Origin of the sequence: Vibrio chanodichtyis (genome assembly GCF_028863985.1) — a bacterium.
Taxonomy (GTDB): domain Bacteria; phylum Pseudomonadota; class Gammaproteobacteria; order Enterobacterales; family Vibrionaceae; genus Vibrio; species Vibrio chanodichtyis.
The window spans coordinates 230,686-346,028 of sequence record NZ_JARBFT010000002.1; the positions used below are offsets into that span (position 1 = coordinate 230,686).

99 protein-coding genes, 2 tRNA genes, 1 pseudogene and 1 riboswitch (2 of these 103 only partly in view) are annotated in these 115,343 nt (G+C 46.7%); of the genes and pseudogenes, 50 read left to right on the plus strand and 52 right to left on the minus strand.

Features of this window, described 5'->3' with window-relative positions; all coding sequences use genetic code 11:
• On the minus strand, positions 1–89 hold the start of the coding sequence (gene glpT / locus PUN32_RS03090; protein ID WP_274721711.1) for a glycerol-3-phosphate transporter. It extends 1,270 nt beyond the left edge of the window; the window shows 89 of its 1,359 coding nt (coding positions 1–89); it begins with the start codon at positions 87–89; the stop codon falls past the left edge of the window.
• A 747-nt stretch (positions 90–836) separates the two neighbouring features.
• On the opposite strand from glpT, the gene PUN32_RS03095 reads away from it, so the two are divergent.
• Together PUN32_RS03095 and def are read left to right on the plus strand one after the other, a co-directional pair.
• Positions 837–4,580 (plus strand): M66 family metalloprotease, encoded by a 3,744-nt coding sequence (locus tag PUN32_RS03095; RefSeq protein WP_274721823.1) that lies wholly within the window; start codon positions 837–839, stop codon positions 4,578–4,580.
• A 225-nt stretch (positions 4,581–4,805) separates the two neighbouring features.
• Positions 4,806–5,312: a peptide deformylase gene (def, locus tag PUN32_RS03100; protein WP_274721712.1), complete on the plus strand. Its 507-nt coding sequence runs from the start codon at positions 4,806–4,808 to the stop codon at positions 5,310–5,312.
• Between the two features lie 82 nt (positions 5,313–5,394).
• Here the strand turns inward: def and PUN32_RS03105 are convergent, their stop codons facing one another.
• Genes PUN32_RS03105 through PUN32_RS03115 form a run of 3 tightly spaced genes read right to left on the minus strand, consistent with a single transcriptional unit; the run spans position 5,395 to position 7,440 of the window.
• Positions 5,395–6,651: a PTS ascorbate transporter subunit IIC gene (locus PUN32_RS03105; protein WP_274721713.1), complete on the minus strand. Its 1,257-nt coding sequence runs from the start codon at positions 6,649–6,651 to the stop codon at positions 5,395–5,397.
• Positions 6,652–6,660: 9 nt separating this feature from the next.
• Positions 6,661–6,948, minus strand: coding sequence for a PTS sugar transporter subunit IIB (locus PUN32_RS03110; RefSeq protein WP_274721824.1), 288 nt, complete (start codon positions 6,946–6,948; stop codon positions 6,661–6,663).
• A gap of 48 nt (positions 6,949–6,996) precedes the next feature.
• Complete coding sequence (locus tag PUN32_RS03115; protein ID WP_274721714.1) at positions 6,997–7,440, minus strand: PTS sugar transporter subunit IIA; 444 nt, start codon at positions 7,438–7,440, stop codon at positions 6,997–6,999.
• Positions 7,441–7,688: 248 nt separating this feature from the next.
• Between PUN32_RS03115 and PUN32_RS03120 the strand changes: the two genes are divergently transcribed.
• From PUN32_RS03120 to PUN32_RS03150, 7 genes are all read left to right on the plus strand, one after another.
• Positions 7,689–8,717, plus strand: coding sequence for a LacI family DNA-binding transcriptional regulator (locus PUN32_RS03120; RefSeq protein ID WP_274721715.1), 1,029 nt, complete (start codon positions 7,689–7,691; stop codon positions 8,715–8,717).
• A gap of 110 nt (positions 8,718–8,827) precedes the next feature.
• Positions 8,828–10,159, plus strand: coding sequence for a ferredoxin reductase family protein (locus PUN32_RS03125; RefSeq protein ID WP_274721716.1), 1,332 nt, complete (start codon positions 8,828–8,830; stop codon positions 10,157–10,159).
• A 328-nt stretch (positions 10,160–10,487) separates the two neighbouring features.
• Positions 10,488–11,360, plus strand: coding sequence for a carbohydrate ABC transporter permease (locus PUN32_RS03130; protein ID WP_166015272.1), 873 nt, complete (start codon positions 10,488–10,490; stop codon positions 11,358–11,360).
• Between the two features lies 1 nt (position 11,361).
• Complete coding sequence (locus tag PUN32_RS03135; RefSeq protein ID WP_274721717.1) at positions 11,362–12,300, plus strand: carbohydrate ABC transporter permease; 939 nt, start codon at positions 11,362–11,364, stop codon at positions 12,298–12,300.
• A 5-nt stretch (positions 12,301–12,305) separates the two neighbouring features.
• Positions 12,306–12,911, plus strand: coding sequence for a DUF624 domain-containing protein (locus PUN32_RS03140; protein ID WP_274721718.1), 606 nt, complete (start codon positions 12,306–12,308; stop codon positions 12,909–12,911).
• A 40-nt stretch (positions 12,912–12,951) separates the two neighbouring features.
• Positions 12,952–14,181 (plus strand): AGE family epimerase/isomerase, encoded by a 1,230-nt coding sequence (locus tag PUN32_RS03145; RefSeq protein WP_274721719.1) that lies wholly within the window; start codon positions 12,952–12,954, stop codon positions 14,179–14,181.
• Positions 14,182–14,196: 15 nt separating this feature from the next.
• The gene (locus PUN32_RS03150; protein WP_274721720.1) at positions 14,197–15,279 is read left to right on the plus strand and encodes an ABC transporter ATP-binding protein; all 1,083 of its coding nucleotides are present in this window, start codon (positions 14,197–14,199) and stop codon (positions 15,277–15,279) included.
• 97 nt (positions 15,280–15,376) lie between these two features.
• Here the strand turns inward: PUN32_RS03150 and araC are convergent, their stop codons facing one another.
• From araC to PUN32_RS03175, 5 genes are all read right to left on the minus strand, one after another.
• Positions 15,377–16,216 carry an arabinose operon transcriptional regulator AraC gene (araC, locus tag PUN32_RS03155; protein WP_274721721.1) on the minus strand — a complete coding sequence of 280 codons (840 nt, stop codon included), beginning with the start codon at positions 16,214–16,216 and terminating at the stop codon, positions 15,377–15,379.
• Between the two features lie 64 nt (positions 16,217–16,280).
• Positions 16,281–16,799, minus strand: a complete 519-nt coding sequence (locus PUN32_RS03160) for a hypothetical protein (RefSeq protein WP_274721722.1) — start codon at positions 16,797–16,799, stop codon at positions 16,281–16,283.
• A 47-nt stretch (positions 16,800–16,846) separates the two neighbouring features.
• On the minus strand, positions 16,847–18,337 hold the full coding sequence (gene araA / locus PUN32_RS03165; RefSeq protein WP_274721723.1) for an L-arabinose isomerase: 1,491 nt from the start codon (positions 18,335–18,337) through the stop codon (positions 16,847–16,849).
• 9 nt (positions 18,338–18,346) lie between these two features.
• Positions 18,347–19,087, minus strand: coding sequence for an L-ribulose-5-phosphate 4-epimerase (locus PUN32_RS03170; protein ID WP_274721724.1), 741 nt, complete (start codon positions 19,085–19,087; stop codon positions 18,347–18,349).
• A 1-nt stretch (position 19,088) separates the two neighbouring features.
• Positions 19,089–20,783 (minus strand): ribulokinase, encoded by a 1,695-nt coding sequence (locus tag PUN32_RS03175; RefSeq protein ID WP_274721725.1) that lies wholly within the window; start codon positions 20,781–20,783, stop codon positions 19,089–19,091.
• A 369-nt stretch (positions 20,784–21,152) separates the two neighbouring features.
• On the opposite strand from PUN32_RS03175, the gene PUN32_RS03180 reads away from it, so the two are divergent.
• From PUN32_RS03180 to PUN32_RS03195, 4 genes are all read left to right on the plus strand, one after another.
• Entirely contained in the window at positions 21,153–22,151 is a 999-nt protein-coding gene (locus PUN32_RS03180) for an arabinose ABC transporter substrate-binding protein (RefSeq protein ID WP_166015282.1), read from the plus strand.
• A gap of 58 nt (positions 22,152–22,209) precedes the next feature.
• On the plus strand, positions 22,210–23,727 hold the full coding sequence (gene araG / locus PUN32_RS03185) for an L-arabinose ABC transporter ATP-binding protein AraG (RefSeq protein ID WP_274721726.1): 1,518 nt from the start codon (positions 22,210–22,212) through the stop codon (positions 23,725–23,727).
• A gap of 17 nt (positions 23,728–23,744) precedes the next feature.
• Positions 23,745–24,734, plus strand: a complete 990-nt coding sequence (gene araH / locus PUN32_RS03190; RefSeq protein WP_274721727.1) for an L-arabinose ABC transporter permease AraH — start codon at positions 23,745–23,747, stop codon at positions 24,732–24,734.
• A gap of 170 nt (positions 24,735–24,904) precedes the next feature.
• Positions 24,905–25,285, plus strand: a complete 381-nt coding sequence (locus tag PUN32_RS03195; protein ID WP_274721728.1) for a hypothetical protein — start codon at positions 24,905–24,907, stop codon at positions 25,283–25,285.
• 117 nt (positions 25,286–25,402) lie between these two features.
• Here PUN32_RS03195 and gbpA read toward each other — a convergent pair whose 3' ends face one another.
• A complete protein-coding gene (gene gbpA, locus PUN32_RS03200; RefSeq protein ID WP_274721729.1) occupies positions 25,403–26,860 on the minus strand; it encodes an N-acetylglucosamine-binding protein GbpA in 1,458 nt (485 codons plus the stop codon).
• 102 nt (positions 26,861–26,962) lie between these two features.
• A riboswitch (cyclic di-GMP riboswitch) is annotated at positions 26,963–27,074 on the minus strand.
• 410 nt (positions 27,075–27,484) lie between these two features.
• Between gbpA and PUN32_RS03205 the strand changes: the two genes are divergently transcribed.
• A complete protein-coding gene (locus tag PUN32_RS03205; protein WP_274721730.1) occupies positions 27,485–28,156 on the plus strand; it encodes a MaoC family dehydratase in 672 nt (223 codons plus the stop codon).
• Positions 28,157–28,255: 99 nt separating this feature from the next.
• On the opposite strand, the gene PUN32_RS03210 is transcribed toward PUN32_RS03205, so the two are convergent.
• On the minus strand, positions 28,256–29,092 hold the full coding sequence (locus PUN32_RS03210; RefSeq protein WP_274721731.1) for a phosphate ABC transporter substrate-binding protein PstS family protein: 837 nt from the start codon (positions 29,090–29,092) through the stop codon (positions 28,256–28,258).
• Between the two features lie 199 nt (positions 29,093–29,291).
• Between PUN32_RS03210 and PUN32_RS03215 the strand changes: the two genes are divergently transcribed.
• Positions 29,292–29,648, plus strand: a complete 357-nt coding sequence (locus PUN32_RS03215) for a DUF3024 domain-containing protein (protein WP_166015289.1) — start codon at positions 29,292–29,294, stop codon at positions 29,646–29,648.
• A gap of 131 nt (positions 29,649–29,779) precedes the next feature.
• Here PUN32_RS03215 and rnb read toward each other — a convergent pair whose 3' ends face one another.
• Complete coding sequence (rnb, locus tag PUN32_RS03220; protein WP_274721732.1) at positions 29,780–31,798, minus strand: exoribonuclease II; 2,019 nt, start codon at positions 31,796–31,798, stop codon at positions 29,780–29,782.
• Between the two features lie 372 nt (positions 31,799–32,170).
• Here rnb and PUN32_RS03225 point away from each other — a divergent pair, with 372 nt between their 5' ends.
• Positions 32,171–34,108, plus strand: a complete 1,938-nt coding sequence (locus tag PUN32_RS03225; protein ID WP_274721733.1) for a DEAD/DEAH box helicase — start codon at positions 32,171–32,173, stop codon at positions 34,106–34,108.
• A gap of 130 nt (positions 34,109–34,238) precedes the next feature.
• Here the strand turns inward: PUN32_RS03225 and fbpC are convergent, their stop codons facing one another.
• The 8 genes from fbpC to PUN32_RS03265 form a co-directional block, all read right to left on the minus strand.
• On the minus strand, positions 34,239–35,294 hold the full coding sequence (fbpC, locus tag PUN32_RS03230) for a ferric ABC transporter ATP-binding protein (RefSeq protein ID WP_274721734.1): 1,056 nt from the start codon (positions 35,292–35,294) through the stop codon (positions 34,239–34,241).
• Positions 35,295–35,305: 11 nt separating this feature from the next.
• The gene (locus PUN32_RS03235) at positions 35,306–37,402 is read right to left on the minus strand and encodes an ABC transporter permease (protein ID WP_274721735.1); all 2,097 of its coding nucleotides are present in this window, start codon (positions 37,400–37,402) and stop codon (positions 35,306–35,308) included.
• A gap of 109 nt (positions 37,403–37,511) precedes the next feature.
• The gene (locus PUN32_RS03240; RefSeq protein WP_274721736.1) at positions 37,512–38,546 is read right to left on the minus strand and encodes an ABC transporter substrate-binding protein; all 1,035 of its coding nucleotides are present in this window, start codon (positions 38,544–38,546) and stop codon (positions 37,512–37,514) included.
• Between the two features lie 112 nt (positions 38,547–38,658).
• Positions 38,659–39,969 carry an MFS transporter family glucose-6-phosphate receptor UhpC gene (gene uhpC / locus PUN32_RS03245; RefSeq protein WP_274721737.1) on the minus strand — a complete coding sequence of 437 codons (1,311 nt, stop codon included), beginning with the start codon at positions 39,967–39,969 and terminating at the stop codon, positions 38,659–38,661.
• 91 nt (positions 39,970–40,060) lie between these two features.
• Positions 40,061–41,620 carry a signal transduction histidine-protein kinase/phosphatase UhpB gene (gene uhpB / locus PUN32_RS03250; protein ID WP_274721738.1) on the minus strand — a complete coding sequence of 520 codons (1,560 nt, stop codon included), beginning with the start codon at positions 41,618–41,620 and terminating at the stop codon, positions 40,061–40,063.
• 2 nt (positions 41,621–41,622) lie between these two features.
• Positions 41,623–42,249 (minus strand): response regulator transcription factor, encoded by a 627-nt coding sequence (locus PUN32_RS03255; RefSeq protein ID WP_274721739.1) that lies wholly within the window; start codon positions 42,247–42,249, stop codon positions 41,623–41,625.
• A gap of 645 nt (positions 42,250–42,894) precedes the next feature.
• Positions 42,895–44,199: an inosine/guanosine kinase gene (locus PUN32_RS03260; RefSeq protein ID WP_274721740.1), complete on the minus strand. Its 1,305-nt coding sequence runs from the start codon at positions 44,197–44,199 to the stop codon at positions 42,895–42,897.
• 268 nt (positions 44,200–44,467) lie between these two features.
• Complete coding sequence (locus PUN32_RS03265) at positions 44,468–44,938, minus strand: CreA family protein (RefSeq protein WP_274721741.1); 471 nt, start codon at positions 44,936–44,938, stop codon at positions 44,468–44,470.
• Positions 44,939–45,263: 325 nt separating this feature from the next.
• Between PUN32_RS03265 and PUN32_RS03270 the strand changes: the two genes are divergently transcribed.
• The 3 genes from PUN32_RS03270 (at position 45,264) to PUN32_RS03280 (ending at position 47,439) form a co-directional block, all read left to right on the plus strand.
• Positions 45,264–45,773, plus strand: coding sequence for a hypothetical protein (locus PUN32_RS03270; RefSeq protein ID WP_274721742.1), 510 nt, complete (start codon positions 45,264–45,266; stop codon positions 45,771–45,773).
• A 133-nt stretch (positions 45,774–45,906) separates the two neighbouring features.
• A complete protein-coding gene (locus tag PUN32_RS03275) occupies positions 45,907–46,608 on the plus strand; it encodes an HAD family hydrolase (protein ID WP_274721743.1) in 702 nt (233 codons plus the stop codon).
• A 204-nt stretch (positions 46,609–46,812) separates the two neighbouring features.
• Positions 46,813–47,439: a DNA-J related domain-containing protein gene (locus PUN32_RS03280; protein WP_274721744.1), complete on the plus strand. Its 627-nt coding sequence runs from the start codon at positions 46,813–46,815 to the stop codon at positions 47,437–47,439.
• A 138-nt stretch (positions 47,440–47,577) separates the two neighbouring features.
• On the opposite strand, the gene PUN32_RS03285 is transcribed toward PUN32_RS03280, so the two are convergent.
• From PUN32_RS03285 to tesA, 3 genes are all read right to left on the minus strand, one after another.
• Complete coding sequence (locus PUN32_RS03285; RefSeq protein WP_274721745.1) at positions 47,578–49,227, minus strand: ABC-ATPase domain-containing protein; 1,650 nt, start codon at positions 49,225–49,227, stop codon at positions 47,578–47,580.
• A gap of 148 nt (positions 49,228–49,375) precedes the next feature.
• Complete coding sequence (fabV, locus tag PUN32_RS03290; protein WP_274721746.1) at positions 49,376–50,584, minus strand: enoyl-ACP reductase FabV; 1,209 nt, start codon at positions 50,582–50,584, stop codon at positions 49,376–49,378.
• An 87-nt stretch (positions 50,585–50,671) separates the two neighbouring features.
• Positions 50,672–51,271, minus strand: a complete 600-nt coding sequence (gene tesA / locus PUN32_RS03295; RefSeq protein WP_274721747.1) for a multifunctional acyl-CoA thioesterase I/protease I/lysophospholipase L1 — start codon at positions 51,269–51,271, stop codon at positions 50,672–50,674.
• On the opposite strand from tesA, the gene PUN32_RS03300 reads away from it, so the two are divergent.
• From PUN32_RS03300 to galE, 4 genes are all read left to right on the plus strand, one after another.
• On the plus strand, positions 51,270–51,947 hold the full coding sequence (locus PUN32_RS03300) for an ABC transporter ATP-binding protein (RefSeq protein WP_274721748.1): 678 nt from the start codon (positions 51,270–51,272) through the stop codon (positions 51,945–51,947). The two genes, tesA and PUN32_RS03300, sit on opposite strands and share 2 nt — an antisense overlap.
• Complete coding sequence (locus PUN32_RS03305; RefSeq protein WP_274721749.1) at positions 51,944–54,391, plus strand: ABC transporter permease; 2,448 nt, start codon at positions 51,944–51,946, stop codon at positions 54,389–54,391. Before PUN32_RS03300 ends, PUN32_RS03305 begins: the two co-directional genes overlap by 4 nt.
• 364 nt (positions 54,392–54,755) lie before the next feature.
• Entirely contained in the window at positions 54,756–56,195 is a 1,440-nt protein-coding gene (locus PUN32_RS03310; RefSeq protein WP_274721750.1) for an FAD-dependent oxidoreductase, read from the plus strand.
• Positions 56,196–56,381: 186 nt separating this feature from the next.
• The gene (galE, locus tag PUN32_RS03315) at positions 56,382–57,413 is read left to right on the plus strand and encodes a UDP-glucose 4-epimerase GalE (RefSeq protein ID WP_274721751.1); all 1,032 of its coding nucleotides are present in this window, start codon (positions 56,382–56,384) and stop codon (positions 57,411–57,413) included.
• A 215-nt stretch (positions 57,414–57,628) separates the two neighbouring features.
• On the opposite strand, the gene PUN32_RS03320 is transcribed toward galE, so the two are convergent.
• Positions 57,629–58,831, minus strand: coding sequence for an aromatic amino acid transport family protein (locus PUN32_RS03320; RefSeq protein ID WP_274721752.1), 1,203 nt, complete (start codon positions 58,829–58,831; stop codon positions 57,629–57,631).
• 314 nt (positions 58,832–59,145) lie between these two features.
• On the opposite strand from PUN32_RS03320, the gene PUN32_RS03325 reads away from it, so the two are divergent.
• Complete coding sequence (locus tag PUN32_RS03325) at positions 59,146–60,411, plus strand: DEAD/DEAH box helicase (protein ID WP_274721753.1); 1,266 nt, start codon at positions 59,146–59,148, stop codon at positions 60,409–60,411.
• A 147-nt stretch (positions 60,412–60,558) separates the two neighbouring features.
• Here the strand turns inward: PUN32_RS03325 and PUN32_RS03330 are convergent, their stop codons facing one another.
• The 3 genes from PUN32_RS03330 to PUN32_RS03340 form a co-directional block, all read right to left on the minus strand.
• A complete protein-coding gene (locus PUN32_RS03330; RefSeq protein WP_274721754.1) occupies positions 60,559–61,299 on the minus strand; it encodes a TetR/AcrR family transcriptional regulator in 741 nt (246 codons plus the stop codon).
• Between the two features lie 107 nt (positions 61,300–61,406).
• Positions 61,407–61,757, minus strand: coding sequence for a c-type cytochrome (locus PUN32_RS03335; protein WP_274721755.1), 351 nt, complete (start codon positions 61,755–61,757; stop codon positions 61,407–61,409).
• Between the two features lie 8 nt (positions 61,758–61,765).
• Positions 61,766–62,281 (minus strand): NUDIX hydrolase, encoded by a 516-nt coding sequence (locus PUN32_RS03340; protein ID WP_274721756.1) that lies wholly within the window; start codon positions 62,279–62,281, stop codon positions 61,766–61,768.
• A 282-nt stretch (positions 62,282–62,563) separates the two neighbouring features.
• Between PUN32_RS03340 and PUN32_RS03345 the strand changes: the two genes are divergently transcribed.
• From PUN32_RS03345 to artM, 6 genes are all read left to right on the plus strand, one after another.
• Positions 62,564–64,222 carry an ATPase RavA domain-containing protein gene (locus tag PUN32_RS03345; RefSeq protein WP_274721757.1) on the plus strand — a complete coding sequence of 553 codons (1,659 nt, stop codon included), beginning with the start codon at positions 62,564–62,566 and terminating at the stop codon, positions 64,220–64,222.
• Positions 64,223–64,231: 9 nt separating this feature from the next.
• Positions 64,232–65,677 carry an ATPase RavA stimulator ViaA gene (gene viaA, locus PUN32_RS03350; RefSeq protein WP_274721758.1) on the plus strand — a complete coding sequence of 482 codons (1,446 nt, stop codon included), beginning with the start codon at positions 64,232–64,234 and terminating at the stop codon, positions 65,675–65,677.
• A gap of 146 nt (positions 65,678–65,823) precedes the next feature.
• Positions 65,824–66,552, plus strand: a complete 729-nt coding sequence (gene artP / locus PUN32_RS03355) for an arginine ABC transporter ATP-binding protein ArtP (RefSeq protein WP_319946301.1) — start codon at positions 65,824–65,826, stop codon at positions 66,550–66,552.
• 149 nt (positions 66,553–66,701) lie between these two features.
• Complete coding sequence (locus PUN32_RS03360) at positions 66,702–67,433, plus strand: arginine ABC transporter substrate-binding protein (RefSeq protein ID WP_274721760.1); 732 nt, start codon at positions 66,702–66,704, stop codon at positions 67,431–67,433.
• Between the two features lies 1 nt (position 67,434).
• Complete coding sequence (artQ, locus tag PUN32_RS03365) at positions 67,435–68,124, plus strand: arginine ABC transporter permease ArtQ (protein WP_274721761.1); 690 nt, start codon at positions 67,435–67,437, stop codon at positions 68,122–68,124.
• A complete protein-coding gene (gene artM / locus PUN32_RS03370; RefSeq protein ID WP_274721762.1) occupies positions 68,121–68,789 on the plus strand; it encodes an arginine ABC transporter permease ArtM in 669 nt (222 codons plus the stop codon). Before artQ ends, artM begins: the two co-directional genes overlap by 4 nt.
• A gap of 79 nt (positions 68,790–68,868) precedes the next feature.
• Here the strand turns inward: artM and PUN32_RS03375 are convergent, their stop codons facing one another.
• Positions 68,869–69,774 carry a LysR family transcriptional regulator gene (locus PUN32_RS03375; RefSeq protein ID WP_274721763.1) on the minus strand — a complete coding sequence of 302 codons (906 nt, stop codon included), beginning with the start codon at positions 69,772–69,774 and terminating at the stop codon, positions 68,869–68,871.
• Positions 69,775–69,887: 113 nt separating this feature from the next.
• On the opposite strand from PUN32_RS03375, the gene PUN32_RS03380 reads away from it, so the two are divergent.
• The 3 genes from PUN32_RS03380 (at position 69,888) to PUN32_RS03390 (ending at position 70,792) form a co-directional block, all read left to right on the plus strand.
• Complete coding sequence (locus tag PUN32_RS03380; RefSeq protein WP_274721764.1) at positions 69,888–70,388, plus strand: lactoylglutathione lyase family protein; 501 nt, start codon at positions 69,888–69,890, stop codon at positions 70,386–70,388.
• Positions 70,389–70,602: 214 nt separating this feature from the next.
• Positions 70,603–70,689, plus strand: a tRNA-Leu gene (locus PUN32_RS03385).
• Positions 70,690–70,718: 29 nt separating this feature from the next.
• Positions 70,719–70,792 (plus strand) — tRNA-Cys (locus tag PUN32_RS03390).
• A 51-nt stretch (positions 70,793–70,843) separates the two neighbouring features.
• On the opposite strand, the gene PUN32_RS03395 is transcribed toward PUN32_RS03390, so the two are convergent.
• The 6 genes from PUN32_RS03395 to glpA all read right to left on the minus strand — a co-directional run bounded on the left by PUN32_RS03395 (position 70,844) and on the right by glpA (position 79,388).
• The gene (locus tag PUN32_RS03395; protein ID WP_274721765.1) at positions 70,844–71,998 is read right to left on the minus strand and encodes an MFS transporter; all 1,155 of its coding nucleotides are present in this window, start codon (positions 71,996–71,998) and stop codon (positions 70,844–70,846) included.
• Between the two features lie 181 nt (positions 71,999–72,179).
• A complete protein-coding gene (trxC, locus tag PUN32_RS03400; RefSeq protein WP_274721766.1) occupies positions 72,180–72,614 on the minus strand; it encodes a thioredoxin TrxC in 435 nt (144 codons plus the stop codon).
• 166 nt (positions 72,615–72,780) lie between these two features.
• Entirely contained in the window at positions 72,781–74,625 is a 1,845-nt protein-coding gene (locus PUN32_RS03405; protein ID WP_274721767.1) for a GGDEF domain-containing protein, read from the minus strand.
• Positions 74,626–75,202: 577 nt separating this feature from the next.
• Positions 75,203–76,429, minus strand: coding sequence for an anaerobic glycerol-3-phosphate dehydrogenase subunit GlpC (gene glpC / locus PUN32_RS03410; protein ID WP_274721768.1), 1,227 nt, complete (start codon positions 76,427–76,429; stop codon positions 75,203–75,205).
• Positions 76,429–77,733: a glycerol-3-phosphate dehydrogenase subunit GlpB gene (gene glpB / locus PUN32_RS03415; RefSeq protein ID WP_274721769.1), complete on the minus strand. Its 1,305-nt coding sequence runs from the start codon at positions 77,731–77,733 to the stop codon at positions 76,429–76,431. Before glpB ends, glpC begins: the two co-directional genes overlap by 1 nt.
• Complete coding sequence (gene glpA / locus PUN32_RS03420; RefSeq protein ID WP_274721770.1) at positions 77,730–79,388, minus strand: anaerobic glycerol-3-phosphate dehydrogenase subunit A; 1,659 nt, start codon at positions 79,386–79,388, stop codon at positions 77,730–77,732. Before glpA ends, glpB begins: the two co-directional genes overlap by 4 nt.
• A 662-nt stretch (positions 79,389–80,050) precedes the next feature.
• Between glpA and PUN32_RS03425 the strand changes: the two genes are divergently transcribed.
• Both PUN32_RS03425 and glpK read left to right on the plus strand, forming a co-directional pair.
• The gene (locus tag PUN32_RS03425) at positions 80,051–80,905 is read left to right on the plus strand and encodes an MIP/aquaporin family protein (protein WP_274721771.1); all 855 of its coding nucleotides are present in this window, start codon (positions 80,051–80,053) and stop codon (positions 80,903–80,905) included.
• A 56-nt stretch (positions 80,906–80,961) separates the two neighbouring features.
• Positions 80,962–82,476, plus strand: a complete 1,515-nt coding sequence (gene glpK / locus PUN32_RS03430; RefSeq protein ID WP_274721772.1) for a glycerol kinase GlpK — start codon at positions 80,962–80,964, stop codon at positions 82,474–82,476.
• 61 nt (positions 82,477–82,537) lie between these two features.
• Here glpK and PUN32_RS03435 read toward each other — a convergent pair whose 3' ends face one another.
• Positions 82,538–82,858, minus strand: coding sequence for a DUF496 family protein (locus PUN32_RS03435; RefSeq protein WP_166015325.1), 321 nt, complete (start codon positions 82,856–82,858; stop codon positions 82,538–82,540).
• Between the two features lie 187 nt (positions 82,859–83,045).
• On the opposite strand from PUN32_RS03435, the gene PUN32_RS03440 reads away from it, so the two are divergent.
• The 3 genes from PUN32_RS03440 (at position 83,046) to PUN32_RS03450 (ending at position 84,358) form a co-directional block, all read left to right on the plus strand.
• Positions 83,046–83,237: a hypothetical protein gene (locus PUN32_RS03440; protein WP_274721829.1), complete on the plus strand. Its 192-nt coding sequence runs from the start codon at positions 83,046–83,048 to the stop codon at positions 83,235–83,237.
• Between the two features lie 141 nt (positions 83,238–83,378).
• Complete coding sequence (locus tag PUN32_RS03445) at positions 83,379–84,029, plus strand: YceH family protein (RefSeq protein WP_274721773.1); 651 nt, start codon at positions 83,379–83,381, stop codon at positions 84,027–84,029.
• Positions 84,029–84,358, plus strand: a complete 330-nt coding sequence (locus PUN32_RS03450) for a GIY-YIG nuclease family protein (protein ID WP_274721774.1) — start codon at positions 84,029–84,031, stop codon at positions 84,356–84,358. Before PUN32_RS03445 ends, PUN32_RS03450 begins: the two co-directional genes overlap by 1 nt.
• A gap of 10 nt (positions 84,359–84,368) precedes the next feature.
• Here PUN32_RS03450 and PUN32_RS03455 read toward each other — a convergent pair whose 3' ends face one another.
• On the minus strand, positions 84,369–85,034 hold the full coding sequence (locus PUN32_RS03455; protein WP_274721775.1) for a PilZ domain-containing protein: 666 nt from the start codon (positions 85,032–85,034) through the stop codon (positions 84,369–84,371).
• A gap of 317 nt (positions 85,035–85,351) precedes the next feature.
• Positions 85,352–85,870 (minus strand): hypothetical protein, encoded by a 519-nt coding sequence (locus PUN32_RS03460; RefSeq protein WP_406707951.1) that lies wholly within the window; start codon positions 85,868–85,870, stop codon positions 85,352–85,354.
• 221 nt (positions 85,871–86,091) lie between these two features.
• Between PUN32_RS03460 and PUN32_RS03465 the strand changes: the two genes are divergently transcribed.
• From PUN32_RS03465 to modC, 4 genes are read left to right on the plus strand one after another with little or no spacing between them, the layout of a single operon-like run.
• Entirely contained in the window at positions 86,092–87,555 is a 1,464-nt protein-coding gene (locus PUN32_RS03465; RefSeq protein WP_274721777.1) for a cobyric acid synthase, read from the plus strand.
• Positions 87,556–87,566: 11 nt separating this feature from the next.
• On the plus strand, positions 87,567–88,325 hold the full coding sequence (gene modA, locus PUN32_RS03470) for a molybdate ABC transporter substrate-binding protein (RefSeq protein WP_274721778.1): 759 nt from the start codon (positions 87,567–87,569) through the stop codon (positions 88,323–88,325).
• A gap of 2 nt (positions 88,326–88,327) precedes the next feature.
• Entirely contained in the window at positions 88,328–89,020 is a 693-nt protein-coding gene (gene modB / locus PUN32_RS03475) for a molybdate ABC transporter permease subunit (RefSeq protein WP_274721825.1), read from the plus strand.
• Positions 89,020–90,120, plus strand: a complete 1,101-nt coding sequence (gene modC, locus PUN32_RS03480; protein WP_274721779.1) for a molybdenum ABC transporter ATP-binding protein ModC — start codon at positions 89,020–89,022, stop codon at positions 90,118–90,120. Before modB ends, modC begins: the two co-directional genes overlap by 1 nt.
• Before the next feature lie 91 nt (positions 90,121–90,211).
• Here modC and PUN32_RS03485 read toward each other — a convergent pair whose 3' ends face one another.
• A complete protein-coding gene (locus tag PUN32_RS03485; RefSeq protein WP_274721830.1) occupies positions 90,212–90,454 on the minus strand; it encodes a hypothetical protein in 243 nt (80 codons plus the stop codon).
• Positions 90,455–90,700: 246 nt separating this feature from the next.
• Positions 90,701–92,869, minus strand: coding sequence for a YccS family putative transporter (gene yccS, locus PUN32_RS03490; protein WP_274721780.1), 2,169 nt, complete (start codon positions 92,867–92,869; stop codon positions 90,701–90,703).
• A gap of 238 nt (positions 92,870–93,107) precedes the next feature.
• Between yccS and helD the strand changes: the two genes are divergently transcribed.
• Positions 93,108–95,171 (plus strand): DNA helicase IV, encoded by a 2,064-nt coding sequence (gene helD / locus PUN32_RS03495; protein ID WP_274721781.1) that lies wholly within the window; start codon positions 93,108–93,110, stop codon positions 95,169–95,171.
• Between the two features lie 57 nt (positions 95,172–95,228).
• On the opposite strand, the gene PUN32_RS03500 is transcribed toward helD, so the two are convergent.
• The gene (locus tag PUN32_RS03500; protein WP_274721782.1) at positions 95,229–95,585 is read right to left on the minus strand and encodes a diacylglycerol kinase; all 357 of its coding nucleotides are present in this window, start codon (positions 95,583–95,585) and stop codon (positions 95,229–95,231) included.
• Positions 95,586–95,670: 85 nt separating this feature from the next.
• Here PUN32_RS03500 and pncA point away from each other — a divergent pair, with 85 nt between their 5' ends.
• Positions 95,671–96,291 carry a bifunctional nicotinamidase/pyrazinamidase gene (gene pncA / locus PUN32_RS03505; protein WP_274721783.1) on the plus strand — a complete coding sequence of 207 codons (621 nt, stop codon included), beginning with the start codon at positions 95,671–95,673 and terminating at the stop codon, positions 96,289–96,291.
• A 78-nt stretch (positions 96,292–96,369) separates the two neighbouring features.
• On the opposite strand, the gene PUN32_RS03510 is transcribed toward pncA, so the two are convergent.
• From PUN32_RS03510 to PUN32_RS03525, 4 genes are all read right to left on the minus strand, one after another.
• Entirely contained in the window at positions 96,370–96,825 is a 456-nt protein-coding gene (locus PUN32_RS03510; protein ID WP_166015336.1) for a methylglyoxal synthase, read from the minus strand.
• 186 nt (positions 96,826–97,011) lie between these two features.
• On the minus strand, positions 97,012–98,160 hold the full coding sequence (locus PUN32_RS03515; RefSeq protein ID WP_274721784.1) for an iron-containing alcohol dehydrogenase: 1,149 nt from the start codon (positions 98,158–98,160) through the stop codon (positions 97,012–97,014).
• 76 nt (positions 98,161–98,236) lie between these two features.
• Entirely contained in the window at positions 98,237–99,451 is a 1,215-nt protein-coding gene (gene glgC, locus PUN32_RS03520) for a glucose-1-phosphate adenylyltransferase (protein ID WP_274721785.1), read from the minus strand.
• A 199-nt stretch (positions 99,452–99,650) separates the two neighbouring features.
• Positions 99,651–101,537 carry a sensor domain-containing diguanylate cyclase gene (locus PUN32_RS03525; RefSeq protein ID WP_274721826.1) on the minus strand — a complete coding sequence of 629 codons (1,887 nt, stop codon included), beginning with the start codon at positions 101,535–101,537 and terminating at the stop codon, positions 99,651–99,653.
• 684 nt (positions 101,538–102,221) lie between these two features.
• Here PUN32_RS03525 and PUN32_RS03530 point away from each other — a divergent pair.
• Positions 102,222–103,211, plus strand: coding sequence for a CobW family GTP-binding protein (locus tag PUN32_RS03530; protein WP_274721786.1), 990 nt, complete (start codon positions 102,222–102,224; stop codon positions 103,209–103,211).
• 218 nt (positions 103,212–103,429) lie between these two features.
• Here the strand turns inward: PUN32_RS03530 and ylqF are convergent, their stop codons facing one another.
• Both ylqF and PUN32_RS03540 read right to left on the minus strand, forming a co-directional pair.
• Positions 103,430–104,374 (minus strand): ribosome biogenesis GTPase YlqF, encoded by a 945-nt coding sequence (gene ylqF, locus PUN32_RS03535; RefSeq protein WP_166015341.1) that lies wholly within the window; start codon positions 104,372–104,374, stop codon positions 103,430–103,432.
• A gap of 307 nt (positions 104,375–104,681) precedes the next feature.
• A protein-coding gene (locus PUN32_RS03540) for an IS3 family transposase (RefSeq protein WP_406707949.1) occupies positions 104,682–106,198 on the minus strand; the annotation gives its coding sequence in 2 pieces (ribosomal slippage) (positions 104,682–105,754 and positions 105,754–106,198; 1,518 coding nt in all).
• A 65-nt stretch (positions 106,199–106,263) separates the two neighbouring features.
• On the opposite strand from PUN32_RS03540, the pseudogene PUN32_RS03545 reads away from it, so the two are divergent.
• Both PUN32_RS03545 and PUN32_RS03550 read left to right on the plus strand, forming a co-directional pair.
• Positions 106,264–106,587, plus strand: a pseudogene (locus PUN32_RS03545) (GFA family protein); the annotation flags it as partial.
• Positions 106,588–106,947: 360 nt separating this feature from the next.
• On the plus strand, positions 106,948–107,199 hold the full coding sequence (locus tag PUN32_RS03550; RefSeq protein WP_274721788.1) for a hypothetical protein: 252 nt from the start codon (positions 106,948–106,950) through the stop codon (positions 107,197–107,199).
• Positions 107,200–107,207: 8 nt separating this feature from the next.
• On the opposite strand, the gene PUN32_RS03555 is transcribed toward PUN32_RS03550, so the two are convergent.
• Positions 107,208–107,792, minus strand: coding sequence for a hypothetical protein (locus tag PUN32_RS03555; RefSeq protein WP_274721789.1), 585 nt, complete (start codon positions 107,790–107,792; stop codon positions 107,208–107,210).
• Positions 107,793–107,901: 109 nt separating this feature from the next.
• Here PUN32_RS03555 and PUN32_RS03560 point away from each other — a divergent pair, with 109 nt between their 5' ends.
• The 3 genes from PUN32_RS03560 (at position 107,902) to PUN32_RS03570 (ending at position 110,885) form a co-directional block, all read left to right on the plus strand.
• Complete coding sequence (locus tag PUN32_RS03560; RefSeq protein WP_274721790.1) at positions 107,902–109,350, plus strand: hypothetical protein; 1,449 nt, start codon at positions 107,902–107,904, stop codon at positions 109,348–109,350.
• 304 nt (positions 109,351–109,654) lie between these two features.
• Positions 109,655–110,332, plus strand: a complete 678-nt coding sequence (locus tag PUN32_RS03565; RefSeq protein ID WP_319946299.1) for an inovirus Gp2 family protein — start codon at positions 109,655–109,657, stop codon at positions 110,330–110,332.
• Positions 110,333–110,447: 115 nt separating this feature from the next.
• Entirely contained in the window at positions 110,448–110,885 is a 438-nt protein-coding gene (locus PUN32_RS03570) for an RNase H family protein (RefSeq protein WP_055467093.1), read from the plus strand.
• Positions 110,886–110,945: 60 nt separating this feature from the next.
• On the opposite strand, the gene PUN32_RS03575 is transcribed toward PUN32_RS03570, so the two are convergent.
• From PUN32_RS03575 to PUN32_RS03595, 5 genes are all read right to left on the minus strand, one after another.
• The gene (locus tag PUN32_RS03575; RefSeq protein ID WP_113620414.1) at positions 110,946–111,281 is read right to left on the minus strand and encodes a hypothetical protein; all 336 of its coding nucleotides are present in this window, start codon (positions 111,279–111,281) and stop codon (positions 110,946–110,948) included.
• A gap of 299 nt (positions 111,282–111,580) precedes the next feature.
• Positions 111,581–113,002: a GTPase gene (locus PUN32_RS03580; RefSeq protein WP_274721792.1), complete on the minus strand. Its 1,422-nt coding sequence runs from the start codon at positions 113,000–113,002 to the stop codon at positions 111,581–111,583.
• 164 nt (positions 113,003–113,166) lie between these two features.
• Complete coding sequence (locus PUN32_RS03585) at positions 113,167–113,541, minus strand: hypothetical protein (RefSeq protein WP_274721793.1); 375 nt, start codon at positions 113,539–113,541, stop codon at positions 113,167–113,169.
• A 61-nt stretch (positions 113,542–113,602) separates the two neighbouring features.
• Positions 113,603–114,640 (minus strand): hypothetical protein, encoded by a 1,038-nt coding sequence (locus PUN32_RS03590; RefSeq protein ID WP_274721794.1) that lies wholly within the window; start codon positions 114,638–114,640, stop codon positions 113,603–113,605.
• Positions 114,641–114,684: 44 nt separating this feature from the next.
• Positions 114,685–115,343, minus strand: the 3' portion of a protein-coding gene (locus PUN32_RS03595) for a WYL domain-containing protein (protein WP_238853939.1). Its footprint extends 46 nt past the window's final position; only the last 659 of its 705 coding nucleotides appear in the window; its start codon lies beyond the right edge, outside the window; the stop codon is at positions 114,685–114,687.

Sequence of the window (115,343 nt, forward strand, 5' to 3'; positions counted from 1 at the left end):
AGTTGCCAACGAAGGCGTGAATAGGCGCTACCTACCTTATCGGCTGGCAGCCGTTGCGTATGCGCTGCAGGTTTGAAGAGTTCTAACATAATGACCTCGTAGTGTTTAGCGATGGTATCCCCCTCCGATGAAGCAACGATAGTTAAGATCGTCACTTCTGGTGTTTGGGGGTAAGTTTTCCCGAGTTTTGGTTAAATCACGCAAGGGAAAAATCACAGACAGTAAAAAAACGCGCGAACGAGCAATAAAATGACTTTCACTCGAAAACAGAGTGATTGTTCTATTTATTGAATATGAATAATGTGATTGATATGGCATGTGAATTAATTTACCGATTAAAACAAATCTTAAATTTTCGTTTTTGTTGATTTTAATCTCAGTTCTCCCAATTTTTTAAACCAATCGCGGCTTTGTCGGCATGATAGGTTTTCATTCGAATTCAATGGAACGTGAATAAATCTTGACGTTTTTTTAAGGTCTGAGGGTTGGAGCACTAAGCTGTTGGTTTGAGAGGTGTTCAGAATGATTGTGCTATGTGTAATCACGCTGATTATCGATATTCATTCAGTGATTGATTTTTGACATGTCAACGCAATTGCTCATTTTCTGGCACAGATTCTCATTTTTGTTCTCTACTTGTGACCAAGTTGGAACCCCTCTCCCGTTGCGGTTCAGCACATTTTTTAGAAATGGCGTTCTGTAACTGATAATGAATTGGTAACCTGGTTGTCTAGATCCAGAATCAACGCTGAGTGCGCTCGCCGAGATCCTGTGGGTTACTGCTGCCTAAATTTGGGCGCATTATGATAATAAAATAAATAGGTAATCCGATGATGATCAACAAGAAACCATTAGCATTGGTAATAGCTGGGCTATTAGGCAGTGCATCAGCGTTGGCACAAGATGGGCTGACACTGATCCAGATAGGTGAAAAAACCGTTGAGCGGCTCGAATCGATTAAAGCGATGGCTGAGCGTGGTGAAGGGGTGTTTGAGCGTAACGGTGAACGCTGGATCACCTACCGAGGTATCGAATACCGTTTAAGTTACAAAAATGACCTGCATTTTCCATTTCTGCCTTATGAAGGCGGTGATGATAGCGCGTATCGCAACGTGATTGATTTCGTCGATCAGAGTTGGGAATTTATGATGTACAACAGCGGCTTTTATTTGATGAGCCGTGAATTTGGTGTTTATCAACCTGATGACCGAGGCTGCTTTATTGAATATATCCCAGCGGCTCATGGTTCTAAGCGTGATGATGGTAGTTACATCTGGGAAACTGATGTGGTGTATCGTACCGAAACATCCAATTGTGGCGAGTTAAGTCAGCCAACGTTAGCCGAGCTAACGGTTTCCAGTTTGTCGGATCAAGGTGCTTCTTTTGACTGGCTTGGGCAAACTGAGCAGGACAATGTGACCTTAACGGTGACAAGTGTCAGCAATCGCAGTGCAGTACGCCGTTTTGAGCAGGTTAGCGCAGGCTTTTTTGTGGGGGGATTGCAGCCGCAAACCGAATATGAAATCACGCTGCAGTCCTGCAATGTGCTCGATTGTGCGCAGCCACAAACCGTGCGTTTTACGACTCAAGATCCGCGTGAAGGGTTTGCCGATGAGATTGAAGTGGTCAACCATTTACAAGGCAGCTTAATCGGCGGCTTAGGCATCACGCAAACTCACACATCGGTCGCCCCCAATGGCAACCAGTTAACCGGTCAAGGCCACTTAGACGCGATCGTTAATCGTGAAGCCATGTTGCTGTTTACCCCTCAGCCAGATCAGGAGATTAACCAGATCCACGCTGAAGTGTATCTTGATGGTGAATTAGTACAGCGCAGCTTAATGCTGCCACCCAGTGCCTTAGCGGCCTCAGATCAACCGGATAATGGTCGAATGAAAGTGGTGTTCTCACACTACGCTTGGTCATTGCCTTTGCAATGGAACTGGATGCAGCCTGGCTTGTCGCTGCGCTTAATCGACAACTTAGGACGCGAAGGTGTGCTCAGTCAAGGTGAAATCCAATTTGGTGGTGCGCCAGAGTTGGTGATCCAAAATATCGATATCGGTATGCTGACGGAACCGCGTAACCGCAATACCATGATCCAAAATTTACCTACGCTCGCTGCTGACTATTTCCAAAAGATCCCCGCTTCTAAGTTGGTGATGGCGGACTATACTCCAGCGCACTTCCCTGTGGTGACCATGCCTAACGGTGTGGTGTACACCGATAAAAGTGCCAGTACTGGCGGATGGCATAGCGGTGATATGCGTGAAGCGATTGGTAAGGCGCTGGTGTCGACCGGTATTAACAATGCCAACGTTGGGATTGTAAGCAGCGAAGGCTATACGCAGCAGTATAACCGTCGTTATAACCATATTACCGCGCACACCAATGTTGGGGTTTACACCCAGCAAGATACCGATCTTGCGCATGTGGTGGTGCATGGTGGCAGCGGTGGTGGCGGTAAAGTCACGCTAGAAGCCACCACCGGCAATGAATGGTCCCACGAGTTGGGGCATAACTATGGCCTTGGCCATTATCCGTATATGGCTTCACTGCACGATATGGAATCTGGCTGGGGTTGGGATGCCTTCCACCAGCGCTTTATTGGTAACTTGCACTGGAAAGGCGATGTTTATACCCAGCAGCAAGGGGACGACATTGTACCGCCATTCAAAGATGCTTTCCGTTTTCTGCGCGATGCACAAAATGGTGGCGAGCAAGAATACGTAGGCACCATCAGCCGCTTTACCCTTGAACACCCAGCGCAATCACGTAAAGCGCAAAACTGGATGAACGGAGGCTTTAATCTTGATCGTAGTAGCCCAAGTGGGTATGTACAGTGGGATCAAGCCAGCCAAAGCTACAAAACGGTTGAAACCGACACGCCTAAACCGCAGCAAATCGGTGTGCCAGTTGTCACCCTGCTGGGGATTTATGACCCACAACATACTCACCCAAGCCAAATTTATCCGCTGATTTATTCCAACTACGGCAATCTATTTGAGCTGCCACAACCTGAATCGATGGAATATCAGCTAGAAGGTTGGCAAGCGGTGGCTAATTTGAGCCCTGCACAGCTTAACGCGACCGATTGGCAAACATTGCTGATCGATGGTGAGCAATTGCCGATTTGTCGTTTTGATTACACCAATACCAATGGTGAAACCGCAACCTTTGTCGGGGCGGTCAATGCCGAGCGCAATGTGTGTCAAGGCAGCCGAGATATGCGCTGGTATAACGATTACCAGATTGATTCGCCAGTCGGTCACTATGCATTGCTCTCGCAAGCTGGCGAAGGGAATGTGACTTACACACCCAATGCAGAGATTGGCGAAGTGCAGCTTTGCACGCTAAATAAGCCCGCTGACAATGGCCGCCATGATGGGGCAGGTTTTGTACGCAATGGGCGCTGTGATCAAGTTGAAGGGGTTAAAAATAACGCCGAAAGCAGAACTTGGAGCTATGCAATTCGCACCAATGAAGTACTGCCAAGAACGATGAGCTCTCAGCGTCGTTGTGAATTAGTGGTTGAGCAGCGTAGCGGCACTACTCACATTGCTCTACCTGGCAGCCGTCATAAGACCACGGACAGCAACAAGTTCCATGTCAACTTAGCGCTGGAAAATGGTGTGCCGAGTCAAGTCAGTTTGAGTTGTACTGATGTGAATGGAGTCACTGAGTTGACGCGCTTGACGCCGGATCAAAATCCGCCATTAGATGAGCTGAAAGGCCCGATCATTATTGGTCAGGAATACGGCTATAGCCAAGTAATCGATGTGACGAAAACCTTCGTGCAAAATGAAACCTTAATCAGTACTGATTTTGCCACGCTCACCCAGTTTGATGATTTTATCGCAGAGCATTATGGCAACGGCATCTTAAACAATGGCGTGAATAAAACCGAACGTCGTGCTGGAGCGGTGTATGTGTTTGCCAATCCAGCCACTGGTACGCGTGATTACTTTGTGATGCGCACGCTAGAAGCTGAAGACTTTCCAAGCGATCAAACCAGTAATCAAGGTTGGAAATACCTAGGTTCTGCCGATGGTCACGTTAACTTCGCTTTTAACCCGATTAAGCTTAACCGAGCGGAAGGGATCAGCGTGGCGGCACGAGTACAAAGCTACTTCGGTATGGCACGTTTACTGACTTGGGATGAACGCACCACCACCCGTTGGGAAGAGTCACCGAATGCGGTATTTGTTGGGCAAATTGATGGTGAAAACCATTACTTTGTGCAAAAGCGCCCCGGTGTTGGTGATGCATTTCCTGCTCATCACGCTTCCAATCAAGATTGGTATTTCTTGGGCAGTGATAGCACAATTCAAGCCTATATCAGCGAGCTCAACCACGATCTAGCCAGCTTTGAACAGCGCTTACTGGAGTGGCACCAACAAGAGGAGATGGGTATCTGGGGTAGCGATGGTAAAAATGGTACTGTCAACGATATTTATCAATACGTATTTCGTGGCGGCTATCACTATTATCGTTTGAAAACGACGAAATACGGTTATTTCCCTTATCCGACCGATCCCAACCCAAGCAATAGTACTTGGGAATATTTAGGTCAGTTTTAACGCTTTTGAACTTGCTAATTAATCACTCAAGCCAGTCATAATGACTGGCTTTCTTTTTACTGTGCATACCGTGAGAGGCGGTTTCTGGTGCCAGATTGAGATTTTGCTTGCTGAATATGCCATCACCCGTGATCGGCTGAGAGCTCAGGACAGGTTTACAAGTGACAGAGAAAGCACTATCTTACGCCGCGTTATTTTTATTCAATCTTATGATTCAAGGAAACCATGGCTGTTCTAGAGATTCTTACTGCACCCGATCCACGACTGCGCGTTCAATCTAAACTGGTCACCGATGTTGCGGCAGTGCAAAGCTTGATCGATGATTTGCTCGATACCTTATATGCCACCGACAATGGTATTGGTCTTGCTGCGCCACAAGTTGGCCGTGAAGAGGCCATCGTGGTGATTGATCTCTCTGACGAGCGTGATCAGCCGCTGGTATTGATCAACCCACGCGTGGTCAGTGGCAGCAATAAAGAGATGGGGCAAGAGGGTTGCCTCTCGGTACCGGATTATTACGCTGATGTTGAGCGTTATACCTCGGTGGTGGTGGAAGCACTGGATCGTGATGGTCAGCCACTGCGCATTGAAACCAGCGAGTTTTTAGCCATTGTGCTGCAGCATGAAATTGATCACCTTGGCGGTAATCTGTTCATTGATTACCTATCGCCGCTAAAGCAGCAAATGGCGATGAAAAAAGTTAAAAAATACGTTAAAAATCGCGCCCGTTAATCACAGACGCGCGATGATTGCCAAATAATAAGGCCGCTCGGTAATGAGCGGCCTTATTTTATCTCGGTGGGATGTTAAACAGTTAGCGAACAATCAAACCGAGCAAAATACCAACCGCGCCAAAGTCTGCATCACTGAAGGTGGTATTGGCAAAACCAAGATCACCGAGCACTGGCATCAGGAAGACTGGCAAGAAGGTGATCAGTAAACCTTGGGCAAATGCTCCGAGGATCGCCCCACGGCGTCCGCCAGTCGCATTACCAAATACCCCAGCCGCCGCACCGACGAAGAAGTGTGGTACCACGCCAGGAATGATCACAGTTAAACCCATGATATACAGCAGGAACATCCCAAGTAAACCAGCAGCAAAGCTCGATAGGAATCCCACCAACACTGCATTTGGTGCGTATGGAAATACCACTGGGCAATCAAGTGCCGGTTTGGCATTTGGCACCAGCTTATCGGAAATACCTTTAAACGCAGGGACAATTTCTGCAATCACCATACGCACACCTTGTAAGATGACGTACACCCCACCAGCAAAGGTGATCGACTGCATCAGTGCAAACATAAACCAATGTTTGCCGCCACTCACTTCACGCACAAAATCACCACCAGCGAACAGGCAAGTCACCATGAAAATAATGCCCATGGTGAAGGAGATCGCTACCGGTGTATCACGTAGAAATAGCAGCCCTTTCGGCACGTTCATCTCTTCTGTGGAGTGGGCTTTATTACCGAATTTGCTACCAATAAAGCCAGCCAGTACATAAGAGAGGGTAGAAAAGTGGCCGATGGCAACATCATCCGATCCAGTTACTTGCTTCATATATTTATGCGCAATCGCGGGGAACAGTACCATCACTGAGCCAACCACTAATGAACCGAGAGCAATCAACGCCACGCCGCTCATGCCACTTGAAGAGAGGATCGCGGCGACCATCATCGACATAAAGAGGGTATGGTGCCCAGTGAGGAAAATAAATTTCCAAGGGGTTAAACGCGCGATCAGAATATTAACCAACATAGCGAAGAACATGATCATCGCCATCTCTTTGCCAAAAGCTTCTTGTGCAATCGAGACAATCGCTTCGTTGTTAGGCACTACGCCAGTAATACCAAACGCTTGTTGGAAAATGGTTGCAAAATCACCCAGTGAGCTGACCACCAGCCCAGCACCTGCACCAAGAATGATAAAACCCAAAATGGTTTTGACGGTGCCTTTAATGCATTCGGTCAGCGGTTTTTTCTGTGCGATCAAACCGATCAGTGCAATCAACCCAACCAGAACCGCTGGTTCTGATAGGACATCATTCATTAAGAAACTGAAAAACTCCATAACGCCTCCTTATAGTGCGCCTAACTCTTGCAGTGCTACTGACAAACGCTCTTTCATTGCAACTTTATCCACCATATTGGCAAGGCTGACAATTTTCGGGGTTACCCCAAGTGCGATTAATTGATCGGTAATATCGTTAGTACCAACAAAAATATCGCATTGAGTCCCTTTCGCACTGCCAAGATCGATATGGTCGACCTGCGCATCAACCTGCAGATCTTTTACGATCGCTTTGATGCTCATTTCCATCATTAGGCTGGTGCCCAAACCATTTCCGCAAACCACCATAATTTTCATCATTCAGTACCTTTTATTTTGTTGAGTTCCGCTTGGGGATAAAGCGGATTAATAGTTTTGGATGACTGCTAGCACATCGTCCACGCTTTGCGCATCACAAATTTGTGCGACATGTTCTTCATTCATAAACAGTTCTGCCAGTTTGGCAATCGCCCCGACATGGCTTTCGCTGTCCGTAGCGGCAAGGGTGACCAGCATTTTTACGGGATCATTTCCATCAGAATTGAAATTAACACCTTGTTGGATCACGGTAATCGCTAAAGAGAGACGATTGACCCCATCTTCCGGTCTGGCGTGGGGCATTGCCATGCCTGGACCAACCACGTAGTAAGGACCAATCTCTTGGTGGCTACGAAAAATAGCATCCACATAGCGTGGCTCTACAGCACCATTATCGATCAGCGCCTGACACGATTTTTGCACCGCATCTCGCCAGTCACTCGCGCTTGGGTAGATACGAATCACCTCACGGGTAATTAGCTCACGTAACATTCAGTTTTCCAATAAGTCGTTATTGATGGCGCTACTCTAGCGATGATGCGGTGAAGAAAAACCGATGGTGATCACAAATGAACGTCACTACTGATAGCGCTACCATTATTTGTGATAGCGCTATCATTTCGGTTTATTCAAGGATTTTCACATGGTCGCTTTGGATGACGATGAGTTACACTCGAGGCCATTGCTAGGTTGTTGTCAGTGGCGGCAGTCTCAAATCAAAACCAATAGTTAAAATCGAAATGAGTGAAACGCGCAAAAGAAGAAATACCGGAAATGTGACTCTAGCGGATGTCGCTAAACAGGCTGGGGTGGGCACGATGACGGTTTCGCGGGCGTTGAGAACGCCGCAACTGGTCTCGGATAAGCTCAGAGAAAAAATTCAACAAGTGGTTGATGAACTTGGTTATATTCCTAACAAAGCCGCGGGAGCCTTGGCTTCTGCCGCCAGTCGCTCCATCGCTTTGATCTTGCCATCCTTGCTAGAAAAATCCTGTGCTAATTTTTTACCGAGTTTTCAGCAGCAGCTTAATCAAGCCGGTTATCAGCTACTACTGGGTTACAGTGGCTACTCGGTGGAGCAAGAACAACAACTGCTGAGCACATTTTTAGAAGATCGCCCTGCCGGTGTGGTGCTTTTCGGTAGTCACCATAGTGAACGCACCCACCAATTACTGCACTTGGCTAATACACCTGTGCTTGAAATCGCAGAATTAAACCGTGCCTCTCGCTATATGAATATCGGAGTAGATTATTTTGAGGTCGGCCGAATGTGTACGCGGCACCTGATTGAACAAGGCTTTAAAAACATTGGATTTATTGGCGCACGGGGCAATCATTCCACGCTGCAAAAAAAACTGCACGGTTGGCAGACGGCCATGATTGAAAGCTACTTGGCCCCTGATCATTTTCTCACCACACCGCAAGCGCCGTCCGCGCAATTGGGGGTAGAAGGGGTATCGAAACTGCTGCTAAGAGATTCATCACTCGATGCCTTAGTCTGTAGCCATGAAGAGATTGCGATTGGCGCATTATTTGAGTGTCATCGTCGTGTACTTAAAGTCCCCACTGATATCGCACTAATTTGTTTGGAAGGTTCCACTATGGCGGAACATGCGTTTCCCAGCTTGAGCTGCGCAGAATATGACTACGAGCACATGGGCTTACATGCAGCCAATCAATTGCTACAGGCCATCAATGGTGAGCCATTTGAACTGGTGAGTAATTTGGGCTTTCAGCTAAAACCTCGCACCAGCACACAGCCAAAATAATCCGTTCTCCAAGAGGGTTTGCCCTTTACTCAACTTTACCTTCCTACAACGGTGCTTTACGTTGGATCTGTTACGGTTAAATAACCTTACTAATAGAATGGAATTTGGTTATGAGACGGATGAAAGTCGTACTTTGGGCAAGCATCGGTATCGTTATCTTACTATGGCTGCAAGCTGACCCTCATTGGTTACAGTCAACCAATCTATTTCAATGGCGCTCGGGTTTTGTTCAATTATCCGGCATCTTAGCAATCATGCTGATGTCATTGGCCATGCTGCTAGCCTTGCGTTTGCCACTGATAGAGCAATGGACACAAGGTATCGATAAAGGTTATCGAATGCATAAATGGTTAGGGATCACCTCACTATTGCTTGGCATTTTCCATTGGATGGCCTACCAACTCCCCAAATGGCTTGTCGCACTTGAATGGATAAGCCAACCAGAACGCAGAAATAGTATGGGCTCTCAAGCGAGCTTGGAGGGTTTTTCTTTATGGCTTAATCAGGCTAGACCCTGGGCGATGGAAAGCGGTGAATGGGGATTGTATGCCTTACTTGGGCTTATGGTTATTTCTCTTTGGTCGGCCATTAAATACAAATGGTTTCGTATTACTCACCGGATGATGGCGGCGATCTACTTATTGATTGCTTTCCATAGTTTAATACTGCTGAAAAAAGCCTATTGGGGTACGCCGATTTATTGGTTAACACTGCTGGTTATTTTGGTCGGGATATGGGCTGCATTATATAGTTTGTTTGGTTTCGTTGGGCGGCAGTCTCGTTATCTAGCCCATATTCAAACTTTTGATTACAGTTCGAAAAGTAAAACGTTGGATTTAACTATTGGCTTAGATAAACCTTGGCAAGGGCATAAGGTGGGGCAATTTGTTTACTTGAAATTTACTGGAGAAGAGCCTCATCCATTTACGATCGCTTGCGCCAATCACGGTTCACAATTGCGTTTTCTGATCAAAGAGTTGGGAGATTTTACCACGGGCCTACATCAACGGTTGCAACCTAGTGAAGTTGTAGAAGTAGAAGGGCCCTATGGCAAGTTCGACTTTTCGGTTGATCAAGCGCAAATTTGGATTGGAGCCGGGATTGGGATTACTCCATTTATGGCTGTTCTGGATGGTTTACGGATTGAAAAAAGCCAATATCCCATCTATCTATTTTTCTGTTGCAATCAGGTAACGCCAGAGTTGTGCGCCCAACTGAGTGAGCAAGCCGAGCTTGCCGGTGTTTGCTTAACCATTATTGATTCAAGTGTTACACCCCATTTGTCGGTGGCTGATATTGCGCGCTGTTGTGGAGATTTAAGTGACTATCAATTTTATTTCTGTGGACCGGTCCTATTTTCACGTTATTTGAAAAAAGCGCTAAAAGACTACCGTGTTGATCTGGTGCACCAATTTCACGAAGAGCTGTTTATGATGCGCTAATCTTGTCACTGATGGTTGTGATCTTCTCTATTTAAATATGCATCTAGTATTGTCAGCCTGTTCATTCGTAACGTTTCGATTTTTGCTTGTTCGGTAAAAACAAGAGATAGATCACATTTAACATCTAGGACATATCTCTATCTAGATCACAAAGGTTTGCGACTAGACCTTATCTTTGTTGATCGATTTCACATTAAATTTATATGACCAAAGCGAGCCATTGTCACACCATAATCGTAACGTTAAGATTTGTGCGAAATGAGATGATTTGATCCTGCCACTATCGAGTTTTTAGCGATTGCATGCAGGATATTTTTGGGGAGCTTACATGTTTGACTTGACGCTAAAACAGCAGCAAAGGTTAATTATCGTGGCATTTTTAGCGATACCGTTGACCTTACTGTTTACTTTTTCTTACTACCCGGCCAGTCAGCTGTTTTATATGAGTGTGACCGACTGGGATGGTTATGCACCGGTAAAAAACTTTATTGGCTTAGAAAATTACACTTACCTTTGGCACGAGCCAGATCAGCTACAACCGCTGTTGGTTACCTTGTATTACTTTGCTGGTGCAGTGATTCAGCTAACCCTCTCGCTGTGGTTTGCGGTGTTAGTCAACTCGAAATTGGCGGGGCGAAATCTCTTTAAGACGTTGTTATTTATTCCATTTGTATTAAATGCTGTTGCCGCCTCTATGGTGTTTCAAATTTTTTACCAAGTGGATGGCGCGCTAGATAGCTTTTTGATCTTGATAGGATTAGAGGAGTGGATCAAACCGTGGTTGATGGATCGCAATGTTGTCAACTGGGCATTGGTTGCGGCATCCATATGGCGTTATTTAGGCTTCAACCTGATTTTATTTTTTGGTGTACTGCAATCCATTCCGCAAGATCAATATGAAGCCGCCCGCATTGAAGGGGCGAGTGAATTACAACAGTTTCGTTTTATCACCTTACCTTCGATTAAATTAGTGATTGGTTTGCAGGTGCTACTGGCTTTTGTTGGCTCACTGTCGGTATTTGAAATCCCAATGATCATCACTAAAGGCGCCAATGGCACCAAAACGTTCGTGATGGCAACATTGGAAACCGCCTTTAACTTTAATGATTTTGGTCTCGCATCGGCGATGGCTGTATTGCTGCTGATGATTGTTGTCCTATTTATGATTCTACAAAAAGTGCTGTTTAAGGAAGGAAAATAATATGTCGCAACCATCAACCGCCATCAGCTATGAAGAGCAGCGACTTATCGCCAAGGTAGAGCGTTCGGAACGGGCGATGAGAAAAGCGCGTTTGAAGAAGACGTTATCCAATCCAAGCCAGGTGTTTTGGCTAACATTTAAATATTTAACCTTAGCTTTAGCTTCACTCGCGGTATTAGTTCCACCGTATTCGGTACTGATGGCTTCATTTAAAACTTTAGATGAATATTACAATACCAGCAAAGTAGGTTTCCCTGAGACATTTGCTAATTTTAGTAACTATGTCAAAGTTTTTACCGATGGCAATTTAGGCTTGGCGTTTTTTAACACCGGCACTATTTTGATGATTTCATTATTTTTTACTATCGTATTTGGCACTCAGGTTGCCTATGTATTATCGCGCTTTGATTTTCGAGGTAAAAAACTGGTTTTATTAGCCTATGTGGTTGCAATGGTCATCCCAGCGGTGACCACGCAAGTGGCTACCTTTGAAGTGATTAAAAGCTTAGGGTTGATTAACCATAAAGCGGCAGTGGTATTATTGTATATTGGCGCAGATGTGGTGATGATTTATGTCTTTTTACAATTTATGAAAGGCATTCCGGTTGAGCTTGATGAAGCGGCTAAAATGGAAGGGGCTTCGTATTTCCTTATCTACCGTAAAATCATTTTGCCATTGTTAAAACCAGCGATAGCCACGATCATTATTTTACGCACCATCTTTATTTATAATGACTTCTATTTCCCATTGCTGTATTTACCGGAAGCTTCTCAGGTGACGGTCTCGACAGCTTTGTATAAATTCACTTCCGTATTTGGTACGGAATGGACCACCATTTCTGCTGGGATTGTGATTATTTTAGTACCATCGATTGTGATTTTCCTCACCTTGCAAAAACAGATTTATGCTGGTGTCACTAATGGTGCAGTAAAAGGCTAAGCACAATGAACTCTTGCTCCCCATTAATTATTCTGTGTCATTGGCTTACTCGTTTAGCGTGGCTAAATCTGGCTTGGATTGGCTTTAGTCTGCTGGGGGGCGTGTTATTCGGTGTTTTTCCTGCGACGGTGATGGTCTGCGTCATGCTGCGTCGTTATCTCAATGGTGCCGTCAAGGTGACGATCAAACAAATGTGGCAGCAATATAGACAAGAGTTCATGCCCAGTAATCAACTTGGGTGGCTGTTACTGTTACCGACTGGCTGTGGACTGTGGTATGTGCAGTGGGTGGTTATTCATGCTGAACATACTTGGGTAATATTGGCGTTGAGTTTTTTACCCGTGGCGTGTTTGGTATTGCTGGTGAGCTATTGTGTTTTAATTATGCAAGGTTGTTATCATGCCAATAATATCTCTCAGCGTATATGGCAAGCATTATCATTGCTAAAGCAAGACAAAATGGCATTATTTTCTTCATTGGGTGTGCTGGTGGTTTGTTTATTACTAACGATGTTTATGCCAATTTTTGGATTATTTTATGGCTTATCACCATCGTTATTGACAGCGGTTGGTTTATTATGGCTTAAGCGTGATGAATTAAAGCGCTATTGAGCGTTTGAATTCAACGCCTAAAATTTTAAGAGAAAAAATTATGTTAGAGTTAACCCAATTTAAACAACAACTAAATGATGAAGCAAAAAATATTTTGGAGTTTTGGTTAGGCTTACAAGATAACCAACAGGGTGGTTTTTATTGCTATGCAGATTTTGTCGGTAAGATTGACCCACAACATAATAAAGCGGTGTTATTGCATTCGAGAATTTTGTGGACTTTTTCTGCCGCCTACCGAATTTTGGGTGATGATCGCTATTTGCAAGCCGCTCAGCATTGCTATCAATTTATTATTGAGAAAGCGCTCGATCAGCAGCATGGCGGTGTTTTCTGGTTGTTAGACAAAAATGGTAACGTTGTGGATTCGCAAAAGCATATCTACAACCAAGGCTTTGCGATTTATGCACTGAGTGAATTTTATTTGGCGAGTGGCGATCCACAGGCGCTGGCGGTGGCGATGTCGTTATTTGAATTGATTGAGTCGCATGCGTTTGATGCGACCTTTGGCGGCTATCGAGAAGCGTTTGATCGCACATGGGATCCGATTGAAAATCAATTGGTGTGTGATACCGCAGAAGGGGTATTGGCTGAAAAATCAATGAATACTCATCTACATGTCTTAGAAGCTTACACACTATTGCATCAAGCCAGCCAAGATCCTCGGGTCGCGTCACAACTGGCTGCGCTGAGTCAAATTATGGCCGAGAAAGTGGTCAATGATACGTTGCATTACGGGCTATTTTTTACTCGTGACTGGCGCTGTGTGTCACAGGATATCTCCTATGGGCATGATATTGAGGGCACATGGTTGATGGATGCCGCGGCGCAACAGCTTTCGGATGCACAATTGGCGGCCAAAATTGTCGCGCAAAGTAGTGCAATGGCGCAAATCACCGCTCAGCAAGGGATAGATCGCGATGGCGCGGTATTCAACGAATTACGTGAAGGGCATCTGCTTGATTGCGATCGAATTTGGTGGGTTCAGGCCGAAGCTATGGTCGGTTTTTTTAACGCTTATCAAAAAGATCGCCGCCCACAGCAGTTAGCCAATGCCCTTGGCTGCTGGACGATTATTCAACACCAGTTAAAAGATCATCTCAATGGTGAATGGTATTGGAAAGTGAATCGCTGCGGGCAGCCTTATCGCAACACGGCCAAAGTCGAGCCTTGGAAATGCCCATACCATAATGGACGCGCTTGCCTAGAAATGATTAAACGAATTACCGATGTAGAGCAGACTGGTCAAGTCGTTCAAGCAACGGCACGATAACACGAGGATGACATTATGCACGCTGTAGAAGTAAAACAACTCAACAAAACTTTTGGAAAAACCGTCATCCTAAATGACATCGATTTGGAAATGGAAGCGGGTGGCTTTACCGTGTTACTCGGCCCATCGGGATGTGGTAAATCGACATTGCTGCGTTTAATTGCCGGTCTAGAAGATGTCACATCGGGTCAAGTGGTGATTGGTGGTAAGGATGTCACTCTCGCGGATCCGAAAGATCGCGATATCGCAATGGTGTTCCAATCTTATGCATTATTTCCGCACATGACGGTGGGTGAAAATATTGGTTTTGGTATGAAAATCAATAAGAAACCAGCAGATCAGATTGCCAAGCGAGTGCAAGAAGTGGCGGATATGCTGCAAATTGGTCACTTATTGGATCGCACTCCTGCTCAATTGTCTGGTGGCCAGCGTCAACGGGTGGCGATTGGCCGCGCTTTGATGAGACAGCCGAAAGTCTTTTTGTTTGATGAGCCGCTCTCTAACTTGGATGCTAAGCTGCGCGGCGAGATGCGCTTAGAGTTGAAAAAACTGCATACATCGCTCGATTCGACAATTATTTATGTGACTCATGATCAGATTGAGGCGATGACTTTAGCGACTAAAATTGTGTTGCTGAACAAAGGCATTCCTCAGCAAATTGGCACCCCTTATGAAATCTATAATCAGCCTGCCAATGTGTTTGTGGCTAAATTTGTCGGCTCACCACAAATTAACTTACTGAAAGGTTTTTTATATCAAGAAGGCAATCAGTGGGGAGTGCTAGTGGATAATGTTTGGATCCCAGTGAAGGATTATCAATTTACCACTAAGCCAGTAAACGACCGCAAAGTGTTATTTGGTATCCGTCCTGAGCATGTGACTCAATCCCCGCTCAACAGCCATTTTGAATTGACACTGCCAGTCAGTGCTTTTGAAATGACCGGTTCTGAAACTTTGGCTGAGTTTGATATGCATGGTCAGGCGTTAAGAGCAAAATTAGATGCTAATTTAAAACTGAATAATGGCGATGCATTGCAACTGCATATGAATCTGCACAATGTTTCGATTTTCTGTGCCGCTACCGAAGAGCGACTGTAATCGATTGCCGGTGTATCGGTGAGCGTATCGCTAAAGTGACAAGCCATCCCAAGCTATTTGGCGCGGGATGGCTTGATGTTATGTGCATCTCGCATACTTAGCTGATCTGCGTGCGATAGCGTTTAGGGCTCACGCCTGATTTACGTTTAAACACCCGCGAGAAATAGAGTGGATCGCTATAACCGACAATTCTACCGATATGGTTAACCGAATAGTTGGAAGTGACGAGCAACTGTTTGGCGCGACTGATGCGTTGATCATCGCGCCATTCGGTGATGGTCATGCCGACTTCGGCACGAAATAAATGGCCTAAGCGCGAAGCGGATAAGCAAGTGGCTGCGGCAATATCTTCGAGGCTAAAGTTGAGTTTCAAATTTTGGGTCATGTAATTCATCGCTTCAATCACCCGCGGATCAAGCGCTTTACTGACCACATCCGGTTGAATGCTTTTGCAGCGGATCAGCAGTTGTTCGAGCAGATTAATCGCCAAATCATTACGGTAAGGCAGATCGGATTTAGCCACATATTCAATATCAATAAACAGATGCTCTATTTGCGCAATGGTGCTGCTGTCTAAGCCTTGGGTTAAATAGACCCCGTTGGCCTGATCATGCCAGTGTAGCCAATCATGCCAAAAAGCCCGAGGCCGAAAATAGACCCAACGATGAAACCAAGAGGCACTGTCTGCTTTACGCTGATAAAAGTGGGTCGCACTGGGGGGAAACAGCAATAAATCGCCGGTTTTGACATCAAAAGCGTGTTCGCCTTGGAAAATAGTCCCCTCACCTTGGCTGGTGAAATTGATGATGAAACCTTTCATACCATTAGGACGGTCGATGGCAAAATCCAGCTCATCCCCTTCAATAATCGGCGTTAATCCTGCCACAAGGTGAGCATCGAAATTATATCCGGGCTTTAATGGGTCGCTGTTTTGCATGCATCATCTTTATCGATTTTTAACGCAGTGTATTCTGCTGCGGATTCGCTGTCACCGCGATTGCTCACAGTTTATCCAGAATAATCCACTGTTTAGCTGAAAATGCTTCTCTGAACAAATCGGTTTTTTGAGTTTTGGCGAGAAATTCACTGGGTAGCCCATTTCTGTGGTGCTGCCATGCTGACGCTGAGAGGGAGCAAGCGGCGGGCGCTGCATCGCTGGATTGTGGTAGAGGTTGAATGGTGTGGCGGATATCTAAACGAGTCGGTACCGCATTACGAGCCAAATATTCAATCACCAGCGCATCATTGACAAAGTGGTAGTTGATGTTAATCGACAAGGTTTCTGCATGATCAATCTGACACCATTGCTCTAATCGATCCAACTTGTGGCGAAAGCGCCAGTTGGCGCAGTGCATGGCAATTGGCTGTCCGTTATTCATCACGGCCATCTCGCCGACATAGCGAGTTTCACCATTCCATTGCAGCTCAAAATTAGCCGAATGGGAGGTCGAGAGTTTGAGGGTCCACTCGGCCTTATTTAACCGTAACCAAGGCGCGGCAGCGAGATCGGTATCATTCACAAATTAACTCCAGAGTGCTCCCCTACGGGAGCACCTGTTCGGGTGGATTAACGCCGGTAGTATACGCCGTTATTGCGTAATTCTTGCTTGAATTGACGCAGATTGGTGTGATTATCAATCACCACCATTTCTAGGCCAAGGATTTCCGCGTAGTCGGTTAGGGTTGCGAGGCTGACCGCTTGGCTGTATACCGCATGATGCGCGCCTCCTGCGTGGATCCACGCGGCCGCGGCGAGGTTAAGATTGGGCTGTGGCTCCCACAAGGCATGTGCAACTGGCAAATGGGGCAGTGACTGCGGTGGCGTTACGGTGTCTACTAAGTTGACCACCATTCTAAATCGCTCACCCAAATCAATGATTGACACATTGAGGGCCGCGCCCGCCTGACCACTAAAAATCAAACGCGGAATATCACAGCGGCAGCCGATCGTGTGGCGGTGAATTTCTAATTTCGGTTGTGCTGCGGCGATAGACGGGCAAACTTCTAACATATGCGCCCCTAAAACCTGCCCTTTACCACCGAAATTGTAGGTGTAATCTTCCATAAACGAAGTGCCACCCGCTTTGCCGTGCCCCATAACCTTCATAATGTGAGTCAAGGCGGCCGTTTTCCAGTCACCTTCGCCACCGTAACCAAAGCCTTTGCTCATCAAACGTTGGGTCGCGAGCCCGGGTAAATTGGTCAGCCCAGTTAGGTTTTCAAAGGTGTTGGTGAATGCATTGGCGCCAACCGAGTTTAAGAATGCCTCCATCCCCAGCTCTAAACGCGCTTCTTGGACTATCAAGCGTTTTAAGCTCGCGTCACTGAGCAGTGAGTCGGCCATTTGGTAGCTTGAGGCGTATTCATCGAGCAGATGATTCACCTCTGAATCGGTCACAGCGTTTACCACTTCACTTAATTCACCGAGCCCGTACGCATTGACTTCATAGCCAAACTGGATTTGCGCCGACACTTTATTGCCTTCGGTGACCGCCACTTGGCGCATGTTGTCACCAAAACGGGCCACTTTCAGTTGCTGACCTGCATTGACCCCGATGGCTGCACGGCACCAATCATCAATTTCGCTATGTACGTGTTGATCTTGCCAATGTCCGACCACCACTTTGCGTTCAATGTTTAAGCGAGTGCCGATGAAACCAAACTCGCGACAACCATGGGCGCTTTGGTTCAAATTCATGAAATCCATGTCGATTTCATCCCACGGCAGTGCGGCATTGAATTGAGTGTGCAGATGTAAGAACGGCTTATTCAGTTGGGAGAGTCCGGCAATCCACATTTTGGCGGGCGAGAAGGTGTGCATCCACAGCATTAAGCCAATACAGTCCGGATCATTGTTGGCCGCGCGGCAAACCGCGAGAATTTCGTCTGGGGTTTTTACCGTGCCTTGGTTGGTGATGGCAACTGAGATGCCGGGCGCGGCATTTAATCCAGCGATAATCGCGGCACTGTTATGCGCGACACTGTCTAATACTTTCGGTCCGTACAGGTGTTGTGAGCCTGTTACAAACCAGACTTGTTTTTGATTAAAAATCTTCATCATCTTTCCTTATTGCTTGGTTTGACCGTAGTAGGCGTTAGCGCCGTGTTTACGTAAGTAATGTTTGTCGAGTAGCGCTGGGTTAATTGCGCTGACTTGTGGGTTGATTTGTAGAGTGTGTAGAGCCATTGCCGCGACCACTTCCACCACCACCGCGTTGTGTACCGCTTGGTCGGGATCTTGGCCCCAAGTGAAGGGCGCGTGCTCTTTGACTAAAATACCAGGGCAGGCCATCACATCGCCGTTTGCGATGGTTTCAATGATCACTTTGCCAGTATTGAGCTCGTAATCATGGGCAATTTCGGCATCGCTCAATGCCCGTGTACAGGCAATCTGACCGTAGAAATAATCCGCGTGAGTGGTGCCGAGAGCTGGAATTGCTCGCCCTGCTTGTGCCCAAGCCGTCGCTTGTGGTGAATGGGTGTGTACAATGCCACCAATGGTTGGGAACTGGCGATAGAGCGCTAAGTGAGTCGCGGTATCCGAGGAAGGCTGCAGATCGCCGCCGATGATTTTTCCTTGCAGATCCACCACCACCATGTTTTGTGCACTGAGAGCGCCGTATTCGACGCCGCTCGGTTTGATCACTACTAAACCGGATTCACGATCGATGCCGGAGGCATTGCCCCAAGTAAAGGTGACTAAGTTGTGGCGCTGCAGATCCAGATTGGCTTGCCACACCTGATGGCGCAGATGCTCGAGTCGTTGCGCAAGTGGTGTGCTGAGTTGGCGTGCGATGGAGTCAGACATCTTAACGCTCCTGTGCTTGGTGAAAGTTCGCCATCTGCTCAATATGCTGACCGAACTGACGATAAGTCGCGTAACGGTCGGCGCGCAGGGTTTGTTGATCGGGCTGAGGTAAGTAGCTGTGACGTATCGGACTGGCCATCACTTGTTGTGCCGCTGTGGTGGTCGGGTACACGCCAGCGGCAACCGCGGCAAAAATCGCTGCGCCGAGAGCACAGCACTGATCCGATTCCACCACAATGATTTCGCGGCCAATCACATCAGCGCACATTTGCATGACATACGGTGATTTTTGGGCAATGCCACCAATCGCAATCACCCGCTCAACATTGACCTCTTGCTCAATAAAACCATCGACAATCGCTTTAGCGCCGTGGGCCGTCGCTTCAACTAAGGCTGCAAAAAGAGCGGGCGCAGTGCTGCCTAGATTTAAATCACACAGCGCGCCTTTTAAACGTTGATTGGCGTGAGGGGTGCGGCGGCCATTGAGCCAGTCGATGGCCGCTGGAGTGTTGTGGTCGATAGCTTGCTGCTGGGCTGCCTCGGTTAGCAGTGGAATTAATTGCGCGCTAATTTGTTTGGCCGTCGGGGCAAAATCGGGGTGCTGTTCGGCGTAAGCGTGTAGTGGCCACATCAGCAGATTTTTGAACCAAGCGTACAGATCGCCAAATGCCGATTGGCCCGCTTCGAGTGCCAGCAGATCTGGCATTGCACTGCCTTGCACTTGGCCACAAATACCATGAATGGTGCGATCGCCGACTTGCTCTGCCTCAACCATCAAAATATCACAGGTCGATGTGCCGATAACTTTGACCAAATCATGCGCGCCAGCGCCAGCTCCCACCGCACCCATATGGCAGTCAAACTCACCAATCGCAATGGTAATGCCAACGGTTAAGCCGAGTTGTTCAGCCCATGACTGAGACAGGTAGCCCGCGGCTTGGTCAGCGGTGAACACTTCGCTGAACATACGCTCGCGTATGCCATCAAGCGTTGGCGAAATGGCACTGAGAAACGCTTGGTCGGGTAGGCCTCCCCAACTTTGATGCCACATGGCTTTATGTCCGGCGGCACAAATACCACGGCGCAAAGTGTGCGGATGTTCGGTTGCTGACAAAATTGCTGGGATCCAGTCACACAGCTCCACCCAACTGTAGGCGTGTTGGGCTACGAGTGGATCTTGTTCGCTCACCCAAGCGGCTTTGGCCCATAGCCATTCCGAAGAGTAAACCCCGCCGATGTAGCGGGTGTAATCGGTAAATTGGCCAGAGTGGGCGAGTTGATTGATCCGTTCGGCTTTCGCTACCGAGGTGTGATCTTTCCACAGCACGAACATCGCATTTGGGTTGTCGGCAAACTCGGGCCGTAACGCCAAAATCGTACCGTTTTCATCGATCGGTGCGGGGGTTGAACCGGTCGTATCCACGCCAATGCCGACGATAGCCGCGCGGATGGTGGCCGGTACCGTCGCCAGCACTTGTTGCATCGCGCTGGTCATCGCTTCCAAATAATCGAGCGGATGGTGCCTAAATTGTGATTGTGCTGGCTGGCAATATAGCCCTTGCATCCAGCGCGGATAATAGGCCACAGCGGCAGAGACTTCGCCACCTGTTTGTGCATTAACAATCAGTGCCCGTACCGAATCGGATCCGAAATCCAAACCAATCACATGCGGTTGAGGGGTTTTGTTTGTATCCATAACTGCTCCACTTTTGCTCAGCAAACCAAATTTTGTTCAAGTTATAGCGGTAGCATGGCGCTTATCCCATAAATCAGTTTGCTAAATTTATGGATAAAAACGTCATGGAGAGTTTTTTGTGTTGTGGCTGACAGTTTGTGATTGCGGGGATAAATTAACCGAGTTTGCGATTTTGTGGCTAAATTTGCTTATTTTATTGGCATTAATAAGTCGCGATCGATATGAATGCGAGCTGAGTCATATCCTCTATGGCTAAGTTAATGGATAAAAACGCTACATTTTTTGACTGTGATTAGGGTCACTAATAAATCTTGTTAAATCTACAACTATGAATAGCGAACACTCACCTCTACCAGTGGATGGATAACAATGAAACTAAAAAAACTACTCACAATCGCTGCTCTATCTGGCGTTACCGTACTCAGTGCCTCAGCCAATGCATTTTTTGGTTCCAATGATGATACGAGACTAGGTTACCTCGTTAAGCAACCTGAAGAGCCGTGGTTTCAAACTGAATGGTCATTTGCGGAAAAAGCCGGTAAGGATTTGGGCTTTCAAGTGATAAAAATGGCGGTACCGGATGGCGAGAAAACCCTCAATGCGATTGATACATTAGCCGCGCAAGGCGCGAAAGGATTTGTCATTTGTACGCCAGATCCCAAGTTAGGTCCTGCGATCATGGCTAAAGCCAAAAGTTATGATCTCAAAGTGGTCACAGTGGATGATCAGTTCCTCAACGCACAAGGCGAGCCGATGACCGAGGTGCCATTGGTGATGATGGCCGCTACCGCGATTGGTGAGCGCCAAGGGCTTGAGCTGTACCAGGAAATGCAAAAGCGTAATTGGGATGTCTCAACCACGGCTGTGATGGCGATCACCGCCGATGAGTTGGATACCGCACGTCGCCGAGTCAGCGGCTCTATCGCGGCGCTGAAACAAGCGGGTTTCCCTGAAAGCCAAATCTACCGCGTACCGACCAAAACCAATGATATTCCAGGAGCACTGGATGCGGCCAACTCACTACTGGTGCAATACCCAAATGTGAAGCAATGGTTGATCGTCGGCATGAACGATAACACCGTTCTCGGTGGAGTGCGTGCCACTGAAGGCCAAGGCTTTAATGCCAATAACGTGATTGGCGTTGGCATCAATGGAGTCGATGCGGTGAATGAACTGGCCAAGTCGCAACCGACCGGTTTCTATGGCTCATTACTGCCTAGCCCAGATGTGCATGGCTATAAAAGTATTGAATCGCTCTACAAATGGGTGAAAGAGGATCTTGAACCCGAGAAGTTTGTGGAAGTGACCGATGTGGTACTGATCACCCGTGACAACTTCAAAGCTGAACTAGCGAAAAAAGGGCTATAAGCCGATTGGCGATGACGGTCACACTGGCCGTCATCCACTCATTTACGGAGAGTATGTTATGGCAACGTCCCCGTCTTATCTTGAATTTCGAAATATCTCTAAACATTTTCCGGGTGTGAAGGCTCTGCACAATGTCAGTTTTCGCGCGGATGCCGGCAGTATTCACGCTTTAATGGGGGAAAATGGAGCTGGCAAATCAACCTTACTGAAAACGTTAAGCGGTTTGCATCAGCCGACCGAAGGTCAAATCGCGATTGATGGGCAACCCGTTGTGCTCAATTCAACCAATGATGCGCTTGAGCACGGCATCGCGATTATTTATCAAGAGCTCAACTTAGTTCCTGAACTGACCGTGGCGGAGAACATTTACCTTGGGCAATTGCCGACCAAAGGTGGCCGAGTCGATACCGAAACCCTTAACCGCAATGCACGAGTTCAACTGCAGCGTTTAGGTGAAACTTTCGATCCTGCTTGTCCATTGAAAGCGTTGTCGATCGGTCAATGGCAAATGGTGGAAATTGCCAAAGCACTCAGCCGCAATGCACAAATTATTGCCTTTGATGAGCCGACCAGTAGCTTGTCACAACGTGAAATCCAAAACCTGTTCAAAGTGATCCGTGAACTGCGTGATGATGGCAAAATCATTTTATATGTTTCACACCGTATGGAAGAAATTTTCGAGCTGTGCGATGCGATCACTATTTTCAAAGATGGCCAACATGTGCAGTCATTCTATGCGATGTCAGAGCTGACCCATGATCGTTTAGTGGCTTTAATGGTTGGGCGTGAAATTAATGATATTTACAACTACCGACCACGTAAGTTAGGCGAAAGTGGTTTGCGTTTAGCCAACGTTGAAGGCCCAGGCTTAAGTGCCCCAGTATCTTTAGATATTCAGCAAGGGGAAATCCTTGGACTATTTGGCCTAGTCGGTGCGGGTCGTACCGAGTTGACCCGCCTGATCTTTGGTGCGGATAGAAAAACCGCCGGCGATCTTTATCTACACGATGTCAAAGTCAGCGTGAAAAGTCCGCGCGATGCGATTCGTCTAGGGATCACGCTGTGTTCCGAAGACCGCAAAGCTGATGGCATCGTGCCGATTATGTCGCTGCAAGAAAACACCAATATCAGTGCTCGACCATGGCACTTAAAACTGAGTAGTTTGATCGATTTTGCTTGGGAAACCTCTAACGCGACTAAGCAAAAAGAGGCGTTAAATATTAAAGCTGCATCTTTAGATCAACCGGTAGGCAAGTTGTCTGGTGGTAATCAGCAAAAAGTGATTCTGGGACGCTGGTTATCAACCGCGATGAGTGTGATTTTACTCGATGAGCCGACGCGCGGGATCGATGTTGGAGCGAAATCCGAAATTTATGAACTGATTTTTAAGCTGGCAGAAAATGGGGTAACGGTGCTGGTTGTTTCCAGTGATTTACCAGAAGTGTTGGGTATTTCTGATCGGATCTTGGTGATGAAAGAAGGTGCAGTGGCTGGCGAATTAACTCGTCAGCAGTTTAACGAACAAACCGCACTTCGTCTGGCCATGCTTGATCAGGACGATGCGGCAGCCGCTTAACATTAAGGAGTATCATTATGTCTATAACGAGTTCTACAAAAATACTCACACCGCAAGATGAGAAACGTACCTTGAGTTTTGCCGGTATTTGGGATCGCTTCGGAATGCTGATGGTGTTTGCCGGACTGTTTTTGTTGTGCGCATTTTTCGTGCCTTACTTTGCGACCTTTATCAACATGAAAGGGTTAGGGCTCGCCATTTCGATGAGTGGCATGGTGGCATGTGCGATGTTGTTTTGCCTTGCGTGTGGTGATTTGGATTTATCGGTGGCGTCAATTGTTGCTTGCTCTGGCGTGGTGACTGCGGTGGCGATCAATGCCACCAGTAGTGTGGTGCTTGGGATTGGTGCTGGTCTACTGTCTGGAGTGGCATTTGGGCTACTCAACGGTTTTGTGATTGCCAAACTACAAATCAACGCTTTGATCACGACGCTAGCCACGATGCAAATTGCGCGTGGTTTGGGCTATATCATCTCTGATGGTAAAGCGGTCGGGATCACCGAAGAGAACTTTTTTGCCTTAGGTAATTCATCAATTTTCGGTATTCCGACCCCGATTTGGTTAACCATGATCACTTTTGCTGTGTTCGCTTTTTTGCTCAATCGCACCGTCTATGGGCGCAATACGTTAGCAATTGGTGGCAACGAGGAGGCGGCACGGTTGGCTGGAGTTAATGTGGTGAAAACCAAGATGATCATCTTTACGGTGTCGGGATTTATCTCGGCATTGGCTGGAGTCATTTTGGCGGCACGCATGACCAGTGGTCAGCCAATGACTTCGGTTGGTCTTGAACTGGTGGTGATTTCGGCTTGTGTCTTGGGTGGCGTTTCACTGAAAGGTGGGATTGGTAAAGTCTCCTATGTGATTGCTGGGGTGCTGATTTTGGGTACGGTCGAAAATGCGATGAACCTGCTGAATATGTCACCTTTCTCACAATATGTGGTACGCGGCATCATCTTACTCGCGGCGGTGATCTTCGATCGTTATAAACAAAATCAACATGGCTAAGTTGGGTTCGTGCCATTTCGTATGGTAAAGCAGAACAAATCCCTCAGCCCTGGCTGAGGGATTTTGTGTTACAGCACTGCTGGCTGCGACACTTAAGGCGGATTGAGATAGTATTTTGCCAAAAATCGCGCATAATCGGATCACTCAACACGTTAAAGAAGAAATGATCTATGACTGATTTTCACTATTACTTTGAACAGCTGCCTTGTTTTAACTGTAAAAACACCAAAGTCAGTACCGATCTTGGTTGGTTAACTGCCGCGATGAAAGAGGAAGTCTTAGCTCAGGTTGCAGAGTTGATTGCCCAAGACAACCTTGAGCCGGATTTAGCCGTAAACGTGACTTGCAGTGAATCGCAAGCGCGGGATTACTTGTTACTGAATTTCTTTGGTTATTCAGAACAAGAGCTGGTGGATCAGGTGGATGCGGAAGATGAGCAAGAAGTTGCCGATGAAATTGCTGAACTACTGGCAGATGGTGACGAGAGTATTGTGTTTGAGCACGACATTGCCCTGCAAAGTTGTACTGAGTGTGAGATAGAAGAAGAGTAACACTCCGTCAGGATTGAGTGGCGAGTAACTGTTGGCTGAACGCCAATTGTGGCACTTGCCGCTTGGCATAAAAAATCCCCCGGCCTTGGCTGGGGGATTTTGTGTTTTAGAGCGGGATTACAGTTTGTCCCACGCCATTTCCCAATGACTACCCGTACCTGGTTGGTACTGAGTCGCATTGGTAGTCCACTGTTGGCAGTAACCTGAGTATGGCCATGGCTTACATTGGTAAATGGCGCCATCTTCAGCCAGCACTTTGCTGCCATCAACGTATTGATCTAAACCGTGAGGGAAGACAAAGTCATAATCCCCTTCGCTAGGTGGCGTTTGTGGCTCGACCAGCATGAAATCTAGGGTTTGTTGATATTGCAAGTTGCCATCGCGATCTTTGCTGCGAGACACCAGCATATGGTGGCCAGCTTTGGCTTCGCTGAGTGTCAATTGCACTGATTTTACTTCACCATCGTTAATGGCTTGGCTCCAGCTTGCTAATGGTGTCTGATGATGGTTATACACCGTCAGTTCTGCGGTCATGTCACCTTGCGCTTCAAGCGTCAGATCCAGTTGCACCGGTTGTTCACCAATCTGGTAGTTGGCAGCTAAACCGGATACGGTGAGCGAATATTCTGGCTGTGGTGCTTCGATGTGATAACCGATTTCAACCCGTTGTAAGCCACTCGAATCTTTTAGATAGATTGGGTTAGTGCCGTATACTGGCACAAACTGATCACCATTGAGCTGGCCAGCTCGTAGCTGAGTTTGGGTTTGGTTGATTTTACTGGCTAAAGCATAAGACCACTGGTTGGCTTGGGTCAGCGTTTGCGAATCGATTTTAAGCTCAGTGCGGTAAGCTGGGTTTTCACCGGCAGCATCAAATACACGAGTAAATACGGTATCACCAATACTCAGGTCCATGGTTGGGATGATCTGCCCACCTTGTTGCCAATCTGGGATCACTGGGCTATCGCCAGCAAATTTGACATCGATGACGTTGTAAAACGCCGCCGCCGTATCACCCACATCCCACACCGCAAGGATCACATGGTAGCCTTCGCGCTCAGGCACAATACACTCATGGCTAACCAATTTCGGCGGTTGCACCATATTGCCTTCAATCACACAAAATGGGTTTAGATCAAAAGAATCACGTGATAGGGCTTGGTTGGCGTTCCAATCCGGTTTGGTGATGTAGTATTTCCAATCTTTGGTGACGTGGTTGGCGGTAAACGTCCACTCAAAGTTTTGTGGGCCCGCTTGAATTGGGCGTTTTACCCAACGATCCGCAGTTTGCTCATCAAGTGCAGCGGCCAGTGCGCTTTCTGCGCTGGCAATTTTGCCATCACGTGGTCCGGAGACTGGGAAACCTTCCGGTCCTTCAACACTTTGTGGCTCATATTGAATTGCGCCGCAGTTGGTGTTTTTCTCACCGCTGTCATTGGCGGCATATTTACACAATGCGACACGTCCTTCCGCGACGCCGTTTTCCACTGCTGACACATAACCATGGCCATAGGCGATACCACTGATTGCCGATAATGCTAAAGCAATAGCGGTCATTATAGGTTGCTTTTTCATCACAAACTCTTTTTTGTTGGCTGACATATTGTGCCTGATCGATAGTCAGGCGTTATTTTTTTGTTTATTCAGCAACGCAAGCCGACAACGCAGTGAGACTGTGCTGGCAACCCCGCTATCATAGCGATCAAGCCTGTGTTTGAACGAGCGGCTTGAACGCCACAGACCGGTGGCTTTGCGTCCCACTTTTCCAAGTGGTTTGCCGAAATGTGATCAAGCGCAAATTTAACCAAATTAAGCCCAAAAAGCCAGTGATTGCCAAATTTGTGGAATCAAACACTCATCCTGAAAATTTTCACTTAACTCATTGATATTTAATTTAAATGATTTTGCGAAATTAAATTGCTGTTGATGATGCGCGATCGGATTTTTCCGATAGCGATGGATGTACCAACATCGTGATCGAATCGTCAACAAATTTTAGATTGAGCGCTAGTATTAGAGGTGTGATTACTCTAATCAGCACCATGCTAATAAAATAATGTTTTATTGATAAGGTGCTGTTTTATATTGATTTTGTTGCTTACGGAATACGCCTGTACGCCCGAAAGTCATTGCAGCTTACTGTGAAGTACTTCAAAATTAGGACGTTTATATTTCTTCTTGGTTAAGAATGAGGTTGTGATGAGAGTCGCTGATCTGCTAAAGCATCGAGCTGAACATTTGGTTAAGCACACTGAGTTTAAACAGTGGATGTCACCTTCAGTACGTGAATACTGGGATGATATTTTGAGCAAAACCCATCGTCGCCCGCTATTTGCTTGGGTGAAAGATTTGCATTTGCCAGCCAATGAAGAGACTCCCATCCCAGAGCCGATTGTGCTCAATCCTCAAGCACAACAAGTGTATGATCAGCTACAACATCAAGTGGGTGAAGTGATCCACACGGGTGAATGGTTGCTGGTCGATCAATCGCGCATTAATCAGTTTGGTGCTGTCACCGAAGATATGCAGTGGATCCATACCAATCCTGAGCGTGCTGCAGTGGAATCTCCCTTTAAAACGACCATCGCGCATGGCTTTTTGACGCTAGCGTTATTGCCGAAATTGACCGACAGTGTTGATGAAGAGAATTCGCTATTCCCGAGTGCCAAAATGGTGGTCAACATTGGCCTTAATTCCGTGCGTTTCCCATACCCAGTTAAAGCGGGCAACCGCGTGCGGGCGGTGAGTACGTTATCAAAAGTCACGCCGATCAAAAAAGGTCTTGAGATTGAACGTGAAATTAAGGTTGAAATTGAAGGTGTGCGCCGCCCTGGCTGTGTGGTGGTTTCAGTGATCCAACTGCATTTTTAGTGGCTAACGATCACAAACGACAACAAATCAAATTCAACTAAGGAGAGCACAAGCTCTCCTTAGTCTTTTTCGCTCCGAGCACATTCTTAATGCGGCAAGTTACTCTTCATTGCTTGGCATAATATAGCCATATTCCACAATCAATTTTTTGGTTGGTTCAGATTGTAAAAAGGCAATGAATTGCTTGGTCTGCTCACTTGCTTTCTCTGGGTAGTGCAAAATCAAGAAAGGGCGTGAGAGTTGGTAGCTGTGTTTAGCGATGTTATCTGCGCTGGGTTCGGTTTTTTCAAACTGGATGGCCTTAATCGATTTATCGACCGAACCAATCGAGATAAAGCCAATCGCTTGGGTATTGTGGTTGACTAAGGTTTTCACCATGCTGTTGCTATTCACCACTAAAGCGGTTGGAGTAACGTCAGACACTTGGCGATTATTGACTGTTTTGGTCAATCCCATCAAGCTTTCAAAGCTGTAGCGCGAGCCGGAAGATGCCTCCCGAGTGACCAAGGCAATCTTCTGATCATGACCACCGACTTGTTTCCAGTTAGTGATTTGGCCCTTGTAGATGCCGTAAAGCTGCTCGCGGCTTAAATTGGTGATTGGATTGGTTTGGTTAACCACAATGGCTAAACCATCAAACGCCAGCGTAAAACTGTGCAGATCATTTTGCGCCTCACTTTCGGTCAGGTAACGTGAGGTCATTGCAATGTCCGCCACCCCTTTTTGTAATAGTGAGATGCCTGCCGTTGAACCGACGCCTTGTACGGCAACATAAGTTGCAGGATGCGCCTTGTTGTACTCTTCTGCCAGTATATCCATGATTCTGGCCACGGAAGTGGAACCTGAAACGTTAATTTCACTTGCTTGCACAGAAAATGTCATCGTGCTGATAGAAAAGAAAACTGCGCAAACGGCGGCAAGTGCCATTTTAAACATAGAGTTGCTCCCGTATTATCAAAAAAATATCTTAACCAGCTTACCTGAAGCGTATGACAAAAATGTGAATTTATGCGTAGAGTTAGCGATATCACGTTGGAATTGATCGAAAATGGTTACTGTTAAATCATCTTGCAAGCATAGAATGGTGGTGTACCGTTAGCCATACGAGCAACCTTGATTGAGTGGTGAGGTTAAAATGATTGTTCATCTGCAGCAAAAACAGCTTGAGCGCCGCGCTGAGCTACTGTGCAACTATCGCAATCAAAGCCTGCCGGCTGAGCTTGGGAAAGCGAGCTTTGAGGTGATTGATCATGGTGTGCAGTTTATTTGGTGCCACTACAAGTTAGATTCAACCCAGTGTGATTATCAAAGCTTGGTCGCGAAAATTATTTGGCAACCAGAGTCAAACCAGTGGGAGCTCTATGCTTATGATTCGGATGCCGCTGTAGGCGATGAGCCTTGGATCCCTTATCCTTTTTTAGCGCGCAGCCATGATTTGACCGCGATGATCCGTGAAGTGGAAAAAGATCCGAAAAGCTATTTCTGGGGCTAATCGCGCAGTAAGCACATTCTGTGAGATAAAACACAATGTGAGATAAAAAAGGAAGCGCGAGATAACGCGAGATAAAAGAAAGGCATTCCGAAGAATGCCTTGTGATCACTGGGGGAGTGGTCAGCCTGCCCTTACGCTTGTGGCTCACTCTGCTCGACAACTGGAGAGGCAACTTCAACAGCGACATCCGCAAACACTTGGGTGGGTTTACCAACTAAGCTGCGGTTTTCCTGATTCACTTCTGTCAGCACAATTTCCAATACATCGCCCAATTGATACACCACTTGTTTATCAATCAGTACCGTGCCGGTTTCACCGTTACATTCGAGACGCTCTTTATTGGCCAAGATCAGCGCACCCGGAATAAAGGTCATTGCGCCGTTTTCCAGTAAACGCACTCGCATGCCCGCACGGTTGATATCAAAGATTTCGGCTTGGAAGCGAGTCTCTTTGGCCGGTTCATCCGCCAGTGTGCGCGCATAGAGCCAATCGGCGACATTACGCTCTGCAATTTTGTGGTGTTTACGATGCAGCGCAAGCTCTTCACCCACGGTTTCATCTGGCGTTTGTACTGGAGCTTTACCCAAAATGTGTGCTTTGAGTAAACGGTGGTTGATCATATCGCCATACTTACGGATTGGAGATGTCCAAGTCGCGTAGACATCAAGCCCCATCGCAAAATGCGGCAGTGGCTGGTTGCCAATTTCGCTATAGCTTTGGCTCTTACGGATCCGGTTATCGAGATAGCTGGTCTGTTGGGTCGCTAGCCAACGGCGCAGAGCAGCAAAGCCAGCGACACTGGTCAGTGTTTCCACATCGGCATCCGGTGCACCGTGCGCGGCCATTAATTCAACTACATCGGCCAATTTTTCAGCTTTGAAACCAGCGTGAGTATTGAATACGCCAAAGCCAAAAGTTGCTTGCAGGGTTTGACCTGCACAAATATTGGCGGTGATCATCGACTCTTCCACCAAGCGGTTTGCCGTGCGGCGCATATCGGCATGAATGGCCACCACATCGTTGTCTGCGCTCAGTTCGAAGCGATAATCTGGGCGATCAGGGAACACCACGGCGTGGGTTTCGCGCCAATTCGCACGTGCTTGTGAAAAGGCGTAAAGATCGCGGACTACTTGGGCAATCTCGGTACTCGGTTGCCATTGCTCAGAGTGGCCAGCCTCCAACCAGTCAGAAACATGGTCATACACCAAGCGTGCATGGGATTTGATGTTGGCGGCAAAGAAGCGAATGTCATCGCCAATTACGCCATCTTTACTGATGGTTACCGAGCAGCACAGCGCAGGGCGAACTTGGTTTTCCATTAACGAGCAAAGCTCATCGGCCAGATCACGTGGCAGCATCGGAATGTTGCGCCCTGGCAAGTAGATGGTAAAGCCACGCTCGCGGGCGACTTTGTCCATCTCATCTTCTGGCGTGATATAAGCGGTTGGATCGGCAATCGCGATGGTTAACGCAAAATCACCGTTAGGCAACTGCTGCGCGTACAGCGCATCGTCCATATCTTTGGTCGATTGACCATCGATGGTGACAAATGGCAGGTCAGTCAGATCCTCACGCACCAAATCAGCGTCATCTTTTAGTTGCCAGTCGTCAATTCCGGCCGGTTCGCTATTGGGCAGATCATTTTCCGCCAGCGTAACCCACCAAGGTGCAATTTTATCATCCGCATCGGTGATTTTATGCGTAATTTCGGCGAAGAAACCATTATCACCCTTCAGGGGATGGTGGATGAGCTGCGCCACCACCCAATCACCTTCTTGCAGATCTGTTCCGTTAAGGCCTTTTTTGGCTTTCGCCTTGAGTGCCATCTTTTTGAGTTGTGGATGATCCGGCGCAACATTCAGTTTGCCTTTAAACAGTTTTACGCGGCCAATGAAGCGCGTCAGCGATTGTTCGACCAACTCTGCAGGCTCGGCGACTTCACGTTCATTCTCGGTACGGATGAACGCCATTACTTTGTCACCATGCAGGCACTTCTTCATATATGGAGGTGGAACAAAGTAGCTAGTCTTACTATCCACTTCGAGGAAGCCAAAACCTTTGTCGCTGGCTTTGATGGTGCCTTCTTTTTTAGGCAGGGTTTCTTGGATTTGCTGTTTAAGCTGCGCGAGGAGCGGATTGTCTTGGAACATTTTATTTATCTAACCGTTTAAGTTGGGCACAACTATAATCATTGAAGAGGTGGATTACTACCGAAAACGTGAGATTGGATGGGATTTGCAGCCGATTTGCACGCTGAAAATATCAGCAGTTTCGCAGCTTTTATGGTTTTTTCGGTTAATCAGACGCCATTTTTCCTTTGCTAAGAAAATTTTGTGATGAAATTCAATTTTTTCTGGCTTTTTTTATGCGTTTAAGGAATAATCCGCGTCCCTTATATGTCCCTAGCGGCTTGATGCGTTTTAATACTTATCCGCATCTGAACGGACTCAGCAATTCATTGGATTGGTTGGAATGGTAAAGCACGTGGGACCTTGGTTATTTCTTCATTTAGTGGGATCCCCATGCAAGATACTGCAATTCAATTCAGTGATTTAGCACTGAACAGCGACATCCTTTCTGCCCTAAACGAAATGGGCTTCGTATCACCAACGCCAATTCAAGCAGCTGCAATTCCTTTTCTGCTTGATGGCCGTGATGCACTAGGTAAAGCGCAAACCGGTACTGGTAAAACCGCGGCATTCTCTTTGCCTCTGCTCAACAAACTTGATCTGTCACAATACAAGCCACAAGCTATCGTTATGGCTCCAACTCGTGAACTGGCGATCCAAGTTGCAGCAGAAGTCAAAAACCTTGGCAAAAACATCAAAGGTCTTAAAGTTCTTGAGATCTACGGTGGTGCTTCAATTCTTGATCAAATGCGCGCACTGAAATCAGGTGCGCACATTGTGGTTGGTACTCCTGGTCGTGTAAAAGATCTGATCACACGTGATCGTCTACACCTTGACGAATGTCATACCTTCATCCTTGATGAAGCAGACGAAATGCTCAAAATGGGCTTCGTGGATGACGTAACTTGGATCATGGAGCAAGCGCCTGAATCAGCACAACGTGTGTTGTTCTCTGCGACTATGCCACCAATGGTAAAAGACATCGTTGAACGTTACCTACGTAACCCAGAGAGCATCGACGTAGCGGGTTCTAACCAAACTGTTGCAAAAGTTGAGCAGCAATACTGGGTAGTAAAAGGTGTTGAAAAAGACGAAGCGATGGCGCGTCTGCTGGAAACCGAAGAAACCGATGCTTCAATCGTATTCGTGCGTACTCGTCAAGATACCGAGCGCCTAGCGGATTGGTTGTGTGCCCGTGGCTTTAAAGCGGCGGCTCTGCACGGTGATATTCCTCAATCACTGCGTGAGCGCACTGTTGATCATATCAAACAAGGTGTGATTGATATTCTGGTCGCGACTGACGTTGTGGCTCGTGGCCTTGATGTTCCACGTATCACTCACGTATTTAACTACGACATTCCGTTTGATGTGGAATCTTACATCCACCGTATCGGCCGTACTGGTCGTGCTGGACGTAAAGGTAAAGCGATCCTGTTAGTGCGTACTAACCAAATTCGCATGCTGCGTACCATTGAGCGTGTAACTCGTTCTTCAATGGAAGAAATTCAACTGCCGCATCGCGATAAAGTAGCTGAGTCTCGTCTGAATAAGCTGGGTCTTGAACTGGCTGAAGATAAAGAACACAGCTCACTAGAGCGCTTTACCGATTTGATTGAAAAGCTGCAAGCTTCTCTGGAAATCGATTCAACCACACTGGCGGCGATCCTGCTTAAGCGTCAGCAAGGTAAACGTCCACTGTTCTACGTTGGTGCAGACCCAATGATCGAAGCGATGGAGCGTGAAAAATCACGTCGTCGTGAGCGTCGTGATGACCGTCGTGATGGTGATCGTCCAGCGCGCCGTGAGTTTGGTGGCCGTGATCAAGAGAACCACGATTGGAACACTTATCAACTGCAAGTTGGCCGTGACCAAGGCGTACAAGTGAAAGATATCGTTGGCGCATTGGCGAACGAGCTGGGTCTGACTAAAGGTTCGATCGGCGCGATCAAACTGGCGCAAGGTCATACTTTCGTTCAGTTGCCAAAATCAATGTCGAGCGATGTGACCAATAAACTGCGCAAACTGCGCATTCGTCAAAAAGAAGTTGGTGCCGTAGTGTGTGACTTCGATGATTTCCGCGAATCTCGTGGTGGTCGTCGTGATGGTGGTGCTCCACGTCGTGATGGCGCGCGTCGTCCAGAAGGCAACCGTGAAGGCGGTTTCCGTGGCGGTCGTGAAGGTGGACGCGAAGGCGGCCGTGGTCGTAGCGGTGAAGGTCGTCCTTTCCGTGAAGGCGAGCGTCGTTTCGAACGTAACCGTAGTGGTGAAAGCAGCGGTAGCTACCGCGGCGAGCGTGGCCATGGCCAAAGCCGTCGTCGTGACGAAGCTTAATCATTAGTGATTGATTGATAAACCCGCCGTTTTTACGGCGGGTTTTTTATTGTTATCCCTAAACCACCGCCTTGGGCGGTGGTGATTGTTTTGAAAATAAAAGGGAAAGATGGCTAATGTCAGAGCTATATTATTCTTCGAACGGCAGTAAAAATAAGCCGCGAGGGTTAAATACCAAATAAGCGTGCTGAGTTAACGCGTGATTAAACTGCGCGGAATTGAGCTGTAACAGCAGTTCTTGATCGTGCCATTTTACGGTCACTTCATACATTGAACCCATATACGCGGATTTGAGGATTTGGCAGGCTTGGTTTTCGCAGCCTTGCGTATGTAAGGTAATGGCTTCTGGTCGCACGCCAATTTGGTATTCGCCGATAGGCTTATCCCGCGTTACTTCTAGATCGGCATCAATCGCATAGCCATGAATATGGATCTGCTTCCCATCAAAATAGCCTTGGAACATGTTTGCTTCACCCATAAAGTTTGCCATAAACATCGACTTAGGCGCTTTATACAACTCTTGTGGCGTGCCAATTTGCATGATATCGCCCTGTTTCATCACGATAACAGTATCTGATACCGCGAAGGCTTCTGCTTGATCGTGCGTCACGTAGAGCGAAGTAATATCAAAGCGCTGTTGCAGTTCGCGAATCGTTTCACGCATGCTACGGCGCAAGTTGGCATCTAAGTTACTCAACGGCTCATCAAACAACAGCACTTTAGGTTTGAGTACCAAAGCACGGGCAAGGGCAACACGTTGCTGCTGGCCGCCGGAAATCTGGTCAACATAACGTTCACCCATTCCTTCGAGATCAACAATTTTAAGTGCTTCATCAACTCGCTGATGCACTTCTTCACTCGGCAATTTGAGCATCTTTAAGCCATAAGCCACGTTTTCGTACAGAGACATGTGCGGGAATAGGGCGTAAGACTGAAATACCATACAGATATCGCGTTGTTGGATGGAACGTTCGGTGACATCTTCACCATCAATGAAAATCTGCCCGCTGGTCGGTTTCTCTAAGCCGGCAACCAAACGCAAAACGGTGGTTTTGCCGCAACCGGAAGGGCCAAGTAACGTAACCAAGCTGCCTTTTTTGATCTCAAGATCCAAGTTGCCAATCACGGTATTGCTACCAAAGCGTTTGCAGATGTTTTTGAGTACAACAAAGTTTTGTTTTTCCACGGTGATGTCTCCTAAGAATCTTGATTGGTGGCTTTGGAACGAGAAACGCGAGCTTCACCGACCAGTAAATCGAACAACAAAATGATGGCTAACATCACGACAATCAGCACGGAACCGTAGGCAATAGCGATGCCGTACTCACCATCTTCGACTCGGTTGAGAATGTAGGACGTTGCAACGCGGGTTTCCGGTGTAACCAGAAAGATGATGGCACTGACCGTGGTCATCGCCCGCACAAAGCTGTACACCAGCGTGGATAGAATCGCGGGGCGTAACAGTGGCAAAATGATGTAGCGAATGGTTTGTAATGAGCTGGCACGTAAGCTAAGTGAAGCTTCATCCAATGATTTATCGAGCTGCCCGAGTCCTGCAATACCAGAGCGGATCCCCACAGGCACGTTTCGCATCACCATCGAGATCACCACAATTGCGGCGGTGCCAGTTAAATAAATCGGCGCATCGTTAAACGCCAAGATGTAGGAAACCCCTGCCACTGTACCGGGTACGGCAAAGCAGAGCATGGTAGAAAACTCGATCACTTTTTTGCCGTAGAACTGCTGTCTCACTACCACATAAGCAATCAATAAGCCGAACAGGGCAGTAATCGGAGCCGCCACACCCGCATAAATCATGGTGGTGATCAGTGAAGGCCAAGCGCCATCAGACATGCCATTCCCAAACAGATTGAGATAGTTTTTGAAGGTCAGGGTGTAATCGACGCCCCAGTTGACCGTAAAGCTGCCAAAGAAGATGCTGCCGTAGAGCAGAACGTTAAAGATCATCCACGCATACAAAGTCACAGTCACGCCAAATTTCAGTGAGGCAGGCATCTCTTGCACATCGCCACGGTAGGCTTTGCCAGAAATGGTGACGTAGGAGCGCTGCCCGATCCACAGATACTGCACTACAAAAATCGCGAGTGAGAACAGCAGCAGAACCGAGCCGAGTGTGCTGGCTGAAGCGTAATCCAACTGCGCCCCTGCAATATAGAAATAGATTTGCGTCGCGAGCACATCAAAGCTGCCGCCCAGCACCAAGGGGTTACTGAAATCTGCCAATGATTGCACGAATATGATCAAAAACGAGTTGGCTAACGCAGGTTTAAGCAGCGGCATGATAATGCCAAAGAAGGTTTGATAACGGTTGGCTTTGAGCGTGTAGGAAGCCTCTTCCAACGAAGGATGCAGAGACTTGAGTGCGCCATCCAAAATCATGAATGACATAGGTGTAAACGCCAGCACCTGTGCGAGCCAAATGCCCGTGAAGCCATACAACCAGTTGGTTTTCTGTAAACCAAACCCATCGACCATTAACTCAGTGATATAACCCGAACGACCCAGCATTAAAGTCACACCCAACCCGACAATAAAGGGCGGTGTCACGATCGGTAAAATGGAAAACACGCGTGCGATAAAGGCGGAACGTTTAGCAATACGTGTGGTGTAAATGGCAAAAATCAGTCCGAAGAAGGTTGCGCCAACGCCTACCGCAATACCGAGTGCAATTGAGTTGTAAATGACGGTGAGGGTATGAGACTGGGACATGATCGTCATGAACTGCCATGCCGTCCAGTTGCCCATGTCATCTTTAAACATCGGCAGGAAAATGGCGATGCTCGGATAAACAATAAAAATCACAATCAGCAGAATGATGCTGATCAGTGAGCCAATGACAAAGTGATCGCCACCGAGGTATTCCAAGCGGGCGAAGGCGAGCGTCATAATAGCACCAAGGGCAGTGAACAGAATGATACTGGAATAACCCAACCCTTTACTGCTTAGCCATGCACTCAGCAAAATGGCCAACATGCAGAAGCCAGAATACGCAATGTCGAGGTAGTGGCGAATCGTGTGCTGACGCCCCTGTGCTTGCCGAGGCCGAAAGACAAGCAATAAAGGCAAGCCAAACCAGAACCAAGAAATGTTTGGCTCACTCCAACCCATGGCGGCATAAAATTCATCTGGAGTGGATTCAAACAGCCCATAATCCAGAGCAAATGATGGCAGAAGAATAAAGCTAAACAGTACCGCAGCCAGCCAGTAAAAAACCGGATCGGTTTTGACTGGCTGGTGGAGTGTCAGTTTCAGCGCTTGAGAAGGCTCATGCATGGTAAGACCTTAATATTGAGTCGCACTTAACCAGCCCGCAAGCTGTGAGCAAACTAAGTGTCAGGGGAGAAATACCGCCACTGAGTGGCGGTGCGACTACGATTTCGGGTTAGTTACCCATTTTGATCTCGTTAACCCACTTGGTGATCAAACGCTTACGCTCATCAGAAGAACCGTAGGTTTCCATATCGTAATTGATCAGCTTGAGTGCTTTCGGGTCAAGCGCATTGGGTGATTGTTCTGCTTGAGTATTAGTCAAGATTTGGTAGGACTCACCTTGTTTCCATGCCATTTCTTGGCCTTCTTTCGACAATACCCAGTCAACGAACAGCTTGGCGTTATCTAGGTTGCGTGCACCTTTAATAATGCTGACTCCACCAATTTCGTATCCAGTGCCTTCACAAGGAGAGATGAGTTCGAGTGGGGCACCTTTGGCTTGTTCTAGCGAGTAGTCATGCAGGAATCCAATACCAATCGCCACTTCACCACGTGCAGAGTTTCGTGACGGTGTCACTCCAGACTTAGTGTACTGAGAAACGTTTTTGTCGAGCTTTTTGAAGTAGTCAAATGCGGTTGGTTCATCCCACAACTGAATGAAGGTTGCGAGTGCAGTATAAGCTGTGCCAGAGCTTTGTGGGTCGGAGATTTGAATTTCGCCTTTATATTCCGGCTTGGTCAAATCCGCCCAGCAACGCGGAATAGGAATGCCTTTTTGTGCTAAGCGTTCGGTGTTCACACCAAAGCCCAAAATGCCCATGTAAACTGCAGAAGAGTAGTTACCTTTGCGTTTGGCTGGATCACGGAATGCTTCCATGATGTTGGCCAGTTCTGGGGATTGGTAAGCTTGGAGTAAGTCCATTTCACCCGCTTGTGACTGTGGGTCAAGCGTGCCGCCATACCAAACATCTGCTCGTGGGTTGTTTTTCTCTGCATCAATTTTTGCGAGTGTACTGCCTGAACCGTTGCGTACAAAGGAGGTCTTCACATTGTATTTATCGGCAAAAGCTTTGGTGCTCGCCTCACACATAGCGTTTGTTGCACTGCAGTAAACCACCAAACGGCCTTCAGCATGAACCAGCGGCGCGGTCATTATCGAACCAAGAACACTCAGTGCCAGCAGCGTGCGTTTTGCATTAACAATCATTGGGTTTTCCCTCTTGTTGATGCTCCCTTGTGTCCTTGTCAGCTCGGTACTGCGTCAGGTCATAAAGTGGAGCACAATTACGTTATTGGATGGTAAAGATTGGTTATGTTTATCACTCATCTTCCGTCACCGGTTGCTGAGCTTTTATAAAGGGCAGCAGTTGTAAACTGATCACGGCTGCTGACGCAGTAATAAGGCAGAAGAAGCCTTCCCAGTCCCATGCTTCAATAGCCAGTGACATGGGGTAGCTGGCTAAAGCTGCACCGAGATAGCTAAATAACCCAACAAATCCGGTCGCTGTGCCTGCCAAATCTTTCCTTGCGCATTCTGCGGCTGCCATACCAATCATCATTTGTGGGCCGAAGACAAAAAATCCGATGCAGAAGAAACAGCCAGCCAAAAACCATAAATGATCGATAGGTGTCAGCCATAAGGCAGCAACGGTGGCAAAAATGCCTAATGCAAAAATCAAATTCATCGGGGCGCGGTTGCCGCGAAAGTAATAGTCGGAACCCCAGCCACCAAGCAATGAGCCCAAAAATCCGCCCACTTCAAACATTGCTACTGCGGTATTGGCACTGAGAATGTTGTAAGCGTGCCGCTCAACCAGATAGAGCGATCCCCAGTCGTTAATGGCAATTCTGACCACGTACACCAGCAAGTAAGATCCACACAACAGCCAAATGTAGCGATTAGTCAGTACGTAGCGATAAACCGCAACGCGGAAGGCGAGTCCTTGGCCTTCTTTTTCGTGTTCCAGTTCAAGTGCATCACCGCGCCATTCGCCGACCGAAGGCAATCCCATTTCGGTCGGCTTCTCTTGAATGCTATAACAGAGCCAAAGCCCAACAAAAATCGCAATCCCACCCGCAAACAAGAACCCATAACGCCAGCCAAAGGTTAAGCTGATAAAACCAATCACGATGGGGATCAATGCGCTACTTAAGTTGTGGCAAGTATTCCAAATCGACCACCAAAAGCCCCGTTCGCTACGTGAATACCAGTGTGTGAGCACCTTGGCACACGCTGGCCAGCCCCAGCCTTGAAAAAAGGCATTCGCCGTCCATAACAAAGTAAAAGCCAACAAGGACGAACTTAAACCAAAAGCCATGTTGATGATGCCAGTGGCTATCAACCCCAGCCCCATGAAATAGCGAGAGCGGGAGCGGTCAATCATCAAACCCGAAACAAATTTTGACACCCCGTAAGTGAGGTAGAACAGCGTACCGAGAAAGCCTAAATCTGAGTAATCGAGTCCTAACTCACTGAGCATTTGCGGCATCGCAAAATTGAAGCTTTTACGTGTGAGGTAGAACACGCCATAACCCACATACATGGAAATCATCAAATGAATGCGCCAGTGACGGTAAGCCTGATCGATTTCCATCGTTCCTATGGGTTGTACCTTGGGTACAATCTTCATATTGCTTGTCCTTATTGAGTTTTATCCTAATCAAGTAAGGTCGGAAAAACATGGGAAGGAGTTGTATTCATCTAGGAAATTTTCCTAGTTTTTAGGCATTTGTTAACGGTTTTGTGGGTAAGTTAACAATTATTCGCGTGCCAGTTTGGAAACTGGGCGACGTCATCATTAATTGGCCGCCCAGCGCCGAGACTCGCTCGCTCAATCCTTTTAAGCCTTGTCCGCGCACACGCCAGTCGGGGGGTAAACCAATGCCATCGTCTTTGACTTCCAGCACCATTTCACTACCCGGAAACAGGCTAATGTGTACGTGGTTCGCTTTGGCATGCTTGGAAATATTGTTCAGTAATTCCTGCACAATTCGATACAAAGTCACCCGCGTGGTATCGTCCAGCTTTTGTGGATTCACCCCCATATTGAGACGAACCGTAATACCTTGTTCGGCAAACCGCATTTCTTGCACGAGCTGACGAATCGCATGTTCTAACCCGAGTTCATCCAAAATGTGCGGTCGCAACTGCTTTAAAAGTTGTCGAGTGGATTGATGAATACGCATGGCGAGCGACTGCACGCTGGACGCTGCTTGCTTGGCTTGATTGTTACTGGCTAAACGTTCAGCGAGCATGGATTGAATTTGAATCGCGGTAATGTTTTGGCCGATCTCATCATGCAGTTCACGGGCAACCGATTTACGGATTTGTTCTTCCACTGAGACGAGCTGGCGCGCGAGATCTTGCTTCTCACGTAACTCTTTGGCTAAACGGGTGTTCATTTTGTGCAGCAATAAAGAAAGCTGGTGCTGGCGGCTAATGGCGATACCCAGCCCAAGTCCCACGAGTGCTTGGCTCGACATAAAAATCAGCAGCTCTTGATCCGAAGAGAATGAACCACTGAACTGGCGTGCAGTTGCAAGCAGAATGCAGTTTAAGCTGCTCGCCAACACGCCACCTTGCCAACCATAGCGATAAGCAAGAAAAATCGTCGGTAGCAAGATGATCAATAGGGCAAAGGGTTTCATCTGTTCAAGCAACGTCAGCTCAGCCAGCAGCCCTAAGCTGAAAAACACTAAGCTCCACACTAGCATTTTCGGCTTAAGTTTCACATCGTGGTGAATCAGTTGCGGAGAGAGGGGATTCCACGTTTGGTGACGAAGGTAGTCGGTCACCAGATACAAAAATGGTGTGAGCACGATGCCTCCCGTGAGCGAAGCGATGCTCACGGCAATTAACGTATTCGCCCCCATTTGTAGCGGTTTCGCCAACAAGGTAAAAGTCAGGCCAACCAAAATGGTGTGCAGCAGCACCAGTGCAACGATCAGCAGCAACTTTTGCCAGTACAGGTTTAATTTCTGCCAATGCTGGCGGGCAATGGCCGCGGCCAGCCAAACCACCCAAGGCATGAGCAGCATCAAAGGGCTGGACTGTTCTGGGAGCAACACCAAGATCGCGCCAGCCAAGAATATGTCACTCAGTAACCAAATCCAAGTATGGGTTGGGCGTGCTAATAAATAGACCACCAAGCGTAAGCCGGTGGGAAAAAGCAGATAGGCTTGTAGTGGATTGTGACTCAAATATTGGCTGATGTTCCATAGGCTAAATTGACTAATACTGTAGAGAACAAAAGCAAAAATTAGTGGAAACAGCTTCGGCATAGTTAACCTTCCGCGAGCAGATGGTGCTGCAGAGCAAAGCGGATCAAATCAACGTTATTGGTTAGGTTTAACTTGCTAAGAATGTTGGCTCGATGAACGTGAACGGTTTTGTGGCTAAGAAACAGCGTTTGCGCGATCTCTTTCACCTCTTTGCCTTGTATCAATAAATCAAACACTTCTACTTCACGCTTGGTGAGGTCGGCAAGCGCATTATTGATATCGGGATTACTCAAATTGACCAAAGCATCGGCGCACAAATATCGTCTGCCAGAGGCAACGGTGCGAATGGCACTCACCAGCTCACTCGGGCCACAACGTTTTGAAAGATAACCTTGTGCACCTGCATCCAGAGCTTTTTTCACGAACGAAGCAGAATCATAAATACTAAGGATGATAGCTTTGAAATTGGGGTTATGTTGATGCAAACGTTCTAGCAGATTCAGACCATTTTCATCCGGCATTGAAATATCAATGATGGCCACATCGACAGGAGAGCCTATCAAGGCATGAAATGCTTCTTTTACACTCTCATATTCACCTTGTACCATTATATCTTGCTCAAGATTGAGTAACTGAGCGAAGCCTGAACGAACAATCGTATGGTCATCAATAAGTGCAACTGTAATCATATGGTGGCGTTCGTTGAAGCAATTAATATTTACAAAAGTGTAATGTTTTTGCGTTGTGATGGTTGAGACATACTGCACGAAGAGTTACTTCGCGATAAAGAAAATAGAATTGTTGTTGTCCGTTCAACTTGAAAATACCGGTTTTCAATATTTTAACATTATGGTTAATTCGGGACGTGGGGGAGCTGTAAACAGTAGGCCAATTTTTGACATGAAATAACCCGACGCACTGTTGGTATAAATTGACAACGTTGAGATAGCTGTGAATGAAAAAAGATAACCAGATAAAAACCAATAAGGTTTTATCTCTACGGCAACGTTTGAATCGCCTTATACTTAGGAGAGCTTAAATCTATTTTAATAGAGCGACTCAATAGCCACCGTGGTGATACTAGAGATTTGGTCTCCCCGAAGCGCGGCAAAATTGGCTAGCTTATTGGTTTAAGTGGGGCACGAGGTGAGGCTGTGTCGGATCTGGCGATGGTTATACAACATGCGCTGCCTGCTTATAGGCTGGCGGCCTTTTAGCGGTGGTGATTGTGGCTATCGATAACTTGATCAGCGCACAGTTTTACTGCAGCTAAAAAATAAGGCGACCACAAATAGGTCGCCTTATGGCATTTTAACGACAATCCGCTTAAACGATTAACGGTCCCAATACGCTTCTTCTAAACTATCTTCACGTTCAGGCAGGGCACGTGATAAGCGAGGTGAGTGCTGGGTTAGTACTTCGTAACTGACTCGGTTGGCGTATTTACACACTTGTGAAAGTGATGAGTAGGTTAAATAGGGCAGTTCATGCTTGGCTGAATTTGGCACGTTACGTTGGTGATAGGTATTGGCGGCCATATCATGCAGCAGTGCTGAAAGTGCGCCATCGCCAGCGCCATTGGTGTTTTTGATCTCCAGCGGGCCGCCTAAGTAGGGACCAATGAAAGAGTATATTTTTAGGGGTTGTTGGCAATCTTGTTTACGCATCGCACGGCTGAATTCATATTGATTAAATTGCGCAATATGACCGGCGAGCAGTGGCAGTTCCGTTTCACGCTTGGCAGACTCTTCAATATAGCCAGCCATATATAATCCATCAGGACCTGCGGTGCACAACACTAAATCAACCCATTGCAGGGCTTGATCTGCGGCCAGTAGTGGATCGCTTTCACCGGTGAGTGCTGCACCCTCTTCTTCATTCATGGCGACCACAGTGATGTGCTCTTTTAAATAGTTTTGCCACCACTCGGCTTTACCTTCGATCACATATTTGGTGCCAAGGGTGAGAACCACCGGAATTGAGCGCGCTTTGGCAATTTCAATCGCGCGTTGTACCGCTTGTGGCATTGGGTCTTCTGGCTTGCCACGCATCAAATAGGATGACACTACCAAAGCGGAGGCTTTCTCAAATACTTCTGTTGGAATATTTTCCGGGCGTAGTTGATTCATATGCCCTTCATTAATCGCAAAGGTGCGTTCCCCATCACGTGAAATCAGCGTATAGCAGCGTCCAATCGGACCATCGACCGTTTGTAAGTGGTTGAGATTCATTCGTGATGATGTACGGCACAGATAGCGATAAGCATAAGAGCCGACTTCAATATTTTTTGACATCACGCCAAGCAACACCGATTTGCTATCGGCCAGTACCGAGTAATTGTGCAGTGTGTTACCTATGGTATCACCCGGATACTGATGAGTGATTAATCCGCGCTCAACCAATTCCTTATACAGCGCATCGGCTTTGCTCTCTTCAAGCACCAGTGAGTGGCCTTTACTGAGATCGTAGCGAGCTAAGAACTCGTCATCGACGCGCGCTTCGATATCGACAATCGTTTGTCCTACGCCGACTATGGTGGGTCGATGCAGTTTAGGAGCGGGCTGGAGTTGGTTGATAAGTGGATCTCGGGCGTGAGTTGGAAAGTAGTGCTTAGATTTGCGCTGGCCAGGAAACTTCATTTTGAAAGTGCGGATTGAAAATTTTCGCGGATCATATCACAAATTCGATGGATTACTTTCATTTTATTACCGCGAGAAGTGAGCTTGATCAGCTCCGAGGACTTGATTGACGGGATGGGCGTGATTGCCCCTGTTGAACAAATCTGGCCAAAATTGGGAGAAAAAGGCCGTAGTAAGGGATGCTTGAGTGAGAGTATCACCGAGCAATAAGCCAGTGCAGAGGCACTGGCCACATCGATACAGAGTGTCACTCGGAGAGTGGAGTTACTTAATTTGCTGGTGGGGTCGGTTGAACATATGCGGCGGTTCCCCAAAGTGGCACGGTAGATAGACTGTGCTTGAAACTGCCATCGGTTTCTTTGGTGGTATAAGACAAATAGAGCAGGGTTTGATTATCCGCATCATAGATCCGTCTTACTTTCATCGATTTGAAGAAAATGCTTTTGGATTTTTTAAATACGATTTCGCCGGATTTGCTCTTATTAATTTGTGCAATCATGGCTGGGGTGATTTCACCGGTTTGACGGCACGAGATCGAACTGTCACTGGGATCGGATAGGCTCAAATTGGCTTCAATAGACGCAATATGACATGTCACGCCCGTGACAATATCATCACTTAAATTTTCAATTTTCACATCTTTGAGTGTGAAAATTCCAAGCGATACGTCTCCCACTTCATTGTCAGAACAGCCGGCGAGTAGGGCGATGATAAACATCGTAGCTAGGCATTTTTTCATTTTAACTCCTGATTAGGCTAAACATGGCTCGCAAAATGGCACTGGCGAGTGTTCGCTCACCATACTCACAAGGTCAGCGCAACAAATTGGCAAGATCGCGCCGATTGCGCTAAGCATCATATGCTGCTGCGTACCGTTTTCGTGGCGATATAATACGGATTTTCTGCTCGCAATGCAGCCACAGTGAGCATCTGGTGAGATCATTCACCTCTCAATGCTAGCTTACAAGGGATTAAAGCTTGTCGCAGCGGGGTGGGATGAGTATGCTGCCTCTAATGCAACCGTCATTAAGCATGTTGCGTCACCAACCAAGAAGAAGCCCGCTATGAATCATTCCTCCTCACCTGTGGTTGCGATCAAAAATCAGTGGTTACTCAGTCAAGTCGATGTTGAATTTCCAACCACCGAAAGTTTACAAGGGCGCGATATTTACCAGGCTTTGAGCCAAAACACGCACGTGATACCGTTGCCAGTACAAGCCAGTGATGAGTCGTTACAACAAGAAATTTATCTGGTTGATTTCCATCGCTTAACCGTTTGGTTTGCTTTGTTACAGGCGACGCGCTGTACCGATCCACAGCAACAGTCGCTGTTAGTCGAATTTTTCACGCAAATCATCTATGCCCCACCTTGTCAGCTGTTTGTTGGATTTCATTTGGGTGAGCCTGTCGCGGCAGGCATGGTTACCGAGCACCAAGGTACGGTGCTGTTGTCGGATCTGGTAGTGAAAGCCAATACGCCTTTTGTTGATCCTGCAGTGTTTGCTCAGGCATTGTACGCTAAGTGGAAAACGCTGACCGCTAGCAGCGCGGTACCCTTTCTTGAGTTAGATTGACGGTTTTCATCCGAAAAAAGTGATGTTGGTTGAAGTTACGTAAGCCAATGCTCCGATTTCTGTGATTCTGTTAACTCGCACCTTTTTCGCGTGGCAGTGAGAGATACACTGCCAAGAGAATAAAGGAGACGTGATGACAGCATCCAGAGTGAAATGCGTAATTTTTGACTGCGAAGGTACCTTAGTTGATAGCGAACGTTTGTGCTGTGAGGCGTTAGTGCAGGTGTTTGGTGAACTTGGTGTTGTCTTAAGTTATTCACAAGTGGTTGAACACTTCGCTGGGGGTAAAATTGCTGATGTTCTGCATAGCACTTGCCAATTTGCCCACATCTCGGCCGATATTGACCTGCTTGAGCAGCGTTACCGAGCAGTAGTAGCGGCGATGTTTCAACGCCAATTAGTACCGATGTCTGGTGCTCAAGAATTGCTTGATTATCTACAGCATCATCAGATTGAATTTTGTGCGGTATCCAATGCGCCGCGAGAAAAAATTGCCCTGACTCTGAGTTTAGCTGGCTTAGAGCGCTATTTTAAGGGGCGAATTTTCTCTGCTTTTGATGCTAATAGCTGGAAGCCTGAGCCGGATTTGATCCGTTATTGTGCGATGAATATGGGGTTTACGCTTGAAGAGTGCATCTATATTGACGATACCGCCAAAGGGGTGGCGGCGGGGATTAATGCAGGGGTGATCACTTTTCAGCTTAGCCCGTTAAATCCTCAAAATCGTAGTCGTTGCCAGCAAGTCATCGTGTTAGCGCATTTACAGCAGTTAGTGCAATGGTTAAGTGATAGGCAATCTCCGCCATTCAAAGTCGCGATGCCATCTTCTCGCTAGCCCCTCAAGCGAGTGCTCCTATTTCTGAGTGTTTCTGTCAAATAAACGGATCATCTCGCCGCCAAAGCGCCCTTGGTACTTGCATGCAAGACCAATCATCCACCACGGAGTGGGCTTCACAGATTCACTATTTGTATTTTCACCGATCTCATAAATCGGTTAGATTGTTGGCCAATTATGGTCTCGGGTCGCAATAGGAGCCTCATGGCAGAGTGTCATCAACTGGCTACAACATTTCAAACGTATATGGAAAATCCGCTGGTATGGCCGATTTTTGATGTGTTGAAACATAAACCCTCAGGCTGGAAAGTTCACACTTTAGCGGCGCATTTAAGTGGGTTAGGCATGATGCCAGTGCTTGATCCCCAACCAGAAAAAGATCTGTTTAAGCGCAATTTTTTGATCATGAATGCGCTGTTTCAGCTACAAGAAACGCTGCATCCCCAAAAGTGGCTGCAAGTGGAAGCGATGGATATTGTGTTAGCACCGATGATGGGCCGTCAATTTCAGTCGATTGATATGCATGATCCGCTGCGTGATTACTACACCCAATGGGTCAACTATGAAGCGGATGAAGGGGAAGTGAAACGCTTGCTGAATGAATTCTGGACGCGTTATCGGCACTCGGTGGGCAGCGATAATGGTAAAACATTGACTCGCAGCCAAGCCTTGCGTCTGTTTGAACTGAGCGAAGCGGCGAGTGCGCTAGAGATCCGTAAAACGTGGCGACGGCTGGCTTTGCGCTGGCACCCTGATCGAGACAACGGCAGTGCTGAGCGATTTCGCATCTTGTGTGAAGCGTGGAATATTCTTAGGAATGAATATTCATAAATACCGATTCATCTACCCATGACTAGCCAAATATTACTCAAACATAACCCAGCCATTGAGCGCGTTATGTTTGAGTCGTGAGTGATAGGCTTGGGCGCTGACATGGCAGAGCACAAGCCTTTTGGCCTGTTAGTTTGTTTAAGCTTTAAATTGCGCTTTGCGCATCCGGTTGAGAGCCGCCATCGCATCTAAAATCCGCGGTTTGGCTAAATCACCATGATTAGGCATTGCAAGGTGCCAGTCGCCTTCCAGCATTTTGCTCATTGCTTGAGCTGGGTTTTCTGTCCAGCCTGGTAACTGCGCCAGTTGGAACCATAGCCAACCCATCGCATTCACTTCGCTGGAGCTTTGCAACTGTTCAAGCGCAGAAATATCGGTGAATTCTTTACCAAAACGTAGTGCATCTAACCCTTTGGCTGAAACGCGGAACTTACCTTCTAGCAGCAGTTTTTGCAACGTGGCGCAATTTAACGCGCGTGGAGCAAAGGTGGCAAGTGGGGTTTCACATTCGTTACGACGTAGCGTCGGATGTTGAGCGATCACTTCACGCGCTTTGGCTGTCACATCAACCGGTTGATAATCGTGCATCTGGATCACGGTATCTGCCACATCCAGATAGTCACCGGATCCTCCCATCACCACTAAGGTAGAAATACCTAAATCGTCACGCAATTGACCAATGCGATCCACCAGTGGTGTGATTGGCTCTGCACCTTTACTGACCAGTGCCTGCATCCGCTCATCACGGATCATAAAGTTGGTCGCCGAGGTGTCTTCATCGATCATTAAGGTGGTCGCGCCCGCTTCAATCGATTCTTGTAACCACGCGGATTGTGAAGTTGAGCCTGAAGCATCTTGAGTGCTGAAATCGGTCGTATCTTTCGCCATCGGTAAATGGTTAATGTAGTTCGACAAATTGAGATTGTGTACACAGCGCCCTTCTTCGGCGCGAATTTTCATTGCTTTGCCATCCGTCACCATCCGCTCACGGCCATCGCCCGGAATATGGTTGTACACCGAACGTTCTAGCGCAGTGAGTAAGGTCGATTTACCGTGGAAGCCACCACCAACAATCAAAGTGATGCCTTGTGGGATACCCATGCCAGTTAATTCACCTTGGTTGGGTGTACTAAGGGTGACTTGCAATGATGCTGGAGTTTGAAACGGTACCGCTTCTTTCATCGGCAAATCACAGTTACCGGCTAAACGAGGCAGAATACTGCCATTGGCGACAAAAGCGACCAAGCCAAGATCGTCAAGTTGGGCGCGCATCGCTTGCTGATCTTCTACCACGGCGCAGTGATGCAGCAGTGCGGCTTTATCCAATTCACGTTCTAATGTGGCGCGGCGGATGTATTTTGGCAGATGGAAAGTGAGAATATTGAGGGCCTTCTTGGCCAGAATATCACGCCCTTCGGCAGGCAGACTCATGCGAAAGCGCAGTTCAATACCCTGTTCGTTAAACAGTACGGCAGTGCTATCAAGTACGGTTTGACCGCTGAATGCAATGGATAAACTGTTGTCTTGTTTGGCAAATTCTGCAAAGGCGCGTGCAATAAAATCACGCGCAGCCATTTGATAAGTGGGTGATTTTTCTTTAAGCCATTCTAAACCGGTCAATGACCAAGCACGGGTGGCGCGCAGGCGAGAGGCGGAAGCGTATGGATCAGACTGAACATGATCGATGAATAGCGTAAAGTCAGTAAAGTCATACTGGCCTTTGATCTGCTGATAAGCACGATAGTTCTGCTTTTCAAGTTTTTTCAGAGTTGCAATTAGTCGATCCATCTCGATTATCGCTCATAGGGAAAGAAAAAGAGGAGCGCGATTATAGGTAGCGCCCAACTAAGAGTAAAGCAATGATGCGCCCTGCGGTAGGTTAACCGGTTGGTGCGCATCAGCACGGTGAGTATCGAGGCACCAACGCAGCGCATATTCAAAGTAAATTCGGGTCGTTTTGGTTAATAAAGGCACTGAGATTAACCGGTTGCTGGTAATCAATCTCAGTAAAGCCAAAGCCGTTGAGTTGCATAAACTCTTGTTTAAACCCTGTATAATCACCCAATTGTTGAAAATTGCTGGCGTTGAGTTGCGCTAAACAGGCGGCGACTTGTGCTTGAGTATCTGGGTTCATCTCCCAATCATCCATGCGGATCAAGCGTTCACTGTCGACGGGTGGCGGATTGCGGCCATACAATTTCTCGCTCAATAAGCGCTGCATCTGTTCAATGCAGCCTTCATGGGTACCTTTATTTTTCATCACTTGATAGAGCGCGATCAAATAGGGGCTTAAGCCGGGAATAAAAACGCTGGCTTTGGTGACCAGTGCTTTACACACCACGGCATAGGCTGCGCCATTAAAATTAGCCAGTTTGAGGTTAAGCGCATGGCTGGTTTGATGAAGATCGATTTTAGCCCGACCTAAAGTACCATCGAGGTAAATCGGATGCGTGGCGGGTGGGCCAACATAAGAAAATGCAATGGTTTTACACCCTTCAGCCAGTGACTCAGCGTTAATTAACGTATCAATCCAGTTTTGCCAATCATCACCGCCCATGACGCGCAACGTGGCCTCGATTTCCTGTTCAGTGGCTGGCTCTAAGCAGGTTTCTGTCCAAGTGTCGCTATCGAGCATGATTGATGCACCAGAGACTGGCTCACCAATCGGCTTGATGGCCGAACGCCAATATTCACCATTGGTTTGGCGGCGCATGCCACTGGCAATGCTGTAGATGATCAAATCTACTTCGCCTTCAAAGTAGGTTTCAATCGCCTCAATCACTTGTTCGCGCATTTCGGTAGAAAACACATCACCACTCAGATTGACGGCGATACGCCCCGCTTGCTTAGCGTGCTGTTTAAAAAAGTGATTGTTGTAGTAACCCGCACTGCCGGTTTGATTTTCGCTTGGAGCTCGCTCTAAAGAAACGCCAATAGTATCGGCCTGTGCACCACCAAATGTGAGCGCAATTCGTGCGGCTAAGCCAAAACCTGATGATGCGCCAAGGATCAAGACACGTTTAGGGCCTGAGCGAATAGGCTTTGCCTGTTTGACGTATTGGATTTGATTAAGGATGGCTTGCTCGCAGCCATAAGGATGAGCGCTGCGCGCCACAACGCCCTGAATGAGTGGCTTGATGTGCATAATGTCACCTATGATGTGGTCAATTGCTCGAAAATAGCGTAAAGCTAAGTAAATTTTATTGAGCTAAGCCATTAAATGAGTGAATGGTTATAAATGCTCACTGAGTTGCTCAGCGACAAAATCGGCAATCCAAGGTTGTGCCTCAGGTTTAGGATGTAAGCCATCGGCCATCATCCACTCTGGCTTTACGATCACTTGTTCAAGAAAAAATGACAGGAGTGGAATGGAAAATTGTTCCGCTAAGCTTGGGTAGATCTGCGCAAAACCCTCGCTGTAGCGTTTGCCATAATTGGGAGGGATGCGGATCTGCATTAACAGGGCGGTTGCATTATGTGCTTGGATCTGTTCAATCATGGTACTTAAATTTTGGCTAATCGTGTGTAGTGGAAAACCACGTAAGCCATCATTGGCGCCAAGTTCAATTAATACCAGATCGGGTTGATGTTGAGTAAGCAACGCGGGTAAGCGTTCAAGGCCGTTACCCGTAGTATCGCCCGAGATGCTGGCATTAACCACCGAGAGTGTTTGGCCTTTTTCACCCAAAGCTTCGGTCAGTAAGCTTGGCCACGCTTGCTCAATGGGCATGGCATAGCCAGCGCTTAAACTGTCGCCGAGTATTAATAAGGTGTTACTGCTAGCAGTAGCAGAAAACAGCATTAGCAACCATAAGGAAATCCATCGAATCATGTCTACATCCGTTATCTTAGCGCAATCATTATCTAAATCAGTCTCTACCAATCAGCAACATTTAACAATCCTTCACCAGGTGAATCTGTCGATTAAGGCGGGAGAAAGTGTTGCGATTGTGGGTGCTTCTGGTGCGGGTAAATCAACCTTAATGACCCTGCTCGCCGGTTTAGACACACCAACTGATGGTGAAGTGTATCTGCTCGGTCAGCCGCTATCACAATTGGATGATGAAGCGCGCGCGGCGCTGCGTCGTGAGTCAATTGGTTTTGTTTTCCAAAGTTTTCTGCTGATCCCAAGTTTATCCGCGTTGGAAAATGTCACCTTACCGTGTTTATTGCGCGGTGAAATGGAAGATCGTGCCCGGGGGCAAAGCTTGCTGCAAGCGGTTGGATTAGCTGAGCGCATGCACCATGTTCCCGCGCAATTATCGGGCGGCGAGCAGCAGCGTGTTGCACTTGCCCGCGCGTTTATGACTCGTCCACAACTGCTGTTTGCTGATGAACCAACCGGTAATCTTGATCAAGCCACTGCCGCCAAAGTGATTGATTTGCTGTTTGAACTAAATCGTGATCATGCGACTACCCTCGTTTTGATCACCCATGATCCGCAACTGGCACAACGTTGTCAGCGGCGCTTTTTTATGCACGCGGGTGAGCTGGAGGAGCGCGTATGAAGCGATTGTCGTCGGTTGCTCATGTTCGGCGGTTACTCAGTTGGAGCCTAGGTGAAATTCGCCATGGTCAGTTATGGCCAGTGGCTGTGGCGCTTACGCTGATTGTCGCCGCTATTTTTGCATTAACCGCGCTGGCGCAAAGAATGGAGCAAGTGATCGTTAAGCAAGGGCGTGAGGCGTTGACCGCAGATACGGTGTTTGTTTCGGCCAATCCACTGCCACAATCCTTACTTACTTTAAGTGCACAGTCCGCGATACAGACCGCACAATTGACCAGTTTTGCGACCATGGCATTTAGTGATCATGGCATGCAACTGGTTACGGTTAAGGCGGTGGATAGTGCTTATCCACTGCGTGGTGAGATGCGCTTAAGCGATGGTCAAAAACAACTGCATCATGTGCAGGTTAATCAGTTGTGGTTAGAGCCGCGGGTGAAAGATCAGCTCGGTGTCACGATTGGGGATCATGTGGCACTGGGCGATGCGGATTTTATGGTCAGTGGCGAAATTAGTGCAGAGCCAGGGCTGAGCTTTAACCCCTTTCAGCAAATGCCCACCGTTTATATTCATCTCGCTGATGTGGCTAAAACGGGGGCTATTCAGCCCGGCAGTCGGGTGCAATTTAGCCTGTTTATGGTTGGTGAGCCGCAGACTCTGGCGGGCATTAAACAAGCGGTAAGTTTAACTGCGAGCGATCGCTGGCAGGACCAAGAGAGTGGCAGCCAAACCAATCAAGTGTTTGAGCGCAGTCAACAATATTTGTCCATGACGGTGGCGATCGTGATCTTAATGGCGGCGACTACTTTAGTGCTGACTTGTCAGCACTATGCCGCAACACGTATGCACACGATTGCGATGTTAAAAAGTCTTGGTGCGAGTCGGCGCTGGCTTTACCGCTGGTTAGGGCTGCAAGTGGGTTTGCTGCTGGTGTGTGCGCTAGTGCTGGGTAGTGCGATGGGAATCGGATTGGAATTTTTATTACGCATACCACTGCGCGATTTATTGCCCAGCCCGCTACCGAGTTATGGTTGGCGCCCATGGTGGATCGCACTGATAAGTTGTTTACTGATTGCGGTACCAGCTCTTGGTATTCCCCTTGGGCGGCTGTTGAACATCAGTGCTGCCGCGGTATTGCAACCCGTATCAACTCGAGTCAGTTGGCAACGTACTCTGCTGCTGATCATGGTGCCTGTGGTGCCGATGTTATTGGTGTATTGGCAAAATCCGCTGATTTGGGTAGTGCTGCTTGGTATGCTAGCGCTGTTTGTGCTGTTGGCGATACTCAGTATGCTGATCACGCGTTTAATCGCTAAATTACCCCTCAACCCTGCAATGGTATTAGCATTGAGTCGGATTAATCGATCCGCGACAGCCAGTGGCTTGCAGTTTGGCGCGTTAGCACTGTCTTTGATGCTGCTTGCGATCATTTGGCTGGTGCGCACCGATTTGCTGGCGGATTGGCAACGAACGTTACCAGCAAACGCAGCTAATGCTTTTGCACTGAATATTAGTGAAACGGAAAAAGCCAGTTATCTGGCGGCATTAGATGCGGCCAATATTGAGCGCTCAAGTGCTTATCCGATTATGCGTGGCCGTTTGAGTGAGATTAACGGTCAGCCTGCGAATCAATATACTCCCGCGGGTGAGCAAAGCTCAAATGCACTACGCCGTGAGTTAAACCTGACTTGGGCGCAGCAACTGCCCGATTATAATCCGATTTTACAAGGTGAGTGGCATAGCCAACAAGGTGTGTCGGTAGAGCAACAAGTGGCGCGTGATCTTGGTCTTAAATTGGGTGATACGCTGACTTTTGTGATCAATAGCCAGCGGGTTAGCGCCCAGGTTAACACTATTCGTCAGGTCGAATGGCGCACCATGCAACCCAACTTCTATTTCATCTTGAGTCCTGATGTGGTGCAGCAACTGCCGGTCAGTTATTTGATCAGCTTTCGCCTCTCTCCGGAGCATGATGTGTTGCTCGGTCAGTTAGCACGTCAGCATCCGACGGTGAGTTTAATCGACATTCGTGCTATGGGGGCTAAAATCCAAGCGTTGTTGACCCAAATCGTGTGGTCGATCACTGTGCTGGCTGCGCTTGGTGTGGTGGCAGGGATGTTGCTGATCTTCATTTTATTGCGTTTAAGTTTAACTCAACGCCAGCAGGAAATTCGCCTTTATCGCACTTTAGGCGCGAGCCGACGTCGAGTGCTACAAACCATTTGGGCTGAATATGGTTTGATGGCGCTGATCGCCGGTTTAGTTGCCAGTGTCAGCGCAGATGTAGTGGTGGCTGCTGTTATGCATTGGGGGTTTAACTTGGCCCCTAACTTACATATTGGACTGTGGTTAGTGTTGCCAACACTTACGTTTTGCACACTGGCTGCGGTGGTGAGTCGCTTACTGAAACGGCTGTTAGCCCCCGTCAATCAAGCGTTGTACGATTAGTCGCTTGAGTAAATGGTTTAGTTATCCACAAAATCAGTGGATAACTTTTGGGATAAGTAAAGTGGTGGTTTAGCACTGGCTCGGTGCTAGCCCCGTAGTGACCGAGGTTTGCGAGTTTTGGTTATACACAAAATGGGTAAAACCGAAAAATAGCAAATCTCCGTCAAGCATTTTTTTGATTTTTTTCGAGCTAAAATTTGCTTGCTTTACGATGATTAAGCTGACTTTAAAAACTCAGGCTAGTCGAGTTGTCGCAGCAATGAGGCGGGTGATGATTTGATTGGAAAATGTGATTTGCTTAACCTTTCACAGCCTCTAGAATAGCGACTATGTTAGTTGGCCTAGATGTAACTGTAGGGAAAATATGACATTGCGATCTCAAGAACGCCGAATTGCGATTATAGGTGGTGGTATCGCCGGGGCAACGGCCGCGGTGCACTTAGCTGAGCTTGGGCTCAATGTATTACTGATTGAAAAAGGCGCGGGCTTAGTTAATGGGCCACCGATTTGCCATTTACATGCTGGTGGTAATCTATATCGGGAAATTTCAGAGCAGCAGTGTATTGAGTTGCTTGAGCAATCAATTGAAACCGTGCGTCTTTATCCTCATACCTTGAATGTTCGTCCTACCATTATCACAGTGCCCAAATCTGATCCCGGTGAACCACAAGCGATTTTGGCGCGCTTAATGACCATTCAAAATGCCTATCGAACTTTAGTTGAACATGATGGCGCCAATCAAGTGCTCGGCGAGGTCGAACACTACTATCGTGCTTATCAGCGGGACGAATTAGAACATTTGGCAAAAACTTGCCAAGCAAATCCGCCGCGTTGTGATGATGATTGGATGGTGCCTTTTGCACAGCATGTTGATTTAGATCAGCTCAAATATCCGGTGGTGTTAGTCCAAGAGTATGGTTGGAGTGTATTTCGGCTCGCGGCCAGTGTTGAGCTGACACTGGCGGAATTGCCTAATTGTCAAGTGATGACCCGTTGTGAGCTGATCGATGCTCAATATCACCATCATCAGTGGCAACTGACTTATACCGATGATCAAGGCCAGCAACAGCAGCAAACGGTGGATTACCTGGTGAATGCTTGTGGTTTTGAAACCGGTCGTATTGATGATATGGCGGGTCATCAACGCCAGCGTTTGGTCGAGTTTAAAGCGGCTTACGTCACTCAATGGCCTGATTGCCATCAATGGTGGCCGGAGGTTATTTTCCACGGCCCACGTGGCAGTGACGCTGGTATGGCACAGTTAACCCCTTATGCCGATGGAACCTTTCAACTGCATGGCATGACACAAGCAATCACCTTGTTTGATGATGGTTTGGTGAGCTCTAGTCCAACCTCTGCACAGCCACAGTTACCAAGTTATTTACAACACAAAATTGAGCACGGCTGGCCGTTATCGGCTCAGCAGCAGCGCACGCAAAGTGCAGTAGAGCATATGTCCCGTTTTGTGCCCGCTTTTTCCAGTGCACAGTGGGCGGCCACTCCACTGTTTGGAGCACAGCAAATTCCCGGTGATGATGTAACGTTACGTGCGGCAGATGTGAGCTTTGAAGCGAATCATTATGCACGGCTGGAGGTGGTGAAAGGCTCATCGGCACTGCGTGCGGCACGGCAACTGGTGGCTCACTGGCAATTACACCCGTCCGAGCAGCAACTTGCCATCGAAGCAGAGCATCCGGTTAGCCTCGCGTTAACCGCAGAGCAAGTTGAACAGCATGCGCTTAGCTTAAGTCAAGCGCGTGGCTATCCGGTCGCATTAGCCAAAGTGTATGGTGGTAAGCCGTAGGCGTAATCAGGCCGCATGACCCATTAGCGGATCGGCGAATTAAATGGGTATCATTAGGCATCAGGCTGACGAGCGTTAACCGATGCGAAGATTGATCTAATGGCTGCTGCTTACGCGGTAAACCGCAGCCGTCGGTTGGTGATAAATAAAAAGTTACACTCCCCACACATATCAAGGAGTCGAGTGATGAAAGTATTGGTTACTGGTGGCATGGGCTATATCGGCAGTCACACCTGTATTCAAATGATCCAAGCTGGGATGACGCCAGTGATCTTGGATAATCTATATAACAGTAAGGCGACGGTGCTGGCTCGCATTGAGCAAGTGACTGGCGTGCGGCCACAATTTGTTCCGGGTGATGTGCGTGATCAAATGCTGCTGGTGGAAGTGATGCAACAGCAGCAGATTGAAGCCGTGATCCATTTTGCTGGCCTAAAAGCGGTCGGGGAGTCGGTTCAAAAGCCACTGGAATATTATGATAATAACGTACATGGCTCGTTGGTGTTGGTCGCGGCGATGCGTGAGGCGGGTGTGAAGTCTTTGATTTTTAGCTCCTCAGCCACCGTGTATGGCGATCCAGCTAGTGTGCCGATCACTGAGTCTTTCCCAACCAGTGCTACTAATCCGTATGGGCGCAGTAAATTGATGGTCGAAGAGTGTTTGAACGATTTTCAGCAAGCTAATCCTGACTGGAGCATTACCTTGCTGCGCTATTTCAACCCGGTTGGTTCCCATCCATCTGGCTTATTGGGGGAAGATCCGCAAGGCATTCCTAATAACCTAATGCCGTTTGTGGCGCAGGTAGCGGTGGGGCGTCGCGAGCATTTATCGGTGTTTGGCAGTGATTACCCCACCAAAGATGGGACTGGGGTGCGTGACTATATCCATGTGATGGATCTTGCCGATGGCCACATTGCAGCATTGCAAAAAGTTGGCACCCAAGCTGGATTGCATATTTACAATCTCGGTACCGGAAAGGGTTACAGTGTACTGGAAATGGTCAAAGCCTTTGAAACGGCAGCAGGGCGTGCAGTGCCTTACCAGCTGGTTGAACGTCGAGCTGGTGATATTGCTGAATGCTGGGCTGATCCAACCAAAGCCGCGCAGCAGTTAGGTTGGCAAGCCACTCGCACTTTAGATGAGATGACGCAAGATACTTGGCGTTGGCAGTCTAATAACCCACAAGGTTATCCGTCAGAATATACCCTTCCTACTTGAAGCTGCAGCGGTGTTGGCGACGTTCGTTCACCCCAATCACATAGTTTGCCTATGCTCATGGGGACTCACTCACTTGCCGCCTACCTGCAACTCCAAGTTGTTTCGGTATAGGTGGTACGCAGCAGTAAACTGATCATCCGCTGATTGACTTAATGATATAAAAACGCCCATCGCGAGTGATGGGTGTTTTTCATCAAACTGCGCAATCGATAACATTAACCCAGCGCTGGTAGCACTCCAAAAGTAATCAGCAACTGCGTACCAATGATCAGTACCCCAACCGAGCCGGTGATCAATAGCGCTGCATTACCACCATTGACTTGGTAATCAGTGCTGCTGGCTTGCTGGCGCACTTTGATCACCATCGCTAACGGTAAGAAAATCGCCAAAATCGCTAATGCAATCGCGGCGTAGCCAAGCGCCATAATAAACCCTTGTGGGTAAAACAGTGCAAACACCAGTGGTGGTAAAAATGTGATGATCGAGGTCAGTGGACGGTTAATTTTGCCTTGTTTACTGCGCAGTGAATCGCCCAGAAATTCGAACAAACCAAGACTCACGCCTAAAAATGAAGTGAGCAACGCCAAGTCAGCAAATACGCCAATCAAGTTACCCAGATGAGATTGATTGACAGTGGTTGCCAGCACGCCAATCAGTGCGGTTAACCCCATATTGTCGAGTAGGGTTGATTGGCTCACCACGCCGAGTGTGACAATTTGCCAGAAAATGTAGATCACCAACGGGATCGCCGAGCCAAGTAAAATCGCTTTACGCAGTGCCGGTGTGTCGCCATCTAAATAATTGACGATGGCCGGAATGCTACCGTGAAAGCCAAAAGAGGTAAAAATTACTGGAATCGCGGCCACAATCAAACCTTGTTCAATTGGCATGCTTAATAGGTAAGTGTGTGACACATTCGGTGCCAGGAAAAACAGCACCGCGATCATCGCGATCATTTTGCCGGCAAATAACACCCGGTTGACCCGATCCACTGTGCTGGTACCAATCGTGACCACTAATGCGACTAGGATCGTAAACAGCAAAGTGCCACTTGAACTCGCGACGGTCATGCCGCTGAAATGGGCAATCCGTTGGGTAAATTGTGCACCGCCTCCGGCAATGTAGGCCGCGCACAGCGAGTAAAACAGAAATAGCATGGCAAAAGTGGCCACCCACTTCCCTTTGTCACCTAAAATTTGTTTCGCCAAGGTGTGTAGCGTGGCATCTTGCTCGGCGTATTGGTGAATCTCCACCATTAATAGCGCGGTAAATGCCATCAGCATCCACAATCCGAGCATAATTATTAATGATGTCGTGAAACCGATCCCCGCGGAAGCTAGAGGCAAGGCTAGCATTCCTGCACCAATCGTGGTGCCTGCGATAATCAAAGTACTGCCTAAAAGCTTTGATTGTGTCATCTGTAAACTCTTTTATACGTTATTTAAACTTACGCTTAGTGTTTTGTACGAAAAGCAAGCAATTAAGCCATCTATTTACACTAAATTTTGCCTATTCTGTAGTGAGTTTCGATTTGCGTCAATCAGTTTGTAAAATTTAAAATCCATACGTGTAATTTAATATTTACACCGTACGTATGATACTGCACGGGCTTGCTCTGCTAGATACTTGTTGTGACATCTTGATTGCGCAGTCTGATCTGTCATTTTAGAGAAAGCCAAACGCTGCGCACTTTGTTACAATCCGCGCCCCAAAAGTTCAATAGGTACGCACTATGTCATCCACCCCGATCACTTTTTCGCAATTAGGCTTAGATCCTGATCTGCTCACCACATTAAGTGGGCTGGGAATCGTGGATCCCACTCCGATCCAACAGCAAGCCATTCCGCATGTGTTGCAAGGTAAAGATGTGTTAGCTGGGGCGCAAACCGGAACCGGCAAAACCGCGGCGTTTGGTTTACCTATAATTCAGCGCTTTGTGACTGAGCCGTGGTCGCGTGAAGTCAATAGCAAAGAAGTGCGTGCGTTAGTGCTAGTGCCCACCCGCGAATTAGCCCAGCAAGTGCTTGAAAGCATGCAAGCTTATGCGCAAGGTACCGAGTTAAAAATTGTCGCCGTTTATGGCGGCACCAGTATGAAGGTGCAGCTTAACCATCTGAGTGGTGGGGTGGATATTTTAATTGCGACACCGGGGCGCTTACTCGATCACGCGCACGTTAAATCGCTCTTTTTAGGTAAAGTGGAAGTCTTGGTGCTCGATGAAGCGGATCGCATGTTGGATATGGGGTTTATGCCGGATATTCAGCGTGTGTTACGCCGTTTGTCACCACTGCGGCAAACGCTGTTTTTCTCGGCCACCTTTGATAGCAAAATCAAAGCAGTGGCGTATCGCATTATGCGCGATCCGTTGGAAGTGCAAGTCACCCCATCGAACTCTACTGCAGCAACGGTGCAGCAGATGGTTTATCCGGTCGATAAAAAACGTAAGCGTGAGTTGTTGGCCTATTTAATTGGCTCGAAAAATTGGCAGCAAGTGTTAGTGTTTACCAAAACTCGCCAGGGCAGTGATGCACTGGCCGACGAGTTAAAGCTCGATGGTATCAAAGCGGTCTCGATCAATGGCGATAAAAGCCAAGGGGCGCGGCAAAAAGCCTTAGATGATTTTAAAGCCGGTAAGGTGCGTGCGTTGATTGCAACCGATGTGGCAGCGCGTGGTTTAGATATTGCGCAGCTTGAGCAAGTGGTTAACTATGACATGCCATTTAAAGCGGAAGATTACGTACACCGCATTGGGCGTACTGGCCGAGCGGGTCAAGCGGGTTTAGCCGTGTCATTACTGGCGCATGATGAGCAGGGGCAATTGGAAGCGATTGAACGCTTACTCAATACTCGTTTGCCACAAGAGTGGCTATCAGGCTTTGAACCTAGCCCGATAGTGCGTGACGAGAATTCGCCACGCGCGGGTGGCCGCTCTGCTGAGAAGCGTAAGCTTAAGGCGCAGTTAAAAATTCATGCTCAGCGCGGTAAAAAAGCACGCTGATCGTGAGCAGTGGCGAAGTTTTCTCAACGGTCATGCAAAAATAGTAATCCACCAAGGGTAATACCATAGACCAAGGCGCATCTTGCGTGATCAATACAAGATGCGCCTGGCTGCTTTATGCCAGCCGATCCGTTGGCTGCAGCACGCTTAGTGCGACTCGGGCTCCTCCGTATAGAAATCACGCCAATCGCAATTTAATGTGTAGACCAGCTCTTCAACCGATGTTGGCTGCATAATATAGGGCTGGCTGACATGAAATTTTTGTATCATCAATGAGTTAAACAGTTGCCAATGCTTGAGTAAGCAAGCAGATAACTCTTCAATCTCCGGCGCCCAAGTGGCGCGCATAAACGGAGTTAAACTGGCGGCACTGTGGGTGTACATGATCATTTGCCATTTGATTTCCCACAGCAGGATCGGTGATTCCGGATGCTGACGGTTATATTCGCTGGCCAGTGACTCAATTAGATTTTCGATGTCGCCGGAGGTATCCAGAAAATAGTCCAGTAATTTATCTTCTTGGCGTACCGCATCGGCAATCAGTTGGATCGGTTGCTTAATGACTAAGCCATGGGCCAACATACGCATGATAAAGGTATAAAGTTTAACATTGACGGGGGTGTCGGCTGGTATCGCTTGCAGCACGGTTTGCATATAACGCACCATATACAGATGCAAACCATCGCTAATGCTGTGCCAGATTTTTTCTTTACTGCCCAAATGGTGGCGGATCAAGCTGTGCGATACCCCGGCTTTTTCACTGATATGGCGCAAAGAAACCCGCGAATAGCCGAGTTCACAAAACAGCTCTGCCGCAATAGTGATAATGTGATAACGCGTTTTTTGGGCATCTTGTGCACTGCGCCGCCCTTGTTTTTTTTCAAGCATGTCAACTTAACCTATGGTGCTCGCTACGCTAAGACGCCCCATTGTTTACCAGATTTACTCGGTTTTTTCACCGCCATCAGAGCAAAAATCGAGTATAGGAGGAATATTCACGGTGTTGTGGCGTAAAATGCAGCAACGTCGTGCAAATCTTGATCGTTGAAACGGCGTAGCTGAGCTTTCATCATTTCTGCCATTGGGCCACTGCGCTCACCGAGCTGGTACTCTTTCATCGCTTGATACAGCTCTGGCGCACTTTTGCCGTTCAGGTTGGGGTAACGGGAGTGACTGGCTTCATCATCTTTGGCATGACAAAACAGGCAGCTTGAGACTTTTTGCTCACCGAGCTGCGCATCACCACTCGCCAACGCCGGGTTGACTATCAGGGCTAGGCCCAGTGTCAGCGCGATATGGGTTAGTGGATGGCGAAATCGCGTGGCTTTATTCAATCGAAAATTCATCTTATCTCCTATAAATATCCGCAAAGTTTGGCTTTACTTAAACAAGCAATGGTTTTGGCATCGGTGATTTCGCCGCTGATGATTTTACTTTCCAATACGGCAGGGCTAAGCAGTAGCACTTCAATCACTTCGTCTTCATCACAGCAATAACGCGCGGTTTTGCTCAGTTGTTTGGCGACAAACAGGTGTTGAATTTCATCGCAGAAGCCAGCGAGCGGGGTCACTTGGCCGAGTTCAATAAATTGCGCAGCACTAAAGCCGGTCTCTTCTTCGAGTTCACGTTGTGCGCAGGCTAGTGGTAATTCATCGGGTTCCAGTGTGCCTGCGGGGAGCTCAATCAACCATTTTTTCAGTGAAGGGCGATATTGACGAATGGCGACGATTTCACCTTGTGCGGTCAAGGGCAAGATCACCGCAGCGCCGGGATGCGCTAGCGTGGTATGAGTTACCGTGTAGCCATTGGGAAGCAAAATCTCTTCCTCAACTAACGCGATATTTTTCCATTGATGGATGATTTTGCTCATAAGCGGCGTTTTATAACACTGATAATGAAACCGCTACCTTAACCTACCTTAAGTGGCATCCCCAAGCATAAATTCTGCTTTTGATAGCGTGATTGGGTGATTGGTGACAAGTTGAGCAATGATCGGTGCAATCAATGATTACCTGTTGTTTGCAATAAATGAGATCTGCTATAAGGGCACAATAAAAAATACACTTTGTAACAAATAGACAATAATTCTATAGAGTCGCCGCTTGTTCCATTGATTTGACCCAATTGGGTGTTTTGTTTGAGGTATAAAGAGATGCAGCCATTGACCATCGGCTCTCACGCGCAAAAAGCGCTGCTTTGCGAGCGCATTAATAAGCTGGCCAAAGCGCTCTCTGATGGCGTGTATGAGCGAGAGAACACCATCAAACTCTGCTTACTGACCGCGTTAGCTGGCGAGAGTGTGTTTTTACTTGGCCCCCCGGGGATTGCCAAAAGTTTAATTGCCAAGCGTTTGATTCAAGCTTTTGATAATAGTAGCTATTTTGAATATTTGATGACCCGTTTTTCCACGCCAGAAGAGGTGTTTGGGCCGCTAAGCATCCAAGAGTTAAAAGATAATGGGCGTTATCTACGTTTGACCCAAGGTTATCTACCGACCGCGCAGGTGGTGTTTCTGGATGAGATCTGGAAAGCGGGACCGGCGATCCTCAATACCTTATTGACGGTGGTTAACGAAAAAACCTTTAAAAATGGCAGTGATATTCAGCCCGTTCCGATGCGTTTACTGGTGACCGCCTCCAACGAATTACCAAGTGAAGATAGTGGGTTAGATGCATTGTATGATCGTCTGTTAGTGCGGATTTTTGTTAATCGGATCCAAAATAAGCAAAACTTCAAATCGATGTTGACGGTCGGTACCGCCCAAGAGGCAAAAATTCCGGCTGGGTTAGCGATCACCGATCAAGAGTATCATCAGTGGCAAATTCAGTTGGATAAGCTGGAGTTAACCGATCCGGTGTTTGAGAAGCTTTATCAACTGAAAAGCATGGTTGAACAACGCTCACAAGCGAACGCGAGTTCTGATTTAGAGATGTATGTTTCTGATCGCCGTTGGAAAAAAGCGGCCAAATTATTGAAGGCGAGTGCCTTTTTTAATGGGCGTGATGAAATTAATCCCCTTGATCTGCTGCTGCTGGAGAATTGTTTGTGGAACACTCCGCAGTCACACCAAGTGGTGCATGATGTGATCCGCGAATTTGCGCTGCGTTATGCGTTTGACCAAGCGGAAGTGGAACAGCAACTGGATGTATGCCGGCTTGAGTTGGCGCAAATTCAAGAAGAATTAGAGTCAGAATTTGCCATGCTGCTGTCGCTCGAAACATCAAACAGCTTAATTAAAAAGCAAATTCATCATCAATATGATCTTGCCGATGCGAAAAAATACAGCGTAGGCGTTACCAACGATCTGATCAAACTGGTGTTGTTGCAAAGCAATATGTCGGTCTCGGAAGGCGAAAAAGGAGACAGTCGTTGGGTTTATGTGCCGAAAATAGAGTTAGAGCGCATCATCAAAGAGGGGCAGGGTAGCGCTTACGGTTATGTGAATCACAATACCAATTTGTGCCGCTTACGCTTTGATCTGGATGGCAAGCGTAATTTGGTGATTAAGGATATTGCCAATCGCTCGGTATTGGTCGCTCTAGTCACCAAACACGGCTTGGAAGAGACCTTGTATCAAAACTGGTTGGCCAAAGCGGATCAAGCCATGGCGCAGTTAACCCATGCTGAACATCATTTACGTCACGTGCGCGCTAAATTTCATGCCGCATTGCCGCACAGTTTTATCGATCCTGAGTTGCCGACGGCAATGGAAGCTACTTTGCATGAACTACAACAATATTGGCAAGCAACGCAAAGTGAATGTGAGCGTAGCGTTATGCGCATTCGCAATCTCAACCAATTTTTCGCCTAAGGAAGTGTGATGCTGGGAGTCGATGCGTTCAATCTGGTGTTAAGTATTGCCGAATCAGGGCTGATCGATACTGCAGTCAATGATTTGATTGGGCGTTCACAAGTGATGATGATGGCTGACAATCGTGGGGTGGCGGCCTCGGTAAAAAATCATCTATTAAAATGGCAGACCAACGTGCGTCGCCGTATGACCAAAGTATGCGAAACTGAACGCTTTCAAACTGAATTGGCGCTGTACCAAAAAGTGATCCATTGGGATGAGGCAACTTTTTTTGCACAGACGCCCGATCTGCTCAAGCAGTTGGAGGGCGATTCAAGCTTTTATCTGCAGGCGCGGCGTTTGCTAGAGAAAGAGCAGCTCCATCATAACCCGATGTTCCCCCATTTCTTTTGTGATCAGTGGTATAAATCTTTGTCAGAGGCGATCCGTCAAGCGCAGTTACTCGAACTGAAAGAGAGTAAAGAGCGGATGTTGGCTGAGCTTTATCAACGGATGGAAACGCTGCGCAATATGGATAATGTCACTGCGGCTGGGGATGCTGCCATTATCGGGCGTTTATGGGATATGGCGGCAGCGAAATTAAGTCGTAGCGATTTGAGTACCATCAAACGTTATGCGGATTTTCTTAAAAAGCACCAGACGTTACAGCAAATTGCTGAGCAGCTCGGGCGTATGGCCGGGCAGAATGATGATCCTGATCTTAAGCGCGCGCCTACCGAAGTATTACAAATGGTAGAGCAGCGCTCAGATCAGGCGACTGACGATATTGTTGGTATCCATGAAAGTGATGATCTGAGTAAATTGCTGCCCAACGAAACCCTGTTTTTGGCTTACCCAGAACTGGAAGTGGTTTTTTATCAACACCTTATTGACAAACGTTTGATGAATTACCGCATGCAAGGTAAATCACGCACTTTACGCCAAGTGCGTGCGCAGCGCCCAGATCATAAGCAGCTTGAGATCGAAAAAGGCCCGTTTGTGGTGTGTATTGATGCATCCGGTTCGATGGCGGGTTTTCCTGAGCAGTGTGCTAAAGCGATGGCGTATGGGTTGATGCAAATTGCGCTGGCTGAAAATCGTGATTGTTATGTGATGCTGTTTTCCTCCGAATTAATTACCTACGAATTAACCCGCCAAGATGGGCTGCGTGAAGCGAGTGATTTTCTCAGTTATACCTTTCACGGCGGTACCGATTTTGAACCAGTGATCTTAAAAGCGCTTGAACTGATGAACGGTGAGACTTATCGCAATAGTGATCTGGTCGTGGTCTCTGATTTTATTGCGCCAAAACAAAGCGAGGAGTTGTTAGCACAAGTGGCGGCGATCAAAGCGCGCAAAAACCGTTTTCACGCGATCAGTTTGTCCAAATATGGTAATCCACAACTGCTCACCATGTTTGATCACTGTTGGAGCTATCACCCAAGTTTGCTTGGTCGTTTAATCAAAAAATGGTAATTGGCTTGTAACCAGTTATTCTTGCTATTGTTGTGGCGTTTTTTTATACAAAAAGTTGGTTGGCTTTGGTTTTATACATTTTTATTGCATAAAAATACATTCATAGTAGTATCAAGCACAGGTGATAATTAATGCAGTATGTCAGCATGAGTATTCGAGTTAACGCAATTAATAAGTCTTATGGCACCACTCAGGTGCTGCACAACATTAGCTTTGAATGTGCTAAAGGGGAAACGTTGGTACTGCTTGGCCCAAGTGGTGCCGGTAAAAGTTCGTTGCTGCGGGTACTCAATCTGTTAGAAAGCGCCGACAGCGGTCAACTGCATATTGCCAATCAACAGTTTGATTTTGCTCAACGACCTTCTGAGCAGCAGGGGTTGGCACTGCGGCGTAAAGTGGGCATGGTGTTTCAGCAGTACCACCTATGGCCACACATGACCGTATTGGAAAATCTGATTGAAGCGCCAATCAAGGTCGCAGGAATAGCCAAAGCACAAGCCAAGCAGCAAGCGATGGATATTCTGACTACTTTGCAATTGGCCGATAAAGCCAATGCATGGCCACTGCATCTTTCCGGTGGTCAGCAGCAACGGGTAGCGATTGCCCGTGCGCTAATGATGAAACCGGATGTGCTGCTGTTTGATGAACCGACCGCTGCGCTTGACCCTGAAATCACCAATCAAGTGGTGAAAATCATCCAAGAGTTGAGCCGCACTGGCATCACGCAAGTGGTGGTGACTCATGAGGTCGATTTTGCCAAAAAAATCGCTAGTCATGTGCTGTATCTTGAACAAGGTCGCATGATCGAACACGGTACGGCAGCGGCGTTTCATCACCCGCAAACCCCACAGTTTGCTGAATATTTGACCCACTGATGGTTATCGGTGTAGCTTAACGATTGAGCTTAAATGCTTGAATTTAATTGATTAAGTTTGCATAAACCTAATTCAATAAGTTAGCTAATTTAACCCACAGATGCTGGCGATTGATGTGCCAGATTTCGCAATATACATGGAGTATTACAATGAACAAGATCCTACTTGCGTCTTTAATTGGTTTGGTTTCAGCCAGTGCTGCAGCGCAGCAAGAGATCAAATTTGTCATGGAAGCGACTTACGCGCCATTTGAATACATGGATGCCAATAACCAAATCCAAGGTTTCGATGTTGATTTGGCCAATGCGTTGTGTAAGCAACTGCAAGCCAAATGTAGCTTTCATAATCAAGCGTTTGATAGTTTGATCCCAGCGCTGAAATTCAAGCGTTATGATGCGGCTATTTCAGCGATGGATATTACTGAGGCGCGTCTTGAGCAGGTCAATTTCACGGCGCCGTACTACGATAACTCGGCGGCTTTTGTATCATTGGCGGGTAAAGTGGCCGATCAAGCGGCTCTCCAAGGCAAACGGGTCGGGGTGCAAAACGGCTCTACTCATCAAAGCTTCCTACTTGAGCAGTTACCGGGCGTGGTTGCGGTGCCTTATTCCAGCTACCAAGATGCTTTCATCGATATGAAAAATGGCCGGATTGACTCGGTATTTGGCGATACCGCAGTGGTTGCTGAGTGGTTTAAAGCCGATAGCCCACTGGATTACGTCGGTGATCGGGTAACCAACGCACAATACTTTGGCAATGGTTTTGGGATTGCGGTAAATAAAGATAACCAAGCGTTGCTTGACCAACTGAACACGGCGTTGGCAGCGGTGCAAGAGAATGGCGAATACGCTGCGATCTTTAATAAGTATTTCGGAAACTAATATGGGGCTAACGGGCTACTCTTTATCACTGGTACAAGCGAGCTGGATGACGTTACACATCGCGTTGACCAGTTTGCTGGTCGGTTTACTGTTGGCACTGCTGTTTGCCAGCGGTGAAATGGCGAAACTTAAATGGGTCAAATGGCCAACCACACTCTTGGTCACGGTGATCCGTGGTTTACCTGAACTGTTAGTGGTGCTGTTTATCTATTTTGGTTCGACCCAAGTGCTGTTTCTGATCACCGGTGAATTTATTGAGATCAGTCCGTTTATCTCTGGGGTGATTGCGCTCGCGCTGATTTTTGCCTCTTATGCCTCACAAACCTTACGTGGCGCACTTAAAGCGGTAGGGCGAGGTCAGCGTGAAGCGGCGAGTGCGTTAGGGATAGCACCATCCCATGCTTTTTTTCGAATTGTCTTACCCCAAGCCATCCGTCACGCATTACCCGGTTTAATGAATCAATGGTTGGTACTGCTTAAAGATACTGCACTGGTTTCTTTGATTGGGGTTACCGATCTGCTCAAGCAAGCACAGTTGGCGTCCGCCGCCACTCATGAAGCCTTTACTTGGTACGCGACAGCAGCGGCAGTGTATTTGGTGATCACCTTAATTACCCAGCGCGCGGTGAAAGTGATTGATCATAGATTCTCGGTACAGGGAATGGGCCATAACCAGGGAGCCAGCGTATGAAGCAGCAACACTTATGGCAACTGTTGGAAGGCTTAGCCACCAGTTTACAACTGACAGCGGTTTCACTGTTGGTGGGTTGCATACTGTCACTATTGATGACGGTAAGCCTAGTGCTGCGTACACCGGCGCTACACTGGTTTAGCCGTGCTTTAATTACTCTGTTTACCGGTACTCCGTTGCTGGTACAGATTTTCTTGGTCTACTACGGCCCCGGTCAGTTTGTCTGGATCCGTGAAAGCCTATTCTGGGTGTGGCTCAGCCAACCTTGGTTCTGCGCTATGTTGGCCTTGGCTCTCAATACCGCAGCCTACAGTACCCAACTGTTTAAAGGCGCGTTTGATGCGATCCCTGATGGGCAGTGGCAAGCGTGCCGCGCATTAGGCATGAATAAACTCGCCACGCTGCGAGTGCTGTTGCCGTATGCGCTGCGCCGTGCCGTCCCTGCTTATTCCAATGAAGTCATTCTGGTGTTTAAAGGCACTTCGCTGGCCAGTACCATCACCATTATGGATCTAATGGGCTACGCGCAGCGCATCAATGCGCAAACCTACGATACCTTGACCGTGTTTGGGGTCGCCGGAGCATTCTATTTAACCATCAATGGCGTGTTCACTCTGGTTTTCCGCCGCATCGAGCAAAAAGCCTTAGCATTTGAAAGCTATTAAGCGGCAGTTAATAACCCCCAACTAACCATTGACTATCCTCGCAATTTTTCTTGGTTTGCTTGTGCTTGTGCGTTATCGGTTAAGATTGGCTGTAATCTGCGATCCATAACTTGAGTTGCTGATTGATGTTCGCAAAGCGCTGCGGTAAATCACGCTGCCTTTTTTTGACTAAATACAGGGTTTCGGTGACCGGCACTGGGTTTTGGTACACCGTGATCTGCTCACGCAGCAAGAAACTCTCCAGCGCAGATTTAGGTAACACAGTAAATCCCAAGCCTTGTGCAACGGGCAACAAAATTTGTTGGATTTGATTAACATAGCCGGCTACTGCGAAGCTTTCACTGTGCAGAGTGCTCAGAGTCGAGTTGGTACTTTTGGCTAAATAGAGCGAGAGATAATGGTCAATATCTGGATGGCGAATCAATCCGAGTTGGTGTAGACACTCAGCTAGCTCGTTCGGGTTTGGATGGCAAGTGTGTGGTAGCACTAAGCACAGCGGCTCTTCTCCTAAAACTTCACTGTCAAACACTCCGTGACTGGGTTGTGAGGTCACAATACCGATATCGATTTGTCCCTCTTTGATCGCACTCAGAATACGATGATTCGGTGCGGCTTCCAGTTCAATGCGCAGTTTAGGGTGGCGCTGTTGAATGGCCAGCAACTGTGGGTAGATCAGCAACGAGAGTGAGCCAGAGCAAGCAATCCGATAACTACCTGAAAAGGGTTCGTTGTCGTGGATCTGCTCAAGCAAATAATGCTCATTTTTGGCCAGTTGAGTGGCATACTCATACACCAAGCGCCCTTGATCGGTTAGCTCAAAACTTTTGTTGATGCGATGAATTAATGGTTGTTGGCACGCCTGCTCTAACTTGCGGATGTGCTGGGTTACTCCCGGCTGGGTCATAAACAGCTTTTCTGCGGTTTTGGTGAAATGCCGAGTATCGACTAAGGTTTTGAAAGTTTGTAACCAGATTGGATTGAGCATGCTATTGCCATAACGAATAATTATTAAAACAATGATAAACGATTATTTTTGTTTTACTAGCTGGCGCTTTATGCTTTCTCTCGTTGCCACTGAACTAACAAGCGAGAGTAATTATGACAACTTATCCACGTTCTTTTTCCCATATTGGTATTTCGGTTCCTGATTTATCTGCAGCCGTCAAATTTTATACTGAGGTGCTTGGTTGGTATCTGATCATGCCACCGACTGAGATTGTGGAAGATGATTCCGCGATCGGTGAAATGTGTACGGATGTATTTGGTAAGGGCTGGGAGAAATTTCGCATTGCCCATTTATCAACGGGTGATCGGATTGGTGTTGAGCTATTTGAGTTTAAAAATCAGCAAAACCCTGAAAATAACTTTGAATATTGGAAAACCGGTATTTTTCACTTCTGTGTGCAAGATCCTGATGTTGAAGGATTGGCAGAAAAAATTGTTGCCGCTGGTGGTAAAAAACGTATGGCTGCCCCACGTTTTTATTATCCGGGTGAAAAACCGTATCGCATGATCTATATGGAAGATCCGTTTGGCAATATTTTGGAGATTTACAGTCACAGTTACGAGTTGCACTATGCAGCGGGCGCTTACGCCTAAACGGTGACTAACCGGGCTTGCTAGTGGCAAGCCTTAATAACTGTGCGTAAAAACAGCGAGTTGAGTGTGTTTTATACCTGATGGTCGAAATCTTGCGCGGTCAGACGCTGATGATGCAATTTGTTATTGACCAAAAATCTTAATCCGTTAAAGTACGCCTCGTTGTCGCGGTGAAGCCGCACAGCTGATGGTGTCTTCCATCGCAGTATGCGTTGCCCTGGTGGTGAAATCGGTAGACACAAGGGATTTAAAATCCCTCGACTTTCGAGTCGTGCCGGTTCAAGTCCGGCCCGGGGCACCATCATTGCTTAACACAAGACATCTCACTTAGGCGCGTTGGCAGAGTGGCCATGCAGCGGATTGCAAATCCGTGAACCTCGGTTCGACTCCGGGACGCGCCTCCATCATTTCTCGATTGTTCCTCGTTGTTTTATTTTTTAGTTACCCGCGAAAGCCTATTCCCCTGCGACCCATTGACGCTTGTTGCTGACACTGTTGATCAGCATATACAGACAAGTGGTGAGCAAAATTGCAAATAGATAACCCATCAAGCCATGACGAGCTTGCATAAACCGATCGGCGCACAGCGGTCCAATCACCGAGCCCACGCTGTAGCTGAGCAGCATCACTTGAGTGGCTGATACGATGTAATTGGCTGCTAATTTGTCGCAGCCTAAATTAATTGCGATGGGGTAGAGAGCAAAGGTTGCCATGCCAAGTACAAATAACCCAACGCCAAGTGCCCATAACGAATTATCAACTGCGGTGAGTGCAATCGCTGCGCTACCGAGTAAACAAAACAGCGCCATTTGTAATGTGCGGCCTAAAAATTGAGATAGCCAAGGTACCAGTGGCTGTACCGCCATGCCGCCTAAAATGACCAGCGCCATCAAGTTGCCAAGTTCACTATGGGCAATACCGCGCTGGCTTAGCTCAACCGGCATCAAACCATAAATAGCCCCTAAAGTGAGCCCTGATACTAAGCAGCCGATCATCGCAGGTTGACTCAGCTTGCTCATTTGCTGCAGTGACAGTGAGCTGGCTTGCTGAGTAGACGGTTGATCGGTATGGCCATAAATGAGCACTAGACAAGCGATCAACAACAGAGCAATGATGGCAATAAAAGGCAGGAGTCCGGCAACCCCCAACGGTCCAATCGCCATTTGTCCTAATGCGGTACCGCCATACAGTGCGACCATATAAATCCCTAGCCGTTTGGCTCGCCCTTGTTCATCACCATGTAGCAGCCAAGATTCGACCACCACAAAGATCCCAGCCACAGCAATTCCTGCCACTAAACGGGCAATAAGCCAAACGCTAGTGTAGGGTAATAGAGGCATCACGATAATCGAGAGCTGTAATAGGCTTAAACAGCCAATAAAGGCATAGCGATGTCCTAACCGATTGACCACTGGCTCTGCCACTAAAGCCCCGGCTAACAATCCGGCGTAAAATCCACTGGCTAGCCAACTGGCCAAGCTCGCTTCTAGCTGATAGTACGGCAGCATTAAAGGGACCAGGCTCATCAAGTAGCCGGCAGCAATCGCATACAGGGTTAACGCTAACACGGGGACCGCAATACGGTTTTGTACAGTTGCAGGGATTTCCATCGCAGACCTCGAGACAACAAACTATTGGCGCGAATATCGAATGAATATTCAACTGAGTAAAATGAAAAAAAATGTTCTTGACGATAAGCTTTGCTTGTTGAACCGCAATCTTGGCTAACCGCCGTCAAGTGGGCGCTGATTTAACTACGCATGTCACTAAACGGCGGATAAACGACGGCTTTTACTTGGTTAGAGCTTGGTTTAGCCATTGGTCAAATTGAGACTTGGCCAGTGCGCCACTGAGCATTTCGACCCGTTGACCATTTTTAAACAGCATGATGGTCGGAATGCTGCGAATTTGGAAATGGGCGGCAAGGCTTTGCTGGGCTTCGGTATCAATTTTAATGAAACGCACTTGCCCTTTACGTTCGCTCGCTGCTGCGCTAAATACTGGCGCGAACCCAACACAGGGATTGCACCAAGGTGCCCAAAAGTCGATCACTAATGGCACATCACTGTGTAGCAAGGCGGAAAAATTAGCCTCAGTGCCTTCAATGGGTGCGCCATCAAGTAATGCATCGTGGCATTTACCGCAAGTCGGGTTCTGGTTAACCCGTGCGACAGGCACCCGATTGAGTGCATGGCAAATTGGGCAACGAGTATTAAATGTAGACATGGCTTCCTCTCTTTAGCTGACAGGTTGACTCTTAATGGTCAACTTAAGTATTTGATGGTGAATTATAGCGGTAAAAGTCGCCGTTAGATGATTTGATTGTTAGATATGATCTTAGACGGCAATCTGTCTTTTAAAGCACGCTTTGTTTCCACCATTAAGCTTAGATCTAGGAGTTTGGACGTGCAATGGCGACTTGATTACGACCTTGTTGCTTCGCCTGATACATTGCTATATCGGCTCGATGAATGATCTGCTCCACATCACTGTCTTGCTCAAGCTGAGCGATGCCAATACTGACCGAAACGTTTGAAGGTAAATTAGCCACCATAGTGCGGATCTTTTCGGCTGTCGAGACGGCATCATGATGAATCTGATTGGTTAAGATGACTAGAAATTCCTCACCACCACTGCGACCCACCATATCACCAGTATCCATGCAATCACGGATCGTATGGGCGACTTCAACTAAGATTTCATCGCCACGTTTATGACCATGAAGATCATTAATTTTTTTAAAAAAATCAATGTCGATTAATAGCACCGCTAAAGATGTAGCAGACTTTTGTGAGAGAGTATAATGATGACGTGCCAGTGCCATTATTTTACGTCGATTATAAAGACCAGTTAATTCATCAGTTTCAGAGAGTTTCTTCCAACGATAATTGCTACGCAGTTGAAAACCTAGAATTGCAAATAATAAGAGAATGAATAAAGCAAACGTAGTGTTACGCCAACGTTGGATTTTTAACTGGCTATCATTTATTTGCTGTTTTAACTGCTGCTGATGTTGTAGTTCGATGTTATGTTCGCGCAATTGTGACAATGTTTGTTCCAATTCGGCTAATTGGGATGCGTGATTTCTGAGGTCTAGCTCTAATTGGCTATTGGTTTCAATAAATGTTTGATACATGAGCACGCTTGCTTGATATTGCCCCAAGTTATTGAGTAATTCTGCACTTAATTTATAGGCGATGGTCATTAACTCTTGATGGCCATCTTGCTCTAGCACTGGAATGGCTTTGGTCACGAATGCTAGCGCGTCTTTATGTTGCCCTTGTTGACTATAAGCTAACCCAGTTAGTAGATCCAAAATGCCGAATGACATCTTATCAAAATACGAGTTATCAATAGATCGAACATTGGTTAGTTTATCGATGGCTAATTGTGTTTGCCTTTGCATGAGTAGCGCTTCGGCCCACAGCAAGCGAATTTCAACCACATCATACCAGCGGGGTATTGCACTGAAATACTGATCTGCTAATTCAAGTTCAGCGATTGCTAGTGAGTACTGCTTCATCTTGGTGTACACAATCGCGAGATAGATACGAGTATCATTAACGCTATTTATGTCATTAACTTGTTTATAATGAGTGAGTAGTTGATTGAACAACTCTGCCGCGTATTCATAGTTTCCTAGGCGGCGATAGGTATTGGCGATATAAGCTTGTTGTCGCCAAGCTGATTGGTCATAACCTTGATGATTAAATTGCTCTTGAGCAAGATTAAATTGTTTTAATGCTTTTAGCATCAAGCCTTGACTTGCATTAATCAAACCTAATTGGCTGTTAATTTTAGCTTGTAAATAAAGGTCATGCACTTCTAATGCTAAGTCTAGAGCCTGTTGATTATCATCGATAGCAGCTTGTTTATTGCCCAACCCATAATGCATACGGCCACGGCAGGCCAGATAACCAGATTGTGCTTGTTTATCGCCAAGGCGTTGGGCGATTTCGAGTTGTTGATCAGCAATTGCTATTGCTGCTGCATAGGCGTGTTTGGTGCGTTCAGGGATAGCTTCACATTCAAGGTGATGCAGACGCATTTTTAAAGATAGTGGATAGGTAGCTTGCTGTGTGCCAAGTAATGCAATCTGAGCTGAATAATCAGCAAGATGAAGATCTGCATCTTCTAAGTTATGCAATACGCTATCAAGCTTAGCCAGTTCGATATCAGCGGAATGAGTCTGACCGGGATAAAATAAATGGGCAGCCAATAAAACCGTTGTAATCATTCTCTGGCTATTTTTGATATTCCACATAACAAAGCCTATGTTCTTTTGTTGGTCATAAAAATATTGCTGAATTTTAGCTTGCATTGTCTTAGATATTGAAAATATTCATGGTTTAATTAAACTTTTTTCTAAATGAAAAAGCATGTTATATCAATCAATAAGAATCGTAAAACTCACCATTAATAACCAGTGTCTCTTATCCATGATAGGGAAAGAAGATTTAGTGCATATACTAAATGATTACAGGGGCGGTAAGCTAGCATGAATGATTAAAAATATATTATTTTTAAGTCTATTTGGTATGTATCATAATTATTCAGTGCTTTAATAGAGTTAACATAGTGAAATTTAATATAGATGAGATTTGATTAATAAAGGTGGCAATTGTATTTTTCAGCATCTGAATATAATTGGCTTGATGATCATTTGATATGAGGTCTGTAAAAATACCGCCCAAGTATATCCTACTACGAGTTAGCAAGGCTATAGCGTTGTTGGCATTTATGCTCCCCATTCACACAGATTACCTATGTTCATGGGGAGCGTGTTGATTGCCCCGGTATTTTTATCGCGAGATTTAGTCGGCGAGTGCCATCGCCAGTAGAGTTACAGGGTGCAGGGTTGTGAGATGAGCATTTTCTTCAATTTGCCACTTACAGGTTTCGCAATCTGTGATGGCATAGTCGGCATCGGATGTTTGGATTGCCTCAAATAGGTGTGAGCCAATTTGTTTCGATACCGCGTAGTTCTCCTCTTTAAATCCGTAAGTTCCGGCGAGTCCACAACATTGGCTATCGAGCACCACCAGCTCTAAGCCGGGGATCATTTTCAGCAGCTCAATGGTGAACATCACATTACCGCTGCGTTCTAAATGGCAAGGGGTGTGATACAGCACTTTTTTGTGTACCGGCTTCATTTGCGGTGCATTACCACTCATGAATTCTTTGAGTAGAAAACGGGTGACGTAATGAATTTGATCCGCCACTTGGCTGTTATCTACCCCCAGTACATGCGGGTACTCTTGCTGCAGTGTAAAAGAGCAGGTGGAGGAGGTCGAGATCACTGGCGCGTGGTAATTATTGACCATCGCGGTGAGCTGCTTGACGTTGTGCAGCGCGTTATTGCGCGCTTTATTATGAAAGCCGTTGGCGATCAACGGCACACCACAGCATTTTTCACTGTCGAGTAAGCGCACGCCAATATTCATCGCATTCATCACGCGGACCAAGTCTTTGCCCAGTTGTGGATGATTGTAGTTAACGTAGCAGCCATGAAAATAAGCCACTTGGCGTGAGTAGAGCGGCTGGCTGGTACAATTTTGTTTAAACCAGCGCCGAAAAGTGCCGTGTGAATATTTGGGGAGGGTTTTATGATCATGTACGCCAATCGTTTTGTGCATCAGTTTTTTGACCAATGGCAGCGAGGTGGCTGCGTTGACTAAAGGCGCAAAAGGGGTAGCCAGTGAGCCAAACAGATCGGTATGGCTGAGCACAAAATCACGCACCAATTTAGGATTGAGCGGTTTTTTGCCATATTTACCCCGCGCAACGGCGATTATATCCCCAATTTTTACGCCGGAGGGGCAAGCGGTTTCACAGCGTTTGCAGTTAGTACACAGCTTGAGCGCATCATCATAATATTCAGCACTTTTGATGCGTAAGCGTTCGCCGTCTGGGCCACACTGTTTGGGGCCCGGATAATCAGGGTTGGCTTTGGCTACCGGGCAATAAACCGTACACACCGTACATTTAATGCATTGGTCAAAACTGGTGCTTTGGGGGGCGGAGTGGATAAAGCTCATCATTAAACCTCCTCGGTTGGTGCCGCAGTGTCACGCGCTAAAATCTGCTCTAGAGCATGATAGGCGGTGGCAATCGCCACCCCACCGCCACAGCTTTCAAAGACCGGATCATAGCCACTTAACATGGCTCCGCAGCACCACAGGTTTTCAATCGTGGTGCCTTGACGGGTTGGATGCAAATGGCGATCGGTTTTGACTCCAAACGTCATAAAAGGGTGTGATTGGGTAGCGATAAACTGGGTATCGCGCCATAACGCCCGCTCGCCGGTTTGTTGTACCTCCAGATCGAAAATCGGCTCTTGGATCGTATGTTGTGAAGCGTGTAAACCTTGGCTAAAGTAGCTGCCGGTCGCCATGACATAGTGTTGCGCGGTGAGTGGAAAATCGCGCAGATTTTGAGTGTAAATGGCATTGAGGCGAGTGCCATCAAATATCCCATTAACGACTTTATCGCCTTTGAGCTGCACCCCACCAGCTTGAATAAAACTGCGTTGTAGCGCATCTTCAATCCGGATCCCGAGTAATGATGGCGGCATGGTTGGCACTTCATGAAAACGCAGTTGAGTCACTTGCTGCAGTTCGCTCATCAGTTGTAGCCCATCGCCGTTGCCAGTGATGGCGGGCATGATCACCAGATCGTCTGGTTGTGCAAGTTGGATCAGTTGTTGACACAGCGCTTGCCATGCTGAGGTTTGGCGCAGTAAACGGGCCAGATCAATTGAGCGCAGTTCATAAGGATTACCGCGCAGCTCACTAAGCCCCGGCAGAGTGACTGATGCGGCAATAATCGGAGTGTGTGCCAGTTCTGGGCGCTGGGCTAAGTTATCGCACAGCATGGCTGGTTGAAAATCACGATAGCCTTCAATCGTGATCACTATGATACGAGCAAAATCTGCTTGGCCGCGATAGGGATAGACAAACGGTTGTGATAGCCAACTGTTTCTCAAACTGCCCAGTGGCGTGATGCGCCAATGATTCGCACCATCCGCTTGATGATGTAACGGAACCTGCGCTTGCTGTAACGTGCGTTGAAACCACAGCAAACCTTGTTCGCTGGTTTGACGTCCGACCTTGATGTAAGGGTGCTCAGGGGCTTGCTGTTGCAGCGCGGCAAAAGCCTCAAAAGGCTGATCGACTAAAGTACCATCAGGCAGGCGACCCAGTACATCAATTGAACCCGAGGAGAAATGCAGCGCACTTTGCCCTTGGTTGATTAACACTACTTTTTTTCCAGCTTGCAGCGCGCGCAGCGCGGCGCAATATCCGGCAATCCCGCCACCGATGACGGCCACATCATAATGCATCATTGTTGTTTCTCCGTGGCTGAGTCTAAGTCAGGTAACTCGCTGGCCCCGAGCAAGCCTTGATAAATCCAATAGCTAAATTCCGCTTCGCGCAGCGCATCACCCCAAAAAATCGGTTTAATGCCTTTCCAGCGCTCTTCGAGAAAATCGACCAATAGATGACTGGATTGACAACCCGAAACTTGCCCGTACTCACTAAACAGGCTGGCGGCGCGGTAGCTACACAGCTCACCCTGACAAGGCCCCATGCCTAAACGAGTGCGGCGGCGGAGATCAACCAAATTATTCACCGCAAGGTGTTTAATGGCGTATTCAATCTCGCCTGCGGTGACCATTTCGCATTCACAAATCACCGCTTGGCTCTTGGCATCGTCCGCTAAAAAGCTGGCCGCCCGTTCTCCGTGACGGTAAATGGCTGATTCATAAACGGGTTTAGCAAGTATTGGTTTGGCAATGCTGGCGGTTTTTTTAATCGGTTGCGGGGGCTGTTGAGAGCCCGGCAAAGGGCGTAAATGGGTCTGGCAAGCTTGAGTATTGCCGAGTTTTTTCGCGACCAGATCAGTGGCCCATTCTGCCATTAAACGGTAAGTCATCAGCTTGCCGCCAGTAATGGTGGTGAAGCCTTTTAGGCCATCGCGCTGCTCATGATCCAGCAATACAATGCCACGGCTGATATTGCGGCCACTGCCATCGTCATCGACCGCTACTAAGGGACGCACGCCGGCATAAGCGCGCAGTACCCGTGTATTGGCCATGATCGGTGCAAGTTTGGCCCCTTCTGCCAGCAAAATATCGACTTCACGTTCGGTGACTTGTAGGTTATCTATCTGATCATAATCAATATGCTCTGAGGTGGTCCCGATCAGCGAAATGGTATCGCCCGGCACTAAAATATCCGCATCAGAAGGCTTGCGGCAGCGATTAATCACCAGATTGTTAATCCGATAATCTAAGATCAGCAAGGAACCTTTGGCTGGAAACATTTTGATATTGAGATCGGCATATTCGCAGATGTTTTGTCCCCAAATGCCCGCGGCGTTAATCACTTGCTGAGCAAAAATATCAAATTTGCTGCCATTGGCTAAATTTTGGCAGCGCACGCCACGCACCGTATCGCCTTGCCGAATCAGCGCAATGACGATAGTGCGATTGAATAAGCGTGCGCCATGCTCCTTGGCATCCAACATATTTGCGGCACACAGCCGGAACGGGTCGAGTGTGCCGTCGGGCACTTTAACCGCACCAAGTAAGGCTGGGTTAACGTTCGGCTCTAGCAATAGTGCTTGTTTGCGGGTTAAACGCTCGGTTGCAATACCTGCGCTAGTACAAGCTTGCATAAAGCGATCTTGAAAGCTCAAATCATCTTCTGGCAGGGTGATAAATAGGCCATCAGTGGCTTCCACGCAGTGACGAGCAATTGATTTGAGGATTTTATTTTCTTGAATACATTCGCGCGCTGATTCGATGTCTGTGACCGCGTAGCGAGCGCCGGAGTGTAGCAAACCGTGATTACGGCCGGTGGTGCCGGCAGCGATATCATCTCTTTCTACTAACACGCAACGTAGGCCGCGCAAGGCGCAATCACGCAAGATACCGGTACCAGTGGCTCCGCCGCCAATAATCACGACCTCAGTTTCAATGGTTGGATAAGCCGTCATAAGTTAAACCTTATGTCACCAAAATACATGCATTGAGTGTGGCATTGTTTTCTTTTTATGTTCGATATTTCGCTCACAAAAGCGCGAACGAATATTTTTTGAATCATCGAATGATGATTTGTGCTATGAGTCGTTTGTTAATGACGGATAACTTAAATGTGTTATGAACGGAAGGCGTGAACGGATTGGATAGGAATAATGGCCAGCAATAAGTGAAAAATCTGTTTTTACTTGTTGATATATATTGAATTTATCCATGATTAAACAGGTTGCTGATTTTTACTGATTGTGGATGAAAGGCAGGTCTATGCACTGAAACCAATCGGTTATTGATTCGGTTATCGATTCGATCATCACTGAAAATGATGCGTTATTTAACAAAAATCGAATCTTTAGGCAACAAATCTGTGTTCGAACACTCATTAATCGAGGTTGTTTGTTTTCGAGGTGTTTTTTTTGTGCCAGATTAATGGCGAACAATTCAGTTGTTCATCCAATAACGGCTCACATTCTTGCCATCACAGCCAATTGATGTAGATGCCAATTTGGCATCTACCATAAAAAGCAATATATCAGCCAACTATGCTGCAAATGGAATAATGGTTGGAGACTCTTGCTAAAAGATAGGGCTATGGTCGCAATATAATAAAAGGACTCTGACTATGAAGCAAACAAAGCAACATACTCTGCTGGGGCAGTGTATCGCCGAGTTTATCGGCACCGGACTATTGATCCTATTTGGTGTCGGTTGTGTGGCGGCACTGGTATTAACCGGGGCGCAATTCGGACAATGGGAAATCAGCATTGTCTGGGGCTTGGGCGTAGCAATTGCGATTTACTGCACCGCTGGGGTATCTGGCGCACATATCAATCCTGCGGTGACCATCGCATTGGCGGTATTTCACGGTTTTGATAAAGCGAAAGTGCTGCCTTATATCCTCGCTCAAGTGGCTGGCGCATTCTGCTCTGCGGCCTTGGTTTACAGTTTGTACAGCAATCTTTTTACTGATTACGAAATCGCCCACAATTTTGTACGTAGTAGCCAAGAAGCGTTAGCCACCGCGGGTATTTTCTCCACTTATTCACACCCATCACTCTCTTTTCTCGGGGCGATTGCGGTTGAATTCACCATTACTGCGGTACTGATGTTTGGGATCCTAGCTTTGGGTGATGAGAATAATGGCGCACATCGTAATGCGCTTAATCCATTGCTGATTGGACTTTTAATTGCGGTGATCGGTGGCTCATTAGGTCCATTGACTGGCTTTGCGATGAATCCGGCGCGTGATTTTGGTCCTAAGCTGTTCGCGTATTTTGCCGGATGGGATTATGCGCTGACTGGCGCGCAAGACATTCCGTATTTCATTGTACCGATTGTTGCACCGATCTTAGGCGCTTGCTTCGGTGCTTGGGCGTATCCCAAATTTATTGCCGTCTATCTGCCGAAAGTCGGCACTGGTTGTACCATTCCTAACCAGTGTGATTGCGCAGAAGAGGGCGAAGAAGCTCATATCTAGCGAACATAAAATAAAAATATTGATAACTTATTACGTGAAACGAGAAGGAATAGAACATGACTGAGCAAAAATACATTGTCGCGCTTGATCAAGGCACCACTAGCTCACGTGCTGTGGTGTTAGATCATGATGCCAATATTGTGAGCGTTTCTCAGCGTGAATTTACCCAAATCTACCCACAAGCGGGGTGGGTGGAGCACGATCCATTAGAAATTTATGCTACGCAAAGTTCAACCTTAGTCGAAGCGCTAGGTAAAGCGGGGATCCGCAGTGATCAAGTCGCCGCGATCGGTATCACCAACCAGCGTGAGACCACCATAGTCTGGAATAAAGAAACCGGTAAACCGGTGTGTAACGCGATTGTATGGCAGTGCCGACGTACTGCGGCGATTTGTGAAAAGCTCAAAGCGCGTGGCTTAGAAGATTACATCCGTGACAATACCGGCTTAGTGCTCGACCCCTATTTCTCCGGTAGCAAAATTAAATGGATTCTGGACAATGTTGCAGGTGCGCGTGAGCAGGCCGAAGCTGGCCAACTGTTGTTTGGTACGGTCGATACTTGGCTAGTGTGGAAAATGACTCAAGGCCGGGTGCACGTGACGGATTACACCAATGCTTCACGGACCATGCTGTTTAATATCAATACATTACAGTGGGATGAGAAAATCTTGGCCGAATTCGATATTCCACTGTCGATGATGCCACAAGTGAGAAAATCATCCGAAGTGTATGGTCAAACCAACATTGGTGGTAAAGGTGGTACGCGTATTCCTATCGCAGGCATTGCCGGCGATCAACAAGCGGCATTGTATGGCCAAATGTGCGTACAAGCGGGGCAGGCAAAAAATACCTACGGTACCGGCTGCTTCCTATTGATGAACACTGGGCAAGAAAAAGTGACTTCCCGTAATGGATTGCTTACCACCTTGGCTTGTGGTCCGCGTGGGGAGCCCGCTTATGCTTTAGAAGGTGCGGTATTTATGGGCGGCGCTTCGATTCAATGGTTGCGTGATGAGCTTAAGCTGATTTCTGATGCCTGTGATTCAGAATATTTTGCTACCAAAATGGATACCTCGAATGGCGTGTATGTGGTGCCAGCATTTACCGGATTGGGTGCGCCCTATTGGGATGCTTATGCTCGCGGTACGATTGTTGGTTTAACCCGTGGGGTCAATTCCAACCATATTATTCGTGCCACACTGGAAAGTATTGCCTACCAGACTCGAGATGTACTGGATGCGATGCAAGCGGATTCTGGGATCAAACTTTCTGCGTTACGGGTTGATGGTGGCGCAGTGGCCAATAATTTCTTAATGCAGTTCCAAGCCGATGTGTTGGATACCGAAGTGCATCGCCCCAAAGTGACCGAAGTAACGGCTTTAGGCGCTGCTTATCTTGCTGGGCTGGCGGTTGGGTTCTGGGATAATTTGGATGAATTGCAAGGCAAAGCGGAAATTGATCGCAGCTTTACCCCTCATCATGATGAAGAGAAGCGTCAACGTCGCTATCGCGGTTGGAAACGAGCGGTGAAATGTGCGCAAGCTTGGGCTGAGTTACACGACGAAGAGTAATCAAGCTTGAGTCAGTGAACGAGTAAAAAATCAGACCCACCATAAGGTGGGTCTGGAATTTTTAGGCTTTCTTGCCTTGAGTCATCTGCTTATCGTGCTCTGTCAGATCTTTAATGCGACGACTGAGGTCACGGCGCTCTTTCGAAATCTCAGCACTTTTGATGATGTGATCATCAACACGATCTTCGTAGTCTGATTTCATGTTTTTGATGATAGTTAGGATCTCTTCATGGCTCATGTTGGGTTTAATGTAGTCCAACAGGTTAACCAGAAGCTCAACGCGTTTACGGTTATCACGAACTTTTTTCTCGTTATCATCGAGTTCACGTTGAAGTTTATTTTTACGACGAGCCAAGCTCACAATTTCAAATACGCTGTTCATAGGTTCCTTTTCCTACTTTTAAGGCAACTGCAAAGATTAAAGCACAACAACTCTCTTCATAACAGACTTAAGATCAATACGTAGCTTAACTTGAGCAATTAATCGCCACTTAGTCTGGTTGTTGGTTGTACATCACAAAATAAGCGCTATATGATGTGCACCATTGACGATTATAGACTCCACTACCATGCATACCTCTGATATTTTGGTGTCTCCAACGCCGCGAACCAGTGAAACTGGCGTAACTAAGCTAGGGCAAGCTTACCTGCAACAGCGTCAGCAACTTGAATTGACGGAAATTGAACTAAAGCGCACTAAAATCGCCATGCTTGATGAAGATGGCCAATTGATCCGACTAGCTTGGCTACTCGATCACTAAAGTGTGCAAAATCAATGCGATGAACGCCATATTGAAGATGCCAAAACTTAATCAACGGCTGGTTTAATCAACCAATTGTTTAATTAACCGATAGTTTAATTAACGGATGGTGAACTAGCCCGCCAGTAAAAGGACCGTACGATGAATATCCAACTCTCGCCACTTGAAGCCCGCGTGATTGGTTGCTTGATTGAAAAAGAAATTACCACTCCAGACCATTATCCACTAACGCTCAATAGTCTCACTATCGCTTGTAATCAAAAAAGTAACCGTGAACCCGTGTTGTCACTGAGTGAGGCCGAAGTTCAAGATACGGTCGCTGGATTAATTACGCGCCGTTTAGCCAGTGATGAAAGCAGCTTTAACAGTCGCACCAGTAAATATCAGCACCGTTTTTGCAATACTGAATTTGGCGATTTAAAACTTGATCCACAAGAGTTAGGCCTAATTTGCTGTTTACTGCTGCGTGGCGCGCAAACCCCTGGTGAATTGCGCACCCGCAGTAACCGTTTGTGTGAATTTAGCGACGTCAAACAAACTGAAGCGGTACTTGAGCGGTTAGCGAACCGAGCGTCTGGTGCTTTGGTGGTTAAATTAGCCCGTGAACCCGGTAAGCGTGAATCACGTTATCAGCACCTATTTTGTGGCGCGGTGGATGTGGCTGAGTTTGCTGCCAGTGCAGAGCTTGAGGCTGTGCCAGCGACACAATTGACACAGTTAGAGCTGGAAGTGGCCGCACTACGTGCAGAAGTCGCCGAGCTGCGTGGGCTAGTCGAGCAGTATTTAGCCTAATGTCTGCACCAGCTTGGTTTGTCTATTTCGTCCGTACTGCAGGTAATGCACTGTATTGCGGTATTACCACCAATCTTGAGCGCCGCTTTGCCCTGCATCAACAAGGCCGCGGTGCCAAAGCACTGCGTGGTAAAGGTCCGCTCAAATTGGTTTGGTCGGCGGCGGTGCCGGAAGGAAAACGTGCCGCCTTACAAGTCGAATATCGCATTAAACGACTGCCGAAAGCACAAAAAGAAGCACTGGTGCAGGGTGAGCTTGCATTCGCACTGTTGCAACGTAGATGGCAGATCGGCGATGACCGCGCTAGCCAACAAGATAGTATCGATTGAGCACAACGTGTTACAGCGAGCCGGCGAGAAAAGCTTGCTCTAAAATCTGTTTTTTCAAGCTCTCAGTTAATTGGATCGGCTGGGCAAATTGAATACCAATCAAATGTCCGTTGGGCTGGCGACGAATATTAACAATATGGCTGTCGATGTGCGTTGGCAGTAAAGGATCCAGTTCACTGTTAATCGATACACCTGTGCCTTTGTTTAACTCATTCTCCCCCGCAATGAACACTCCGCAACCGGAAACCGAAAAGTCAATTAAGCTACCAGTATAACTTTTGTTGCCTTGATTGAGCTCTGCTGGGATAGCCAATTTGTAGCGTTCATGGCTACGGATCGCTTTGGTAGCAAAGTGTTTAGGTGGTCGTAAAAACAGCACACAGAAGGGTTTGGAGCTGGCTTGTATTATTGAACTCTTAAACGCCAAAATATGGCCGAGTTCAGTGTCACATATGCCCCTTAATATAATCTGCACGTTATTCAGCTTGCGCATCACCAGTGCTTCATAACAGCCCTGTGGAAATTCCAGCACAATGTATTGCTCGATCTTGTGGCCAACTAGTGCGGTGTGAAAAATGTAAGTATCTTCGGGACCAAATTGGATCTCGGCCGAGACTTTCATTCCGGGCTTTAGCAGTAATGCCAATTTATGCAGATCATTCGAACCGACAGCCATGTCCAACTCTTCATTTGCTTTGATGATTGCTTAAGTTATACACCGTAATTCGTACGCTTGACCACTTTGAAATGCCGATAGTTGCATAAACGTGATGGTTAAACGATGCAAAGCGATCAACTTGCTACTTAATGGAATCTATGATCCGTAGTGGCAGGCTTAATATCCCCTTCCTATTTGAAGCTGCAGCGGTGTTGGCTACGTTTGTTCACCCCAATTACATAGTTTGCCTATGCTCATGGGGATTCACTCACTTGCCGCCTACCTGCAACTCCAAGTTGTTTGGGTATAGGATTGGCCCAACAGATACGCTGAAATTAGAATTGGAAACGTACGCCCATGCCAATTTGTGGTCCCCATACTCCGGCATTACGTACTTCTGCGCTGAGGGCTAACTGATCAGTGGAGTGAAAACGCACCCCGGCAATTACGACCGAATGATCATCTAAACGGCCAATCCGTGCATGGCCTTCCACTTGATTGGTCAACCAAACACGAGTACCGACATTGAGTTCCATCTGAGTATCGTTGTTACCACCTAATTCTTTTGGTGTACGGATATGGTGAACTAACAGTTGCCCATACACATCAGCAAAGGGACTCACTGGGCCGTTAAAGCCAATGCCGCCGGCAATATCCCAATCGCTTTCAAACTGAGAATCGATGCGGGCGATAAAATGTGAGTTATTGGTAAAGTAAGTACTGAATTCAGCGCCGCCAGATTGTGGACTCATCGCGGTTCTAAACTCAACAAAGTTGTAATTAAAGTTATTCGCCCACGTTGGGGTAGCAAGCACGAGGGCAAGGAGTAAGGAAAATGGCAGTGTATTGCGCATCATGATGGTGTCCGCATTCAATCAAATAGGTGGCAAAGATACCGTAATCGTAAGCAAATTACAGGCCATTTATTTCGATTGATGGTTTTTGGAAGCTCAAGGATTAATAAATGATCTAACACGCTGGAATGAAACAAATAAGCGGCTGGCCAATGTGCTGTAAGCTGCAACTGCAGTCGGTTTCGGTATATGATGGCGTCAAATTCAGACAGTGAAGTGAAATGATGTCGACATCAATCGCATTAATGGTTCAGGGCACCACCTCTGATGCAGGGAAAAGTGTGTTAGTGGCGGGGTTATGCCGTGTTTTAGCCAGAAAAAACATCAAGGTGGCGCCATTCAAGCCCCAGAATATGGCGCTGAACAGTGCCGTCACCCCTGATGGCGGTGAAATTGGTCGCGCTCAGGCTGTGCAAGCACAAGCGTGTGGGATTGCGCCGAGTGTGCACATGAACCCTGTGCTACTCAAACCAAATTCAGATACCGGTGCGCAAGTGATTTTGCAAGGGCGTGCTTTATCGAATATGGAAGCGAGTGCTTACCATGACTATAAAAAAGTGGCACTGGAAACCGTGATGGATTCGTTTCAGCGGCTGCAAAATGAGTATCAAGCGGTGATGATTGAAGGGGCGGGCAGTCCGGCGGAAATCAATTTGCGCGCCAATGATATTGCCAATATGGGCTTTGCTGAAGCTGCCGATGTCCCCGTGATCATTGTGGCGGATATTGATCGTGGTGGTGTGTTTGCTCATTTATACGGTACGCTGGCTTTGCTTTCCGAGTCGGAGCAGGCGCGAGTGAAAGGGTTTGTGATTAACCGTTTTCGTGGTGATATTGCCTTGTTGCAATCGGGGCTGGATTGGTTAGAGCAAGCCACCGGTAAGCCAGTGATTGGTGTGTTGCCTTACCTGCACGGTTTTGATCTGGAAGCTGAGGATGCAATTGCGGCTCATCAGACGTTGGCGGAAGAAAGCCAATTGCGGGTTGTGGTCCCAGTATTGGCGCGGATCAGTAATCACACTGATTTTGATCCTCTACGGTTAAATCCGCACATCGATTTTCGCTATGTTAGGCAAGGTGAATCACTACGCGGCGCGGATCTGATCATCTTGCCTGGCACCAAATCGACGCGGGCCGATCTGGCTTACTTACGTGCCCAAGGTTGGGATAAAGAGATTGTGCGTCACTTGCGTTTAGGCGGTAAAGTCATCGGGATTTGTGGCGGATTTCAAATGCTGGGGGAATGGGTGCATGATCCGCTCGGGATTGAAGGTGAAGCGGGCAGTAGCCAAGGGCTGGGTTTGCTGGCGATGCAAACCGAGTTGAGTGCGGAAAAACGCCTTACTAATGTGCAAGGAAGGTTGACACTCAATGGTCAATCTGTGGCGGTGCAGGGTTATGAGATCCACGCCGGACGTTCTGATTGGCAGCAACCACTACCTAGTCCAATCATCCTGAATACGGGGGATGTTGACGGTCTAGTTAGTGAGGATAATCAACTGTTTGGCACCTATTTACATGGTATTTTTGATTTGGCGGAAACCGCGCAGTGCCTTTGTCAATGGGCGGGTGCGGCCAGTATTGAGCCGTATGATCATCGAGCCATACAAGAACAGGCGATCAATCGTATTGCCGATGCCATTGAACAACATCTTAATCTAGATCTGTTATGGCCAGATTTATAAGGAAAATCTCTATGTTTAAACGTATGACTTTACTGCTATGTTTAGCGGTTCATGTGCTGCCGGTTAGCGCGCAAGAGACGCTACGCATTTATGCGGCATCATCGATGACCAATGCAGTTGAAGCGTTGGTCGATGCTTATCAACAGCAACATGATGTCAAATTGGTGACGGTGTTCGGTGGCTCTTCTTCTTTAGCGCGTCAAATCGAAGTGGGAGCACCAGCGGATTTGTTCATTTCAGCCAGTGAAGACTGGGCGGATTACCTGGTTGAAAAATCGTTGGTAGAAAAACAGCAGGTGGTCACCTTAGCGGCAAATCGCTTGGTATTGATTCGCCCTACTGCGCAGCCAATTGAAGCATTTGATCTGCAAAACCTCACGGCATGGCAAGCTGCTTTGGCGGATTCTCGATTGGCGGTGGCACAGGTTGATGCGGTACCCGCCGGTGTCTATGCTAAGCAGGCGTTGCAGCATTTAGGTGTCTGGTCAGGATTAGAGACTCGTTTGGCACAAACCAATAACGTGCGAATTGTGTTAGCGCTGGTCGAACGGGGGGAATCACCGCTGGGGATTGTGTATAAAACCGATGCGATATTGAGTGATAAAGTGGCGCTGGTCAGCGATTTTCCAGAGCAGTCACATCAAGCGATACGTTATCCGTTAGTTCAACTCAATGATAAAGCGGCTAATGCTGAGCTAGTCGCATTTTTGCGCTCTGCGGCAGCGCAACAGATCTTACAGCGCTTTGGCTTTGAGTCAGTAAGCGAGTAGGCATAGTGTTGACCGATTACGAATGGGCCGCCTTGCTGCTTAGCCTTAAAGTGGCGGGTTACGCCACAGTATGGTTATTGCCGATAGGCATTTTACTGGCGTGGCTGTTGGCACGCAGTTCTTTTGTTGGCAAAGGGCTGATTGATAGCCTAGTGCACTTGCCTTTGGTATTGCCACCAGTGGTGGTTGGTTATTTATTGCTGATTAGTATGGGGCGAAAAGGTTGGCTTGGGCAGTGGCTGTATCAAGTTTTTGGGATCAGCTTTAGCTTCAGTTGGCGTGGTGCAGTGCTGGCTTGCATGGTGATTGCGCTACCGTTAATGGTGCGTTCAATTCGCTTGAGTTTAGAAAGTGTGGATCGAAAACTGGAACAAGCTGCGCGTACTTTGGGGGCATCACCCGTGCGAGTCTTTTTTACTATCACTTTGCCGCTGACCCTACCGGGCATTTTAACTGGGGTGATGCTTGCATTTGCGCGCAGTCTAGGTGAGTTTGGCGCCACCATCAGTTTTGTGTCGAATATTCCCGGTGAAACGCAAACCATCCCGCTGGCCATGTTTACCTTTTTAGAAACGCCGGGTTCGGAAATGCAAGCTGCCCGTTTGTGTGTGATTTCGATTGCGATTGCACTTGGGTCACTGTTCGCCTCGGAATGGCTAAGCCGCCGGATTAAGCAGCGCTTGGGAGTACAATGATGGGCGAATTGATTTTACAAGTGCAGCAGCAGTTAGGTGAGACTCGTCTTGAGGTTGACTTGCGTTTACCCGCCGCGGGGATTTGTGCGATTTTTGGACGCTCAGGGGCGGGGAAAACCTCACTGATCAATGTGATCAGCGGGTTAAGTACACCACAGCAAGGTGAGATCCATATTGCGGGTCGCACGCTATTTAGTTCAACCCAAGGCATTAATCTGCCGATTGAGCAGCGTAAGATTGGCTATGTATTTCAAGATGCGCGGCTTTTCCCACACTATACCGTGCGTGGCAATCTAAATTATGGGGTGAGCTGCCCAGATGCGGCTTATTTTGCCAGCGTGACCAATTTGTTGGCGTTACAGCCGCTATTGGATCGCTATCCGCGTGATTTATCGGGCGGAGAAAAGCAGCGCGTTGCGCTGGGGCGAGCACTGTTATCAAAACCGGATTTGTTGTTAATGGATGAGCCGCTGGCCGCATTAGATATGCCACGTAAGAAAGAAGTGATGCCTTTTTTGGAAAACTTAGCCCAACATTTTCAGCTACCGATCTTGTATGTCTCACACAGCACACAAGAAATTTTACGCTTGGCTGATCATTTGGTGGTGTTAGAGCAGGGTCAAGTGCTCAGTGCTGGGCCCATCGAGCAAGTGTGGTCATCAAAGGCGATGCGACCTTGGCAATCGTTCAGCGAGCAAAGTACGCTGTTTACCGCAACGGTGACCCAACAGCATCCGCAGTATGGTTTGAGCCAAGTTTGTTTGGCGGAAGGGGTGGAACTTTGGGTGCAGCAGATTGAAGCACAACGGGGTAATCGTGTGCGGATGCAAGTGCGCGCTAACGATGTGTCGATTGCGTTACAAAAACCGATTGCAAGTTCGATCCGCAACATTCTACCCGCCCAGATTGTGGCGATTGAACATCAAGCTCCGAGTAAAAAAAGTGTCTCGCTCAAACTTGAATTAGCGGCTGGGTGTTATTTGTGGGCGGTGGTCACCGAATGGGCTTACGCTGAGTTGGCACTTGACGTGGGTATGCCAGTATTTGCGCAAATCAAAGGGGTCAGTGTGTCACAGCGTGATGTGGTTTTGACTCATTGAGCTTGTAGAGCTAGAGCGTGATTTGACGGGTTCTGTAAGCTCACGCTAAATCACAACAAGTTTTAAATAAACCAACCTAGTTAAACCTAAGTTAAGCGAACAGATGGGCAATGGCTTCGCGCTCTTCTTCGGTGAGTAGCGAGGCTTGCGCCTGATGCAGTGAGCGATCAATATCGCCTTGTAGCGTACGCAGCTGCTGCGGGCTTAATTTGCTCAGTTGAGCTTTCCAATCGGAAAATTGTTGAGGGTTCATTTGGTGTTCCGCTATTAACCATAATGGGCTTGGATTAAAAAACGGTGCTTGATGAAGTTGTGCTCGACAATCGGTGCTCATCGCTTGGCTCCTTTGTGTCGCGTTAATCCTACAATAACCATAGTCAGAAATTAGCGCGGCGGTGCGACTATTTTGTCCAGAAAGTGTAAGCATTTTTACAAGAAATGGTTATCTCCATAATGAGAATATTCATCAATGAGTAAAGGTTGATACTTTTCGGTGAGTTAGGGTACTGAGTTGCGGTACCCATTACATGGCTTGATCACCAGCCGCCGAGTGAGCCGGCGGCTTTATGGTCAGCGGCCTTTATGCTTCGCTGGGGGTGACGACTTTCACAGCAAATTTATTGGCTAACGAATGCAGCTCTGGCAGCATGCGATAAATCAGATGTAGCTGTTGTAGCACCATGCGTGCCGAGCCTTCATCATCTTCGCGCCATTCGGTGAGGCGAGTTTCTAGTCCTGTATTATCAATGTGCTGAGCATGAGACTCTGCGCTGTGGTGGAACAGTTGCTGATAAAGCAGATCAAGATGCTGATGGATCACTCGATGTGCATCCAGTACCAATTGATGCACGCTCTCATCCTCGAGGCGAGTACGATGTGCGCCTAGGGCCGAAATATAACTGAGCAGTGCATGGTTAAGGGTTAAAAAGCGAAAACTGTCACCGGCAGCCGCTTGATAGCGGCCTGGCTCTGCCAACATATTGGTGACTGCAGCGGAGAGCGCCGCATCTTGATTATGGGCCTGCTGGCGCGCCACTCGATAACTTAAACTGTCTTTTTTACCGATACGATACTGGCCAATGATCTGGGCTAAATACTGTTTATTCGCTTCTATGGCATCGGCCATGACTTTGTGCAAACGCTTGGATTGCCAGTCGGGCAAGATCCACACTACCGCAGCCACCGCTAACGCACAGCCGACCAAAGTATCGGCCAAGCGTGGTAATACTACCGCGTAGCCTTCGCCTAATTGATTGAAACAAAACAGCACTAATAAGGTAATAAAACCGGTCGCGTAGCCGTAATTATTCAAGCGAAATGCGAAAAACATCACTCCAGAGAGCACAATAAACAACAGTTGGCTTTCTTGGGAGGGAAAGAAAGTTAACAGCGGTACGCCGAGCAATAATCCGGCCAGAGTGCCAATGATTCGCGCGGTCAATTTTTGTTTGGTGGCGGCGTAGTTGGGTTGACACACAAACAGGGTGGTTAGCAAAATCCAGTAACCGCGTTCAATCCCTAAACCTTGAATCAACCCGTAGCCGGCAGTGAGCGCCAGCGACATACGTAATGCATGACGAAACAGCAGCGAATCAGGAGTAAGATTGGCGCGTAGCCGTTGCCACATGCTGCCTAAAGTATGGGCTTCGGTATCGTTCAATTCGCCCTCTTCTGGTTTTGCGACATCCGGATTACTGACGTTATTGAGCAGCTTTTCTACGGTGGCAAGATTATTCAACAGGTAGCCGAGCTGACCGAGTAGACTTTTCCAATCGCGTCTATCTTGCTGACGTAAATAATTGAGCGATAGTTGCAACTCATCCAACGCTATAATCGATCCTGCCTGATGCTGGTAACTGTGCCCTAAACGGATCGATTGCGCGATATCACGACAGGCTTTGGCCTGGGTTTCCAATAAATGTTTAAAGCGAAACAGAATATCTGAGCGACCAAAATGATCCGCTAACTCTTGGTAGCGGTAGTGAGTTGAACTGACTCGCTCGTGAATGTCTTGCGCTAAAAAATAAATGTTTAAGAAGCGGTCGCTCGCGCTATCCACGTGACCCCGTTTCGATCGAGTCAGAAAGATGGCATTGCACTGATTGAGCGCATTTACCGTGGCAGCATTCAAATTGGCCTCAAGTATCCGATAGGGCTGAGGCACCAGATCCGAAACTGGGTGGAACAGTGAGGATTTGGCTTCTAAGTAATTGGCCAGTTGTAGAAAAACGTTGGCGAGGTTTTGTTGCACCGGTTGCATCGGCCAACATGCATGCCACAGCATTGACATGAAGTAGTACCAAGCACTGCCGCTTAGCAGCAGCAAAGGTTGCAGCCAAATCGTGGTACTTTGGTGCGCACCAAGCATGGTGTAGATCGCAAGCAGTAACGAAGCAAATGCAATACTGGCATAGCGTGAGCCGAGCGCGCCGAGCATGATAAAGCCAAAAGTAGACGTAAATAGACCGATGGCAAACAGCCACGGGGTCTTAAACAAAATTTCAATTGAAAAGGCGGCGATCGCAAAACAGATCAAAGTTAGCGTGATGGATTTCAAGCGCCCCGTAAAACGGTCATCGCGCTCGGCCAGCGCCGCTGCAATCACGCCTAAAATCAACGGGGTGATCCAAGTGTTGAGCTGGTAATACCAAGCCGGGATCACTACACCGAGCAGCGTCAGCAACATCAAAATACTGTAGTTAACCGTTTTATTGGCCCAATACAGGCGTAGTTGGTTGATTTTTGGCACGGTGCTACACATCAGTCAGGGTTGAAAACGGCCAGTTTAGCAGATTGAAGTCATCACATGCTGATCAAAACAAATAAATATTGACCTTTCACTACTGATTGTCTTGATTGGAGATTATTTCTCAGGGTCTGCCTGGTTCAGAATATTGACATTATCTTTTTATTGGCTCGAGGGATTGGGGTATGATTGGCGACAATTTTGTTAGTGGGTTTCTACCTTTGTTAGTAGGTTTCTACCAATGCAGCTAAATGCCAATAAGACTGCACAGTTTTTTATCGCCAACGAATACTATCAAGTGGCGCTTGAGCACGAGTGGCTGGTGTTGACTTCGCTCAGTAGCGAGGAGCGGATCCCTTTTTCGGTCTGGAATGGACAAGTGCAGATCCGACGAGGTTTATGTTGGGGCAGTTTGCAGTTTTTCGCCGATCCGGAATCGGGTGTACAACGCAGTTGGTTGGTGCAAGGTTTACCTTGGCCACAATGCCGCGCATTTGCTCAGCAGTTGGTGGCGCATTATCAGGTTTGGCACCAGCGGCAGTGTGAACAGCTCAATCTGTATGTGCCTCGTTGGCAGCAGGAATTATCACGTCTGACTCGCTTGCCTTGTTTTTTAGCACACTCTGCGATTGAAGCTTGGGTGGCGCAGGTGTATGCCGATTTAACCCACATCAAGATGACGCTGCATGAGGCGCAAAAGCGTTTGCCTAGCGTGTTTGAACCTTTGTTGCCTTGGTTGTTAGATACCTCGGCGAGATTATCGGAGCGTAACCAAACTTGGTTAGAGCGAGAACGCCTCAACTGGACGGTGCTCTTTTCACAGTGCGAATCTTCACCGCTCAATCTATCGCAGCAGTACGCGGTACTACTTAATGATGATCATAATTTGGTGTTGGCTGGGGCGGGCTCTGGCAAAACCAGTGTGTTAACCGCACGAGTCGCTTATTTACTGCAAAGTCACCTTGCTAAGCCAGAACAGATTTTAATGGTCGCTTTTGCGCGTGATGCGGCACAGCAGATGGCTGAGCGGCTGACCAATAAAATAGGTTTAGAGGCTGAACGCTTGCAAGTGAATACGTTCCATCAGTTGGGGCTACGTATTTTGAATCGAGTGGAAGGCAAAACGGTGGTGATGTCGCCGTTGGCAAGCGACAGTAAGCTTAAACAAGCGTGGTGCATTGATTGGTTAAAGCGTCACTGGTTGACGCCAAGCAATTTTAAACGTTGGCAAAAGCATTTGGCGAGTTGGCCGATTGCTTATTTGGCAGGAGATGATGAACTCGGTAGCCACGTAGAAAACCCCAAACTGATCGCATGGCTGGAAAAACAGCTCGATCAATTAGCACAACTGGGGTTAAGCAAAAAAGAGCTACAGCAACGTTTGGTTGAGAGTGACGATTTTCCACGTTTAAACAGTGAGCTAGCCTTGTGTTGGCCTTGCTACCAAGCATGGCAACAGATGCTCAATGAACAAAATCAGATTGATTTTAATATCATGATCAATCGTGCCACTGAGTATGTTGAGCAAGGTAAATTTCATTCACCGTGGAAATTTATCATGGTTGATGAGTACCAAGATATTTCGCCGTCACGTTTACGTTTGTTGCAAGCGTTGTGTGAACAGAATCAAGGCCAGTGCAATTTGTTTGCGGTGGGGGACGATTGGCAGTCAATCTACCAATTTGCTGGGTCAGATGTGGATTTGACCACCGGTTTTGCTGCCCGTTTTGCTCACTCTACGGTGCATTTTCTTGATACCACTTATCGATTTAATGATCAGATTGGTGCGGTAGCCAATCAGTTCATTCAGCATAACCCGAACCAATTACCGAAAACACTCAATAGCTTTAAAACGCAAAAATCCAAAGCGGTGGTACTGGCAGCGAGCAATTCGGTGGAAAAAATCCTCGATGATCTTAACCGGGCAGCCAAACAGCCTAAAAGCGTGCTGTTATTGGGGCGTAATCACTACCATCAGCCTGAACTTTTACCCGATTGGCAACAGCGGTATCGTTCTCTCAGTCTAGAGTTTATGACCTGCCATGGCAGCAAAGGTAAAGAGGCCGATTATGTGATTATTCTGGCGGTCGATGAAGGGCAATTTCCGGCACGGGTTAAAGCCTTACATCTGGATAGAGCGTTAACCCAAGGGAATGATGATTTCCCGTATGCTGAAGAGCGCCGGCTCTTTTATGTGGCGCTAACTCGTGCCAAGCAGAAGGTATGGGTCACCTACAGCGGTCATGGTTCTTGCTTTGTGCAAGAGTTGCTCAATGACGACTATCCGGTTATTAAACAAAAATAGACGGCAGAGAATGCAAGGCTTGCCTGTACAAACCTTGATTGGGTCATCAATGATGAGTTAGCACAAAATCCATGCCCAAGTGAACACGGCAAAACACAAGGCAATAAATACCGCGGCGGAGCCGATATCTTTGGCGCGACCGCTCAATTGATGGTGTTCGGTACTGATCCGATCCACTACGGCTTCAAGCGCGGAATTGAATAACTCAGCGATGAGAATCAGCACTAAGCAACCCACCAGTAAGAGTTGTTCAATTTTCGTCACCGGTAGGAAGAAAGTTACAATAGTGAGTGGTAGGGCTAATATCACTTCTTGGCGAAATGCGGCTTCATTTTTCCAAGCGGCGATCAAACCTTTTATCGAGTAGCCGGTGGCGTAAAAAATACGGCTTAAGCCAGTACGAGAGTGTTTCATGCGATGAACTCGCTGAGTCAGTGAACAAGAGCGCTCGATTATATACGTTTAATTTGCTTAACGGCAGTTGCATAGGAATAACATCATGAACAGAGCACTGTTATTAGTTGATATTCAAAATGATTTTTCTCCAAGCGGTGCGCTACCTGTGCCGGATGGTGATGCGGTGTTGTCGGTGGTCAATCGATTGATCCCCACGTTTAGCCACGTGATTGCTACCAAAGATTGGCATCCTGTCGCGCACGCCAGTTTTGCCTCAGTGCAGGGGAAAATGCCTGGCGAAGTGTTGGAACTTAATGGCACGTTACAAGTGATGTGGCCAGATCACTGTGTGCAACAGACTCATGGCGCAGAATTTATTGCGGGTTTGGAGAGTCAGCGGATCACGCACACGGTGCTGAAAGGTACTCATCCTGATGTGGATAGTTATAGCGGATTTTTTGATAACCAACGTCAGCACGCTACCGGACTTGCCGATTACTTGCACCAGCATGGGATTACCGAGTTGTATATTGCGGGGTTAGCGACAGACTATTGTGTCAAATTTACCGCGCTGGATGCGAGATCACTCGGTTTTAACACCTGGGTGATCCAAGATGGATGTCGTGGGGTGGAGCTCAAACCGGGTGATTGTGCTGCGGCATGGCAAGCGATGAAAAGCGCAGGCTGCCAGCTGATCAGCTCCCAACAGCTATTGGTGAGCTAACGGTGGGCCAGTGAAGTGATCAAAAAAGGCTATCTTGCGTGATAGCCAGATAAGTGGAGAGCAAACCCGTGATTTAGGTTAAGTACGCTCGGCAAGATAAGCTGGGTAGTCAGGGATCTCAATCTCGACTTGCTGCTCCATTAAAGAGGAAGAAAACAGGAATTTAGCACTGGCGCGATTGGCGGCCACGGGAATATTCCACACGCTGGCGATACGCAGTAGAGCTTTGACATCAGGATCATGCGGTACGGCATTAAGTGGATCCCAAAAGAAAATCAACACATCAATTTTCCCTTCAGAAATTAATGCGCCAAGCTGTTGATCGCCGCCCATCGGGCCGCTGATCATACTTTTGATGGCTAGCCCAGTCTCTTTACTGAGCATATGACCGGTGGTACCCGTGGCATACAGAAAATGACGTTGCAGTTTTTCTTTATTTTCTTGAACCCAACGCAGTAGTTCACCTTTGCAGTTATCGTGAGCCACAAGAGCAACGTGCTTATGCGCTGCCATCGTGCGGGTGGTTTTTTTCATTACCGGATTTCCTAGTGTTTTTGGATTAAGGCTTGATAACCAAAAATTGATGTTTATTCAACTACTTTTATTGAAAACGCCGCTAGTATTTGAGGGCGATACGGTTTTATGTCTCGGCTGTGAATACGATCATTTTGTTGAGCGGCTGCTGAAAATTACGCAAAGCAGCCGCAAGTTAAGCAATAGTTAATACAAGGCTTGTTCGAGTATTGCGCGTGATTGTTGCAAGGTGATGGTGCCTTGTTCACCGAGTTTTAGCATGCCGTGTGCCGTCAGTTGCTCGATCACCGCTGCAACGGCGGCACTTTTTTCCATGCCATGATCACCAAATTGAGTGGCAACGCCGAGTTGGTGGTAAAACTTTTCAATCGCCGCAATGGTTTGTTGGGCAAGATCATCGGTTGGTGGTAACCCAAACACATTTTTGCCCATCTGTTCGAGTTTAGCGGTTTTGTGTTCCAATTGATTACGTAGCAACCAAGGCTGGATCACGGCCAGTGAGCGTGCGTGATCTAGATGCCACAGAGCGGTGAGTTCATGACCAATCATATGGGTTGCCCAATCTTGTGCTACTCCCGTTCCAATCAAACCATTTAAGGCTTGGTTGGCGGTCCACATTAGATTGGCACGCCATGCATCATTATCTCGTTTGCTAAAATCTCCAGCTAAAATCAACAAGTTTCTTAGCAGTACTTCGGCGTACCCTTCTTGTACCATCGCTTGACTTGGTAGGGTTAAATATTGCTCGCATACATGAACCCAAGCATCAACCAAACCATTGACCAGCTGGCGTTCCGGTAAGCTTTTCATCACATCAGGATCCAGTATCGCGAAGCGAGGTTGAACCGCAGGAGATAAAAATGCCAATTTATCTTGGGTTTCTGCTTTGGTGATCACCGCGCCGGTATTGGATTCAGAGCCTGTGGCTGGCAAAGTCAAAATCGCTCCAATCGGAGTCGCTTGTTGCACTATGTGGTGTCCGGTCAAAATATCCCATCCGTCACCAGCATAAAATGCTGCCGCAGCGACGTATTTCGAGCCATCAATCACTGAGCCGCCACCTACCGCCAAAATAAAATTGACCGACTGCTGTTTGACTATCTGGACGGCTTTATCCAAAGTTTCTTTGGTTGGATTAGGCTCAACCCCAGCAAATTCGACCCACTGATGTTCACTTAAAGCGGCGACCACTTGGTCATACACGCCGTTACGTTTGATGGAACCTCCACCATACAACACTAATACTTTGCTTTCTTTCGGGATCTCTTGACCAATTTGGGCAATTTGGCCTTGTCCAAAATGAATTTTGGTTGGGTTGACATAACTGAAATGCATTTTACTCACCTCGCTGTTTTGCTATCACTATACTCTGCCTAACTTGAAGCTGCAGCAATCTTGGTGACGTTTACTCTTAAAATTGGTAGCTTTCCGGCACCACAACCACACCTTGTTCAGAAATACGGAACCGCTTGGCATCTTGATCGGGATTGACCCCAATTTCAGTATAGGGAGGGATGATGACATGCTTGTCGACGATACAGTGCTTCAGCTTACAACCTTCGCCCACTTCGACATCGTCAAATAAAATGCTATCAATGATTTGCGCTGCATCATTAATCCGTACATTGGATGAGATGATTGAGTGTTGCACCGAACCTCCAGAATTAATCACACCATTGGCGATAATCGAGTTAATAAACACGCCTTCGTTACCCGTGGCCGAGGAGACTGTTCTGGCGGGTGGGAGCTGTTGTTCATAAGTACGGATCGCCCAGTTTTTTTGGTATAAATTCATTGGTGGCACGGGTTGGAGCAAGTCCATATTGGCATCATAAAATGAATCTATCGTACCCACGTCGCGCCAATAACAATCTCGAGCGACACGTCCTTTATCGGAGCAGAACGAATAGGCAAATACGTTACTGGTTTCAATTAATTTTGGGATGAGATCTTTGCCAAAGTCATGGCTCGATTGCTCAAGCTCAGCATCTTCGCTTAAGGCTTTTTTCAACACATCGATATTGAAAATATAGATCCCCATCGAAGCTAAACTAGAATCTGGTTTATTGGGCAGGCTAGGTGGGTCGCTAGGTTTTTCGACAAAGCTGGTGATAAGGGATTGTTGATTGATCGTCATTATCCCAAATGCAGAGGCTTGATGACGAGGTACTTCCATGCATGCAATGGTGAGGGCGGCACGGTTGGCAATATGCTCCTCCAGCATCGCGGCATAGTCCATTCGGTAAATATGATCACCTGATAACACCACCACATATTTGGCATCGCTGCGTGCGAGCAGCCACATATTATGAAATAACGCATCGGCGGTACCTTCATACCATTTGCCGCCTTTACGCATTTGTGGAGGAACCACGGTAATGAATTCGCCTAATTCAGGATTGAAAATAGACCAACCATTGCGTAGGTGTTTATGCAGTGAATGGGATTTATATTGAGTCAGCACCAAAATGCGGCGTAATCCCGAATGCAGGCAATTGGTTAAGGTGAAATCAATGATCCGATATTTTCCGCCGAAAGGTACCGCAGGTTTGGCGCGATCATCAGTGAGTGGGGAAAGGCGTGAACCGATGCCGCCCGCCAAAATCACCGCTAAAGTGTCCTGCATAGAGTATCTCCCTGAAATAGATTGATGGCAAAGTGGGGTATTGGCTTGGCACAAAATGTGATCTAAGGCGCTTTTTAAGCGTAGTACAAGATAGGCAAGTGAGAGGTGTGGTGAGCGGTACAACAATAGGGTGAGTGCTTGAACCCGCTTGAGCTGCGAGGTGGATCTTAGTTATATGGTAACTGGGTCGCGCGTTACATTACGCTAAGTGATCCATTTCGGCTTCGGTTAACACCGATATTTGATTACGCCCAGAAGCTTTTGACTCATACAACGCAAGATCAGCACGTTGGTAGGATTTTTCTGGTTTTTTACACAGCGTGGTGATCCCAGCACTGATGGTGACTGGCTGATGGTGTACGGTGGCAATGTAATGACGGATCCGGTTAAGCACCCGTTCGGCTTCCTCTAATGATGTGTAAGGGAAAATAATCGCAAATTCTTCACCACCAGTTCGGGCAATAAAATCCGATTCCCGTAGCTGATCTTGGATCTCTTTAGCCACCGTTCGTAATACATGGTCGCCTTCGGTATGCCCAAATTTATCGTTAATCCGTTTAAAGTGGTCAATATCCACAATCGCTAGACAACTTTGTGCCATCTTCGGGTAACGGCGGATTTTGGCACATTCTAGCTCGATGGTTTGATCAAATTTACGACGATTCCATAAGTCGGTTAATGCATCTTTTTCACTCAATTCACGCAGGCGATGTTCTAACTCTTTATGGCGTGAAATATCCACGAAAGAAGCTACATAAAATTGAATTATATTACTGTCATCGCGTATGCTTTGGATGCGTAGAATTTCGGTATTATTTGTGCCATCTTTGCGTTTATTGATGATTTCACCTTCCCACACCCCTTTGCTTTGTAGCGCTTTCCACATCTGCATATAAAACTCAGTTTTATGCAATCCAGAGGTAAAGATAGAGGGTTGTTTGCCTTGTACATCCTCAAATGAGTAGCCTCTTAAACGAGTAAACTCATTATTGACTTTGATGATTCGATTATTACGGTCTGTGATCATCACCGCCGACATGCCATCCATCGCCGCTCGTGCCAGCTTACTATCAAGGCTATTTTTTTGATGGTTGATATTCCACGCAACAAATCCTGCCGCAATGACTGCTAGCAGAGAGAAGACGGTGATGGCTTGTCGGATTAATGACCAGCGTGCATCGGCATAAGTTTGCTTAATTTCTTGTTGATTGACTCTGAGCACCAATACCAAGGGTTTAGTGTCAGGGAGTAGAGAATTGAGCGCAACATTTAGGTAGCTAAACCAAGTTTTATTTGAGAGTGCAAACCCTTGTGGTTCGGTCTGGATGGTTTGCCATAAACCAGGGTGCTGAGTTGCAAAATTGTGGTAGGCCAGCGGTTGGCTTGAAGGGGGCAAAGCACGCTCGCTTAGTAATAAATTACCGGCAAGATTGAAGACATCCGGTGAGTCAAATTGATCATAAATAAAAGAAAGTCTTTGATAGAGAGACTGGAGTTTTACCGTGACGATCAGAAAACCACTGGCTTGATTTTTGGCCTCAACTCGAGTGACAAAGCGGAAAGTGGGTAGTGCACCCGAAGGGTCTTCAGGGTTTATTGCTAGTCCACTGACCCAAACATGTTGATTTGGTTGCTGACGGTAGTGATTGAGCACTTGTTGATTAAAAGTACCGGAGGTTTGCGCTGATTCAACAAATTTGACGTGATTGCCGTCATAGATTGCGCGTAGCTGTTCTTTGCCTTGTAAATCCAGTAACTGGAATGATGAGAAAATATTTTGAGAGCGGAGAGTGAGATTCCATAAAGTTTTTAATTGCTGGAGATTTGTCCGATTCAAGGTCTGATTGGCGGCTACTAAGGTGTCACTTTTACCTAGTTCTTGTGTTAACTGATGAGATTTTTGCAACATCTGCAGTAGGTCGTGTCGGCTAAACTCAAGTTGTAAGCGAGTTTGCTTTTCGACGCTGCTCACTGCTTGGGTTTCAAGCTCGCTGACTTGATGCATGAAATACAGCGAAGGTATGAACGCCAGTACAAACGCAACAATCAAGAATTGAGTTAAATAGTTTCGGGCAAAAATGTACACAGCGCTGGTTTTTAATGATAAAACTCGCATTATACCTTGTTATCAATGAGACTTCGTTTCCAAAATGTAACTTCGTGTGTTTGATCACGCTTTGCTGTGCAATGCTGCTAAATTTGCAGTGAGTGGGTTATAGTAAGTTTGTTTATTGAATTGATGCATAAGTAAAAATTGGTTGCTTGGTTCACTAAGCCAAGATGTGTAAGGATGCTGGCTGAATGAGCATTTGACCCGATTGCAGTGTTGCGATCATAAGACTGCCGAATTGATCTATGCATCTAATTGATTTGATAAGTTATTCTAATAAAAATAAGATTTATAGCAAAATATGAATAACTGATATGGCATATCTAATATTATGTGCCATAGTTAAAGCGTAAGGTTAGTGAGAACATTTCAGATGGAGGACATGGAGCCTTACAGACAATTTGGACGGAATCAAAACAACATATCACTACCTCGGCTAAGAGACGCTTGCACACGAAGCCAAGCGAATTCGCAAAACTCACGTTTGAGTTTACGAGGAAAAAGGCGCGCTTTTCAGTGCGCCTTTTGCATTCAGTTTACCTTTACATCTGCTTATCAGCCATTGTGTTGAGCCCGCTACGCTGCCGTTTGTCCAGATCATAAATTTCACACTGCTTCTGGTTAGGCTTTTGGATATACTGCCGCCAACAAAGGAGCTGCATGATGAATCGAGTACCAACCAATATTATTACCGGTTTTTTAGGCGTTGGAAAAACCACCGCGATTTTGCACTTGTTAGCCACAAAACCTGCCGATCAAAAGTGGGCGGTACTGGTCAATGAGTTTGGTGAAATTGGCATTGATGGGGCAATAATGAGTGAGCAGGGGGCAATGATTAAACAAGTGCCTGGTGGCTGTTTATGTTGTACCGCGGGGGTGCCTATGTCAGTAGGCATAAATGCATTGCTGCGTCAAAAACCGGATCGTTTAATTATTGAACCTACTGGGCTTGGTCATCCTAAGCAGGTGGTTGCCACATTAATTTCAGCCCAGTACCAAGATTATATCGATTTAAAAGCGACCATTGCTTTGCTTGATCCTCGTCATTTGAGTATGGATAAATACCTCAGCAACCAAAATTTTAATGATCAATTGGCCAGTGCCGATATCATTTTGGGTAATAAGGTAGATTTGTGTTGTAGCCACGATATTGAGGTGTTTAATGATTGGGTGACGGAGCAGCAGCCAGCCAAAGCATTCAGTCAGTTGATCCGCCAAGCGCAATTTCCGATGGAATTACTGGATATGCCGCGTTTAAGTGGTCATGCTTCAAGCCACATTGATGCCCATCACCACCACCATGCCACGGCAGAGCCGCAATTTCAGCTTGCGCCCCAGCAAGCTTTTGTACGCAAAGAGAATCGAGGTCAGGGCTATTTCAGTTGTGGCTGGCTGTTTGGCGCTGAATACCAGTTCAACTTTGATCTGCTGTTCCAATTATTCAATGACTTAACCGCTGAACGAGTGAAAGGCGTATTGAATACCGATCGTGGCTGTTATGCCTTTAATGTGGCCAATCGCGTGGTTTCAGTGACTGAAATGAGCTTAGAGGGATTTGAATCGCGTTTAGAAGTGATTGACTCACAATCAATGCCGTGGGATGAGTTAGAAAGCATACTGCTTCGCTTGGCGGGTATTGCGCAAACCTAATATCCCCTTCCAACTTGAAGTTGCAGCGGTGTTGGCGACGTTCGTTCATCCCAATCACATAGTTTGTCTATGTTCATGGGGACTCACTCACTTGCCGTCTACCTGCAACTCCAAGTTGTTTAGGTATAGGTTACTTTGCGCTAAAAAATCAGTGTAGAAACAAGCATAACAGGTGAGTTTAAACTCGCCTTTTATGTGCTTACTATCAAGCTCGACGGTTAACGTTTATTACGCAGATAACGTTTACGACGTTCTTCTTTATTTTTAGCTTTTTCTTCCGCTTTACGTGCTTCATCGAGCTCAACTTGTTTGAGTTCCTCGGTGATCATCTCTGGCCGTTCTAAGGTAATTTGCCCTAAGACTCCTTGACGTAACTCGTGCAATAAAATTTCAGAAGCTTTATGCAAATCAACTCGTGCCCCTGCGCGTAGCGCGCCACGTTTACGGCCAATCTCTTCCATCAATTCAACATCAGTTTCTGGCAGCTCTTCTAGCTGATAACGTTCTTGCAGTTTTGCTGGGTAGTGTTTCGCCAAATATTCTACGGTGTAGAAGGCGACTTCATCATATTCCATCGCCGTATCTTTCACTGCGCCAGTGGCGGCCAAACGAAAGCCACTGTGTGGGTTTTCTACTTTTGGCCATAAAATTCCCGGCGTATCGGAAAGCACAATCCCATTTTGCAGATTGATCCGCTGCTGGCGACGCGTTACCGCCGGTTGGTTACCAGTTTGAGCAATAGCACGGCCAGCTAAGGTATTAATAATGGTCGATTTTCCTACATTAGGAATCCCCATAATCATAGTGCGAATATTTTTGCCAATCTCTTCGCGCTGTGGTGCAAGCTTGCGGCATAAATCGAGGATCTTATGCACTTCTTGTGGATTGGCGGTGGTGATCGCCATGGCTTTTACCCCTTGCTCCTGCTCAAGATGGGCAATCCACAGTTCAGTTAACTCAGGATCGGCTAAATCACGTTTATTCAGCACCTTAACACAAGGTTTTTCGCCCCGCAGATGTGAGATCAACGGATTTTCGCTACTGAACGGAATCCGTGCATCTAGCACTTCGATAATCACATCGACTTGTGGAATCGCCTCTTCAATTTCCTTACGAGCCTTGTGCATATGGCCAGGAAACCACTGGATTTTGTTATTAACCATTTGAAAATTATACCTTAATGTTTTTCTAAATTTTTTTGGGGTACAAAATGGGGTACATAAAAATTTAGATTGTCGTGGTTAATTAGAATAACGGTTATTGTACTTGAGATTAGTTATTGTATCCATCTAACTCATTTGAGGAGGTTGGGATGTAATTTGCCAGAGATCCCATACATTTTTGCACTGATGCGGTACTGATTTCCTAGGTACCTTTTAGTTAGATAAACTAGCTAAAAAAGAGGTGTCCATGAGCCATAAACGTTACCCCCGGCGTTTTTCAAGGTAGTTGTCATCATTCGCTTAGTTATTAAGCGGCTTTTCTTTCTGGATTTAGATGAACCTCACCAACGGATTCACAGTTCCTAATCTTGCCTGACCAACGCTCTGGGTGTCGCTCTCTTGCTACCGACAACACATCAGAACGACGTCTTAAAATCTCGCTATCTTTACCACTGTGACGCTCTGATGGCGTAACGTAATTTAACTTACTGTGCTTGTGCTCGGTGTTGTACCAACGCACGAACGCCTCAACCCAGCTGCGACTTGCATCGAGTTGTTCAAAGCCTTTTATTGGCCAACTAGGCATGTACTTCACTGTGCGGAACAGCGACTCAACATACGGATTATCATCACTGACTCTCGGGCGACTGTATGATGAGGTGATGCCTAGCTCATCCATTTTCGCTCGGAACGTCAATGACTTCATTGGCGCACCATTGTCTGAGTGAAGTACCAGCGGCTGATTAAAGCATTGCTCGCGCATCAGCGTCCGCTGCAATAACTGTGACGCTAACTCACCGCATTCACATTCGTAGACATCATAGCCAACGATTTTTCGGCTATAGATATCTTCAATCACGTAGAGGTAATAGTGCTGACCGCGAACCCTAGATGGCAAGTACGTAATGTCCCATGTGTACACTTGATTGGGACCTGTTGCTGTATAACTTGTTGGCTTAGCCTGCCTTTGTCGACTTCGCTGACGACCTCGGGTATGAAGCTGACCTTCTGCTTTCAAAACCCGATAGTAGCTCGACTCTGAAGCAATATACTCACCGTTATCAAGCAACGTCGGGACAATTTGAGTTGGTGGTAAACTTGCGTATTCAGGGCGGTTGCACACCTCAATAATCGCATTGCGCTCTTGCGGTGATAGCTTGTTAGCAGGCACAGGTCTAACGCAGGTCGGTCTTTTGTCTGTCCGTATTTCACCTCGCTGATACCAGCGTCGATACGTTCTCAAGTCGATTTGAACTTCATTGCAGGCGTACTCTAGACGGCAGCCACTTCGCTTGGCATCGTGGATAAGAGTGAGCAAGTATTGCCTTTCATCGGTTGAGGTTAATCTTCCTCTGGCTCTTCCCCGTAAAAGGCTCTCAGCTTTTTTCGAAGAACCAATAGCGCCGCTGTTTCCGCTAACGCTTTTTCTTTAAAGCGTAACTCTTTTTTCAGCTCTTTAATTTCAAGTTTGTCAGTTTTAGCTTGTTTCTTGGCTTCAGCCTCACGCTCTTGCATACACTCACTTCGCCAACCTTGCACTTGTTCAGGGAACAAGCCTTTCTCGCGACAATACTGACTGAGTTCATTCTCCGTCATCGAGTAAGTTTCAGCGACAATGGCGAGTTTAGTTTGAGCAGACCACTGCTCTGATGAAGTATGACTATTTGGCACAGCGGCTCCTGAACGTCTAAGTTGCTGCCGCCAATGATACAGGGTGGCTGTGCTAATACCTTCCTCTTTTGCTACTTGGCTTACAGACATTGAATAAGGAGGCAGTAGCTTCTTCAATATGGCTTCTTTTCTTTCTGTTGGAATGCGATTCAAAACTCACTCATTACCACCCAAACTGGTTAAATTTTAACAGTGACAACTATCCTGCCAGAGGGGGCCACTGTGGAAATGTAAGTTTAGAGTTGAGTGTATTTCCTCAAGAAATTGGCGAATGCAACTGTTCTATTTGCCGTCGTTATGCTGCGGCTTGGGCATACTTTGTTCCCGAGCAAGTTCAAATCAACGTGAATGAGAAAACCACTTTCTACTATTGGGGAAATAAAGAAGTAGAATTTCATCGTTGCAACTCGTGCGGCTGTTTAACTCACTACGTGACAACGGAGAAATGTTCCGAAGATATCTTGGCGGTAAATATGAGAATGGCTGAAAATGAAGTGCTTTCGAGTATCCCTGTCCGTAAGATAAATGGTGCATCGTACTAATTCACCTAACAAAGCGTTTAAGACGGATTCACAACGCTTGGCATTCTCAGTTTGAATCGGCTTTAGTGTTTACGGCACAATGGGTTAGATGGCATTGCACCACTCACCCCTTAACGTTAAATACGTATCACATTTATAAATAATAAGGTTCAATATGAGAGATGTTACACTTCCTAAGTTAACCTTTACTAAATGGTATTATTGGCTGGATCGGGCAAATATAGAAAATATCAGCTTTCCAGCTATCTACGCTTTAGCCATAACTTCAGAAGATCTTACAGGAAAAGAAGTGAATCTTGAAAAGGTAGTATACATCGGAATGTCAAATTCGAAGTCCGGTATACGAGGAGACTGAATCAATTGAACCGTTCAATAAATGGAGGTTCAGGTCACAGTGGAGGTAACACAATTAGAAGTCAGCTTGGTTGGTATGATAAATGGCGGGATGGCTTGGATTTATACGTTGCTATTTGTCCGGTCATTTGCGATGTAAAAAAAAGAACGGTATCTGACTTAAAGCTAATGGGAGCCGTGGCCTATATGGAATACGAGGCTTTTTCTCTATTTAAAGAGAAAAACCCAAAAATAGGCAAACCAAAATTTAATAAATAAGCAGTAGATTATCTGTCTTCTCTGTTCTTTTCTTCTAGCTTAATTTTCAATTGTTCGTTTTCTTCCTCAAGCTTTTCTAGCCTATATATCAATTCATTATGGTCAAAAAAAGCATTTAAGTATTCTTGATTTTTTCTATACCTATAGTTGTCTTCCATAGGATTTAATGAGTCTTTTAAAAGTTTTTGCATTCGTTTTAACTCAGTAGCCTTGAGCAAAAGAGTGTTTACAATTTCATTTTTTGATTTTTTAAACGTCTTAGATAAAGAGGACAATGATTTCTGAGCATCATTGCTTAGTGACAACGTTACATTTTTTTCTTTTTTTGAATAGCTGGACCAGGCGCTTCTTATTAGATTTATTCTATGTTTATCTTCGTCATCAATAGTTCTCTTCGCTGACCACGATTGTATAAATTGTTCACAAAATTCTTGATCACTAAGCTGCCCAATATCCCTAATTCCTAACGGTCGACTTCTTACAAATTCGTTAATCCAAGAATGCTTTATGGCATATCCTCTTAACCATTTTGTCATTTTACTATTTTTAGGATTTAACCATTTTATCCTATTGTATATTGACTTTTCATTCATTTTGTGATCCTTTTTTTACTTTTTGTTCTTATTAAAACTATAACTGGTTTAAAACTTGTTTTAAAGGTAATATTGAGATGTTTTCCTATTTAAAAATAGGGTATATATGATGAAAAATGGAAGTTGGTTATTGAGAGAACTTGAAGGTTTGAGGAGTTTTTCTCCTGAAGCTAGGTACTTGTTGATCGTTTTTTATTTTGATTTATTGAGGAAGAACAATAACGCTATCGATGTAAGGATCGCTCGTTTGACCCAAAGGTTTGGTGTTACTCCAAAGGTTATAGCAGAGGTCCTTGCTCACTTAGAAGCATGTAAAGCAGGCGTCGTCCATCGTGATAGCAATGGAAATAAAACATTTCATTTTCATCCAGAAACGATGTCTAAGTTACGAAGAGAGCTTTTAAAGTCTTCTGTTAGTCGAGTAGGTTATCTTTTTTCTAGTGCTATTAGAGAGCATGTAGATGCTATTGAAGCATTGCATGGAGTAAAGCTAAGAAACTCCAATTTGCTTCTTATAGCCATTTTTCTAATGCATTCTGATCACCTCGGATATGTTCAAGGGCTTAGTGACCATCAAATCCAGAAGCTAATGGGAGGGATTGCCAGCAGTCGATTAAAGTCTCAGATTGATACCTTAAGTAGAGTTGGTTTCTTAAAAGTGATTGGCAAAGGGGGGGTCAACACCGTTTATTTTGGTAAATTCACCAAAAGATACATGATTAAGCCCTATTTTCCACATGAGGGGCTGTCTACACAAAAAAATCATAATGAAATTAAAAAAAACGTCTCGATTGCTACATATGACATTCCACACGCTTTTGTGATTTTTAAACCATCTCTGAGTATCAGTTTTTCTCCTGAGTTTGAATTTGATTTTCCAATTAAGTTAGCCCACTTTTTGCAGTCGATTCGTGTTCCAAATGCACAGTCAAAAAAAATTGCTGACTTAGATTTGTCTATGTTGGATCTTTCCGCATTTCAACATCCGGAGTCATCTGCTTTAGCGATAGTTTCAATAGTAGAAGAGCTTACATCATTCATGTTAGTAAAGCACTGGTCTATACTAGCTCAAGTAAATTATTCAGATTTAAGTATGAATGAAATTTCCTCTTTACAGGAAAAAATATTAGCTGACGGATATGTCAAAAACTTGATTGAAACGAACAGATTATTTACTGACAAGTACAGGAACGAGAAAGGTGAAGATTTTTTAAAATGTGAGGGTGAAACTCTATCTAGACTTATGATTTTAATCTCTATAAATCTATCCGTTCATTTGATCGGTTTATTGTGTAAGCAGAAAAGTTTCTCTGAGGAATTGCATAATTTAAGAGTCATTATATATAACGTTAAGCCGTATCAATTAACTAGTCCTCCAAGGCTGCCATCCTGTGATGTCTCAGTCTGTTTTTCATGTAATAATGAAGCCTATAATTTTGATATCATAGCAAGCTGTTCGGAAAAGAACGCTTCTGAATGTGATGGTTATAATATTACAAATAATATTCCTAATTCAGTTGATTACGGCATTACATTGTCTTCTCAATGTTTAGATTAAAAATCATTATTGTAATTTAATTTGAAAGTTTCTGTTTTTACTTTTTTGTCTTTGTTGGGTCGATTTTGGTTGTTTTATTTATTGTTCATTATATATTCATCATGTTTTGTTTTGGTTTTTATTTTGATTTCTTATTTTGAGTTTTTCTAGATGTCTGTCTGGTTAGTATTAATAATAAATATAATATCTAAAACTCATATATCGCATTGTGTGATTGTATTATTGAATTTAGGTTAATCTAGAGTATTTATTATAAATAACGGCATGAGGCTATCTATGAACCAACTAATGGGAGTAGATAGAAATGAATGTACGATCTAGAAAAAATAAGAACCTAAAAATGACAACCAAAAGTACTTTTTTAGGTAGGCCGATTCAAACAACACATGGCCCTCTGTGTATTGATTATTTAGAGAAAATACACGATACCATTGAACGGGCACTGGATGATTATCCACGCCTTATGGCTTTACGTGTGGATCTAAAATTCCCCCAAATGCGAGAGCGAGAAGATTTGGGTTATTTAATGACGGACTTTATTCGTTCATTACAGTCGCAGATCGATCATTCGGGTCGAAAAAAGAAAAGAGAAGGGAGGAGAGTGCATCCTTGTAAGGTGCGAAGTATTTGGGTGAAGGAGCGCTCAACATCGATCAATGACCATTACCACCTGGTTCTGCTTTTTAATAAGGACAGATTCAACTGGTTGGGAAAGACGCTATCCCATCCAGAGAATTTAGTTGGATTTATCGTCGAGGCCTGGGCTAGAGTCGTTGGTGTTGATTATGACGAGGCTAACGGACTGGTGTATTTCTCTAAGGACAAGAGGAAAGATAGCGTTGTGATCCATCGTTTAGATCGTCATTCGGAGAACTTTGACGATGCATTTGATGACCTGTTCAAGCATGTTAGTTATTTGGCAAAAGAAGATACCAAACACTTTGGTAACCGTAAGCGAAATTTTGGTTACTCGCTACGGTAACTAGTTCTATCAAATATTCCAGTTCAAATATTCAGTACCTTCTTTTTTTACCTCAGGTTCTTATCTGTTGAAGAGGAGCAATAACGTGACTCATTAAGTTAAGAAGGTACATGCTATGACTCAATCACATTACACGCTTTATATTGGTGTTTCGGTCAATAAAGATAAAACTCAAGGAGCAGTCGGAGTGGCTATTTACGATGAGGAACATCAATTAGCTGATAGTTTCGCTGTGCTGGTGGATCGTAACATTGATAGTACGGAGCTAGAGCTTACTGCTATCGTCGAGTGTTTACGTTACGCATTTAATGACGATGTCATTTACAGCACTAGCGACTTCTGTGTGCGTGGCTATAACGAATGGCTAGATGATTGGAAGAAAAGAGGGTGGCGTAAATCAGATAAGAAGCCAGTGGCCTACCGTCAGCTTTGGCAGTTGGTGGACGAAGAGCGTAGCGAAAAGTTCGTTGATGTGCGCAAACAGCGTTCGTCTCCAGAATTAGATTTAGCCTATAGATTGGCAAAAGAGGAACTAGAAGAAGAAGCTCGTTAACTTTAAAAATTGAAGAGATAGGCCAACCAGCCTTATCGGTGAGCCTATCTCTCGATGGTGTTACTTTTTGTAGTTCACTTCCAGTTTGTCGGCCAAGGGATACTTGGCAATTTCATAATCAGGGTTCAAGGTTGCCAATTTGTGTGCAGCGATTGAGGCGGCTGAAGCCAGTCCAAAAATGGCCGCAGGACCTGATGCTAATGCGGCTACCATAGTCGCGGAGCGCCCAGCGGTATACACACGACATTTCAGTCCCTGACGTTCTATAAGATCTTCAATTTTCTTCACGGTTTGAGAGAAGTTTTTCACGTTGGTGAGCGTGAATGATTCTCGACGAGAGATGTGCTCTTTCAGAGCGGCTTCGTCAAGGTGGTGTAATACATTGCCTTTACTCATAATTTGTCCTTAGCGCTCTCGTCTGAAAGCATGATAGTGGGTTGACGTTAGAATACGAACGAGTGAGACATGGACTGTCTCACTGAAATTGGTTAATGTGCTTTTGTGAACTAGCTCAGATTTTAGAGTGCAGAGCCGATTTTTTATGGCTAAATTAGCAGGGATAAGAGTGGTTTTTTTGTAAATGGGTTTTTTGTTAAGTTGTTGTTATTTAATGATTTTGTTGTGACCGAAGAACGACCTAAGCGCTTTGTTTGAATAAGGGGGATTGGTTCCCCCATCTGTTGACTGTATTCGAGTTACTCTCTGTGCTCGGGGCTAAAGGTGGCGAAGTTTTGGGCATCTTTACCTTGGGTTTCGAGCTGTGCTTTAAGCCAGTTAAATACTTCCAGAGTGCCAACCGGACCATCTGTATGGATACGGTCATCGGGGTCAAACGCGGTTTCTATCAATGTCACGCCTGCCAATCTTTGTTTGGCTGTTTCACGCAATTTTTCCAAATCTCGTGGGCGCACCATATCGACCTTGTTTAGACAAACGACAATCGGTTTGTCCAAACGGGTAAGCTTATTTAAGATTTGTACATCAATATCAGAAACGCCTCTGGCAAGGTCTATGACCATGACAAAGATATCGACGTTGTGCAGATGTTCGTGAGTCAGGCTGTTGACCGACGGGTTAATATCATTAAAACCCGGAAAGTTGATTAAGTTAATTGCGTAATCTTCATCGAGTGGATAGAGCTCAGCTTCACTCGTTGCCCCTGCAATCGGGTCGACATTTTGTGTATCTAACCCAAACACGGCATTAAAGAAAGCATCTTTCCCTACCGAACCATCACCGACTACGCCAATATTAATTCTGTTCAGGACAAGTTGTCTTAACGCGGCGATGTGAACAACAGCAGGAATCGTTTTGCGGTAAGCGGGACCTGCGAGAGCCGTAGCAGCCCAGAGCCCACTAGCCGTCCATCCCACAGGACCTAAGAATGACGACACGGCTCTGGCTATGATTGGGCTTGCAGCAAAAGGAAGTCCTTTACCAATAATAGCCTTGCTAATCCAATGTGCGACAATGATGGAATATTTATAGACGGCAAATCCCCCGTATTTCTTTAAAAGCAGTTGAATGAGTAGCATGCTGGATGCACCAACAGGGATTTCTTGATAGTCGATACCTAGGCTGCGAAAGAGTGCATCCCTTTCACTTTGGCTTATCTGCTCAAAAGCATCGACAAATAGTTTTTCAATGATCCGCTTTTCGAGCTCTTCCGTGGAGTATTGTTCGTAGTTTGCGCCTTGAATGAGATCTACGGCTCCAGAAACAAAAGCGCCTGTGTTGGAAGTGATGCCCCCTATGGCATCGACAATAGAGTCGGCTGATTGACTGATAAACGATGAGTAATTAGGCGTGGCTTCTGCTTTGACTTTTTTAGCCACATCAAGCACCACTTCTCGATAACTGGCGACGTCGGTGTCCGTGTCTTTTCTCAGGGCTTCTTTGAGCTTGTTCTTTGCCATTCTTGTCGTGGTGGCAAGGGTGTTGCTGCCCGCTTTGCGTAGGTGCCAAGCAATACGCTGGGCATCTTGTCGTAAAGTGTCTGGTTTAAACTGACATTCGCTCTCGCTGAGTTTGAGGTATTCCAGAATAGGAAGCACTTCTTCAGGATTGTAAGCCAGAGCGCGTTGGAGTACGTCGACTTCACTGAGGGATTGCGGCATAGGGAGGCTCCGTGGTTTTGGCTATCGTGTGAGCCACCAGCATACGGATGAGCGCGACATATCTTGTCTTGCTTGTTAGCGGAGGTGAATGTCGATTAGAAGTTGTGAAAACAGTCACAAAAAAAGGTGGGAGATTTCCCACCTTGGTCGTTGGCAAGTGGTGATTAATGACCAACTAGGTTTAAGCAGCTAGTCATGTCCATGACAGTAAGGCTCGTTTTATCCAAACCACACGAAACGCTATAGGTGCCATTCGCGGCGGTGTCAGTCACTATCCACAGTCCGGTAGAGCGATGCTCGGTGTAAATCATGCAGCCATCGTTGAGATATTCCCAAGCTGAGCGTATCCAACTGAGCGCGCCATATCCTTCGGTTAAATCAATCTCTGGACTGATAGTGCTGACGCCATCAAAGGCGGTCGGCGCATCAATCAGTTGATTGGTCAGGGCGTAGTTCAAACCGTCGACATTAGCGTTATCTCCTGACTCAAAATCAAACTGAGCGTAGGTTATGTAACGACCATATTGGTCTTTTGTCATGGCGGTGAGCGGCGTTCCTGAACGATTGGCATCGACATCAAGCGCTTCACATTCCGCTGCATCATTGACCCCCCCCTTGGGCGCTTATCGCAAACTCATAATAGACGTCACCGATTGTATTGCCTTTTTGATTGGCTCGCAGTTGTTTAGTGCAATGATAGGCTGAATTGGGATAGCTGTTCGATTTATCTTCATACATGACCACAAATGTCTCGCTGTCATTGTACTGACCAAGCGTGGTGTTGGTTTTTAGGTAGTGCGTCATGGTGACAATGGTGTTTAAATCATGGCTGACTTGATACACGGTTTCTTGCGCGTACTCAGGGTGACCGACATATTCTTTACGATACCAAGTATCCGCCACATTGATGTCATCGGAAGCTGGATTACCTAGCCAATATTCCACATAAGCGACATGAGCATCCGGGTAACGGGCTTCAAAGGCGCGTGTTTCTTCATACGCTTTTGCCAGACCTGCGGTGAGCGATTGAGCCAGTTGATGTTGTGCGGTATTACCTTCTTTAATGAAATCCCCATACAAATCATTGACTGCAATGTTATAGCGGTTTGCTAAACGGTACTCTTGCTCAGAAACGCGTTGTTTGATTTGTGTTTGCAAAGATTGATTGGCGGCCAGAGCTTGGCAGCCCTCTGTACCAAGTTCATTCAGCTCAGTTTTAATCGCATTCCAAATCATGGTGGTGAACGGCGTGGTGTTGAGAATATCACTGCTGTAGTTTGAAGAAAATTTCGGTGGGAAGGTGAGCTGGTAGGCTTCACTGACCACACCATAGTCAGAATCGTAAGCACCAACAGGTACATCAATAATAATCGGTGCGTAATCTGCGCAAACACCGTCTACGCCTGAAAATTCAAACTGACCATTTTGGTCGGTTTGCACTGAAGGTTCGTTGTCGTCTAATTGACCATTGAGGTTATAGTCGACAAAGGCGGTGGCCCCTTCGACATAGCCATCAATGGCCACGCCAGTGATACCGGATTGTCCACTATTTGTATTACCGCTACTGCCTCCCCCGCACGCGGTTAAGCTGGCAGTGACCAGTGCAAGCAGCACCGTATTCAATTTGAATGGTTGCATAATGATGTCCTTTTATGATGAAAAATAGGGGTGACTCAGCGAACTTATCGCTGAGTGGGAATAACCGTATCGGAGAGTGAGAAGTCACTCGGGTACTCAAAAGTGAAGGTGGATATGTCCGCCTGAATAATGTCGGAGAAGGCGAGCACGTCACGCTCGTGTTTGTGCTCGTACACAAGGTAGAGCATGCCTTTTTCCCAAATCAGGCCGAGTGGGGTGAGGTAGTCAGTCTGGGTGTCATCAATGAGTGTTAAGCGAACCTGACGCTTAGCATTAATGGCTTGGCTTAGTCGTTCGAACACATCAAAGTCGTAGTCCTCTTGCTTTGGCAGCGCGAGACGCACCTCAATTTTGGCTGGCTCCATCACATCGCCAATTTGCAGCGGCATAAAAGTTTCGTGAATGCCTTGCTCAAAAGGAGCAGGCAACAGGCCTTTCACCGATGAAAAACACAGCCCGAGCAGCATGGTTTCCCATGAAGCAGACGAGACTTTGTTGTGGTATTTACGCTTGTAGGTGTAACTGTTACGCGCACGTTCAAACCGTTCGACTTGGAAATAGTCGGGGTAGTACATGATGACGTTGAGGTAGCGCTGAATAGTGCGCTTAGTACGATTGACGCCCAGCTCGGATAAGCGAACTCGCAGCTCTTCAGCCGAAATTTCTCGCAATCGCGGAATGTGTGAATAGATTTCAAAGATGA

Coding starts and splice junctions, on each gene's coding strand:
- def (WP_274721712.1), top strand. CDS start 4,806: ATGGCTGTTCTAGAGATTCTTACTGCACCCGATCCACGACTGCGCGTT.
- PUN32_RS03105 (WP_274721713.1), bottom strand. CDS start 6,651: ATGGAGTTTTTCAGTTTCTTAATGAATGATGTCCTATCAGAACCAGCG.
- PUN32_RS03110 (WP_274721824.1), bottom strand. CDS start 6,948: ATGAAAATTATGGTGGTTTGCGGAAATGGTTTGGGCACCAGCCTAATG.
- PUN32_RS03115 (WP_274721714.1), bottom strand. CDS start 7,440: ATGTTACGTGAGCTAATTACCCGTGAGGTGATTCGTATCTACCCAAGC.
- PUN32_RS03120 (WP_274721715.1), top strand. CDS start 7,689: ATGAGTGAAACGCGCAAAAGAAGAAATACCGGAAATGTGACTCTAGCG.
- PUN32_RS03125 (WP_274721716.1), top strand. CDS start 8,828: ATGAGACGGATGAAAGTCGTACTTTGGGCAAGCATCGGTATCGTTATC.
- PUN32_RS03130 (WP_166015272.1), top strand. CDS start 10,488: ATGTTTGACTTGACGCTAAAACAGCAGCAAAGGTTAATTATCGTGGCA.
- PUN32_RS03135 (WP_274721717.1), top strand. CDS start 11,362: ATGTCGCAACCATCAACCGCCATCAGCTATGAAGAGCAGCGACTTATC.
- PUN32_RS03140 (WP_274721718.1), top strand. CDS start 12,306: ATGAACTCTTGCTCCCCATTAATTATTCTGTGTCATTGGCTTACTCGT.
- PUN32_RS03145 (WP_274721719.1), top strand. CDS start 12,952: ATGTTAGAGTTAACCCAATTTAAACAACAACTAAATGATGAAGCAAAA.
- PUN32_RS03150 (WP_274721720.1), top strand. CDS start 14,197: ATGCACGCTGTAGAAGTAAAACAACTCAACAAAACTTTTGGAAAAACC.
- araC (WP_274721721.1), bottom strand. CDS start 16,216: ATGCAAAACAGCGACCCATTAAAGCCCGGATATAATTTCGATGCTCAC.
- araA (WP_274721723.1), bottom strand. CDS start 18,337: ATGAAGATTTTTAATCAAAAACAAGTCTGGTTTGTAACAGGCTCACAA.
- PUN32_RS03170 (WP_274721724.1), bottom strand. CDS start 19,087: ATGTCTGACTCCATCGCACGCCAACTCAGCACACCACTTGCGCAACGA.
- PUN32_RS03175 (WP_274721725.1), bottom strand. CDS start 20,783: ATGGATACAAACAAAACCCCTCAACCGCATGTGATTGGTTTGGATTTC.
- PUN32_RS03180 (WP_166015282.1), top strand. CDS start 21,153: ATGAAACTAAAAAAACTACTCACAATCGCTGCTCTATCTGGCGTTACC.
- araG (WP_274721726.1), top strand. CDS start 22,210: ATGGCAACGTCCCCGTCTTATCTTGAATTTCGAAATATCTCTAAACAT.
- araH (WP_274721727.1), top strand. CDS start 23,745: ATGTCTATAACGAGTTCTACAAAAATACTCACACCGCAAGATGAGAAA.
- PUN32_RS03195 (WP_274721728.1), top strand. CDS start 24,905: ATGACTGATTTTCACTATTACTTTGAACAGCTGCCTTGTTTTAACTGT.
- gbpA (WP_274721729.1), bottom strand. CDS start 26,860: ATGAAAAAGCAACCTATAATGACCGCTATTGCTTTAGCATTATCGGCA.
- PUN32_RS03205 (WP_274721730.1), top strand. CDS start 27,485: ATGAGAGTCGCTGATCTGCTAAAGCATCGAGCTGAACATTTGGTTAAG.
- PUN32_RS03210 (WP_274721731.1), bottom strand. CDS start 29,092: ATGTTTAAAATGGCACTTGCCGCCGTTTGCGCAGTTTTCTTTTCTATC.
- PUN32_RS03215 (WP_166015289.1), top strand. CDS start 29,292: ATGATTGTTCATCTGCAGCAAAAACAGCTTGAGCGCCGCGCTGAGCTA.
- rnb (WP_274721732.1), bottom strand. CDS start 31,798: ATGTTCCAAGACAATCCGCTCCTCGCGCAGCTTAAACAGCAAATCCAA.
- PUN32_RS03225 (WP_274721733.1), top strand. CDS start 32,171: ATGCAAGATACTGCAATTCAATTCAGTGATTTAGCACTGAACAGCGAC.
- PUN32_RS03235 (WP_274721735.1), bottom strand. CDS start 37,402: ATGCATGAGCCTTCTCAAGCGCTGAAACTGACACTCCACCAGCCAGTC.
- PUN32_RS03240 (WP_274721736.1), bottom strand. CDS start 38,546: ATGATTGTTAATGCAAAACGCACGCTGCTGGCACTGAGTGTTCTTGGT.
- uhpC (WP_274721737.1), bottom strand. CDS start 39,969: ATGAAGATTGTACCCAAGGTACAACCCATAGGAACGATGGAAATCGAT.
- uhpB (WP_274721738.1), bottom strand. CDS start 41,620: ATGCCGAAGCTGTTTCCACTAATTTTTGCTTTTGTTCTCTACAGTATT.
- PUN32_RS03255 (WP_274721739.1), bottom strand. CDS start 42,249: ATGATTACAGTTGCACTTATTGATGACCATACGATTGTTCGTTCAGGC.
- PUN32_RS03260 (WP_274721740.1), bottom strand. CDS start 44,199: ATGAAGTTTCCTGGCCAGCGCAAATCTAAGCACTACTTTCCAACTCAC.
- PUN32_RS03265 (WP_274721741.1), bottom strand. CDS start 44,938: ATGAAAAAATGCCTAGCTACGATGTTTATCATCGCCCTACTCGCCGGC.
- PUN32_RS03270 (WP_274721742.1), top strand. CDS start 45,264: ATGAATCATTCCTCCTCACCTGTGGTTGCGATCAAAAATCAGTGGTTA.
- PUN32_RS03275 (WP_274721743.1), top strand. CDS start 45,907: ATGACAGCATCCAGAGTGAAATGCGTAATTTTTGACTGCGAAGGTACC.
- PUN32_RS03280 (WP_274721744.1), top strand. CDS start 46,813: ATGGCAGAGTGTCATCAACTGGCTACAACATTTCAAACGTATATGGAA.
- PUN32_RS03285 (WP_274721745.1), bottom strand. CDS start 49,227: ATGGATCGACTAATTGCAACTCTGAAAAAACTTGAAAAGCAGAACTAT.
- fabV (WP_274721746.1), bottom strand. CDS start 50,584: ATGCACATCAAGCCACTCATTCAGGGCGTTGTGGCGCGCAGCGCTCAT.
- PUN32_RS03300 (WP_274721748.1), top strand. CDS start 51,270: ATGTCTACATCCGTTATCTTAGCGCAATCATTATCTAAATCAGTCTCT.
- tesA (WP_274721747.1), bottom strand. CDS start 51,271: ATGATTCGATGGATTTCCTTATGGTTGCTAATGCTGTTTTCTGCTACT.
- PUN32_RS03305 (WP_274721749.1), top strand. CDS start 51,944: ATGAAGCGATTGTCGTCGGTTGCTCATGTTCGGCGGTTACTCAGTTGG.
- PUN32_RS03310 (WP_274721750.1), top strand. CDS start 54,756: ATGACATTGCGATCTCAAGAACGCCGAATTGCGATTATAGGTGGTGGT.
- galE (WP_274721751.1), top strand. CDS start 56,382: ATGAAAGTATTGGTTACTGGTGGCATGGGCTATATCGGCAGTCACACC.
- PUN32_RS03320 (WP_274721752.1), bottom strand. CDS start 58,831: ATGACACAATCAAAGCTTTTAGGCAGTACTTTGATTATCGCAGGCACC.
- PUN32_RS03325 (WP_274721753.1), top strand. CDS start 59,146: ATGTCATCCACCCCGATCACTTTTTCGCAATTAGGCTTAGATCCTGAT.
- PUN32_RS03330 (WP_274721754.1), bottom strand. CDS start 61,299: ATGCTTGAAAAAAAACAAGGGCGGCGCAGTGCACAAGATGCCCAAAAA.
- PUN32_RS03335 (WP_274721755.1), bottom strand. CDS start 61,757: ATGAATTTTCGATTGAATAAAGCCACGCGATTTCGCCATCCACTAACC.
- PUN32_RS03340 (WP_274721756.1), bottom strand. CDS start 62,281: ATGAGCAAAATCATCCATCAATGGAAAAATATCGCGTTAGTTGAGGAA.
- PUN32_RS03345 (WP_274721757.1), top strand. CDS start 62,564: ATGCAGCCATTGACCATCGGCTCTCACGCGCAAAAAGCGCTGCTTTGC.
- viaA (WP_274721758.1), top strand. CDS start 64,232: ATGCTGGGAGTCGATGCGTTCAATCTGGTGTTAAGTATTGCCGAATCA.
- artP (WP_319946301.1), top strand. CDS start 65,824: ATGAGTATTCGAGTTAACGCAATTAATAAGTCTTATGGCACCACTCAG.
- PUN32_RS03360 (WP_274721760.1), top strand. CDS start 66,702: ATGAACAAGATCCTACTTGCGTCTTTAATTGGTTTGGTTTCAGCCAGT.
- artQ (WP_274721761.1), top strand. CDS start 67,435: ATGGGGCTAACGGGCTACTCTTTATCACTGGTACAAGCGAGCTGGATG.
- artM (WP_274721762.1), top strand. CDS start 68,121: ATGAAGCAGCAACACTTATGGCAACTGTTGGAAGGCTTAGCCACCAGT.
- PUN32_RS03375 (WP_274721763.1), bottom strand. CDS start 69,774: ATGCTCAATCCAATCTGGTTACAAACTTTCAAAACCTTAGTCGATACT.
- PUN32_RS03380 (WP_274721764.1), top strand. CDS start 69,888: ATGACAACTTATCCACGTTCTTTTTCCCATATTGGTATTTCGGTTCCT.
- PUN32_RS03395 (WP_274721765.1), bottom strand. CDS start 71,998: ATGGAAATCCCTGCAACTGTACAAAACCGTATTGCGGTCCCCGTGTTA.
- trxC (WP_274721766.1), bottom strand. CDS start 72,614: ATGTCTACATTTAATACTCGTTGCCCAATTTGCCATGCACTCAATCGG.
- PUN32_RS03405 (WP_274721767.1), bottom strand. CDS start 74,625: ATGATTACAACGGTTTTATTGGCTGCCCATTTATTTTATCCCGGTCAG.
- glpC (WP_274721768.1), bottom strand. CDS start 76,429: ATGATGAGCTTTATCCACTCCGCCCCCCAAAGCACCAGTTTTGACCAA.
- glpB (WP_274721769.1), bottom strand. CDS start 77,733: ATGATGCATTATGATGTGGCCGTCATCGGTGGCGGGATTGCCGGATAT.
- glpA (WP_274721770.1), bottom strand. CDS start 79,388: ATGACGGCTTATCCAACCATTGAAACTGAGGTCGTGATTATTGGCGGC.
- PUN32_RS03425 (WP_274721771.1), top strand. CDS start 80,051: ATGAAGCAAACAAAGCAACATACTCTGCTGGGGCAGTGTATCGCCGAG.
- glpK (WP_274721772.1), top strand. CDS start 80,962: ATGACTGAGCAAAAATACATTGTCGCGCTTGATCAAGGCACCACTAGC.
- PUN32_RS03435 (WP_166015325.1), bottom strand. CDS start 82,858: ATGAACAGCGTATTTGAAATTGTGAGCTTGGCTCGTCGTAAAAATAAA.
- PUN32_RS03440 (WP_274721829.1), top strand. CDS start 83,046: ATGCATACCTCTGATATTTTGGTGTCTCCAACGCCGCGAACCAGTGAA.
- PUN32_RS03445 (WP_274721773.1), top strand. CDS start 83,379: ATGAATATCCAACTCTCGCCACTTGAAGCCCGCGTGATTGGTTGCTTG.
- PUN32_RS03450 (WP_274721774.1), top strand. CDS start 84,029: ATGTCTGCACCAGCTTGGTTTGTCTATTTCGTCCGTACTGCAGGTAAT.
- PUN32_RS03455 (WP_274721775.1), bottom strand. CDS start 85,034: ATGGCTGTCGGTTCGAATGATCTGCATAAATTGGCATTACTGCTAAAG.
- PUN32_RS03460 (WP_406707951.1), bottom strand. CDS start 85,870: ATGCGCAATACACTGCCATTTTCCTTACTCCTTGCCCTCGTGCTTGCT.
- PUN32_RS03465 (WP_274721777.1), top strand. CDS start 86,092: ATGATGTCGACATCAATCGCATTAATGGTTCAGGGCACCACCTCTGAT.
- modA (WP_274721778.1), top strand. CDS start 87,567: ATGTTTAAACGTATGACTTTACTGCTATGTTTAGCGGTTCATGTGCTG.
- modC (WP_274721779.1), top strand. CDS start 89,020: ATGGGCGAATTGATTTTACAAGTGCAGCAGCAGTTAGGTGAGACTCGT.
- PUN32_RS03485 (WP_274721830.1), bottom strand. CDS start 90,454: ATGAGCACCGATTGTCGAGCACAACTTCATCAAGCACCGTTTTTTAAT.
- helD (WP_274721781.1), top strand. CDS start 93,108: ATGCAGCTAAATGCCAATAAGACTGCACAGTTTTTTATCGCCAACGAA.
- PUN32_RS03500 (WP_274721782.1), bottom strand. CDS start 95,585: ATGAAACACTCTCGTACTGGCTTAAGCCGTATTTTTTACGCCACCGGC.
- pncA (WP_274721783.1), top strand. CDS start 95,671: ATGAACAGAGCACTGTTATTAGTTGATATTCAAAATGATTTTTCTCCA.
- PUN32_RS03510 (WP_166015336.1), bottom strand. CDS start 96,825: ATGAAAAAAACCACCCGCACGATGGCAGCGCATAAGCACGTTGCTCTT.
- PUN32_RS03515 (WP_274721784.1), bottom strand. CDS start 98,160: ATGCATTTCAGTTATGTCAACCCAACCAAAATTCATTTTGGACAAGGC.
- glgC (WP_274721785.1), bottom strand. CDS start 99,451: ATGCAGGACACTTTAGCGGTGATTTTGGCGGGCGGCATCGGTTCACGC.
- PUN32_RS03530 (WP_274721786.1), top strand. CDS start 102,222: ATGATGAATCGAGTACCAACCAATATTATTACCGGTTTTTTAGGCGTT.
- ylqF (WP_166015341.1), bottom strand. CDS start 104,374: ATGGTTAATAACAAAATCCAGTGGTTTCCTGGCCATATGCACAAGGCT.
- PUN32_RS03555 (WP_274721789.1), bottom strand. CDS start 107,792: ATGAATGAAAAGTCAATATACAATAGGATAAAATGGTTAAATCCTAAA.
- PUN32_RS03560 (WP_274721790.1), top strand. CDS start 107,902: ATGAAAAATGGAAGTTGGTTATTGAGAGAACTTGAAGGTTTGAGGAGT.
- PUN32_RS03565 (WP_319946299.1), top strand. CDS start 109,655: ATGAATGTACGATCTAGAAAAAATAAGAACCTAAAAATGACAACCAAA.
- PUN32_RS03570 (WP_055467093.1), top strand. CDS start 110,448: ATGACTCAATCACATTACACGCTTTATATTGGTGTTTCGGTCAATAAA.
- PUN32_RS03575 (WP_113620414.1), bottom strand. CDS start 111,281: ATGAGTAAAGGCAATGTATTACACCACCTTGACGAAGCCGCTCTGAAA.
- PUN32_RS03580 (WP_274721792.1), bottom strand. CDS start 113,002: ATGCCGCAATCCCTCAGTGAAGTCGACGTACTCCAACGCGCTCTGGCT.
- PUN32_RS03585 (WP_274721793.1), bottom strand. CDS start 113,541: ATGACAAAAGACCAATATGGTCGTTACATAACCTACGCTCAGTTTGAT.
- PUN32_RS03590 (WP_274721794.1), bottom strand. CDS start 114,640: ATGCAACCATTCAAATTGAATACGGTGCTGCTTGCACTGGTCACTGCC.